Origin of the sequence: Roseburia sp. AF12-17LB, assembly GCF_003479605.1 — a bacterium.
Classification (GTDB): domain Bacteria; phylum Bacillota; class Clostridia; order Lachnospirales; family Lachnospiraceae; genus Roseburia_C; species Roseburia_C amylophila.
The window spans coordinates 12,399-110,097 of the sequence record NZ_QUHR01000010.1 but is presented as its reverse complement, the minus strand read 5'-3'; the positions used below and the strand labels follow the sequence as shown (position 1 = coordinate 110,097).

Genomic DNA, 97,699 nt, shown 5'->3' with positions numbered 1-97,699 from the left:
TTCAAGGCTTGAAAGCGGTTTTCATCAACACATTTTGTCCTATAACTCGCTTTCTATCTTAAAAGCTATTTTTAGTTATCATTCTCGTCTTCTTCACTCATGGAGTAAACCTGACGTTTTCTTGCCATTTCATCACTTTCTAAGTATTCATCGTAAGTGGTAATCTTATCAATGAGTCCGCCATTTGGAAGAAGCTCCATAATGCGGTTGGCAGTGGTCTGTGTGAACTGGTGGTCACGGGAAGCGAAGAGTACAACACCCGGGAATTTAATCAGACCGTTGTTTAATGCGGTAATGGACTCCATGTCTAAGTGGTCGGTAGGCTCATCTAAGATTAAGACATTGGAAGCCTGAATCATCATACGGGAGAGCAGTACACGCACTTTTTCTCCTCCGGAAAGGACTCTCATTTTCTTCATGCCGTCTTCACCGGCGAAAAGCATTCTTCCTAAGAAACCACGTACATAAGTAGCATCTTTGATCTCGGAATACTGGGTCAGCCAGTCTGTGATAACAAGGTCAGTATCAAAGATTTCGGTATTGTCCTTCGGAAAATAGGACTGGGAAGTCGTAACACCCCATTTGTAAGTTCCTTCGTCCGGCTCCATTTCACCGGCAAGAATCTTAAAGAGGGTAGTCTTGGCAAGCTCGTTGCTTCCGACAAAAGCTACTTTATCATCATGTCCTAAGATAAAGGATACATTGTCTAATACTTTTACGCCATCGATAGTTTTGCTTAGCCCCTCTACGGTAAGAACCTCATTACCGATTTCACGCTGTGGGCGGAAATCAATGTAAGGATATTTACGGCTGGAAGGTTTGATTTCATCCAGCTCGATTTTTTCAAGGGCACGTTTTCTGGAAGTTGCCTGTTTGGATTTGGAAGCATTCGCAGAGAAACGGGAAATGAACTCCTGTAACTCTTTAATCTTTTCTTCCTTCTTTTTATTGGCTTCTTTCATCTGCTTAACAAGAAGCTGGCTGGACTCATACCAGAAATCGTAGTTACCGGCATATAACTGAATCTTGCCATAATCGATATCGGCAATATGAGTACATACCTTATTTAAGAAGTAACGGTCATGGGATACGACGATTACAGTGTTGTTAAAGTTAATTAAGAATTCTTCCAGCCATGCAATGGCATCTAAGTCTAAGTGGTTGGTCGGCTCGTCTAAGAGCAGAATGTCTGGATTACCGAATAATGCCTGGGCTAAGAGCACCTTAACCTTGGTAGCACCCGGAAGGTCACGCATAGTGGTGTAGTGGTCTTCTGTCGGGATGCCAAGACCATTTAATAACATGGCAGCATCGGATTCTGCATTCCAGCCGTCCATTTCAGCAAATTCGCCTTCCAGTTCACTGGCACGGATACCATCTTCATCGGAAAAATCCTCTTTTGCATAGATAGCATCCTTCTCCTTCATGATATCATAGAGACGTTTATTTCCCATGATAACGGTATCTAAAACGGAGTACTCATCATATTTGAAGTGATCCTGCTGCAGGAAGGAAAGACGCTGTCCCGGTGTAATAACCACATCGCCGCTGGTGGAGTCTAATTGTCCGGATAAAATCTTTAAGAAAGTAGATTTACCGGCACCATTGGCACCAATCAGACCGTAGCAGTTGCCTTCCGTGAATTTAATATTTACATCTTCAAACAAGGCTTTCTTCCCGATTCGTAAAGTTACATTGTTTGCACTTATCATAATCAAATCTCCTGACTCTTTGAATTTACGGTGCTTTCATGCTTATGCACCAATTCGTATCATACTAGAAAAACAGCGGAAAAGCAACTAAAACTTCTTATAGAAAAAATTCGTGATTGTTCTTCATTTCGTACAGTCCATAATCTTGATAATCGACAAATAAAATGCTAAAATGTGATTTAGGTCGATAAGACATAAGTTTTTTATTTAAATAAGGAGGAATAAATAATGTCCAGAGCAAAACAATCAATGGACGGTAATACAGCAGCAGCTCATGTAGCTTATGCATACACAGACGTTGCAGCTATTTATCCTATTACCCCGTCCAGTCCAATGGCTGACTCCGTAGACCAGTGGTCCGCAGCAGGTCAGGAGAATATCTTTGGAAATCAGGTTAAAGTCGTAGAAATGGAATCAGAGGCAGGAGCAGCAGGTGCCGTACATGGTTCTCTTGCAGCAGGTGCTTTAACCACTACATTTACCGCATCCCAGGGTCTTTTATTAATGATCCCTAATATGTACAAAATCGCTGGAGAGCAGCTTCCATGTGTATTTGATGTATCAGCACGTACCGTTGCAACCCAGTCCTTAAATATTTTCGGTGATCACAGTGACGTATATGCTTGTCGTCAGACAGGTTTTGCTATGTTATGTGAGACAAACCCACAGGAAGTTATGGACTTAAGCCCAGTTGCTCATCTTGCAACAATTGAAGGAAAAGTTCCATTCATCAACTTCTTTGATGGATTCCGTACATCTCATGAGATTCAGAAAATCGAGAAATGGGATTACGCAGATTTGAAAGAAATGTGCAACATGGACGCTGTAAAAGCATTCCGTGAGCATGCATTAAACCCAGAGCATCCAGCAATGCGTGGTTCCCATGAAAACGGAGACGTTTTCTTCCAGCATCGTGAAGCTTGTAATACAGCTTACAATGAGTTACCGGCTATCGTTGAGAAATACATGGGCAAAATCAATGAAAAACTTGGTACAGATTATGACTTATTCAACTACTATGGAGCAGCAGATGCAGACCGTGTTATCGTAGCAATGGGATCTATCTGTGACGTAGCAGAAGAAGTAATCGACTACTTAACAGCAGCAGGAGAGAAAGTCGGATTAATCAAAGTTCGTCTGTATCGTCCTTGGGTATCTGCTTCCTTATTAAAAGTTCTTCCAAAGACTGCAAAGAAAGTTGCTGTTCTTGACAGAACAAAAGAGCCAGGAGCATTAGGAGACCCATTATACTTAGACGTAGCTACAACATTACGTGAAGCAGGATTAAACGACGTTGTATTATGCGGCGGCCGTTACGGATTAGGATCTAAGGATACTCCTCCTTCATCTGTATTCGCTATCTATAAAGAACTGGAAAAAGATGCTCCAAAGAGCAGATTTACAGTAGGTATCGTAGATGACGTTACAAACTTAAGCTTACCAGAGGTTAAGCCAGCACCTATCACATCTGCAGAAGGAACTGTAGAGTGTAAGTTCTGGGGTCTTGGTGGAGACGGTACTGTAGGTGCTAACAAGAACTCTACTAAGATTATCGGTGACCACACAGATAAATACATCCAGGCATACTTCCAGTATGACTCTAAGAAGACCGGTGGTGTAACAATTTCTCACTTAAGATTCGGTGACAAGCCAATCAAGAGCCCATATTACATCAATCAGGCTGACTTCGTAGCATGCCACAACCCATCTTATGTAACCAAAGGATTCAAGATGGCCCAGGATGTTAAACCAGGCGGAGTATTCATGATTAACTGCCAGTGGTCAGACGAAGAGTTAGCTCATCATCTGAATGCTGAAGCAAAGAAATATATTGCTGATAACAACATTCAGTTATATACAATCAATGCAATTGATAAAGCAATTGAAATTGGTATGGGTAAACGTACCAACACAATTTTACAGTCTGCATTCTTCAAACTTGCAAACGTTATGCCTATCGACGATGCAGTAGAATTCATGAAAGCAGCAGCTAAGAAATCCTACGGTAAGAAGGGTGATGCTGTCGTAGAAATGAACTACAAAGCTATCGACGCTGGTGTAGACGCAGTACATAAGGTTGAAGTTCCAGCATCCTGGTCTAACCCAGAAGCAGATCCAACTCCGAAGGAATTAACCGGACGTCCTGAGACTGTTAAGATGGTAAGAGACTTAATGGAGCCAATCTCCAAGATGGACGGAGACAGCCTTCCGGTATCTGCATTTGCAAAGAATCCGGATGGACAGTTCGAACATGGTGCGGCAGCATATGAGAAACGTGGTACAGCCGTAACCGTTCCTACATGGGATGCTGAGAAATGTATTCAGTGTAATCAGTGTGCATTCGTATGTTCACATGCAACCATTCGTCCATTCATGTTAGACGAAGCAGAAGTAAAAGCTGCTCCAGAGCAGACAAAACTTGCTGATACAAAGCCAAAGGCTGGCGAGTACAAATATACAATGAGCGTATCCCCATTAGACTGTATGGGATGTGGCGAGTGTATTACGGTATGTCCAGTAGGCGCAATCGAAATGGTTCCTCAGGAATCACAGGCAGATCAGCAGCCAGTATTCGATTACTTAGTAGCAAACGTTGGAAAGAAACCTGGTATGCCGGCAGACAATACCGTTAAAGGTTCCCAGTTCAATCAGCCATTGCTTGAGTTCTCAGGCTCTTGTGCAGGTTGTGCAGAGACATCTTACGCTCGTTTGATTACTCAGTTATTTGGTGAGCATATGTATATTTCCAATGCAACAGGATGTTCTTCTATCTGGGGCGGTCCTGCAGCAACATCACCATATACAGTAAACAAAGATTCCAAGAAAGGTCCGGCTTGGGCAAACTCCTTATTCGAGGATAACGCTGAGCATGGTTTTGGTATGGAAATCGGACAGAAAGTTCTTCGTGAGCAGGCAATTGCAAGCGCTAAGAAATGTGCTGAGTCTGATAAAGCAAGCGCAGAATTAAAGGCTGCATTTGACAAGTTCGAAGAGACTAAGAATGATACAAAAGCTAATACACCTGCAACAGAAGCATTAGTTGCTGAGTTAGAGAAAGCTGCAGCAGCAGGATGCCCGGATGCTAAGGATGCATTAGATAAGAAGAATTACCTTGCTAAGAAGTCTGTATGGATCTTCGGTGGTGATGGATGGGCTTACGATATCGGCTTCGGCGGATTAGACCATGTACTTGCTTCCGGTGAGAACGTAAACGTAATGGTATTCGATACAGAGATGTACTCTAATACAGGTGGACAGGCTTCTAAAGCTTCTAACATCGGTGAGGTTTGTCAGTTCGCTGCTTCTGGTAAAGAAGTTGGCAAGAAGAGCCTTGCAGAAATCGCTATGAGCTACGGCTATGTATATGTAGCACAGATCGCTCTTGGTGCAAATATGGCAAATGCTGTTAAGGTAATTGCTGAAGCAGAAGCATACAACGGACCTTCACTTATCATCGGATATGCTCCATGTGAGTTACACGGTGTTAAGGGTGGAATGAACCACTGCCAGGATGAGATGAAGAAAGCAGTAGCAGCAGGTTACTGGAACTTATTCTCATACAACCCGGCATTGAAAGCAGAAGGAAAGAACCCATTCACATTGACTTCTAAGCCAGGTGATGGATCTTACCAGGATTTCTTAAATAACGAGACACGTTACAGCAGATTAACACGTTCCTTCCCAGACAGAGCAGAAAAACTGTTCAAAGCATCTGAGGAAGCTGCAAAGGCTCGTTATGAACATCTGTTAAGATTAGTTGAACTTTACAAATAAGATTAGCTGATTGGACAGAAGAATCTGACGATTAAGTAAAATAAAAGAGACGTAATTTACAGAAATGTAAGTTACGTCTCTTTTTTTACTTTATAAGAACGATATCAAATTAAATTAGTCTGATTATTTCGTTAGAAAAAATCAAATCTATATGCCAGAATATGACATAATTCTATACAAAAAATATATATACTTACATTCAACACAAAAGAAAAATCACATGCATAAAAAGACAGGGGAAGGTCATAATAAGGGGAGCAAAAGAATAACAGGGGGTGCAGTTTGTGGCAGATAAGGATTTCCGCAAGCTGAAACGCTGGGAGTTGATTGAAATTATAGAGGGACTCCAGAAGGATTTGCAGGAAACTACAGAAGAAAATGACGGGAATAAGGACAAGAAAATAGAATTAGATGTGGCACTTCAAAGTATACGGGCGGAACAGGCTCACAGAGAGAAGAAGCAGCATCTTTTCAGTGCACTCGGAATACTGCTTGTGGTGGCAGCAATTTCAGTATTGATTGCAACAAGATTAGTACCGGTATTGCAGGTTTCGGGCAAGAGCATGGAACCGGCATTAGAGAATGGTGAACTGGTAGTAATAAAGAAAACCACAAAAATCAAACAGAGAGATATCATCGGCTTTTACTATCAGAGTAAGATTCTTGTAAAAAGGGTCATAGGAACTGCAGGTGATTACATAGATATAGACGAAGACGGCAATGTATATGTAAATGGTGAAAAATTAGATGAACCATATGCAATAAAGAAAGATTTAGGGGAATGTGATATTGATTTTCCTTATCAGGTGCCGGAGGGCAAATATTTTGTGATGGGAGACCATCGTTCAGTATCGGTTGACAGCCGGAGTTCAGCCATTGGGTGTGTGGCAGAAGATCAGATAATTGGAAAGGTGGCTTTTCGATTCTGGCCATTGAGTAAAATGGGATTCCTTAAATAGGGAGAGATAGGGATATGCAGGAAAATGTAAGAAAACATGTAAAGAAAGCAGAAGAAAAGAGAAAAATCCGCAGAAGAACAAAAATTTTACTGGGGATATGCTGCGTTCTTGTGGCGGTGGGTGTAGTCTGGGGACTGATTCTTCCGGGACTTGCAGCAACAGGAAATAAGGAAACAGAGCAGACATCAGCCGGAGGCACGATTAGTGAGCGTATTAACTTGAGCGTTTCACAGAAGAGTCCGGATGATGGGAAAAATGGACAAATTCTGTATGCAACCGTGAGTGCAACCAACTCAAATCCGACAGATACAGAGCTGGTACCGGTTCGTATCCGGATTAGTGATTTGCCGGAAGGAGTTACATTGACCGGTTTTGAAGAAAGTGATGTTATGCAGGTTACTTATAAAGCGGTCAGTGAAACAACAGAAGAAACACTGGAAGTAAAACTGGTAGAAGAGGATGATGAGACTTACATAGAGTTTGAACCACCTGCAGGTTCAACCGTTTCCTTCGATTTGCAGTTTAATTCCTTAAATGGAATTATGGAAAAGGATTCCAAGGTAACATTGACACCGGAGATTCCGGATCAGAAAGACAATGATGTGATTTCTGAACCGGCAGAATTAATCTGGCATGGAACGAATCTCTGGCAGGATTTGAAAAAAACTGTCAGCAAGGAAATTATTCCGGTGAATGGAAAGACCAATACGCTGGAAGGAACATTAGATTATAGAATCACTGCAAACAGTATGAATCCATGCGGAGTTGGTGATACTGGAGCAATCTGGACAGATCATGTAGAGTTGAGTGATGTATTGACATTACCGGATGGAATCAGCTTTCCGGAAGGAACCAAGGTCAGTGAAGATGGTGTTTCCATTGTGGATAGCAATGGAAATGTGATTTTCCAGTTTACTGATCTTCAGGGAGGAACCGTTACAAGCCTGACATTGGATGGAAAAACTGTTACATATAAGATTAGTGTGCCGAACCAGTATATGACAAATGGTGTGCCAACAAGAGAACAGGAGCATCTGAATGTAAGTGCAAGTCTGAATGTATCAAAATTAGTATTAACAGATAATTACATTACAGTAGCCGCAGAAAAAGTAAAAGAGGATGTAATTACAAATCATGTTGATTTTGAATCTGTTCCTTATAAAGAATATGAACACACAAAATTGTCTGCAGATGTAAAGTCAAGACCGGAAATAAAAGAGGACTTTAAAATTGTTAAGACGGCGGATAAGAAAGAAGTAATTGCCGGTGATACCATTAATTATACGATTACGGTAGAAAATACGGGAAACAATCCGATTAAAGGAGAATCTTCAGATGGAAGCGTTTATAAGGTGACAGATAAATTGCCAGAGCATCTGACGTTGACATCGGAGCAGATACAGGCAATCCGTGATAAAGGAGCAGAGTATGACGAAGCAGCCAGAACAATAAGTTTTACACCTGGTACATTAAAAGCCGGTGAAAAGGTCTCATTTACTTTTGCAGCTAATGTAAAAAGCCAGGAAGAAATGGCAAAGTATAAAAATAATACTTCCATTCATAATAAAGCTTCTTATAAAGATAAGAGTTCAACAATAACGGTTATTTATAAAAAGCCGGAACTCATTATTGAAAAGAGCGGTGATAAGAAGAATGTAAAAAATGGTGATTTAGTTACTTATACGATAACGATTGAAAATATGGAAGATTATAAAACCATTGAGCAGACGTTAGAAGATACTCTGCCAAAAGGACTTATTTTCCAGTATGTTATAGATAAGAATGGAGCACAGGTTCCGGAGGGCGAGACGGATTTTGTGGCAGAGTCAACCAATGCGACCGGTGGATGCCGCAATGTTGGCTTAAAGATAAATGATAAAATATTGACATTTTCTCTTGGCAGGCTGAATGCAAAGGAGAAGGTAACCATTAAGTATGTATGTAAGGTTGATGTTAATGAACTGCCGGAGGCTTCTGATTATCATTTTAAGAATTATGTAAAGAGTACTTCAACCGGTGAGAATTCTGAAATTGTAATTGAGACTGAAAATCCGATTACAGTAGATAAGAAGGTTAATGGCGGGGAAGGTGGAGAAACCTTTAAAGCAGAGGAATTATTTAAATACAGCATAACGATTACAAATGCTGATGGAGATGCCGCATATAAGAAAGGCGGACTGTCATTGACAGATGATATGCCATATCATGTCTTTCCTTCGGATGAATACAAGATTTATAAGGCAAAGCAGGCAGGAACGTTAAATTCCAGATATCCTAAAAATGATGAGGAACTGGTAGAGGTTGGTATCAGCTGGAAAGAGTATGTAGAAAATACATCTGACTGGGGAACTTATTATACAAAAATAAATGGTGAATACGTGCAGATAAGGAGATACTGGATTGGCAAGAGCAATGGAATGAATATCAGTGCACATAAAGGAATCCGTTTAATCTGGAAGATTGGCACCATGTTACCGGGTGAGGTAATTGAAAAAGAATTCAATGCTTACATTTATATGGATGATAAAGAGAATGAACAGACGGGAACCTTTACTTATACCAATAGTGCAACCGTAAATGGAATGAAGGATACAGTAACGGTAAAAGGGAAACCGGAAGGAAAAAAGGAGCTGGATCAGGCGGTAGATGTGCAGAAGAGTGTGTGGGCAATTCTGGATCAGTTCCATCAGTGGAAGACCAGCCAGTTAAAAGATAAGTCCATATTCTCTAAGAGTGTAAATGAAGGAAATTATCTCGGAAATTATGTGATTTACAATATTACAGTAACAAATACAGGAGAAGATCCCGTTCATATTGATACATTGGAAGATCATATGGCGGATGGTCTGGAATATATTGGAATACGTCCGGGCCTGGGATATACGCTTCCGGTTCGGATTGAAAAGAGCTATAGTGAACCGATTAAGTCAAACGACTGGAACATGGCACAGGTAACCAATATCGATGGCAGAAGTCTGGTAAGGGATGTTACCATTGCAATGACCAATGATGATAAGGAAAATCATATGGTTACCTTTACGATTGGAGACGATGGCAAAGGTTATGATTTGCCGGCAGGAAAGAATCTTTCATTCTTTGTGATGTGCAAGGTAAGTAAAGACGTGGAATTAGATGTTCCAATTACCAATACCGTGGATTTACTGGTAGATAAGGATGTGGAATATCGTGAGAATCCGAATGACATTACAATGAGAGGAACCAGAGATGATTCCAGACAGAATAACGGCACATCGGAAGATAAAGGAATTGTAGGAGAAAAGCGTGTTATTTCGTCATCTGTAATGATAACACCGAAGGATGTAATTGTTCCGGGAATTACCAAGAAAGCAGTGTCCTATATACCATCTGGTAAAAATGTGGAAGATGCTGTTGAATTGGAAGAGAAGGACAATATACAGCCGAATGTAACGACAAAGTGGCTGTTGGAGTTACGCAACGATGGAACCATTCGGGAGCATTGTGTCAAGACAGAATGCGGAAAAAATCATGCCTAAATTGTAAATATTCTTTGGCACACCCCACACTCTGTATTGACCGTTCCGCACTCTGTTGTTACACTCCCTATTCATTATCCGCAAGCCTGTTTGTGAATGTCGCTTTTAACCAATCGTGCCACCTTATCGTCCATTGTTTCTTTGCTCGTTTCGCTGAAATGAATGCCCACCATGTAGGTGGTCTTTCCGATTTTCTTAACCAGCACAGGTGCGTTCTGCTCAATGGTCTGTGCTATTGTGTTCGTGTTTTCTGTCATTCGATACCTCCTGAAATAAAAAAAGCCCAACAAGGAAAGAGCTGACAACGAAGTCCTGACAACGGACATCAAAAAACTCTTAAACTTATCGGGCTATTTACTATTTATTCTATTTTCCTTTTTCTTTGAAATCTTGGTTGTCATGGTTGTCAGAGAGAAGAAAGTAGCGGAATATAAGGGTTTTACAGCCTTTCGGCTGACAACCAGCCCGACAACGGGATAGGCAACTTGCCGACAACCGGCTCTTATTTTTTCTCCAACCATTCTTTCGGTAACTCCAACTGCTTCATTTCTTCCTCGGAAATCTGCTGAAAATCTTCAAGCTCGTTGTCAGGCTCTCCGATACGTTCCCAGCCTTTCTGACGGGCATAGGGCTTTGGAAAGTGCCTTGGATTGCTGAACGGCTTCCAGCCGGATACGGCATTGTTCATAATGTCGTTGATTTCCCTCAATTCCCATTGCTTCGGCTCGTCATATTCATGTCCCATCGCTTCACGATAAAGCTGTTTGGAACATACCATGTTGCCTTTGAAATTCTCCAAATAATCAAGTATCTGTCCGGCTTTGGTGTCCTCCGGCATAAATTCCCTTTGATGGGCTTTCAGATACTCATTCATTGTCGGGCTGAATCTCAGCTTGAAGCTGCCGCTTCGGTAAATCTCCATCGCCTCCGCCCACATCTGATGGATATAGGCTCTTGATTCTTCCTCATTCTCCAAGATATGAACTTCGGCTCTTTCGGGATATACCATAATCGGCACGAATCGGCGGTTGCCTGTTCGGTCAAGTGGAAGAAAGTCCAGCGTATTGGAAGAACCACCAAACACACACTGTCTTTTCCTGTCGGCTGGGTGCGTTTCATAAGGGATTTTATAGGTTTCCTTTTGTCGGCTCAAAAATGACTTTATTTCTTCAATACTCTTTGCGTTTGCGGTGGCAATCATTTCCGACATTTCAATAATCCAATGCCCTTGCATTTTACGGTAGACATTTTCATCTTCCAGCTTCTTCAAATCATCAGAGAACCAATCATCATTGACTGCCAGCAGACGGAAAAAAGAGGACTTTCCGGCTCCCTGACCGCCCACCAAGCAAAGCATGACTTCAAACTTGCACCCCGGCTTAAAGGCTCTTGAGATTGCTCCCAATAAAAACAGCTTCAATGCTTCGTAGGTGTAATCATCTGTATCTGAACCGAGAAAGCGGTGCAGACAATAACGGATTCTCTCTGTTCCGTCCCATTGTAAGCCATTCAGAAAATCACAGACAGGGTGGTATCTGTTCTCATTTGCTATGACCATAACAGCGTCTTGGATTTTCTTCTCAACGGTAAGACCGTAGTTTACTTCAAAATAGAGAAGCAGATATTTAATGTCAATGTCCGTTAGCGTAGGATTTTCACGATACCAGCCAAGCGGCTTCACAATGTCGATACGCTCCGTCAAAAGATTTTTACGGATTGCACCTTTCAGCAAAGGGTCATACTGCAACACCCGTCTGTAATTGGCTGCGGAATTTGACACCTTACCTTTCTGTGTCTGCTCCAAGCTGTTTCGGACTTCTTCGATTGTGGCTGTCTGCGGACAGCTCTGTAATTCTTCTCTCAATTTTTCTCACCTCCTCTCCAAGCTCTGCCACAAGAGCTTTCATCTCTATCTGCGGTGTGTCTGTCAGCAGATCCAGCAGATAGTCGATATAATCTTTTTTGTGTAGGGCTTCCACAAATAGCGGATTCCATTCTTCATCAAGAGTAACAGGGGAACAGGTGCGTTCCCACTCCAACAGTAGACGGCGGTAATCACTCAGCACCGTCATACAATGCTGTTTCTCCTTACGGACTTTTTCCATATCCGTAGGCTCTCTGATTCTTGCCCTTACGCTTGCCTTATGCTTCAAGTTGTAGCTGATTCCAAAATCATCAGCTATCTTGACAGCAGCTTCTTTCAAAGACAGTCCATATAGCTTTGCTACAAAATCAATAGCGTCTCCGTCAGCACCACAACCGAAACAATGGAAACGATTGTCTAACTTCATGCTGGGATTCCGGTCATCATGGAACGGACAGCAAGCCATACCGTTTCTTCTGACTTTAATTCCGTACATCTCCGCAACCTCTCTTGTGCTAACGGACTGTTTCACAGCTTCAAATACATTCAATTCTTAACCACCTCCCAAATACAAAAAGCACCCGACATTCTCAAAATCGAAAATGGCAAGTGCCTTAAAGTTCCATATCCTTTTTTCTGTTTGTCTGATGTTTCTGCTGTTCCCATCTTGCCTGATTGTCTGTGTCTGCCGAAATCTTTGCCCTTGCAAGTTTGGAATAAATGGATTCCTTTGCTTTCTCTTTGATTTTTTCCTTTCCGGCGTTCTTAACAGATGGCTTCATCAAAACGGTTTGAAGCTTATTCAACGCATTCTGCATGGAGTTCCTGATTTTCTTAACCACACCGTCCAATCGGTCAATGGCATACTCACGCTCTTTCTTTGGTGCTTTACGCTCCGGCGAGCGTAACCAATTCTGAGTTTCCTCAATCAAACGAATATCTTCTTTATGGGTTTCCATGCGGACGGTATCGCTCACAACCTCAACTGCCTTATCGTAGGCAACATCGGCAACTTCATCTACCAGCGTTTCAATATCTTCAATTTTAACAGTCAGCTCCTCCAGCTTTTTCTCCTGTTGCTCCATCTGCTGTTTCTGCTTCATCAGGATATAGTCCTGTTTTTCAAGATAAGCACGACCGCCGTATTCCGGTTCTTCCTCTAAGTCCAGACCATATTTTTTTGTAATATTAAAGAGAATGACACGACAGACGGAATCGAAAGTTTTCTTTCGGTTGTTTATTTTGCTGGGCTTCTGTGTCGGGTCAGGAAGTTCAAATCCCAATTCTTCCAATGCCTTTTCCTGTTGTGGGGCAACCTCTCCGTAACTATTCTCACAATCAAAAACATGTCTTTCGTGAATATGGGGAGTACCCTCATCTAAGTGCAATGCCCAATCGAGGATATGAACATTTTTACCGAACCTTGTATCAAGCTCAACCAAAAAATCCGTAACAACCTGAAGAAGAATTTCCGGCGGAACATGGTTGTCAATCGTTCCAATCTGAAAGATGGTTTCTTCCGGTGCTGTCTTTTTGTTTTTGAGCAAATCCGAAGTAGTACGGTTACGCTCAGGGTGTCTGTTTTTCTCATTCCTTTGATTCTGCGATTCCACATGATTTCGATATTGAGAGGAGTAGAACATCTCCTCAACTTCTTCAAAGGTGTCTGCAAGAAGTTCCTCTTTGGCAAGACTTCGGAAGCCGTTGTAACAATCCCAATACACATTTTTCTTTGCCAGCTCTGCATTGATATGCTCGCTGTTTTCTAAATCAAAGCTGCGGTCATTGTGCTTCGGATTGTAAGTGCCATGTTTTCCGGCTCTGCCATTGTGCCTTGTTAATCTCATTTCATTTTCCCTCCAATCTTTCTTTCCCCGACAGGGGAGTGGACGGCGAAGCCGATTCCTTGAGCAATTTTGCGACAAGTAATACCCAGTACTAAGTGACGAAGCGTCACTTAACTGGGCAAGACTGCCGTCCTTGACCTGCACAGGGATTCTGCGACCCTGTACCCAGCACAAAGGGTTGCACCCTCTGTACTCCTGTCCGAACAAGCTGACCTCGCCACACACCCACTCGGCTCAATCAGGCTCATTCGGTTTTTGCAAAACTCTCCGCCGGAGTTTTTTGACAAAAAGAAAAGCCGATACATTTTTGCATTATGCTCAAATACATCGGCTTCTTCATCTGACCTTAACGGTCATATTCAGTTGTGGCAGATTGCTGACAATCCGCAAATGGATAAAACAAAAGAGGGCGGTAGTTTAAGCTATCGTCCTCTTAGCTGCTTCTTCAGCGAATAGAATTTTATTATTTATATTTTTACAACATACGGCTCATTTTCGATGATGCTCTGATCGTGCGTAACGATAATAACTGTTTTACCTTCTTCGTTGAGTTCGTGCAACAGATTCATCACAATATCTCGGTTTTTCTTATCGAGAGAACCGGTAGGTTCATCTGCTAAAACAACAGAACACTTTTTCATCATAAGACGAGCTAAAGCAACTCTTTGTTGTTCGCCGCCAGATAATTGATAAACCTTTTTATTCACTTCATTCAATAGCCCTACACGAGAAAGAGCTTCTTTAAGAGACACATCGGTACGGCTTGACTTCTTTATCAACTTTAAATTTTCTTTAACTGTTTTATTTTCAAGCAAAGCAAAGTTCTGAAAAAGAAAACCAACCGTATCAGCAAAAAAACAATTTTTATTTTTGTCTTTCGTGACATCGAACCCATCAACAATAATACTTCCACTATTCGGTTTTTCGATTCCACCAATCATATTGAGTAAGGTACTTTTCCCACTGCCACTATCACCGCTTATTGCCACAAAACTCTTATCCGGTATCTCTAAATTAAAATTAGAGAAAATGACTTTATCACCAAATGCTTTGTTTAAGCCACAAATTTTAATCATAAACAGCCTCCTTTCAAGGACTTTGAGATATTTGTATTTTCAACCCATAGAATATTTGTGAAAATAATTGCCATTTCAATTATGGTAAGCAATGCACCAATTATTAAAGCAATTAAGGCACTTGCATTAGACATAAACATCGAAGCGATACAAACTATCAACACTACAATCAAATTTTCTATGAGATTAACGGAAATAAGTCTTTTGTGTCTTTCGTAAAATCTATACCCCAAAACCTTTTTGAGTGAGATTTCCATAGAACGCAATCTAAATTCCATTTTCACCTCAGATACGATTACTGCTATATCCAATAACAATACCAATATACAAAGGGAACTTATAAACCCAATCAGTTTTACAAGGAAGTTATGACTATAAGAGTAATCTTCACCGACGTTTGTCAGCATAAAGTAGTGTGAACCTAACTGTGAAGAATATTTATTTGCAATATCCCGAATTGTGCTTTCATCACTACTATAAATTACCTCTCCGTTATATGTCCCTGTTTCAATATAACCACCATTCAATGTAACAGACTCATTCGCCTGATAAATTATAATCGGGTTTGTCACTCTCGACAAACCATCAACAGCTTCTTCTCTGTTTGAGTTAAGATAATAAAACTTTTCTGTACCTGAATACTCTTTATAAACAACTCTTAGTTCTTCTGCATTTTTTGCAAGCGAAACAATTTCTTCTTTTGCAGTATTTTTGTACGATTCCACATTTCTTCCCTTTGGAATAAAGACTACCATGTCTGCCTTTTCATCATCTTCGGTAAGTTTATCAGAAAAACCTTGCAACATATCTTTTGCGTTATGATTCACAAAAATATAGTTACCCATATCACCTATTTGACTTCCTATGCAAATTACCGGATTTATGTTGTTATACTCGTTTTCATAAAGTTCGTTCCAAAATTTTACCTCTACCGATTCCTCATCATTTTCTTCAAAAGGAGCATCAAGCATCATAATACCAAAATAACTATCTTTGTAGTGATTTTCTAAAATATCTGAGCTTGTAAACAAATTTCCTTGAATACTGCTAAGATTCGTTGTAATCGTAAAAATAGTCATCGCAGTCGCAATCACTTTAAGCCCATTCAGAAGATAAAACATTCCTTTTTTATCCGAAGCATTGGCAAAGGCTTTTCTAACATCAAAACGAACAAATACACAATAAGGAACTACGGAAAGGACTGCACCAATACAATATACCGCCAAAACGAGTTTATTTTCATACGCTCCTGATATAAATTGAGCAACAAGCAGTTTCGCTAAAACAAATAAAACAATATACGAAATAATATCAACCACTGCGGATTTAAGTGCAATTATGGCAGCACTTTCTCCGAGAGAAGCTCGCACAACTACTTCCTTTTGTCTGCGTATTACCTCAACTACGTTCAACACAATCATCAATATCGCTACTAATCCCCAGACAATGAACATCATATCCGTTTCCGTTGATTGCCAAAACTCCGGCTGTGTTATGGAATAGGTTTCCGCCAAATCCTGATATGTAGCAATCACATCGTCATTATCACCGATGTAACTAAGCATAATTGCCTGTCCGTTACCTGTATTTTTCACCTCGTTAAAATTTTCAAATTCTACTATTGTAATTCCGCTTATCAGAGCAGTATATGTTTTTTCTTCAATATCCATCTTATTTTTAAGACTATCACGAATAGTAGCATCATCACCATAAATGGAAAGTCTTGTCTGATAATTTGAAACTCTACGATTAAAGGTTGAAAAAATGTGAACATTATGTTCTTGAGCAACTTTCTCTGCATCGGCTATAAAAGAATCCAAATCATTATCAACGCTTGTATATTGAGAAGATAGGTAATATGCCCCGTTAAAGTTCCACAGCATATTCTGATATACTTCAGCCTGCATAACAAATCCAAAGATGATTGTAATAAGCAGTAAAATGTTTCTTATATGTTTCATATGAATCGCTTAAACTCCTTTCTGCCATTGAAAACTATTTTATTTTTTATCTTCACAGCCTTTAATTTATGGCTCAATATTCAAGATAATTATACCATTTCTATTATGATTTTTCTATCCATATTTCTTATAAGAAAATGCACCGTAACCATACCATTTTGAAAAAACAGCGATAGATGATAGTTACCCCATCTGTCTTATGTAACGGTCAAAACATCGGGTACAGACCCGATGTTTTGACTGCAAACAGCCCCATATTGCCACATCATTTGCCCTGACTGTTGAAACCATTTTGCTTCGCCAGCTCGCTTGCTTTTCTTCTACGTTCCTCACTCATGGGCGGTTGGAATCGAATAGACAGTCTTGACTTATCAATATAATAGCAAACACCGCCTTGTCCCATACTCATATCAAGTCGGCACAAATCAGGGTGCTTCTTGCTGAATGCTTCCAATCGCTTACGCAGTCCGGCATTGTAAGTCTGAATGTGTGCTTCTTTATCTGCTTCATTGAACAAAATAATTGTTTCTTTCTCTACTTTAGTCAGCTTCATTGTAATCCCTCCAATATTTACGGTTCATATTTTCTGCCCTTAAAAAAGGTACTTTCCATTTCAATCCTTACATCGTAGTAGAAGTCAGTGTATCGGCTCTCCATATCGTCATCACTCAACTTTACAATGAGATTGAGAAAGAATTTCTTCGTTCTCGGATCGGGTGTCAGTGCCGTCAACAAACGCAGACGCTGAATTGTTGCTTGATGGTTCGGACAGCCAAAGGCATACAGTGCTTTCTTTTCATTGATGTTCATAGTCATAGTGTTTTCCTCCTTAAAATGTGTGTTTGGGATATAATAAAAGCGACAAGTCTTTTCCTCTATGGATATACCTGTCGCTTAAATTACGATATAAAATTGTCAGTTCTGAATCCGTCTTTTTTCGCTTATTGCTACCTTAAAAGCTCATACATAGATAAGCTCATGCTTGATGATTTCCTCCGCACGATTGCGGATTGAGTTCATAGACTGTACCCACAACATCTGATTTTCTGCTTTCATCTGCTCGCTTACACCCTCAGCTTGTGCCATCTGTCTGGTTATCAAATCACATCGTTCCATTGCCTGTTCATTCAAATCAGCAAGAACGGTGTGTAGTTTGCAAGTCAGAACAAGCTCACTATAAATAGCTGGGCGGTACATCTTCAAATAGGCTTTATGAAGTCTGCCCCAATGCCCAATGGAGCGGTTGTCCTCCGGCAATTTTAAATCCGGCAGATAATAATCTCCCACAAGAATGTAGTCGATTCCGTTTTCATGGATTCTTGGCTTTAATTCTTTCATGCTGTTTTTTCTCCTTTCGCTTCTCGCTGTGCTGCTTCTTTAGCGGCTTTTTGTTCAGCTCGTACACGACGCATACGCAGCTTGTTTTGTTCTCGTTCTCTGTTCCTTGCGGCAAGGGCTTTTTCTTCCTTTGCAATCTGCTCCGGCGTTTTTTCTTCAACCTGTGGCAGCTCAAACTGACCGATGAAATTGAAGTGAATGTCTATTCTCTGAATTCTGTCCCCTGTGGATTTATCTGCTTCATGCACCACGATTTTCTCAATAAATTCATTGAGCATCATGTCAGTCAGCTCCGTATAATCACGATATTTTCTGACAAGAGCGATAAACTTACTCGGCTTTGCGGCGTTGCTGTTGCTTTCCTCCAATGCTTCTTTTAATTCCGTCAGCCTATTTTCAAGCTCTACCTGTTCGCTGTCATACTGTGCCATGAGCTTTTCAAACTGCCTGTCAGGTATCTTGCCGGACATATTGCCCTCATAAAGACCTTTTACCAAATTATCAAGCTCTGCAATTCGTCTTTCTGTACTGATAATCTCTTTTCGTGCCGTTGCTATGCCGTCAGACTGTGCGATGTTCCATTGTTCCTGAATACGCTCTACAAAGGCTTCTTCATTTTCCAACACATAAGCGGCAACTTTCTGAACCGATTCCAATGCCAACGTTTCCAATACGGAAGCTTTCACAAAGTGCATGGTGCAATCCCTGTACATCTGACGATAACTTGAACACGAAAAAGCACTGTCTGCATCGTAGATTTTTCCGTCAGGACGGTGCTGTGAGTGCGGACTGCGATAGGATAACTTTGAACCACAATCAGCACAAAATACCATACCTGAAAGTCTATGGGAATAAGTTCCGTTGGCAAGTTTCTTTTTCTTTCGCTTTCTCACTCGCTGAACCGTATGCCATGTTTCTTCATCAATGATGGCTTCATGGGTATTGGGAAAAATCATCAGCTCATCAGGAGTAGCCTTTCGGCGTTTCTTTGACTTGAAATTTTCACGAACCGTCTTGCCCAACACCGTATGCCCCATATATTCCTGTTTATCAAGAATATATCCAACGGCAGTGTTATTCCAACGGTAAGGGTCATGGTAGCTGTGGTTTCTGCTGACATTTCCATTTTTGCATTGCTCCAAATATGCGGACGGTATCAGCACCTTATCTTCGGACAGCTTATCGGCAATCGCCTTTGCTCCCATACCGTCAAGTACCATCTGATAAATCCTGCGGACTACATCAGCCGCTTCCTCATCAATCAAAAGATGATTTTTATCTTCAGGGTCTCGCTTATAGCCGTATGGAATTGCTCCGCTACAACGCTTGCCGTTCTGCATTCTTGCTTTGAACACAGCTCGGATTTTGTTACTTGTATCCTTGGCATACCATTCATTCATGATGTTCATAAACGGTGTGAAATCATTATCTGTCGGGTTTGCACTGTCAACTCCGTTATTGATGGCAATGAAACGGACACCCTTATCAGGAAAAAGCATTTCCGTATAGAAGCCGACTTTCAGATAGTTACGACCGAACCTTGAGAGGTCTTTCACGCACACCACATCTACTTCTCCGGCTTCGACTGCGGCTATCATGGCTTGAAATCCGGGTCTATCAAAACCGGTACCGGAATAACCGTCATCTGTAAAGTGGCGATAGTTTGTTATTCCTTGGGACTTTATATAATCTTCGAGATATGCTTTTTGGTTGGTTATGCTGTTTGATTCGCCTTTCAGCTCATCATCTCTTGATAATCTCTCATACAGTGCCGCATATCTGACCTTTTTCTGTTCCATACGATACCTCCTTTCCCTGAGCCGTTATAAGTAGGAACATCTCTTTATTTGTGCGGTTTTTCTCTGTCCTTATACATTGTAACCCTTCCGATCTGCGATTATACAATTAAAGATTCTGTTCAGTCTCCGTTCCATATATTGTCGAAAGAAGAGGCAACTAATAAAACCCTTCACCTGGGACTTGACAAAAATGCTTTTGTACTGACCATTTATGATGAGGATGATAATGTACTTCATAAGTATGATTTGTCGGAAGAAGTATGGAAGCTGATACCGGATAATGCGGCCCACGAGTTTTCACTGTATCTGGAGGGAAAAGAATATCAGATTCCTGCAGGTGGAAAAGCGGAGTTTACGGTATATACCAGAAATACAGTATATGAGAACAAGATTTATGAAAATACTGCATATCTCCTGCCGGATGATCCGTTTGATGATAACAGTGTAAAAACGGGAGAACTGGTGACGGATGACAGTGGAAAATATATTGGAGTAAAAGCTTCTGATTGTGTTTATGCATTGGGTGATTACGGTTCATTCTCATGGAAAACGGTAGAGGAAACCGGTAATTCAGATAACCGGGGAAGCGGCTATCTTGGACTGGAAGGAAAGAATTACATTTATCTGGATGAAGATGGAAAAGATGTGATTTACACCAACAATATTGAAAATGTCAGCAATAACTCCTTTACACAGATGGTTATTGTAGACAGTATGCCACATATAAATGATACCGGAGTACTGAACCAGAAAGAAAAACGAGGCAGTGAATTCTCTGTTGCATATGCCGAAGGACTGGAACTCTGGGTAACTGAGGAGAGCGGCACAAAACGGCAGCTGGAAGAAGGCGTGGATTATTTTGTGGAATTTTCAAATCTGGTAAGCTTTACTGAAGCTGATATGTCGGGTACTTCAACAGAACAGTGGCATTCCTTCTGGCAGTCAGATGATGTGTCCTTCCGTATAAAGATGGCAGATACTTTTGCATTAAAGAAGGGCTGTATTCTTACCATGAAATATAATGGAGTAGTAGGAGAGAATGCAAACCCGGGTGAGACTGCATGGAACAGCTTCGCATACCAGTATACGGCAGAAGTAAACGGAAATGAAAAAACACTGCGGGCAGAGCCTCCGAAGGTCGGAGTAAAGATTTATAAGAAACCGGTAATTGAGAAAGACGTTCTGGATGCATATGGAAATGAACTTCCATATGATCAGATGAAAACCTTTACTTTTGTATTATATAAAGGTGACTCAACGGATGAAGCTGATTATATTACAGAATTTGCCGTATGCCAGGGTGGATCGGTTGCATTGAAGACCATTACAGACCAGAATGGCAATAAGGCGTTGGAAGATGGTCAGGTCTACACGGTGAAAGAAAAACTGGTAAATGGTTATGAGTTAGTTGGAATAGGTCAGAAGGGTACAGAATTAAGCAAAGAAAATAAATATACCTTTACCTATTATGATAATCTTGATAGTATTTCGATTCAGGTTAAGAATCAGGAATACGGTTATGAACTTCCGGCAACAGGAGGAACAGGTACTACTGTTTATACTATAGGTGGTGCAGCAATTATGCTTATGTCATCCCTGTTGTATGGATACCGGATGAGACGGAAAAGAGAAAGGGGGGCAGGCATATAAAGCCCCCTTTTGAGGAAATCCGTTTCAGGTATCAAATATATTAAAAGGTCAAAGAAGGAGAAAGAAGATGAAAAAATTGAAAAAACTTTTTGCAGCAATGGTTGCAATGGTTATGGCATTTGCAATGGGTGTTACTGTTTATGCAGCAGACATTACAATTACAAATGGCGCAGCAGGTTCTGAATATGCGGCATACAGATTGCTGAATGCTACAGATGGTGGTGAAGGAAAATTTGCATACACATTAAATGATAAGTATGCAGCAGCATTGAAAGAAGTAACAGGAAAAACAGAAGATAAGGATGTAATTAATTACATTTCAGGATTAGATGCAGATGGTATTCGTGCATTTGCAGATGCAGTATTTGCAAAAATCAAGACATTAGAGCCGGAAGCAAAAACATCCGATGATAAATTTAGCGGTGTTGATCAGGGTTATTACCTGATTGCAGAAACAAAAACAGGTGATGAAGGTGATACCTATTCCCTTGTTATGTTAGACACAGCTGGAAATGACAGCGTAACTGTAACAACAAAGGAAGACAGACCGGAACTTGAAAAGAAAGTAAAAGAGAAAAATGACTCTACCGGTGCAGAAAGTGACTGGCAGGATGCAGCAGATTACGATATCGGAGATGATGTACCGTTCCAGTTAACCGGTACAGTAGATGCAAAATACGATAACTATGGAAGCTATTATTATGCATTCCATGATACCATGTCCGATGGACTTACTTTCAATGCAGATTCTGTAACTGTAACAGTAGACGGAACGGCAGTAACTAGCGGCTATGAAGTAGTTACAGAAGATTTAGATGATAGCTGCACTTTTGAAGTTCGTTTTGCAGATTTAAAGAATATCGAAGCAGTAAAAGCTGGAAGCAAAGTAGTTGTAAATTACACCGCAAAACTGAATGAAAATGCAGTAATCGGTGAAGGTGGAAACACCAACGTATCCAAACTGGAATACAGCAACAACCCTTATGGAGATGGCACAGGTGTAACTCCGGAAGATAAAGTTATTGTATTTACATATAATTTAATCGCAAATAAGGTAGACGGTAATAATGCTCCTCTTGAGGGTGCAGGATTTACCCTTTACAAATTAGACAGCACTACAGGTGATTATGTTGCAGTTGGAAATGAGATTACAGGAGTAACAACCTTCTATTTCAAAGGTGTAGATGCAGGCCAGTATAAATTGGTTGAGACAACTGTTCCGGCAGGATACAATAAAGCAGATGATCTTGTATTTTCAGTAGAAGCAACCTATGATACAACATCAGATAATCCGGAATTAAAGACATTAGTAGTAAAGGATGCTTCTGGAAAGGTTGTTTCAGAAGGAACAGAAGCAATCTTTACAGCAACTTTAAGAACAGGTGCTGTATCCACGGATGTACAGAACTTAAGTGGAACTGAACTTCCTGCAACCGGTGGTATCGGTACTAAGATTTTCTATACCGTAGGTGCAATTATCATGATTGTAGCAGCTGTATTGTTAATCGCAAGAAAACGTACTGCAAAAAACTAGAATTTTAAGATGAACAGCGGTAATTCACCGGGAATTTCCGGTGAACCGCCGGTTTATACACGAACGAGACTGGAAGAAAATTCCCGCTCGCTGGGACTTTGACAGCATTAGGGAGAAATCTATGAAGAGGACATTAAAGAAATTATTTAAGAAAGATAAACTGAATGTAATGTTAGTGTTTGCTTTTATCATAGGTCTCTCCGTGATGCTGTATCCGCCAATTAGTTCTTACTGGAATTCAAAAGTCCAGTCAAGAGCCGTTGCGTCTTATAGTAATGCCGTAAAATCACTGACAGAAGAAGAAAAAGACACAATGTTAAAAAAAGCTGATACCTACAATGAAAAATTAAAGGATGTGAACCGGCCATTTCTGAATTATGCAGAGGCTGGCGATTATAACAGCATTCTTGATATTTCCGGCACCGGCATCATGGGTTATGTTACAATTGAAAAGTTAGGTGTGGAACTCCCGATTTATCATGGAACTTCGGAAGGAGTATTACAGGTTGCAGCAGGCCATTTAGAGGGCAGTAGTTTGCCGGTTGGAGGAGAAGGCACACATAGTGTTCTTTCTGCACACAGAGGACTTCCGTCTGCAAGACTTTTTACAAATCTGGATAAAATGGAGGCAGGAGATACCTTTACCGTTACCGTATTGGATCGTAAACTGACTTATCAGGTGAATCAGATTAAAATTGTAGAACCACAGGAAATTAATAATCTTACAATTGAAGATGGAAAAGATTATTGTACATTAATGACCTGCACTCCATATGGAATCAATTCTCATCGGCTGCTGGTAAGGGGTGAGCGGATTTCACAGGAGGAAAGCGGTAACTTTGTGACGGCAGATGGATATCTTGTTAATACTTCTGCAGTTGCAATTGTAGTTGCGATTATATTACTGTTCTGGATTTTACTGGGACTTTTGATTTGGCAGCGGTTTAGTTGGAAGAGGAAAAAGGAGTAGGGAATGAAACAGAAATGGAAGCAGAAATTACCTGGAATTCTGCTTGGACTGGTTTTCCTGGTCGGACTGGGAATCTTTGCATATCCGACTGTGGCAGATCAATGGAATAAATACCATCAGAGCAGGGCGATTGCCAGTTATGAAGAAACTGTTGCAGATATGGATGAAGTAGACTATCAGAAGCTTTGGGAGATGGCAGAGGAATATAATTCCCAGATAGGTAATAATACCTTCGATGGGGATGCGTTTTCGCAGGAAGAACAGAATATGAGAGGAAGTAAATACTGGTCCGTATTAAATCCGGGAGATAATGGGATAATGGGATATATTTCCATCCCGAAAATAGAACAGAGACTTCCGATTTATCATGGAACTTCGGAGGCAGTATTACAGATTGGCGCAGGTCATATGTCCGGAACCAGTCTTCCGGTTGGTGGTGAGGGAAAACATAGTGTACTGGCAGCACACCGCGGACTGCCAAGTGCGAAACTTTTTACCGATATTGACCAGCTTGTAAAAGGTGATAAATTCTATGTGCATGTACTGGATAAGGTGCTTGCATATGAAGTGGATCAGATTCTGCCGATGGTAGAAAAGGACGATACGGATACTTTGACAGAGGCAATGAAGAATGTCGAAGGGGAAGATTATGTAACACTTTTCACCTGCACCCCATATGGTGTAAACAGCCATAGACTGCTGGTGCGTGGTCACAGTGTCCCGTATAATGGAGAGGATGATGAGAAGGCAATAGCCAATGAATCTATGCTTCAGACGGTGAAAGATTATTATATGTTATATGCAATACTGGCAGTTGCAGCAGCAATTCTGATTACAGTTTTGATAAAGATTATTCGAGATAGAAAAGTTTCAAGAGGTTCTAAGGAGGGTGGAAAATGAAAAAGTTAAAAATAAAGAAAGGGTATATTGCGGGATTACTGACGTTGTTTTTGGCAGCAGCAGGATTACATGTGGCATCTGCATATGCCACCAATGTAATAGATCCGGCAGAACCTTGTACTTTGACTTTATCTGTGCCGAAGGGCGAAGAATATACGGAAGAACTGAATGGGATGGAACTGCATGCTAAAATATATCAGGTAGCGACTGTGGATGCAGCAGGAGAGTACAGCGAAACATCAGAATTTAAATCCCTCTCTTTAAAAGATGCGATAAATGGAGATGTTACATGGGAAGAGATGACAGCGAAGGCAGCGGAGCTCGCTTCGGATAAAACCCCGGATACAGAATGCACGATTACGGATGGAACAGGAGAGAAAGAACTGAATTCTGGGATATATCTTGTTGTGGTTGAAACTGCATCAACCGGTTTTTATGAGTATAATTTTAATCCAGGTCTGATTGCGTTGCCGGATAATCAGGCATTTCATTCTGCAGGCGCAGAAAACAAATGGATTTATGAGGTTACAGCAAATCTAAAACCGGAACGTTCCCCACGGTATGGAAGTCTTCTTATACAGAAAAATCTTGATAACTATAATGAGACAATGAAAGAGGTAACCTTTGTATTTTCGATAGAAGCAGTAGATGAAAATGGTAATACGGTATACAGTAATGTAGTATCGACCACACATTCATCGGCAGGAACGAAAGCGGCAATTGCAGATCATATTCCGGCAGGTGCAAAAGTTACTGTGACAGAGGTATATAGTGGGGCTGGTTATAGACTGGTAAGTGAGCCACAGCAGACAGCAGAAATCAGTGCGGATGAAATCGTAACAGTGGAGTTTGATAATACATATGACCACGGATTGAATCCGGGCTACGGAGTGACCAATCATTTCGATTATGATGAAGATGAGGGATGGCAGTGGACACAATTACCGGATAATAGTGTAAAGAAAGACTAAAGGAGGCTGGAATATAAGATGATGAAGAAAAAAACAAAAGTGTTCTGGCTGACTGCAGCAGCATTGGTATTCCTTGCAGGGGCAGCAGTGCCACCGGCAATGGCGTATTTTACAACTTATGTGGAAGCGGAAGGAGGATATCCGATTACACTTGGTAATGAAACTACAATAGAAGAAAAAGTTGAAAATATGGAGAAGCATATCGTACTTACAAATACAGGAGAAAGTGATTGCTTTGTCAGAGTAAAGGTATTCGCAGGAAGTCAGATTACATTAACTATGTCCGGCTCGTCATGGAATCAGGGCGAAGATGGCTATTGGTATTATAGTGATATTGTTCCGGTAAGTGGCAATACAGAAGAACTTTTAGCCCAAATAGCAATACCGGAGGAATATAAAGAGAGTTTTAATGTAGTGGTCGTTCAGGAGTGTACACCGGTTCTCTATGAAGAGGATGGAACACCATATGCAGACTGGAACCGGATTGCAGATACCAGAACAGATATAGGAACTGCAGATGCAAGGGAGGCTGGTGAAGAATGAGCCGATTGAAAAAAGTAATGAAGGGAAGAAAAGGAACCTTTTTATTATTGGGTGCAGCAGTACTTCTTCTGGCAGGAAGTGCGGTTGGAAGTGCGAGAGCAGCACTTACTTACTATAGTGAGAATTATACCGCACAGATGGAAATGTATGATATCGGAGTGACTCTGGTGGAAGAATCTGCCAAGGGTTCTAAGGATATCAGCAGCCGTGATTATGCAGGAAGTGATGATGCCTGGAAGCAAAATCAGGGAGCACTTCTTACAGATATGCTGGATGAGACCGATGGAAAGCTGGTAGCCGGAAGAAATTATAAGGAAGCACTTTCCATAAAAAACAGTGGCAATATTGATGAATATGTCCGTGTGAGAATTTATAAGAGCTGGAGGAATGAGGATGGAAGCAAGGAAACAACACTTGCTCCGAGTTTGATTGAATTAAACCTGACCCAGAATGGCTGGATTGTGGATGAAAATGCATCTACGGAGGAGAGAACTGTTCTTTACTGGCCATCGGTATTGAAGGTGGGTGAGAGTACACCGGCATTTTCTGATACTTTAAAGATTGATAATTCCATAACGTCAAAGGTAACGGAGCATACAACGGAGGAAAATGGACTTAAGACCACTACTACAACATTTAATTATAATGGGGTTTCCTTTCATGTAGAGGCAGAAGTGGATGCCGTACAGACACACAATGCGCAGGATGCGATTAAGAGTGCCTGGGGAGTTGATGTTTCTGTTGATTCCAATGGAAATCTGACATTACTGCAGTAAGGAGGAGACTGAGATGAAGAGAAAATGGATTGGTATCATGGCAGCTCTGGCTCTGGTTGCAGCAGCCCCTGTTCAGGTACAGGCAGAAGAGTTTTCCGGCGGTGATGACTGGAACGTAACGTTTGATGGAGAAAAATTAAACAGCACATTTAAAAATGCAGATATTGATGATGCGATATATCAGCTTCAGCCGGGAGATACGGTAAATATCAGACTGGAGTTAAAGAATACCTATGATGGGGATACGCAGTGGTATATGACAAATCAGGTATTACAGAGCCTTGAGGATTCACAGAGTGTGGCTTCCGGAGGAGCGTATTCGTACATACTTTCTTTTACGGCTCCGGATGGAAGTAACCGTATTTTATACAGCAGTGAAAATGTAGGTGGAGATACGGTAGGAGAAAGTGGTGAAGGTCTTCACCAGGCAACCAATGCAATGAAAGATTATTTCTATCTGGATGAGCTTGCGAAAGGTGAAAAAGCAGAGATTGCACTAACCGTAAAGCTGGAAGGTGAGACACAGGGAAATACCTATCAGGATACCCTGGCAAAATTGCAGATGAATTTTGCGGTAGAATTATTATCCAGTGGTTCAACACCATTGTCGAATCATGTGGTTATTAAAACGGGTGACAATAATCAGGTGCTTCTTTTTTCGGCACTTGCTCTGGCGGCAGGACTTGTTTTAGTCGTCCTTTTTGTTGTGAGAGTGAAGAGGACACGAAAAGAAGATGAGGCAGCTGAAAATCGGTTGGAAAAGGAGGAGTAAGGGATGAAGAATAAAATAAAAGAAAGAATAGAACGTATTCTTCGCGGAAGTATTTTATTTACAACATTACTTACACTGGCATTTCCGGTACAGGCATGGGCAAAAGTTGGTGGAAATGAAACAGAATATACCTATACAGTAACGTTATGCTCTGGAAATCAGGGATATTTTTCAGATACGAATGGAATTACAGTAGACAATCATATAACAGGTTCTTCTTATCAGATTGAAAAGGAAAGCCAGGGAGAAAAAATAAAAATCAGTGGACTGAAATATGGTGACCGGGTTATGGTTCGGGCACAGTCCTGTATTCAGCTAAAGGAAGATGGAAAATATTATATTGGTGGAATCCGGGAGAGCGGAAGGGATAATAATACTGTTGGAAAATCTGCCTTTGTGGTAGAATCTGATCAGGAGTATGTAGCAGCATATGCAATTGCGGGAAATATGGTAGCATATACTGTGAATTATCAGGATGCCAATGGAAATGCACTTTCAGACAGTGAAACCTTCTATGGTGCAGTGGGTGACCAGCCGGTGGTGGCGTTTAAATATTTTGAAAATTATCGTCCGCAGGCATATAATCTGACGAAAACCTTAAACAGCAATGAAGCGGAAAACATTTTTACGTTTGTATACACGGCGGATACACAGAGTGCGGCAAACAGTGCAAATGCCGGAAATGATGCAAATGCAGCAAACAATGCAAATGCGGCAAACAATGCAAATGCCGGAAACAATGCGAATGCGGCAAACAATGTGAATGCAGCAGATGATGCCAATGCGGATAATAATCAAGGGGCAGATGGAAATGTAAATATTCCGGATGAAGAGACTCCGCAGGAACTGGTAAATCTTGATGATGAGGAAACTCCGTTAGCAGATATGCAGCAAAAGGATGAGAAGACCAAAAGACCGGCAGGAAATATGCCATTGCTGATTGGTGTAGCATCAGCGGCAGTTGCAGGACTTGTGGCTCTTACTGCTTTTGCATTACGAAGAAAGAAAATGAATGTCAGAGCAGAGGCATTAACGAATGGGAAAAACAAAAAGAAAAAAGAGGACAATAGCCAGAATCTGTAGTATGATAGGAGTATCTCTTCTGATATTGGTGATTCTGATTTGCATACCATTGACATTACCAAGGCTTACAGGGTTTGATATTTATACAGTTGTAACCGGAAGCATGGAACCGGCGATTCCGGTAGGAAGTCTTATTTATGTCAGGGAAGAAGCACCGGCAGAACTTATGGAAGGTGAAGTTGTGGCATATCGGAGCGATACAGATGCGGGAATTATCATTACCCATCGTGTGGTGAAGAACCAGGTGGTGTCCGGTCAGCTGATTACCAAAGGAGATGCAAATGAAGCGGAGGATATTTCCCCGGTTTCCTATGCACAGGTAATTGGAAAAGTAACCCTGACCATTCCGGTATTAGGAGGGATATTTGCAGCTATGGTAACCTTTTACGGTAAAATTGTAATCGTCTCAGTTGTATTACTGGCGGCAATTTTATTATATATAGGTACAGATAGCAGGAATATACAGGAAAAGGAATAGGTGTGTTGTCATGCAGAGGCAGAAGAGCCGGCACAGTAAGAAATATTACCTGATAGTATGGATGGCCGCAGGGATATTGCTGATGAGCTGTGCATTGGGAGGCTGCGGCGGAGAGAAGAATTCTCCGGAACAAAGCAGCAATGATACCGCAAAGGGAAATCGTGATGCGACAGCAGAAGTATTACATCCGGAGGCTTCCGGGGAAGTGGCTTATGGGACAGATCAGATTGCCATTGATGCATCGCATGCATCCGATGGTTATGTGATGCTTAATTATACCGGAACCAATGAAAAAGTGAAATTCCAGATAGAGACACCGGAAGGAGAAGTATATACCTATCTGGTGACAAAGAATGGAACGTATATTGTATATCCGCTGACACAGGGAAGCGGTACTTACCAGTTGACCTTATATGAAGCTGCATCAGTAGAAGAAAATTTGTATGCAACAGCATTTACCCAGAGTATTGATGTTACCATTACGGATGAATTTGTCCCATTTCTGGCACCTAACTGCTATGTGGATTTTGATGAGAATTCCAAGGCGGTAAAGAAAGGGGAAGAACTGGCAGCAGGCTGCGGCAGTGACCTTGATGTAGTAACCAACATTTATCATTATGTAATTGAAAATATTACATATGATGAAGAAAAAGCAGAGAATGTTGCATATGGATATGTGCCGGATGTAGATGAAACACTTTTGTCCGGAAAAGGAATCTGTTTTGATTATGCAGCATTGATGGCAGCGATGCTTCGTTCGCAGAGAATTCCAACCAAACTTCAGGTAGGATATGCGGGTGAGGCTTATCATGCGTGGATCAGCTGTTATGTGGATGAGATAGGTTGGGTAGATAATATAATATCTTTTGATGGAAAGGACTGGTCTCTTATGGATCCGACCCTGGCAGCCAATAATGATGATGATACCGTAAAAGATTATATTGGCGACGGAAGCCGTTATATTATAAAGTACACATATTAAGAGAGGAAGAAAAGTATGGGAAAAAGTAAAAAACAGCAAAAGCTGTCAAATCTTGAATGTGCATCTTTTTGCAGCCAGATGACAATGGTTCTGCATGCAGGCTTTCCGGCAGTTGAGGGGGTGTCATTATTACTGGAAGATGCAAAGGATGTGCAGGAAAAGGCAATACTTCAGGTAATGTATGATGAAATGATAAATACAGGACTGCTATATCCGGCACTGGAAAAGACCGGTGTATTTCCGGATTATCTTCTTCAGATGGTTAAGATAGGAGAAGAAACAGGTACACTGGATGATGTTATGAATGGGCTGACTCACCATTACGAGCGTGAGGATGAGATCGAGAAGAGTATTAAAAGTGCACTTACATATCCTTTGATTATGGTTGCTATGATGATAGCTGTAATTGTGATACTTTTGACAAAAGTAATGCCGGTATTTGAACAGGTATTTCACCAGTTAGGCAGACAGATGACCGGATTTTCCGGTGGTATGCTGGCATTGGGAAAAACAATTTCGAATTATGCAATTGTATTCATTGCAATAGCGGCGGTAATCGTTGGAGTATTTGTTTATTTTGTAAAGAGCAGCAGAGGACGAAGAGCGTTTGCCGGTTTTAGCAGAAAAATGCACTTGTTTCATGGTTTATACGATAAAATCGCAGCATGCCGTTTCGCAGACAGCCTGTATCTGACTTTAAAGAGTGGACAAAATCCGCAAAAGGGACTGGAATTTGCAGACGAATTGATTGCAGATAAGAATTTTTCAAAGAAGATTAAGAAATGCAGCCAGAAAATGGAAGAGGGCGAGGATTTTGCAGCAGCAGTAGGCGGTGCCGGAATATTTGAGGGCTTGTATGAGAGGATGCTGGTGATTTCCGGGAAAACCGGAGAGACCGATGAAACATTAGAGACGATAGCAAGACAGTATGAAAGAGAAATTGATCAGAGAATGTCTTCTTATATTGCAATATTAGAACCGACACTTGTAATTATTTTGTCTGTTATTGTCGGAATGATACTGTTATCCGTGATTCTTCCGTTGATGGGAATTATGGCAGGACTGTAAGAAGGAGATGCATATGGAAGGATTTCGTCGAAAGAGGCTTTTTTTTCATGAAAAAAGGCATTCTGTCTGGGCAAAGATATTATTTACGGTGGCCATTTCCTGTTGTATTATTTTATTGACCTGCCATGGATTGAACCGATTGATGGCGGATAGTAAAGAGGAGGAAAAACGTTCTTTAGAAGAGGCTCTGCAGAGGGAAATCGTGCAGTGTTATGTGCTGGAAGGACATTACCCGGACAGTCTTTCGTATCTGGAAGAACAGTATGGTTTTTCCTATGATAAGGAGCAGTTTTTTGTGGACTACCAGCTGCTTGGAGCAAACATTATGCCGGATGTGACAGTAATTGAGCGCAAGAATTAGAGTGAAGAGGGATGAATATGGCAGAGAGTACCGCCAGAAAACATACAATTGATATATTATTTCCATGGGCATTGTTTGGGCTGCTGGCAATCTGCGGACTTCTGGTGCTTATCCTGGCAGCAGATATTTATCAGGATACGACGACTATGGCAGATGAAAATTATGAAAGCAGAACAGTATTGTCTTATCTTACGGAGAAGATTCATCAGAATGATAATGGGACAGTTACTATTGGTTCGGTAGATGGAACAGACAGTCTTATTATCCGTCAGGATTATGATGGAGAAGAATATTGCACCTATATTTTTGAAGAGGATGGCATGTTGAAAGAGCTTTTTGTCCGGTCCGGAACTGCTGTAAGTACAGCGGATGGAAAGGCAGTCATTCCGGTTGAAGATTTTAAGATGGAAGCTTTGGAAAATGGATTATTGCATTTTTCCTGTACGTCGGAAGATGGGAGAAAAATGGATACTGTGGTGGCTGTTGTCGGCAGAAGGCAGGAATAGAGGAAGGCATATGATAGAAGGGCAGGCAAGACGTTCCGGGGTATTTTTACTGGAACTTATGATATCGATTTTATTTTTCTGTATTGCTGCAGCGGTGGGATTGCAGCTATTTGTAAAATCCCATTGCATCAGTGAAGATGCAGGAAATATGAATATGGCAGTACATAAGGCTGCAGCGGCAGCAGAAGTATTCCGCTCCGGAACAGATATGGAAGATTATCTGAAGGAAGAGTATTCTTATTATGAGAAAGAGGATAATACATTTTTGGTATCCTTTGCTGCTGACTGGGAGAACTGTAAGACGAAAGATGCGGAATATACCCTGTGGATTACACTGGGTGAAGCGAAGCAGCGGATGATCGGTCATTTTGCAGTAAAGCAGAAGGACGGGGAGAAAGATAAGATTATTTATGAAGTGGAACTAAAGAGGGCAATCAGTCAGAGGGAGGCGGCAGAAGATGAGTAAGAGTGCATTATACGAAGAAAAACGCAGACCGCGTATAGCCAGTCCTTTTGGATACTCTTTTTTGTTAGTGGTAGTATTGATTCTGACTTTTTTATTATTCGCAGTGTTGTCATTATCTTCGTCCCTGCGGGATTATAAATACAGTAAACGGGCGGCAGATAAGATGAGTGCCTATTATGAAGCATGTAACAAGGCAAATGATGTCTTAGCAGAGATAGATGCTATTCTGGAAGAATCCGAAAATAAAGAAATGGCGTTGCAGGAAATTTCCGGATTGCCGGAGGTGAAGGATGCAGCTGATACCATAAGCTTTTGTGTGCCGGAGACGGACACCCAGGAGTTACGTGTAAAGCTATCTATTACGGAAGAGACGGATAGAGAGACAGGAAAAATGCTGGAATGGAGCATATTAGAATGGAAAGAAACTGCTACTGATGTAAGACAGGAGGAAACCAGGCTTCCGTTGATGGAGCAGCAGAAATAAAGAGATTGGTGGGAAAATTATGGATGTAAAAGAAGTATTACGAAAAGCAGTAGAGGAACACGCATCGGATATATTTATTGTAGCCGGACTTCCGATATCATATCGTTCGAATAATGTAATTATAAAAGAAGAGGGAGAGCGGTTGATGCCTCCTGAGACAGAAAATTATTTAGAGCAGATATATGAACTGGCGGACCATCGTGATATTGACCGGTTGTTAAAGCATGGGGATGATGATTTCTCTTTTGCGGTGCAGGGACTGTCAAGATTCCGTGTCAGTGCTTATAAGCAAAGAGGTGCTTTATCAGCAGTGGTTCGTGTGATTACCTTTGATTTGCCGAAGCCGGAGGACATTGGAATTCCACAGAATATCATTGACCTTGGTCTGCAGCCAAAGGGAATGGTATTAGTAACAGGACCGGCAGGAAGTGGTAAGTCTACCACGTTAGCCTGCATGGTAGATGCACTGAACCGCCGGTGTGCCAAGCATATTATTACGTTAGAGGATCCGATTGAATATCTGCACAGCCATCAGCATGGAATTATCAGCCAGCGTGAGATAAATGTAGATACTGAAAATTATGTAACGGCATTGCGTGCATCCCTGCGGCAGAGTCCGGATGTGATTCTTCTTGGAGAAATGCGTGATTACGAGACGATTGGTGTTGCCATGACAGCGGCAGAGACAGGACATCTTATTATATCCACCTTACATACCATAGGAGCGGCTAATACCATTGACCGTATCATTGATGTGTTCCCGGCAAATCAGCAGCGGCAGATTGCAGTACAGCTTTCCATGGTGCTGCAGGCGATTGTTTCCCAGCAGCTTGTGCCGGATGTGAATGGAAATGTAATCCCGGCATTTGAAATTATGACTGTGACACCGGCAATCCGCAATATGATTCGTGAGAATAAAGTGCCACAGATTGACGGCGTTGTATATTCCTCGAACCGGGAAGATATGATATCCATGGACAGCAGTCTTTTGAAATTGTATCAGGAAGGAAAGATTACAAAAGAAACAGCACTGGTTTATGCATCCAATCCGGAAATGTTACAGAAACGCTTATAAAAATAGCTTGACGAGGCATAGAGAACATGATACAATACAACAGTTGTGAATAGGCGATGGTCCTCTGTTGCAAATGAATGCATTAAGAACATCAAAATATACAGGAGGTCACAAAATGAACGCAAGTGAAATTATTAAGAACATTGAAGCAGAGCAGTTAAAGGCAGATGCACCAGAGTTTCGTGTAGGAGATACCGTTAAGGTTTATGCGAAAATTAAAGAGGGAAACCGTGAAAGAATTCAGGTTTTCGAAGGTGTTGTATTAAAGAAACAGGGCGGAAGCAACCGTGAGACATTTACCGTTCGTAAATTCTCTAATGGTGTTGGCGTAGAGAAGACCTGGCCATTACATTCTCCTAACGTAGAGAAGGTTGAAGTAGTAAGAGCTGGTAAAGTAAGAAGAGCTAAGCTGAATTACTTAAGAGGTCGTATCGGTAAGAAAGCAAAAGTAAAAGAGTTAGTAAAATAAGAATCTGTCAGAGGGACGTGCCAATGTGTATCGTCCCTCTTGTTGTATTTACGCGAGTAGCGAGAGAAATCGCATGCTTGCATGCAGATTTGGCGAGCACCGCGATAACTCGAGAAACTCGCAAAGCGTGTTTCTCGTAGTTACCACGTATTCGTAAGAAGCTGCCGGTGGCAGATTCTGCAGATATATCGAATGATATTCAGGTAAGAAGGAGAACATAAGATTATGCGTAGAGGAAGCGTTCGTGGTCTGAATTTTGGCAGACGTAGAAAGAAAATAAATGTACCACTGCTGAAGGAAATCGGCACCTGGGTCATTGAGATTGCAATTGTCCTGGTGATTTCATTTGTATTTGTATATTTTATCGGACTTCGGACCACTGTGGTAGGACAGTCCATGAACCCTACGATAGAGAACGGAGAAGAGATTCTGGTTAATCGTTTTGTTTATAAACTGAAGAAACCAAAAGCAAATGATGTTATTGTATTTCTTCCAAATGGAAATGAAAAGTCGCATTATTATGTAAAGCGTGTCATTGGGGTGCCGGGAGATAAGATACAGATAAAGAATGGAGCAGTCTATGTAAATGGAGAGCTGTTTGATGAAAAAGTAGATACAGCTGCCATTGAAGATGCAGGACTGGCATCCGAAGAGATTACGGTAGGGGAAGATGAGTATTTTGTATTGGGAGATAACCGCAACAGTAGTGAGGACAGCCGTTATGCCAATATTGGAAATGTAAAACGGGAATATATTATAGGAAAAGCATGGTTCCGGATTTCTCCGCTCCGGAAAATCGGTTTTATCAAATAGAAGAACAGTAAGGGAAGAGAGGAAAATAAGATGCAGTTTCAATGGTATCCGGGACATATGACGAAAGCAAAACGTCAGATGCAGGAAGATATAAAACTGGTAGATTTAGTAATAGAGCTGGTGGATGCAAGAATTCCGGTGAGCAGCAGAAATCCGGATATAGATAGCCTGGGAAAAGGAAAAGCCCGTCTGATTTTGTTGAACAAATCTGACCTTGCAGATGAAAGAAAAAATGAAGGCTGGACAGAGTTTTTTAAGAAAAAGGGCTATTATGTAGTACGCATGGATGCCAGAAATAAAGGAAGCATGAAGCAGGTGTCTGCAATTATAGCAGAAGCCTGCAAGGAAAAGACGGAGCGTGATTTACGAAGAGGAATCAAGAACCGTCCGGTGCGGGCCATGGTAGTGGGAATCCCGAATGTGGGAAAATCCACCTTTATCAATACTTTTGCAGGAAAAGCCTGCGCCAAGACCGGAAATAAGCCGGGTGTAACCAAGGGCAAGCAGTGGATTCGCCTGAATAAGAATGTAGAACTTTTGGATACACCGGGTATTTTATGGCCAAAGTTTGAAGACCAGAGCGTTGGGTTAAGACTGGCACTGATAGGTTCTATCAAAGATGATATTTTAAATATTGATGAACTTTCACTGGAACTGATTCAGATTCTGCGGGAAGAGTATCCGGGTGTATTAAAGGAAAGATATGGAATGGAAGAAGAGGGAACACCGGCAGAGATGTTGGAGAAAATTGCCTTAAACCGTGGCTGTATCAAAAAAGGAAATGAAGTAGATTATGCCAAAGCCGCTGCACTGGTGCTGGATGAATTCCGTACTGGAAAGCTCGGTAAAATTTCACTTGAAAAACCGGAAGTGGAAGCATAAGATAAAAATAAGAGCAGGGTTCAAAAAGAGTTGGAGCAAGACGGAGATATGAAGGAAGAAGAACGCGGCAAAAGAGGAAAGGCGGTAAGGGAAAGTGTCAGTTTCATACTATATCTCATTGTGATTGTGGTACTGACATTTTTGATGATACGTTATGTGGGACAGCGGACCAGAGTGGATGGCTCGTCCATGGAAAATACCCTTACCAATGGAGATAATCTGATTGTAGATAAGATATCCTATCGGTTTCATGAACCGGAACGTTTTGATATTATTGTATTTCCGTATCAGTATAAGGAAGACACTTATTTTATCAAGCGGATTATCGGAATGCCGGGAGAAACGGTGCAGATTACCGATAAGGGAGAGATATTGATTAACGGAGAAGAACTGGTGGAATCTTATGGAAGAGAGGTTATTAAAGACCCGGGACTTGCATCAGACCCGATTACATTAGGTGAGGATGAATATTTTGTGATGGGAGATAACCGCAATTACAGCAAGGACAGCAGGTTCCCGGATGTTGGAAATATCAAGCGGGCGGATATCATAGGAAAAGCATGGCTTAGAATCTATCCATTTGATAAAATTGGATTTATTCGGCATCAGTAATAAAAACGAAAGAGCAGTCAGAGGATAAAGTGATTATGGCAGAAGAGAAGAAAATCGGAGCAATCAAAGAAGAGTTACAGGCAGCAGAAGACAGTATGCTGCCTGATTTTATAGCAAGATATGAAAAAGATGAACGAAGCGGCGTAAAGACCCTTGTGGAAAAAGCACGAAAGCGGATACAGAAGCTTGAGACAGAGTATGCCCGGATTGAAAATCTGAAAAAGTATGAAAAAGAATATGCGGATGCCGGTTATATCTGCGGTATAGATGAAGTGGGAAGAGGTCCGCTGGCGGGGCCGGTTGTGGCAGGAGCTGTGATTCTGCCAAAGGATTGTGACATTTTATATATCAATGATTCCAAGAAACTCAGTGCATCCATGCGTGAAAAACTCTATGATGAAATTATGGAGAAGGCAGTGGCAACAGGAATTGGAATGGCAGGTCCGGGGCGGATTGATGAAATTAATATTTTGCAGGCTACTTATGAAGCTATGCGGCAGGCTATAACGAATTTGAAAGTAAAACCCGATATATTATTAAATGATGCGGTGACAATACCGGGAGTAGATATCCGTCAGGTTCCGATTATCAAAGGAGATGCAAAGAGCATTTCCATTGGAGCAGCCAGTATCATTGCAAAGGTAACAAGGGATCGCATGATGGAAGAATATGCGAAAATTATGCCGGAATATGGATTTGCGGATAACAAGGGTTATGGCTCCGCAGCCCATATTGCAGCAATCAAAGAATATGGACCAACACCAATTCACCGGAGAACCTTTATTAAGAATTTTTACAGTGAATAATTCCAAAGAAATTGGCAATGCAGAGTGGAGTGATTGATATGCAGATTTCAGACATGTTAGCACAATACAACAGAAGTTCGGCTACCGGAGCTACAGCAACAGCCCCGCAGCAAGGGGTTCAGCAGCTGGTATCAGCCGTACGGGAAATGACGGTAGGAAATGTATTTGAAGGAACCGTAAATGATATCAAAAACGGAACGGTTACGCTTGGACTGGCAAATGGTCAGACTGTTCAGGCGAGAATAGCAGCAGGCGTACAGTTAGCCGTTGGTCAGGCGATGTTTTTCCAGGTGAAATCCAATGATGGAACTACCGTTGAAATTCGACCTTATACCAATGGAAATCTCAATAATCCGACGTTGTTAAAGGCACTGGATGCAGCAGGCATTCCGGCAGAACCAAGAATGATAGATATGGTCAATTCCATGATGGAAGAGCAGATGTCCATTGGCAGGGAAAGCCTGATGGATATGGCACGCAGTATTTCTGCATATCCGGATGCGGATATTAAGTCACTGGTATTGATGCATAAGCTTGACATTCCGATGTCAGAAGAATTTATCCGGCAGTTTGAAAATTATAAATCTGATCAGGCGGCAATCACTTCACAGTTTGATGATGTCTTGGAAAGCATCGGAAAATTATATCAGAACGAAAACCTTTCCGAGACAGAGGCATTGGAACTGGGAAGCCGAATCTATCAGGTGTTGAAGCAGGATGGTTCTTTGGATATGTCTGTAATTGTAAAAGAGGGAGTACAGAAAGGAAGCTGGAGTCCGGTGGAACTTCAGGAAGGAGCCATACTGGAAGGAGCGTCAGAATTTGCTGCCACAGAAATCACAGGAACGGAATTAGCAGAAACTGAAACGATAGCAGGATCCATAGAAGAAACATTAGATGGCGTGCAGTATTATGCCAGGGGCAGTGTCGGCGCATTGTTTACAGAGGGGCAGATGAAGGATTTTTCAAATCTTCTGAAAGAATTTCCACAGCTTGCAGGCAGTAAATTATTTACCGCAGAGGGGACTTTAAACGGAAATCTTTCTACAGGTGCATTTCTAAAAGAACTGCATCAGGCACTGGATGAGATAATGGGTTTAACCGGAGGTTCTGCAAAGAAACTGTTTTCCAGTAAAGAGTATCAGAAAGTGCTGGAATATGAGGTAAAACAGCAGTGGACACTAAAACCGGAAGAAATCAAAGGGGATGCTGTTAAGCATCTTTATGAGAAGATGGAAAATCAGATGCAGAAGATGCAGGAGCTGGTGCAGGAATCTGGTCAGAGCAATACTTCCCTTGCGAAAGCAGTAAGTAATCTGCAGGGGAATATTGAATTTATGAATCAGATTAATAATGCCTATCATTATGTGCAGATTCCCCTTCGGATGTCAAATCAGAATACCCACGGAGATTTATTTGTCTATACTAATAAGAGTGGTGTGGACAGACCGGATGGCGAACTGAGTGCTTTTTTACATCTTGATATGGATAACCTTGGTGCAACGGATGTGTCTGTGCGGATGAAGGATAGAAAGGTGCATACGAATTTTTATCTGGAGGATGAGAAATCCTATGATTTAATCGAAGAACATATGGCTGAGCTGATGCAGCGGCTGCAGGAGAAAGGATATTCCTGTACGGTACAGGTGGAGAACCAGTCCGGAAAGAAAAATCTGGTTGAAGATTTTATGCAGCAGGAGCATCCGTCAGCCGGAATCCTGCATCGGTATTCCTTTGATATGAGGGCGTAATTTATGAAAAATGGAATCTGGCATCCGGCAGACTTTGATGGGAAAAATGCCGGAGAAGAGAAAACAAAAGAAAAAACAGCAGTTGCCATCGCATATGAGCCGGGAGAGAGGGCACCAAAGATACTGGCAACCGGCAAGGGGTATCTTGCGGATAAAATTATTGAGAAAGCCAAAGAGGAAGACGTTCCGCTGTATCAGGATAATCAGCTGGCAAATACCTTATCCAGGCTTGAAATTGGAGATATGATTCCGCCGGAATTATATGAAGTAGTGGCAGAGATACTTGTCTTTGTCGATGATATGGATAAGCTGCGCAGTAAATTGGAATAAAAATAGCTGTAACGGCAAAAAGGATAGTGGAAATCCAAATAGCAGAAATCCGAATAACAGGAATAACAGAAAGGGGAGCAGGGATGGAAAATAAACGCAGCATGGGCAGTGAGTATGAAAAAAAGGCGGCAGAGTATTTAAAGGCATCCGGCTGCAGCATCTGTGAGATGAATTACCGCTGCAGGTTCGGAGAAATTGATATGATTGCAAGAGATGGAAAATATCTTGTTTTTGCAGAAGTAAAATACCGCAGTGATACCGGAAAGGGACTTCCACAGGAAGCGGTAGATTACCGCAAACAAAGGAAAATATCAAGAGTGGCAGATTATTACCTGATGTGTAAACATATGATGGGACTGCCCTGCCGATTTGATGTGATTGCAATATTAGGAGAGGACATACAGTGGCTGAAGGATGCTTTCCCCTATATAGAGCCTTATTAGTGACAGATGAGACCTGATACAGGAAAAAGAATGCTGGAGAATTGAACCAGTTACAGCATGGAATCCGTTACAGCATGGAGTTGGAACTGGAAAAATAAGAACAGGAAAAGAAAAATGACAGAATTTCAGATAAAAGAGGATGGACGAACCATGATACCGTCCGTATTTTCCCATGCGGGGAAAAAAGAATTAGTGTTGCTGCAGTATCCACAGTTGCAGGCACTTGATATGGTAAAACACTGCTTTACCACAAGAATGGGTGGAGTAAGTAAGAATGAATTTTCTTCGCTGGATTTAAGCTTTAACCGTGGAGATGACATAGAGGCAGTAAAGGAAAATTTCCGCAGGGTAGCTGAGGCAATGGAAGTTCCGGCAGGGCAGATTGTCTGCTCTGACCAGACCCATACCACCAATGTAAGAAAAGTAACAGCAGAGGATGCAGGAAGCGGACTGACAAAGGAACGGCCGTATCATGATGTGGATGGATTGATTACCGATGTGCCGGGGCTGATGCTTGCAACCTTTTATGCAGACTGTGTGCCGCTTTACTTTGTGGATACAAAGCATAAGGCAATCGGACTGAGCCATTCCGGCTGGAGGGGCACGGTTAACAGAATGGGAAGAGCCACGCTGAAAGCAATGGCAGAAGCATATGGAACAGTACCGGAGGATGTATGGTGTGCGATAGGCCCATCTATCTGCCAGGACTGTTATGAAGTAAGTGAAGATGTGGCACTGGAATTTGAGCAGGAGTTTTCTGGTCATGGCAGTGAAATTATGTACCGGAAAGAAAATGGAAAGTATCAGTTAAATCTCTGGAAAGCCAATGAAAGAGTGCTTTTAGATGCGGGAATCCTGCCGGAAAAACTAATCTTGCCGAATGTGTGTACCTGTTGTAACAGTGAACTGTTGTTTTCGCACAGAGCAAGCCATGGAAGAAGAGGAAATCTTGGGGCATTTTTGTGCATTAAATAGAAAAATGTCAAAAAATGAAAAATTTTTTTGTTCACAAAGCAAACATGTGATATAATTAGGATAAATAATTTAGGAGGGCAGAAATATGCAGTTGAATGAGATATTTAATGCAGAAGATATAGAGGTACTTTTTGCACAATGGGAAAACGTAACAGGAGTAAAACCATTACTTCTGGATTCTGATGGAAGTGTAGCAATCGGGGAAGGTGAAGCATCTGAATACAGAGATGTGATCAAAGCCGGAATTGAAATTGCTGGATATCTTTCTTATGCGAAGAAGGAAGACGCAGAGGACGAAAACGAAGCTAAATCTAAGATAGCAGCTCTGACTATCGTTCTGACACAGCTTGCAGCATCTGAAGAGAAGAGAATGGATGAAGAGAAGAAGAATTCTGATATTCATGAGAATGTACAGAAGACCTCAGAATACATCCAGAAGATTAATGATATTACCAAACAGCTGGACAAGATTGAAAAGAACCAGAAGATTCTTGCGTTAAACGCTTCTATTGAGGCTGCTCGTGCAGGAGAGGCTGGAAAAGGATTCGCAATTGTTGCAACCAATGTATCTGCACTGGCAACAGACTTTGGTAATAACAACCGCGAAATCAAAGATGAATTACAGAAGTTAAATGAAGTAATTGCAGCAATTGAAAAATGTGAATAATATTTCCTGATGAAAGGAAGATAGAATCGTGTAAAAAGACGGAATCAGTGCAAACTGGTTTCGTTTTTTTGCTTTACAGGAAATTGCTTTTCTGTAAAGTAAAAAACGCTCCGCGAGCAGCATTAAGGAATTATTAATAAAATCATACAGATATTTTTCTTGTGTCTCATCTGCTGGGATGTTATAGTGTGCGTATCAATTGAAGTAATACGGATAATACACCTACGATATTCCAAAAGGAGGAAGCGAAGTGATACAGCTTAATTACAGGGATGCAAAGCCTATTTACGAACAGATTAAAGATGGAATGCGTCATCTTGTGATTTCCAATGCATTGACAGCGGATGAAAAACTGCCATCTGTGCGTGAACTGGCAGCAACACTGGCAATTAATCCGAATACCATCCAGCGGGCATACCGGGATCTGGAGAAAGAAGGATATGTCTATACCATTTCCGGGAAAGGCACATTTGTGGCTTCCCAGAAGCATGTAAAGGATGCAAGAACTGTGGAATTAAAAGGACATTTTGATGAAATCGTATCAGAATTACTGTATCTGGCAGTAGAGCCGGAGCAGTTAAAACATCGGATAACGGAACTGGAAGGAGGAGAATATATTCATGATACGGGTAAATAATGTAGTGAAAACATTTGGAGATTTCCGGGCGTTAGACGGTGTAAACCTACATGTAAAGGATGGGGCAATTTATGGACTGGTAGGACCAAACGGAGCCGGGAAATCTACGATAATAAGACATATTACCGGAATCTATAAGCCGGATGCCGGCAACATAGAAATAGCCGGGATGCCGGTGTATGAGAATCCTCAGGCAAAGGCCAGATTTGCATATATTCCGGATGATCTTTTCTATTTCCAGCAGGCAGATGTCATGGAAATGAAACGCTTTTATAAGGGAATCTATAAGACTTTTGATGAAGATTTGTTTTTCCGGATCCGGGATGCATTTTCCAACATTGATCCGAAGATGACCATTCGGAGAATGTCAAAGGGAATGCAGAAGCAGGCGGCTTTCTGGCTGGCAATCAGCTGCAGACCGGAGCTTATGATTTTAGATGAGCCGGTAGATGGACTAGACCCGGTAATGAGAAGGCAGATCTGGAGCATTATCATGTCTGATGTGGCAGAACATGGAACTACGGTGTTAGTATCTTCCCATAACTTAAGAGAGCTGGAGGATGTCTGTGACCATGTGGGCATTATGCATCATGGAAAAGTAATGTTAGAACGTTCCTTAAGCGAACTACAGGGAAGTGTCTGTAAGATTCAGGTGGCATATCAGGAAAGAATGCCGAAGCTTCCGGCTGATTTTGAAGTGTTACATATGTCCAGTACAGGAAGGGTATATACCATGATTGTAAAAGGCAATCCCAAAGAGGCAAAGCTGCGGTTAGAACAGACTTCGCCGATGCTGATTGATGTGCTGCCTCTGACATTGGAAGAAATTTTTATTTACGAATTAGGAGGTGCGGATTATGCGGTCAAAGACATCTTACTTTAATAAGACGGTATTTTGGAAAAATATTACGCATTTCTGGCCTGTCTGGCTGATTTATACAATATTGCTGCTATGTATGGTTCCTCTGCGGCTGTTAGTGAATTCCGGGATTTCTTATGAAGGTTATTCAGCACAGGAAATTAAAGAAATAAAAATGAATAATTTTATGCAGATTCTGTTTTCAGATGGAAGCGGTGCGCTTATTGCACTCCTTAGTCTGGCAATTGGAATTATTGTAGCAATGGCAGTATTTTATTATCTTTATAATAGCAGAAGCTCACATCTGTTTCATTCACTGCCATTGAAAAGAACAGAACTTTTTATCAGTAATTTCCTGTCAGGATTCTGCATGATTGTGGTTCCTGTACTATTGGCGTTTATTATTGGAACAGTATGCTGCATTATGCAGGGAATTACAAGTCTGCAGTATCTGCTGGCGTGGGCACTGATGTTGACGGGAGAGGGCTTTTTCTTCTACAGTATGGCAATTTTCGTTGGCATGTTTAGCGGTCAGTTATTGGCAATGCCGGTATTCACGATTATTCTGAACGTATTATATATAGGATGCCGCTATGTGATTACATGTATGATTAGTACAATTGGCTATGGTATGGCGAATTCTTATGCTGACCGTATGAATAGTATTTTATCACCGGTGATATATCTTTCAAATAAGGTGGGAGTAGAGTATGACTATTTAGAGGACAGGATAGAATACCATATGTTTGGCCTTTCGGTTGTAGGGATCTATGTGCTGGTGGGTGTGGTGCTGATAGTGATATCCTGTCTGCTTTATCAGAAACGTAAACTGGAAACCACGGGAGATGTGCTTACAATTCCGGCAACCCGCCCGGTGTTCCGCTGGGGAATGGCTTTTTGTGTGGCTTTTCTTACTGCAATTCTGCTGAGCGGACTGTTTGGCGTGCTGGTACATACATCACTGGGCAATTTCCTGATGGTTTTATTTACAACATTGATTGCAGGTTTTCTGGCATTTTTCATTGCGGAAATGATTTTGACGAAGAAGCTGCGTGTAGTGACCAAAAAGAGATTATTAGAATGCGGCGTCATGTTAGGAATTTCAGTCGTATTTCTTCTTTGTATCAAATGGAATGCGTTCGGACTGGAAAATAAAATCCCGGATAAGAAGGAAATTGTCGCAGCAAATATTAACTGCTATTTTGAAATAGAAGAAAATTCAGAAAGCGGAATTGATGAAATTATGAGTATTCATCAGCAAATTATTGATTCGAAGAAGGAATTTCAGGCATATCAGGGCTCGTCTGATTTAGATAAGGCATTGCAGTGGGTAGAGATTGATTATCAGCTTGCAGACGGAAGCATTATGGTGAGAAGCTATGATGTACCGGCTGCTAAAAATTATTATGAAAATGCAGATTCGGTTGTTTCAAGAATTTATGCTATGTCTATGGATCCGGAGAATTATCTCAAGGGGAATCTGATGGTGAATTATGATGATCCGAATAATCATATTATTTCAATGGAGTTTGATGCCTATGACCAGAATTTGGAATATGACAGCATTAATATAAATGATGAGCGGGCACAGGAAATATATGATGCTTATCTTAAGGACATCCGGGCAGGACATATTTATCTGAATACAGTAAATGATAACTACTATAAACATACGTATATCAATGGACTGTATCTGCATGTCTATAACAGTCAGGGAATCCAGCTTACCCGGAGAGAACAACGGATGTGGGGAATGGAAAACAGTAAAGATTATTATTTCAATTTGAATTTGAATGATCGTTGTGTATACACGATTAACAAACTGCTGGAGTTACATATCATTGAGTCAGAGGATGAACTGATGACATTACAGGAAATGGAAGACAGAAGCATGAGCATGGAGCAGGAATAAGTGGAAGGGTGGAATAACTGTTGTTATTCTGCCCTTTTTATTGTAAACTAGAGAGGTATTATAATATAGAAAGATTGAGAAAATAATTTATGCATACAAAGAAACATGTCATCAGTGGAGTAAAACCGGACAGTATTGCCATGGAGCTTGAGCTTGAGCCGGGAGACGAACTGATTTCCATTAATGGCAAAGAAATAGAAGATGTATTTGACTATCAGTTCCTGACAGAGGACGAGTATCTTCTGGTGGTAGTAAGAAAGAATAATGGCGAAGAGTGGGAACTGGAAATTGAAAAAGATTATGATGAAGACCTTGGAATCGAATTTGAAAACGGACTGATGGACGATTACAAATCCTGTTCCAATAAGTGTATGTTCTGTTTTATTGACCAGATGCCGCCGGGCATGCGTGAGACACTTTATTTTAAAGATGATGACTCCAGACTTTCCTTCTTACAGGGGAATTATGTAACGCTGACCAATATGAAGGATAAGGATATTGAACGTATCATATACTACAATCTTGGACCGATTAATGTGTCGGTGCATACCACGAATCCGAAGCTTCGCTGTACCATGTTGCACAACCGTTTCGCTGGAGAAGCCTTAAAGAAAATCAAACGCTTATCAGATGCCGGAATTGAAATGAATGGACAGGTTGTACTCTGCAAGGGCGTCAATGATGGCGAAGAGTTAGAGCGGACCATCCGTGATCTGACAGAATACATTCCAAATATGCAGAGCCTTTCTATTGTACCGGTCGGCCTGACAAAATACCGGGAGGGCTTATATCCTTTGGAAGCTTTTGAAAAAGAGGATGCAGGAAAAGTCTTAGAGCAGATTCACCGCTGGCAGGATTATTGCATGGAGCATTTCGGTACACACTTTGTGCATGGAGGAGACGAGTGGTATCTTCTGGCAGAGCAGCCTCTTCCGTCTGCAGAAAACTATGATGGGTATATCCAGCTGGAAAATGGCGTGGGAATGATTACACTGCTGCGGGATGAATTCCGGGAGGCACTTGCAGCAGAAAAAGGTGATGCCAATCTGAAAAGGACAGTTACGCTGGTAACCGGAAAGCTGGCAGGACCGATTTTGGAGGAACTGACAGGAGAAATGAAGGAGAAGTTTCCGAATGTAAAGATACGGGTCCGTGTGATCCGAAACGATTTCTTCGGAGAACGGATTACCGTTGCAGGACTTCTGACCGGACAGGATATTATCGCACAGCTTAAGGACGAAGATTTGGGAGATGAGATACTGCTGCCATGCAATGTATTGCGTATGGGAGAGGATGTTTTCTTAGATGACATCACATTGACGGAGCTGAAAAGAACTTTACAAGTACAGGCAGATATTGTAAAATCAAGCGGGCAGGATTTGCTGAATGCAGTCCTTGGAAGGAGACAGAATGAGTAAACCAGTAGTAGCTATTGTAGGCAGACCAAACGTAGGAAAATCAACACTTTTTAACGTGTTGGCAGGTGAAAGAATTTCTATCGTACAGGATACACCGGGGGTAACCCGTGACCGTATATATGCCGAAGTATCCTGGCTTGACTATAACTTTACCTTAATTGATACCGGCGGTATTGAGCCGGACAGCGGAGATATTATTTTATCCCAGATGCGGGAGCAGGCACAGATAGCCATTGATACCGCAGATGTCATTATTTTTATTACGGATGTAAGACAGGGGCTTGTAGATGCAGACCAGAAAGTAGCGGATATGCTGCGCCGTTCCAGGAAACCGGTTATTCTTGCAGTAAATAAAGTAGATGATTTTAAGAAATATATGCCGGATGTTTATGAATTTTATAATCTTGGAATTGGTGACCCGGTTCCGGTATCAGCAGCATCCAGACTTGGAATCGGTGATTTACTGGATGAAGTGGCAAAGCACTTTACCCAGGAAATGTTAGAAGAAGCAGAAGATGACAGACCGCGTATTGCCATCGTAGGTAAGCCGAACGTAGGTAAGTCATCACTGATTAACAAGCTGACCGGTGAAAACCGTGTGATTGTTTCTGATATTGCCGGAACTACAAGAGATGCCATTGATACCGATATAAAATATAATGGCAGAGAATATGTATTTATTGATACGGCAGGACTCCGGAGAAAGAATAAGATTAAAGAAGAATTAGAACGTTACAGTATCATCCGGGCAGTAACAGCAGTGGAACGTGCAGATGTGGTCATTATTGTAATTGATGCTACAGAAGGCGTAACGGAGCAGGATGCCAAGATTGCTGGAATTGCCCATGAAAGAGGCAAAGGAATTATCATTGCAGTGAATAAATGGGATGCCATTGAAAAGGATGATAAGACCATTTACAAGCATACAGAGAAAATTCGTCAGATTTTAAGCTTCATGCCATATGCAGAGATTTTATTTATTTCAGCCAAGACCGGACAGCGTACCGGCAGGATTTTTGAGACCATTGATGTAGTGCTTGAAAATAACAGCATGCGTGTGGCAACCGGTGTATTAAATGAGATTATGGCAGAGGCAGTTGCCATGCAGCAGCCGCCGACCGATAAGGGAAAACGCTTAAAATTATATTATATTACACAGGCAGCGGTAAAACCGCCAACTTTTGTTATCTTTGTAAATGACAAGAACCTGATGCATTTTTCCTATACAAGATATCTGGAAAATAAGATTCGGGAAGCGTTTGGCTTTAAGGGTACTTCCCTGAAATTCATTATAAGGGAAAGAAAGGAAGACTAATAAAATGTTATTTGGACGTGTAATATCAGTGGGAATCGGATATTTATGCGGTATGTTTTTATCCGGCTTCTTATATGGAAAAAAAGAAAATGTGGATTTACGTAAGGTGGGCAGTGGAAATGTAGGAACTACCAACACCATGCGTAACCTCGGCGTGAAGGCAGGCATTCTTACCCTGATTGGTGATGTGTGCAAGGTATTTATGGCAATGGTCATTGTATGGCTCATTTTCCGGAACCGTTATCCGGACAGTGTGAAAGTCTTAGAGCTTTATGCTGGTGTGGGCTGCATCTTAGGTCACGATTTTCCGGCTTATATGAAATTTAAAGGCGGAAAGGGAATTGCCTGTACCGGTGGTCTTCTGATTGGCTTCTGTCCGCTGGCAGTGCCAATAAGCCTTGGAATTTTTATTCTCGTGGTAGCAATCACACGGTATGTTTCCTTGGGTTCCATACTTGGTGTAATCAGTCTTGAAATACAGATTATCGTATTTGGCCAGATGGGACTGCTTTCCGTACCGGAGCAGTATCTGATGGAGGTGTATATTGTATTCGGTTTTGTGGCGGGACTGGCAATCATTTTACATCATGCCAACATCGGAAGACTTCTTAAGGGAACCGAGAACAAATTCAGTTTTCATTCAAAGAAGCAGGAAGCATAGGAAAGGAAAAAACAAATGTCTGATATCAGTATCATTGGAGCCGGAAGCTGGGGAACTGCTTTATCGGTGGTATTACATAAAAACGGTCATAAGATTACAATCTGGTCTGCACTTGCACCGGAAATTGAAATGTTAAAGGAAAAGCATGAGCAGGCAGAAAAACTTCCGGGCGTTATTTTACCGGATGATATTATGTTCACAACAGATTTAAAAGAAGCAATCGGGGGAAAAGACATGCTCGTCTTAGCAGTGCCTTCTCCATTTACCAGAAGCACAGCAAAAGCAATGAGCCCGTTCGTAGCAGAGGGACAGCTTATTGTCAGCGTGGCAAAGGGAATTGAAGAGAATACGTTAATGACTTTATCTGAAATCATTATGGAAGAGATTCCACAATGTGAGGTGGCGGTTTTATGTGGACCAAGCCATGCGGAAGAAGTAGGAAAAGAAATTCCGACCAGCCTGGTAGCAGGAGCAAAGAAGCGTGCCACAGCAGAACTGGTTCAGAACACCTTTATGAGTGAAGTATTACGAGTTTATACCAGCCCGGATGTACTTGGCATGGAACTGGGCGCATCTTTAAAAAATGTCATTGCATTGGCAGCCGGAATGGCGGATGGGCTTGGCTATGGAGATAATACCAAAGCAGCACTCATTACCCGGGGAATATCCGAGATGGGAAGACTTGCTATTGCCATGGGAGCAAAATATGAGACCTTAAGCGGACTGACCGGAATGGGTGATTTAATCGTAACCTGTGCCAGCAAGCACAGTAGAAACCGTCGTGCCGGATATCTGATGGGACAGGGATATACCATGCAGCAGGCAATGGATGAAGTAAAGATGGTAGTTGAGGGTGTCTATTCTGCCAAAGCAGCAATTGCTTTAGCGAAGAAATATCATGTAGATATGCCGATTATTGAACAGGTCAATGAAGTATTGTTTGAAAATAAACCTGCGAAAGATGCAGTAAAAGAACTGATGCTCAGAGATAAAAAGGTAGAGCATGACGACCTGGAATGGCAGTAGGAGAAAAGGAGTTTTTAGCAGAATGGAAAAGATTCGTATCAAATATTTTACAGATAAAATCGAAAAGCTTACATATATCGATGGCAAATCCGACTGGATTGATCTTCGTGCATCCGAAGAAGTCGAAATGAAAGCAGGAGAATTTAAACTGATTCCTCTTGGTGTGGCAATGGAGCTGCCAAAGGGATATGAAGCACACATTATGCCAAGAAGTTCTACTTATAAGAATTTCGGAATTATCCAGGCAAACAGCTGCGGAATCGTAGACGGTTCCTACTGTGGAGACAATGATATGTGGAGACTGCCTGCAATTGCAATGCGTGATACCGTGATTCATGTTAATGACCGTATCGCACAGTTCCGTATTGTAGAGAATCAGCCGCAGATTCATTTTGAAGAAGTAGAAAGTCTGGGCAACCAGGACAGAGGTGGTTTCGGAAGTACCGGAATCCAGTAAATTATCAAACAGGGGGTAAATCAAATGGAAGAACGTATGGTCAAATTTTATTCAAAGGAAAACAACAATCTTGCATTACATGCAATACCGGGGCATTTTGCCACCAGTCATTCGCACATCAATTACTATATTGATGTAACCAGTATGAAAGCCCGCGTGAAAGAGGCAAAAGAAGCTGCAAAAGTGCTTTACCAGAAGACCGGTAATCCATCCTATGTAGATACCGTTGTATGTATGGACAGAACAGAAATGATTGGCGGATTTTTAGCAGAGCGTTTTGAACAGGGAGATTTTATGTCAACCAATCTGCATGAGACTATTTATGTTATTTCTCCGGAGATGAACAGCAGCGGTCAGATGATTTTCCGTGATAATACCAAAAATATGATTACCGGAAAACATATCGTGCTTTTGCTGGATACAACAACAACCGGTGAGACAATCAGAAGATGCTTAGAGTGCATCCGGTATTACGGTGGAATTATTGAAGATGTAGTAGCAATCTTCTCCACTGTTAAGGAAGTAGACGGTCACAGAGTAGAAAGTCTCTTTACCGAGAAAGATGTACCGGGCTATCAGGCATATGAGCAGCATGACTGTCCGTATTGTGCAAAAGGCATGAAGTTAGAGGCCATGGTAAATGGTTACGGATACTCTAAATTATAAAGAAAAGATAAACATTTTCTAAAGTGAAAACCCATTTCTTTCGTCGGATTGTACAAGAAAGAGATGGGTTTTCGTCACTCTGACGAAGAGATAAAAAAATGCACAGAATATCAGTCAGAACATACAAAAAAAAGAAAAATCTTTGTGGAATCCTCGCATAGCCAAAGTGCGCAATATCCTGTATGATAAGGACAGTTAAAAACGAACAAAACATTAGGAGGTTAAACCAATGGCAAGTTTATCATTAAAAAACATTTGTAAAGTTTATCCAAACGGCTTTGAAGCTGTTAAGGATTTCAACCTTGAAGTAGAAGATAAGGAATTCATCATCTTCGTAGGACCATCTGGATGTGGTAAATCTACTACACTTCGTATGATTGCAGGTCTTGAGGAGATTTCTTCCGGAGAATTATACATCGACGGAAAACTCGTTAACGACGTAGAACCAAAAGACAGAGATATCGCAATGGTATTCCAGAACTACGCTCTGTATCCACATATGACTGTATTTGACAATATGGCATTCGGATTAAAATTAAGAAAAGTTCCGAAGGATGAAATTAAGAGAAAAGTTGAAGAAGCAGCTAAGATTCTTGACCTTGAAAAATTATTAGACCGTAAACCAAAGGCTCTTTCCGGTGGACAGAGACAGCGTGTTGCTATGGGTCGTGCAATTGTTCGTAATCCTAAGGTATTCCTTATGGACGAGCCGTTATCCAACCTGGATGCAAAATTAAGAGTACAGATGCGTTCTGAGATTTCTGCTCTGCATCATAGATTAGGTGCTACAATCATCTATGTAACACATGACCAGACAGAGGCTATGACATTAGGAACCAGAATCGTTGTATTAAAAGATGGTGTTATCATGCAGGTTGATTCTCCACAGAAATTATACAATGAGCCAGATAACTTATTTGTAGCTGGATTCATCGGATCCCCACAGATGAACTTCGTAGATGCTAAATGTAATATTGAAGGAGAGAAAGTTTCCCTTACATTTGACAATACAACTGTTGTATTACCACCAGCAAAAGCTAAGAAATTAATCGAAGGCAACTACAACGGAAAAACAGTTGTTATGGGTGTCAGACCAGAAGATATCGATGATTCCCAGATTACAATTGAAACCTTCAAAGACAGCATCATTGAGACAGATGTAACCGGATATGAGTTACTTGGTTCTGAAGTATTATTATACTTCGAAGCAGCAGGAGCTCAGATGACAGCTAAAGTTGATTCCAGAACACCGGCTCGTTTAGGTGACCACATCAAACTTGCTATTGATCCTGAGAAGGTTCATGTATTCGACAAAGAGACTGAATTGACAATTACGAACTAATTCGGTACAATCGAACTGAATATAGTGCAATAACCCGGGTGCTATATGCATCCGGGTTTTTTACTTTACAGGAAATTGCTTTCCTGTAAAGTAAAACATGCTCCGCGAGGATGCACACTGCGGCGTATAAGGTAGATGTCGCAAGCGACCGCCGCAGGCGCGAGAATGTGCCAAGGCACATTCTTTGTTCATCAGTAAAAGTCTTTTCTCACATTATATATAAGTAAGGAGTGCGCAGAATGCTTTCAAATCATAAGCTACAGACAACATTAGAAGAAATCAGTGATATATCCAAAATCGGACTTGCCCTTTATGACGAAAACGGGAAGCAGGTTGCAGCAACATTTCAGATTGAGACAGATATGCGTGCAGAGGTTGTGAATTTTGCAGCATCCATGGCAGAAAGCCAGATGCTGTCGGGCTTTCATTTCTTTAAAGTAATTGCTGAACAGGAAGTGGAATATATTCTTCTGGCACGCTCCACTAATGATGAAGCATATATGGTGGGAAGACTTGCAGTATGCCAGATTCGAAATCTGATTGCCTCTAACCGGGAACAGTCGGATAAGAACAATTTTATGCAGAATATCCTTCTTGGAAATATGCTGGTTGTAGATATGTATAATAAAGCAAAGAAGCTGCATATTGAGCAGGCAAAGCGTCTGGTTTATGTCATAGAAGTGGATGGCAGAAAAGATTCTGTTATTGTAGAAATGGTGAAGAATCTTTTTGCAGACCGCAACCGGGATTTTGTGACAGAGTTAGACGAGCAGAACATTATCCTGATTAAGGATGCAACAGATTTGAAAACAGAAGAGGAAGCACTGAATCTGGCGAAAACAATTGTAGACAATCTGCATGCAGAAGCGATGGTGCGTGTCCGTGTGGGTTATGGCAATACGGTAAATACCCTGCAGGATATTGCGAAATCTTATCAGGAAGCCAAGATGGCACTGGAAGTAGGAAGAATCTTTAATGTAGAAGAGGAAACCATTTCCTACGGAAAGCTTGGCATCGGCAGACTGATTTACCAGCTTCCGATGAGCCTTTGCGAAATGTTTATCAAAGAGATTTTTGGTGAGCGGAATATTGATTTAGATGATGAAACGATGGTGACAATCCAGAAATTTTTTGAGAACAGCCTGAATATTTCAGAAACAGCAAGGCAGCTGTACATCCACCGGAATACGCTGGTATACCGTTTAGAACGTCTGGAAAAGATGATTGGACTTGATATCCGCAAATTCGAGGATGCCATGACTTTTAAGATTGCTATGATGGTCATTGCGCATATGGATTACCAGAATTAGCTGCCTTATTTTGCAGAATCATGAAAATTCAATTATGTAAATTGTAGGGGACAGTACCAATCGGTGCTGTCCTTTTTTCGAAAAAAACATCATGCGAAAATTGTATAAAATGAATTGTAAAAATGCACTTCAAGACAGAAATTAGTTAAAATGCACAAAAAAGAATTTCTTTTTTAGTTTATTTGCGGATAGCGAAAGTAAAAAAATTAGAATATAATTAATTATCGAAAAACTGCGAAAACGTATTCAGAGGGAAAACGTAATCGCAGGAAAGTATAAAATGAAACGACGAAAAGGAGAGGGAAAGATGAGAAAGTTAAAAGAACGCTTTCACAAGAAACATGGTATTGTAAGCAGAATCTTCAGTATGGTTCTTGCATTTGCCATGATTGTGACCATGGTTCCGGCAATCGGTGGTGCAACCACTGCATATGCTGCGAGCCCGACAATCCGGTTGTACCTGGACAAACCAAGTACATGGAATACACCGGTTGTCAATGTCTGGGCTGCCGGTGCTACGGTAGATAACGCTGGCGCAGGAAATGCCGCCATTTCACAATGGGGGGATCAGGAAAAACCAAAGCTTGCATATGAGGAAAGTTCTGGACTCTATTATGTAGATGTACAGAGCAGTGAGTGGACAGGTTTTCAGTTTGTTGATGCAGGTTCTACTGAGAAGGCTGCACCGGAGATAAAGACAGAAGGAGCTGCAATTGAGCAGATTAAGACTTTTACTTCTGATACAAGCATTTATTGTTTATTGGATGATAAGGGAAAATATCAGTGGTATAAGGATTCTTCAAAGAATGAAACATTGATTCCAGAGTCTGTACCAACAGAATGTGATCTGACAATTAATTATAAGAGCACATTAGGCAATGATGTTGCTGCATATATATATCATGAGACCAATAAGCCGGCAGGTGAATGGCCGGGAAAAACCATGACTGCAGCAGAAGGTCATGAAGGCTGGTATACAATGCATCTGACATTAGATAACAGCACAGATTATGATCTCATTTTAAATGATGATGGACATGGAAACCAGTTAGACGGAGTAACACTTTCTACAAAAGGAAAGGCAGAAGCAGAGTACTGGTTTGATGGTTCTTTGTCAGAGACAAAACCTGCTGATTGGAAATATGTAACAACCATTCATTATCTTGCATCAGGAATGGGAAGTACTATTTACAATCATATGTGGGGAGCAGATGCCTCTGCAACAGGAGCAGGTGTTGGAAAAGAATGGCCGGGCGGACAGATTTCAGAAAATGCTGACCATTCCGGATGGTATGATGTAGTATATACACAGGATGTAAAACAGAATTTCAGCTGCATTTTTAATAATAACAGTGGGGCACAGACGGATAATATTGATGTCTCTGTAACATCAACAAGTACTGAGCTCTGGGTTACCGGAACAAAAGGTGATACAACCGTATATAAAACAGCACCGGACAGCTGGGAGGCACCGGTTCCAGACCATACATTTACAATGTATTATTACAATGAAGATTTATCAACAGACACAGACCTGGGAAAAGTTGATATGTGGATGTGGAATGCCGGATTAAATGGATCATATGTTTTTGATGAAACAGAATATGATGCTGCAAATAATGTGACATGGTTTAAAAAGACCATTACAGTTGCCGGCAGTAATGTGGGAAAAACAGTAGGATTAAAGGCACGTTATGACATAACACAGGGATGGGATGGCGGCTCTGATACCGCAGACCGTTCTTTTACAATAAGCGGTGATGAGAATGAAGTATTATATTATGTGGATGGTTCAGATCCGGTTCATGAGAAGCCTGTAATCGTACCAATGGAAAAGAGATACCTTGTATTGGATTATGAGAATCCAGGATTAAAAGAAAAAGGAATTACACCACAGTTCTATACATGGTCATCAGGATATGCTTCAGCATTAACCGATTTTACATACGTAGGTGGAGATAAATGGACAATAACAATTCCAGCAAAACCATCCTGTACAAAGGTTGATTTTTGTATCGCATTAGATTCAACAGTTGATCCGTGGATTAAAGATGGTGGAGACCATTCAGTTACATTCCCTTCTGACCAGAAGGTTATCTATGCCAGCATGAAAGCCGGCAGTGAGCCGGAAATTGCTATGCCATATAATGTTGGCTATGAAGTAGATGCAGAAAAACAACAGGTATCATACTACTATCGTGATGATGCAGCATTTGTAGATGGCACCTTAAAGGATATGACTGTAGCTGTTGACGTAAACGGAACAGAGTATCCAATGACATACAATGATACAACAAAGCGTTTTGAGTATGTAAAGAGCGGCTTGACAGATGGTAAAACACATTATCGTTACAAAGCAAATGGAACTTATGTTGTAGATGCATTCAATTCAAACAGTGAAGAGTACAAGAAAGCAGATTACTCATATTTTGAATACTATAAATTAAATGCAACAGTTACAGCAGAAGTTATGAATAAATCCTTTAACTACAACGAAAATGATGTTGTTAAGTTTAAGGTTGAACAGGATAGTTCAGATACGAAAACATTAGAAGTAGCTAGTGCTAGTATCGATGTTTCTTCCCTTGGCGGAAGCAATGCAATGCCGATTGAACCGGAATTGCAGGCAGTTACCATTTCTGCTACAACAGATACAACATTAGGAATTAAGACATTACCAATTACTGTAACAGACCAGTACGGTAATAAATTCAGTACTACAGTGGATGTTGAAATTACAGACCGTGTGAAGGAAAACAAAAATGATTTCGACTGGGATGAATCTGTTGTCTACTTTATGGTGACAGACCGTTTCTTTGATGGTAATGAATCTAATAATACAGCAAGTGGTGCAGATACATATGGAGACAATCCGGGACTGTATCATGGTGGAGATTTTGCAGGTGTAACAGCTAAGTTAGATTACTTACAGGATTTAGGTGTAAATACAATTTGGATTACACCAATAGTAGAGAATGTGAAAGGTGTAGCTGTAACAGATGAAGGTTCAGAAGATGTTCCTTATAATGCAGCATACCATGGATACTGGGCAAGTGATTTTACAAAATTGAATCCTACACTTGGTACAACAGAAGAATTTGAAACTATGATTAGCGAAGCACATAATCGTGGCATGCGTATTATGGTTGATATTGTTGTAAACCATGCCGGATATGGTACAGAATCAACATTTGCTGATATGCTAAGGGATAAGAGTGTCAGTGAAGGCGATATTAAATCATGGCAGTCTGGCTTGCCGGATTTTGCAACAGAGAAGGCAGATGTCAGAGCAAAATTAGTAGAATGGCAGACATCATGGATGAAGGATTATGGTGTTGACTACTTCCGTGTAGATACAGTAAAGCATGTTGACAGCACAACATGGGCAGCACTTAAAAATTCTACAACAGAAGTAAATCCGTCTTTCAAGATGATTGGAGAATATTATGGCGCAGGATATGCGTCAAATGGTAGTACCTTAGGTACCGGTCAGATGGATGCAGACCTTGATTTTGATTTTAATGACCAGGCAACAAGCTTTGTCAGTGGTAATATTTCTTCTGTAGAAAGCTTCCTTTCTTCCAGAAATACAGCACTTAATAACGCATACATGACAGGTCAGTTCTTAAGCAGTCATGATGAAGATGGATTTAAGGCGTCCTTAATGAACGGAAAAGGATATACCGAGGATGAGGCAACATCAGCAGCGTTAGTTGCAGCTACCTTACAGCTTACTGCAAAGGGTATTCCGGTGATCTATTATGGTGAAGAAGTTGGTTTAAGCGGATTAAATAATTATCCATACCAGACTAATAGATATGACATGGATTTCTCTCTGGCAACAGAGGACAATGTAACTTATCAGCATTATAAGAATCTGCTGAGCATCCGTAATGCATACACAGATGTATTTGCAAGAGGAAGCAGAAAGGTTGTGGCAAGTTCTGATGAGGAAGGCTATGATGTAGTTTCAAGATCCTATGGAGGAACAACCTTATATGTTGGTATGAATATCAAGGATACCGCAAAAGAAGTAAAAGTTCCGGTTAATGCATATGCAGGAAATACAGTTGTAAATCTTTATGATGGTAAAACATATACTGTTTCTTCTGATAAGACAGTAACAGTTACCATTCCGGCAGCAAAGGATGGCGGTACTGTAGTGCTGAGAGCAGATAAAAAGATTAATCTTGACATTACTGTTCCGGGTAAAGATTTCCAGGAAGTAATTGATACCATTGATGCTGTGGGAGATACAGCAAAGATTAATGTTACAATGCCAGATACAACAAAAGTTCCGGCAGAAGTATTCAATGGCATGATTGGAAAAGATATTACCATTACCTTCAAGCTGAGTGACAACGTAAGCTGGATTGTAAACGGAAAGAACATTGTAAGTAAATTAAAAGATGCAATAGACCTCGGTGTAACCGTAGGTAAGAGCAGCATCCCGGCTGATAAGATTAAAGCATTAGCTGGGGACAACAAGACCATTGAACTTTCACTGGCACATGACGGAGCATTTGGATTTGATGCTACACTTCGTGTCAACGTTGGTGCAGAGAACAGTGGAAAATATGCAAACCTTTACTATTACAATGAAAAGACCGGAGCATTAGAATATGTTCAGGCTGTAAAGGTAAATGCAGACGGAACCGTTGATTTCAAATTCTCACATGCATCTGAGTATGTTATTGTACTTAGCAATACAGATATGAAACCAGCAGCATCTACAACTCCGAATGCAACACCTGTTGTAACAGCAGAGAAGCAGGTTAAGACAGGAGATAATACTCCGATTGCATGCATGGTAGTATTGTTATTCGTTGCAGGAGCAGCGGTAGTTGTACTTTACAGAAGACGTAAAAGAGTCTAAGCAGAGCAAAACTGCAAACAGGAGAGTTTAGTTTTTATAATGTATATCGTCTGAAATAAGAGGATAGATGGAAAGGGCAGCGAAAGCTGCCCTTTCCCCTTTTAACCCTCTTGGATAAATAAAAGTACAAAAGGAATAAATCCAGGCAGAAGATTGACATACTATTCCTAAGGTGTTATTCTTAGTTCCGACTGAATTACTTGGAAATAGGACGAAAATAGCTGATAAAGCAAATTGATAAAGGAGGAAAACCGATGGAATTAATCTATCTGGACAATGCGGCAACAACAAGAACGGACGAGCGGGTAGTGGAGGCAATGCTCCCTTATTTTACCCGGTATTATGGAAATGCATCTACCATTTATGCATTAGGTGAGGAAAGCCGCAAGGCAGTAACAAGGGCCAGAGATATTATTGCAGCAGGAATCGGTGCGAAACCGGAAGAAATATATTTTACGGCAGGTGGAAGTGAATCTGATAACTGGGCACTGAAAGCAACAGCAGAAGCTTATAAAGAAAAAGGAAAACATATCATCACCAGTAAGATTGAGCATCATGCAATTCTTCATACCTGTGAATGGTTGGAAAGACAGGGCTTTGAGGTAACTTATCTTGATGTGGATGAGAATGGACGTATCAATCCGGCAGATGTAGAAGCTGCAATCCGTCCGGATACCATTCTGATTTCTATTATGTTTGCCAACAATGAAATCGGTACCATCGAGCCGATTGCAGAGATTGGTGCAATTGCCAAGGCACATGGAGTTTTATTCCATACTGATGCAGTACAGGCATTTGGTCAGGAGCCGATCCAGGTAGATGAAATGAATATTGATATGTTAAGCAGCAGTGGCCATAAATTAAACGGACCAAAGGGAATCGGTTTCCTCTATATCAGAAAAGGTGTAAAAATCCGCTCCTTTGTACATGGTGGTGCGCAGGAGAGAAAGAGAAGAGCCGGAACGGAAAATGTACCGGGAATCGTAGGTTTCGGTAAAGCTGCAGAGTTGGCATTTGCTTCCATGGAAGAGCGTACTGCAAGAGAAAGAGAATTGAGAGATTACATGATTTCCCGTTTTGAAAAGGAAATCCCATATGTGAAAATCAATGGAGACAGAGAGCATCGTCTTGCCAATAATGTCAATGCATGCTTCCGTTTTGTGGAGGGAGAATCCATGCTGATTATGTTAGATATGAAGGGGATTTGTGCATCCTCCGGTTCAGCATGTACTTCCGGTTCCTTAGACCCGTCTCATGTATTGCTGGCAATTGGTCTGCCACATGAGATTGCACATGGCTCACTCCGCCTGACTTTAGGCGCAGATACCACCAAAGAGCAGATTGACACCACGGTAGACGCAATCAAAGAGATTGTTGCACATTTACGTAGCATGTCACCGTTATACGAAGATTTTGTAAAGAACCAGCAGTAATAGAGAAGAAAAGGAGTAACGATTATGTATAGTGAAAAAGTTATGGATCATTTTCAGAATCCGAGAAATGTAGGGGAGATTGAAAATGCCAGCGGAGTAGGAACAGTAGGAAATGCAAAATGCGGTGATATCATGCGAATCTATCTTGATATTGATGATAATGGTGTGATTCAGGACTGTAAGTTTAAGACCTTTGGCTGTGGTGCTGCAGTTGCAACCAGCAGTATGGCAACAGAACTGGTAAAGGGAAAGACCGTACAGGAAGCATTACTTGTAACCAATAAAGCAGTAATGGAAGCATTAGACGGACTTCCACCGGTTAAAGTGCATTGTTCCCTTCTGGCAGAAGAAGGTATTCATGCTGCACTTTGGGATTATGCTGAGAAGAATGGCATTGTCATTGAAGGCTTAAAGAAGCCGAAGAACGACATCTCTGAGGGTGAAGAAGAGGAAGAATATTAAAAACAACATATCCCTATTGACATAGTAGGAAAAAAGGAATATACTGTACCCATAGACAAATAGAAATGGAGGTACAGTATGAAGATTTCAACAAAGGGACGTTATGCTGTCCGACTTCTTCTTGATATAGCAATGAATGATGAAGTTGAACCGGTACGTCTTAAAGATGTTGCGGAACGTCAGGATATTTCCATGAAATACTTGGAACAGATTATTTCTACACTGGTACGGGCAGGGTTTGTTAAGAGCATCAGAGGCCCCCAGGGAGGATATCGTTTATCAAAGACACCGAAGGAATATACGATAGGGATGATATTACGTCAGGTAGAAGGAAGTCTTGCACCGGTATCGTGTCTTGAGGATGATGTGAACACCTGTGAGCGTCAGTCAGAATGTGTAACACTTCGTATCTGGAAAGAATTAAACGATGCGATTAAGAGTGTAGTAGACAAGTATACGTTAGAGGATTTGATGGAATGGCAGCAGGATATCAGCAGCGATTATGTCATTTAAATGGACGAGGTCGATGTGTACCAATGAAACAAAATATTTTAAATAATTTATTTGAAAAAAGTCTTGACAATTGGTACACATCGTTTTATATTATACTTAATCCATATCAAACAGATAGGAAATATATGAATTTAGGGAAAAGGAGATTATTATCATGGCAAACATTTATAAAGGAACATTAGGACTGATTGGAAATACACCATTAATCGAGGCAGTTAATTTAGAAAAGGCATATAACTTAGAAGCAAAATTACTTTTCAAACTCGAATATTTCAATCCGGCAGGAAGCGTAAAGGACCGTATTGCAAAAGCAATGATTGAAGATGCAGAAGCAAAAGGACAGTTAAAAGAAGGTTCTGTTATCATCGAGCCGACATCCGGAAATACAGGAATTGGTCTTGCAGCACTTGCAGCAGCCAAGGGATACCGTATCATTCTTACTATGCCGGAATCCATGAGTGTTGAACGTAGAAACATCTTAAAGGCTTACGGTGCAGAAATTGTTCTGACAGAAGCAAGCAAAGGAATGAAAGGTGCAATTGCAAAAGCGGATGAACTTGCAAAAGAGATTCCAAACAGCTTTATTCCGGGACAGTTTGTAAACCCTGCAAATCCAAAAGTACACAAAGAGACAACAGGACCGGAAATCTGGAAAGATACGGACGGAGCAGTAGACATCTTCGTAGCAGGAGTTGGTACAGGTGGAACCGTAACAGGAACTGGTGAATACTTAAAAGAGCAGAAAGCAGATGTTAAAGTTGTAGCAGTAGAGCCGGCATCTTCACCGGTATTATCCGAAGGTAAGAGTGGAGCACATAAGATTCAGGGTATCGGTGCAGGATTCGTACCGGATGTATTAAACACCAAAGTATATGATGAGGTATTTCCGGTAGAGAACGAAGATGCTTTCCGTGTGGCAAAAGAAATTGCACACAAAGAGGGCGTATTAGTAGGAATTTCTTCCGGAGCAGCAGCTTATGCAGCAATTGAACTGGCAAAGAGACCTGAAAATAAAGGAAAAACAATTGTAGCTTTATTACCGGACAATGGAGACAGATATTATTCAACAGCTTTATTTACAGAGTAATTTGCAGTAGAATAGAAAAAATCTGATGTAACATCAGAGTGACAGAAATAAATAACAGAACGGAGAAAAAGAAGATGAGCACAAAGAAAAGCAGAGCAGAACGTAATTTAAAATTTGAAACTTTACAGTTACATGTAGGACAGGAAAATCCGGATCCGGTGACAGATGCAAGAGCAGTCCCTATTTATCAGACATCATCCTATGTATTCCGCAACAGCGACCATGCGGAAGCAAGATTTGGTCTTGCAGATGCAGGAAATATTTATGGAAGACTTACGAATCCGACAGAAGATGTATTTGAGAAGAGAATTGCAGCATTAGAGGGTGGAGTTGCAGCGTTGGCAGTAGCATCTGGAGCAGCAGCAATTACTTATACGATTGAAAATCTTGCACAGAATGGTGACCATATTGTAGCTGCAAAGAATATCTATGGTGGTTCTTATAACCTGTTGGAGCATACACTTCCACAGTACGGCATTACAACAACCTTCGTTGAGCCGGAGCCGGAAGCATTTGAAGCAGCAATCAAAGACAATACAAAAGCTTTATATATTGAGACATTAGGAAATCCTAACTCAGACGTAGCTGATATTGAAGCCATCGCAAAAGTAGCACATGCACACAAGATTCCATTAGTCGTAGATAACACTTTTGCAACACCTTATCTGGTTCGTCCGATTGAGTATGGCGCAGACATCGTGGTACATTCTGCAACAAAATTCATTGGTGGACACGGAACAACAATTGGTGGAGTTATCGTAGACAGCGGAAAATTTGATTGGGAGGCAAGTGGAAAATTTGCATCTTTAACTGAGCCAAATCCAAGTTATCATGGCATCAGCTTTACCAAGGCAGTAGGACCGGCAGCATTTGTAACCAAGATTCGTGCAATCTTACTTCGTGATACCGGAGCAACTTTATCTCCGTTCCATGCATTTATCTTCTTACAGGGATTAGAGACATTATCCTTAAGAGTAGAACGTCATGTACAGAATGCATTGAAGGTAGTAGAGTTCTTAAATAACCATCCACAGGTGGAGCGTGTAAATCATCCTGCAGTAAGTACAGATCCAAAGCAGCAGGAATTATATAAGAAATACTTCCCGAACGGTGGCGGTTCTATTTTTACCTTTGAAATCAAAGGTGATGACAGAAAGGCAAAAGATTTCATCGACAATCTGGAAATCTTCTCCTTACTGGCAAATGTTGCAGATGTAAAATCCCTGGTGATTCATCCTGCATCAACCACACATTCCCAGCTTAGCGCAGAAGAATTAGAAGAGCAGGGAATCAAACCGAATACCATCCGCCTTTCTATCGGAACAGAAAATATCGACGATATTATTGAAGACTTAGAGGAAGCATTCAAGGCAGTAGAGTAAATGACTGAAAGAACTAAAATGAAAAGCATGAGATAAAAGAAGTCTCATATACTTTAGAAAGAGTATATGAGGCTTTTTTTATGAAAAAATGGAAAAGGATACTGGCAGTGGCGGTAATGCTGGCATTGGTATTTTGTGCAGGCCGTGGGAGTGCAGTGCTGGTAAAAAACTGGCAGAATGGCGACTTACTGGGAGTAAATGCAGTGGCATTTACAACAGAGAACTGGGGACTTGGATTTGGTGAATCGGGGACACAGCCAACCGGAAATGCCACACCGGAAGAATTGCGGAAATATAATACATATTTTATTGGTAATGGCGATGATAAGGTGATTTACCTGACCTTTGACTGCGGCTATGAGAATGGAAATACGGAGAAGATACTGGAAGCATTGAAAAAGCATGATGTAAAGGCAACCTTCTTTGTGGTAGGGCATTTTTTAGAGACCAGCCCGGATCTCGTAAATAAAATGGTGGAAGAAGGTCATACTGTAGGAAACCATACTTATCATCACCCGGATATGTCAGAAATTGCAGATGTATCGTCATTTCAAAAGGAAGTTGAGGATGTCAAGTCACTTTATGAAGAGATTACAGACAAGGAGATGGTAAAATTTTACCGGCCGCCTCAGGGAAAATACAGTGAGTCAAATCTGAAAATGGCAAAAGAATTAGGCTATTATACTTTTTTCTGGAGTCTTGCCTATGTGGACTGGGATCCGGATAATCAGCCAACAAAAGAAGAGGCCTTTGAAAAACTCACCGGACGTATTCATCCGGGAGCTGTTGTGCTGCTGCACAATACTTCGAAGACCAATGGTGAAATATTAGATGAACTACTTACAAAGTGGGAAGAGATGGGCTACCATTTTGGTACTCTGGATGAGTTAATCGCTGCTTCTAATTCTTAGAAAAAATTCTTAAATAAAACTTGTCTTTTTACTTCTTTTGTATTATACTCTTTGATTGGTAATACCAATCGGAGGATTTAGAAATGAAGTATTTTAGACAGTTTTTTTTAATTTTGGCAATTTCTTTTGCTGGAGAAATTCTGCATATGGTGCTGCCATTACCGGTTCCTGCAAGCATTTACGGACTGGTGTTAATGCTGCTTGCTCTGGTAACGGGTATCGTTAAGATAGAACAGGTGAAGGACACTGCGATATTCTTAATTGAAATTATGCCGGTGATGTTTATTCCGGCAGCAGTAGGACTTCTGGACTCCTGGAGCGTTCTGCGTCCGACTATTGTGCCGGTGATTGTCATTACAGTACTTACGACGATTATTGTTATGGTCGTGACCGGAAGAGTGACACAGAATGTGATACGAAAGGGAAGGGAGAAAGAAGAAAATGAATAATTTTGCAGGAGATACCCTTTTCTTTGGTGTAGTAATCAGTCTCATTGGATATGAAATCGGAGCACTGTTAAAGCGTAAATTAAAGCTGGCGCTGTTTAATCCACTTTTGATTTCTATTATTTTTGTTATGGTTGTATTAAGTGTAGGCAGGATTGACTATGACAGTTATTATGAAGGAGCAAAGTATTTAAGCTATCTTTTAACCCCGGCAACGGTATGTCTTGCTGTTCCGTTGTATGAGCAGCTGGAATTGTTAAAAAAACATAAAAGTGCCATTGTAGCAGGAATTATATCCGGTGTCATTGCAAGTGTGGGAAGTGTGCTTCTTTTTGCGGTGATATTTCATCTGAATCATGAGGAATATGTAACCCTTCTGCCAAAATCCATTACCACAGCAATTGGAATGGGAGTATCTGAAGAACTTGGAGGAATCGTAACGATTACGGTGGCAGTAATTATCATTACCGGAGTCTTGGGAAATATGATTGCAGAAGTGGTATGCCGTGTATTTCATATAGAAGAGCCGGTGGCAAAAGGACTGGCACTCGGTACTTCCGCCCATGCAATCGGAACCGCCCGGGCCATGGAAATGGGAGAAGTAGAAGGAGCAATGAGCAGCCTTGCCATTGCAGTAGCAGGACTTCTGACAGTAGCAGCAGCAACTGTATTTGCTAATTTTTATTGATGTATTTATGATACAATAATTTTGCAAGGGATGAAAGGAGATTCAGATGAAGGACAGAGAGTATAAGAGGGTAATGGCATTCGTAAAAGATGGAATACGGAGTGGGGAGTTTCAGGTAGGCAGCAAGCTGCCAACAGAACGTGAAATGGCAGAAACACTTGGTATGTCACGTCCATCTATCCGGGAAGCATTAAAGAGTATGGAGAATATCGGATTGATTGAAAGCCAGCAGGGCTCCGGCAATTATATCTGCTGCAACATGGAAAAAAGCCTTTCAGAAGTAATTAATATGATGCTGCTATTGCAGCAGATAGATAAGGATGAGCTTGCAGAGGCACGCTGCCTTTTAGAACATGCGATAGGTCTTCTGGCAGCTAAAAACATGAGTAAACAGGATATTGCGGAGTTAAAAGCACTGGCAGAATCTATGCAGAATGCTGACCAGCAGAGAAGTTATGAGATTGACCGGGAGTTCCATCAGAAATTAATATTAGGTTCCGGCAACCGCTTCATGATTACGATTATGCAGGTATTTTCAGAAATTTATAAGGAAAGTATCCGAAAAGGCTGGGAAAATGCAGATGCCGAGAAATTTGAAAAAATGTGGAAGCTTCATGTAGAAATTGCAGAAGCAATTGAAACGGGAGATCAGAGAAAAATCGATGCTGCCGTACAGGCACATTATGATATTATTCATAAGTAAAATGATGGTAAAAAAATGCCCGGCAGTGGTTCCTTTTTAGATGAGTCTGAAAAGAACCATTGCCGGGCTTTTTACGCGAGTAGCGAGAAAAATCGCATGCTTGCATGCAGATTTGGCGAGCATCGCGATAACTGTAGAAACTTGCAAATCATGTTTCCTATGGTTACGCGAGTAGCTTAGCGGGCAAGTACTTCTAAGATTTCACCTACATACATGGTGTGAAGGTTGCCATCGGCATACCAGCTGCTTTCGATAGAAGAATCAATAAACTGGTCCGGAGTCATCTTTGTGGCAGATAATTTGCGGCAGATGAAGACCAGATTTCCTTCGTCAATATAGGGTGTGTCCTTGCAGTAATCAAGATGCATTCTTGCATTCTCAATTTTATTTTCATCACGTCCGGAAACAGCTCCAAGATATTTTAAAGCTCCTTTATTGGACTCATCTAAAAAGGTCAGTGAAAATGTCTCTCCATTATCAATAAATTCTTTGGTATAGCGTGTATCTCTTACAAAGATGTAGACAACATTTTTGCCCCAGAGGACACCAACACCGCCCCAGCTTGCAGTCATTGTATTTGCTTTCTTCTCATCACCTGCTGTGATTAACATCCATTCTTTGCCGATTTTAGTAAACGGATTCATTTCCACGAGGTCAATTGGATATGGTTGAAATGTATGCATTATTTTTCCCTCCAGTAAATTCGTAATATGCATTTAGTATAGCATTGTATTTTCATAATTACTATGGGTTTGTGGTAAAAAGAATTCCCGAAAAGGTTTAAGTTATGAAATTTATTGATACAATTCTGCAATTCTGGAAACTGCCACATAAATTTCGGAAATACGGTACCAGGTACGGAAATCCACAATTCCGGTAACCGGAAGCCCAAAGATGGACTGGAATTTTTCTACGGCAGCTTTGGTGGCAGGACCATAAATGCCATCCACGGTAATAGTCGGAAGCGCAGGATAGTTACGTGCAATCCGGTTCAGCTGCTCTTGCAGCATCCGCACCTTATCCCCGGTAGAACCAATCTCAAGGTTGCTGCCCGGCCAGGAAGCAGGTACACCACTGATTTCATCCGCCGTGTTGATATACATACTGCTGCCGTAATAGTAGCGCAGAATCTCAATGGTGGAATATCCCTGGTCGGCTAAGTATTTCGACCCCCACTGAGTCATCCAGTTCGGGCAGCTTACCCGCTGCCCGTCACAGTACTGTGTCAGAATCGGCTGGCGGACGTTCGGACGGGAAAGGTAGCTGTTAAACATCTCATCGACGATATTGGAAATGTTGGAAAAGATGTTTCTGCCGTAGACAAATTTGTGGTCAAAGGCGGTGGAAGAAGTAATGGTAAAATCATAGCCTTTGTTCCGGTACCACTCCGTATACACCCGGTTCAGGGTAAAGGACATAATCGCTAAAATATTTGCACGGAGAGCTGCATCCGGCCAGGTAGCATAGATTTCGCTGGAGGCAACATTTTTGATGTAATCCCGGTAGCGGACATAGTAGTCGTTGGCGGAAGAATCGCTTGGCGGTCCGTCATGGACAATAACATATTCCGGGATGACAACACGGCTTAAGACAATTTCGCCGCTTTCATTCATCGGCTTGATTTCATCCTCTGGGATTTTCGGCGGAAAATTCCCATAGAGAGTGTTGGCAGTAATAACAATATTTCGTTCCGGGGGATTTTCCACGGTGGCAGTTTCCATCCGGACATTTTGGATGGAAGTTTTATCCGGCAGAACGGAGATTCCGGAAATGTTGATGGGACGGTAGCCGGACGCATTTACCTGAATGGTATATTCCGAGTAAGGCTGGAATTCAGAAGGTTCCATGCTATATTCTAAGGGGGGAGCCGGCAGTTCAACTGCTGCAGTCTGACCGGAAATGTCAGTTGATAGTTCTTCAATGATTTCAGTAGGATTTCCCGTATAGGAAAGACGGATGGAGGCATCTTTAATAGGGAAAAAGCCACGCTCTGTGGTGACATGAATCCGCAGTTGCCCCATGTCCGTGGTTTTTTGCATATAAGAAAGGTTTGACATATGGAAACCTCATGATATTTATTCCATAAAGTATATGCCGGAATGGAGAAAAACGTGTTATACTGTTGCATAATGAATGGAGAAATAACATGACAAATTATAAAATGATATTGCAATACGATGGCAGCAGATACAGCGGATGGCAGGTGCAGGGAAATACGGAGCAGACCATTCAGGGAAAGCTGCAGTCGGTATTGGAGAAAATGACAGGAGAAGAAATAGAGATACATGGCTCCGGAAGAACGGATGCGGGCGTGCATGCCATGGGACAGGTGGCAAATTTTAAACTTCAGAGTGCATATGAACCGGAAGAGATAAAGAGGTACTGCAACCAGTATCTGCCGGAGGATATTGTGGTATTGGAGGTATCCGAAGTACCACTCCGGTTTCACAGCAGATTAAACGCAGTAAAAAAGACTTATTGCTATCGCATTTTTTTAGGAGAGAAGCCGGATGTATTCCGGAGAAAATATGTAACACCGGTGGCAGAAAACCTGAATATTAACAAAATGAAGGCAGCGGCGGAAGTGCTGATTGGAACCCACGATTTTACTTCTTTTTGCGGCAACCGTCATTTCAAAAAATCGGCAGTACGGACGATTTATGAGATTCGCTTGGAAGAGAAAAAGGATGAACTTGACATTTCTTTTACCGGAAATGGATTTTTACAGAACATGGTGCGAATCCTTACCGGAACACTGTTAGAAGTTGGAACGGGAAAGCGGGAAGTTCGTGAGATGAAAGAAATATTAGAGGGCAGAAACCGCAGTCTGGCAGGACCAATGGCAGCAGCAAAGGGACTGGTGCTCATAAATGTGGAATATGAATAGATAAGGCAGAGAAAGCTTCATGGAGAAATGGATTGAAATCAGAAAAGGCGGCAATTTCATGGAAATGGCAAAGAAATATGGAATTGACCCACTGATTGCCCGGATTATAAGAAACCGGGATATAATAGATGAAAAAGAAATTACAGAATATTTGTATGGTGGAAAAGAGGCATTACATAATCCTCATTTATTAAAGGATGTGGATAAAGCTGCAGAAATTATTGCAGAGGGCATTGCAGGGAAAAAGGCCATGCGTATCATTGGTGATTATGATATTGATGGTGTCAATGCAACCTATATTTTGTTAGAGGGAATCCGCCGGTGCGGCGGCAATGTGGATGCTGCAATCCCGAACCGGATGAAAGATGGTTATGGAATCAATGAGCATTTAATCGAGCAGGCATTGTCCGATGGAAAAGAATTTTTGATTACCTGTGACAATGGAATTGCTGCAATCAACGAGATTAATTTTGCAAAGGAAAAAGGAATGACCGTTGTGGTAACAGACCACCATGAGATTCCTTATCGTAATACAGAACAGGGAAAGGGATTTCTACGGAGCAATGCGGATGCCATTGTAAATCCCAAGCAGGCGGATTGTCCGTATCCCTGCAAAGGAATCTGCGGAGCAGTAGTGGCGTGGAAGCTGGTGCAGGTGCTTTATGAGAGAATGGATATTCCGGTGGAAGAAGCGGATATTTTTATTGAAAATGCAGGCTTTGCAACGGTGGGGGATGTCATGGACTTAACCGGAGAGAACCGTATTTTGGTAAAGCTTGGGTTAAAAGCGTTAGAGCATACGAAGAATCCCGGAATGAAAGCGTTGATTGCAAAAAACAAGCTTTCTGACAAGCCGTTGAGTGCATATCATATCGGCTTTGTATTGGGGCCATGTATCAATGCCAGCGGCAGACTGGATACGGCAAAACGTTCCCTGGAGCTGCTGCTTGAGCGGGATGAAGTAAAGGCTTCTGCACTGGCAGGCGAATTGGTGGAGCTTAACGAAAGCCGGAAATATATGACACAGCAGGAGACACAGAAGGCATTGGAACAGATTGAAAAGGAAGACCGGGAAAAAGATAAAGTATTAGTGGTTTACCTTCCGGAATGCCATGAGAGCCTTGCTGGAATCATTGCCGGAAGAATCCGGGAAGCCTATCAGAGACCGGTATTTGTACTGACCAGAGGAGAAGAAGGAGTCAAAGGCTCCGGTCGTTCCATCGAAGCCTATTCCATGTTTGATAAAATGACGGAAGTGGCGGAGCTGTTTACAAAATACGGCGGACATCCTATGGCAGCAGGACTTTCCATGCGGGAAGAAGATATTGATAAATTGCGGGAACAGCTTAATCAGAAGGCAGAACTTTCTGAAGAAGATATGGCAGAGGTGGTAAGGCTGGATGCGGTGCTTCCGATGTCCTATTTTACGGTAGATACCATCCGGCAGTTAAGTGTGCTGGAGCCTTGCGGAAAGTCCAATACCAGACCGGTATTTGCAGACCGTAATATTAAGATTACGAGAGCCGGTATAGTGGGCGTAAACCGGAATGTGTTAAAGCTTCATTTGTTGGATTCAAAGGGGAATCCGGTGGCAGGAGTCTATTTTGGAGAAGTGGAAAAATTTCTTACATTTCTCAGTGAAAAGTTTGGCAGTGAAGAAGTGGATGCAGCTATGCATGGAAAAGAAAACAGCATACAGTTTGCAGCCGTTTATGAGCCGGCAGTGGACACTTACAGTGGAAGAGAAAGTGTGCAGGCAATAATACGGCGTTTTAGGTAAAACTTTAGGGATTTAAGAAAAATTTAATAGAGTATTATGTTTTTTGTAGGGCACTTCGGTTGTAAAAAACGCAGAATCATTGTAAAATATAAGGGATTTATAACATACAGGGGGTATATTATATGACGAAAGAGGAAGTGTTTTCTTTCCCTTCCGCAGATGGGCGAACCACAGTTCATGCAGTACGATGGACTCCGGAGGATGGAAAGTATCGTGCGGTTTTACAGATAATACATGGTATGGTGGAATATATTGAACGCTACCGGGTTTTTGCAGAATTTTTAAATGACAATGGTTTTCTGGTGGTAGGTCATGATCATATCGGACACGGCGAATCCGTTGTATCTAAGGATGAATGGGGTTTTTTTGCAGAGCATCCCAGCGATACGGTGGTTGCCGATATGCATACACTCCGGGAGATAACACGGAAAGAGCATCCGGGTGTGCCTTATTTTATGTTAGGACACAGCATGGGTTCTTATATGCTTCGGAAATATCTGGCGATACATGGAGAGGGGCTTACCGGTGCTATAATTATGGGAACTGGCTGTATTCCGGACAATACCACAAAGCTTGCCATGTTTATTGCAAAGCTGCAGGCAGCATTTTTCGGCTGGCATCACAGAAGTAAATTATTACAGAAATTATCTTATGATAAATACTATCATCAGTTTGACCTGACAGGAAAAGATGCTTCCAATAGCTGGCTGACCAAGAATGAAGAAATAGTAAAAACCTATTATGCAGACCCGAAATGCACGTTTGTATTTACAGTAAATGCTTATATGGGACTGTTTGAGGCAGTTCTATTTGACAACCAGCAGGAAAATATTGAAGCAGTTCCAAAGAGTCTTCCGTTATTCTTTATATCGGGAACAATGGATCCGGTGGGCGGCTGCGGCAGCGGCGTAAAGAAGGTATATAATAAATTTGACGCAGCCGGCAAAGAGGATATTACCTGGAAATTATATGACAACGACCGTCACGAAATCTTAAATGAGACAGACCGTGATGTTGTATATCATGATATTCTGGCATGGATGAATGTTCACCTTGCCTGAAAAGGAGGAAAAAATGAAAAAACATATCAAAAAAATAATGGGAATGGGATTGGCATGTATGCTGTTTCTTGGAGTGCCATTTCAGGCATCCGCAGCAGAAGTGACCGGAACACTGTCTACAGAGACATCATCGGAAAATGGTACTGCAGCAGGCGGAGAGAACAACGGTTCCGATGCAGCAGCCAATACAGATAATGGAGCAGCAGCCGGCACTCCGGAAAGTGGAGCAGCAGCCGGCACTCCGGAAAGTGGAGCAGCTGCAGATAATCCGGCAGCGGCAGAAGATAAGGCAGATGACAATGTCGTGATCAAAGAAAGCGATAAACCATATCTGGCACTGGGTGCTGATCTGTCTGAGGAGCAGAAGAATACAGTATTAAGTCTGATGGGCATTGATCCTGCACAGCTTGATAATTATGATGTAGTTACAGTAAACAATTCCGAAGAACACCAGTATCTGGATGCATATATTCCATCTTCACAGATTGGAAGTAAATCCTGGTCTTCTGTAGTAATCGTAAAGAAAGATAAAGGAAATGGAATCAATATTTCCACCAAGAATATTTCATACTGTACAGTTGGTATGTATAAGAATGCACTGGTAACAGCCGGAATTGAAGATGCGGACATAATTGTTGCAGGACCACAGAATATTTCCGGAACAGCAGCTCTGGTAGGTGTGTTTAAGGCATACCAGGAGATTACCGGAAAAGAACTTCCACAGGAAAATGTAGATACTGCATTAAATGAGCTGGTTTTAACCGGACAGTTAGAGAGCAGCACTGGTGCAGATGCAGAATCCGTAGAAGGACTGGTTGCATACTTAAAACAGCAGATGGCAGAAAACAATCTTACGGATGATGCAAGTATCCGTGATGCCATTGATGAAGCAGCAGATAAATTTGATGTTGCACTGACAGAAGAGCAGAAAGAGCAGTTATTAGACCTGTTAAAGAAGATTGGCAATCTGGATCTTGATGTAGACAGCCTTGTAAATCAGGCGAAATCCATTTATGACAAGATTGAAAACCTTGGTGCAGACGGCATCTTTGATAAGATAGGAAGCTTTTTCTCCAACCTGTTTTCCTCTATTGCAGATTTCTTTAAGAATCTGTTCAATTAAATAAGACAGGACAATTTTATAAAAGAGATTTCAGACAACTACCGGTTCGCCCGGTAGTTGTTTTTTTTGAAAGATCAGGTGCCAAATGGAGAAATCAAATTTTGGATATGGCAAAATTGTACAAAAACATATCTATTTGCATACAGTGGAACAAATAGATATGCTTTTGACCAATTTGCCAAATAAAATATATGAGAAGCCCATTTCCTTCCTGATCAAACAAAATAGAAAACACATGTTTGCCAAAAAAATCTCCATGTGTTATACTAGCCGCAGGGCTTCTTTTGAAGCAGTTTTTAGAAAGAAAGGAATGGAACAATGGCGAAACAGGAAACATATGATGCAAGCAGTATTTCCGTACTGGAAGGACTGGAAGCTGTCCGGAAGAGACCGGGAATGTATATTGGAAGCGTCTCAAGAAAAGGATTGAACCATTTAATATATGAAATCGTGGATAACTCGGTAGATGAGCATCTTGCTGGTGTATGTGATACCATCCGTGTTACATTAGAGGCAGATGGCTCCTGTACCGTAGAAGATAACGGACGGGGAATTCCGGTGGGAATGCATAAGAAGGGCGTATCGGCAGCCCGTGTGGTATTTTCAACCCTCCATGCCGGCGGAAAATTTGATAATGCAGCATATAAGACCAGCGGTGGTCTTCATGGAGTAGGTTCCTCTGTTGTAAATGCACTTTCTACTTATATGGATGTAGAAATAAGCAGAGATGGTTATGTGCATCATGACCGCTATGAGCGTGGCGTGCCAACGGTAGAGCTGGTAAACGGACTGCTGCCGACAATTGGAAAGACGAAAAAGACCGGAACAAAGATTAATTTCCTGCCGGACCCGGAAATCTTTGAAAAGACAAGATTTAAAGAGGATGAAGTAAAGAGCCGTCTCCATGAGACTGCATATTTAAATCCTGCTTTAACTATTATTTATGAAGATAAGCGCGGAGAAGAAACAGAACATATTGAATATCATGAACCGGATGGAATCATTGGCTTTGTAAAGGAGATGAACCAGAACAGTGAGTGCCTTCATGATGTGATTTACTACAAAGGAGAATCTGAGGGCATTTCTGTTGAAGTGGCATTCCAGTATACAACAGAATTCCATGAGAATGTGCTGGGCTTCTGCAATAATATTTACAATGCAGAGGGCGGAACCCATCTGACCGGTTTTAAGACAACCTTTACCCAGGTGATTAATTCCTATGCAAGAGAGCTTGGCATTTTAAAGGAAAAGGATGCAAACTTTACCGGAACAGACGTAAGAAATGGAATGACTGCCGTTATTTCTGTGAAACATCCGGACCCAAGATTTGAGGGGCAGACGAAAACCAAGCTTGATAACCAGGATGCGGCAAGAGCCACCGGAAAAGTAACCAATGATGAAATTCAGATGTACTTTGACCGTAACCTGGATACTTTAAAGGCAATTATCGGATGTGCAGAAAAAGCAGCAAAAATCCGTAAGACAGAAGAGAAAGCGAAAACCAATCTTTTAACCAAGCAGAAATTCTCCTTTGATTCCAATGGAAAATTAGCCAACTGCGAAAGCCGTGATGCCTCCAAATGTGAAATCTTTATCGTGGAGGGAGATTCTGCGGGTGGTTCTGCTAAGACTGCAAGAAACCGAATGTTCCAGGCAATTCTTCCGATTCGTGGAAAGATATTAAATGTAGAGAAAGCAAGTATAGATAAAGTATTGGCAAATGCAGAGATTAAGACCATGATTTATGCATTTGGCTGCGGATTTTCTGAAGGATATGGAAATGACTTTGATATCAGCAAGCTTCGTTATGATAAGATAATTATCATGGCAGATGCGGATGTGGATGGAGCACATATTTCAACATTGCTTCTGACTTTATTTTACCGTTTTATGCCGGAACTGATTTACGAAGGACATGTTTATATTGCAATGCCGCCATTATATAAGGCGATGCCAAGCAAAGGGGAAGAAGAATATCTTTATGATGATGCAGCACTGGCACGTTATCGTAAAACACATAAAGGTTCTTTTACCCTGCAGCGTTACAAAGGTCTTGGAGAGATGGATGCAAACCAGCTATGGGAGACAACCTTAAATCCTGAGACAAGGATGTTAAAACAGGTGGAAATCGAAGATGCCAGAATGGCATCGGATGTAACAGAGATGCTGATGGGAACGGATGTACCGCCGCGTCGTAAATTTATTTATGATAATGCAAAGGACGCAGAACTTGACATATAAATTTCCATGAATCCGTAAGGAATTGCTGACGGCATATTTTTATGGATGTATGGGAAATGATAGAAGCAGAAAATCAGGAAGGAATTGGATAGATTATGGAAACGAAAGAACAGATTATCCGCACCGAGTATTCGGAAGTAATGCAGAAATCTTATATCGATTATGCCATGAGCGTTATTATCGCAAGAGCATTGCCGGATGTCAGAGATGGTCTGAAGCCGGTACAGCGAAGAACACTTTATGATATGCACGAACTTGGCATCCGTTATGATAAACCTTATCGTAAATGTGCCCGTATCGTGGGAGATACCATGGGTAAATATCATCCGCATGGTGACAGCTCCATTTATGATGCACTGGTGGTAATGGCACAGGAATTTAAGAAGGGACTGCCACTGGTAGATGGCCATGGTAACTTTGGTTCCATCGAGGGAGATGGAGCGGCGGCGATGCGATATACCGAGGCGCGTCTGCAGAAGATTACCCAGGAAGCATACCTTGCGGATCTGGATAAAGATGTAGTAGATTTTGTGCCAAACTTTGACGAGACAGAAAAAGAGCCGGAAGTACTTCCGGTAAAGGTGCCGAACCTTTTGGTAAACGGAGCAGAGGGTATTGCCGTTGGTATGGCAACCAGCATTCCACCACATAATTTTGGCGAAGTCATTGATGGTGTCAAAGCATATATGAAGAATCCGGATATTACAACAGAAGAAATGATGAAATACATCAAGGGACCGGATTTCCCGACCGGTGGAATTGTGACCAACCAGGATGAACTGCTTTCCATTTATGAGACTGGAATCGGTAAGATTAAGGTTCGGGGAAAAGTAGAGATTGAAGCAGTAAAAGGCGGAAAAGAGCGCCTGATTATTACGGAAATTCCATACACCATGATTGGAGCCAATATTGGAAAATTCTTAAATGATGTCTACAGTCTGGTTGAGACCAAGAAGACAAATGATATTGTGGATATTTCCAATCAGTCATCCAAGGAGGGAATCCGCATTGTTATCGAACTTCGAAAAGGAGCAGATGCACAGAACCTTTGCAATCTTCTTTATAAGAAGACAAAATTAGAAGATACTTTTGGTGTCAATATGCTGGCAGTAGCAGACGGAAGACCGGAGACTCTGGGACTGGTTCCGATTATCCGCCACCATGTAAAGTTCCAGTATGAGCTTGCAACCAGAAAATATAAGACTTTACTGGCAAAGGAACTGGACAAGAAAGAGATTCAGGAAGGATTAATCCGTGCCTGTGATGTTATTGATTTAATTATTGAAATCTTAAGAGGAAGCCGTAATATCAAGGATGCGAAAAACTGCCTGATGAACGGTGTAACAGAAAATATTAAATTCAAGACAAAAGAATCCGAAAAGAAAGCTTCGAAGTTAAACTTTACAGAACGTCAGGCAACAGCAATTTTAGAGATGCGCCTCTATAAGCTGATTGGCCTGGAAGTGGAAGCATTGATGGATGAGCATAATACCACATTAAAGAATATCGCAGAATACGAAGATATTCTTACCAACCGCAGTACAATGGCGAAGGTAATTATGAAGGAATTAGATGGTCTTAAGAAAAACTATTCCAGAGAACGCCGTACCCATATAGACAATGTGGAAGCTGCTGTTTATGAAGAAAAGAAGATGGAAGAGATGGAAGTGGTCTTCTTGATGGATCGTTTTGGCTATGCGAAGACCATTGATGTGGCGGCTTATGAGCGTAACAAAGAAGCTGCAGATACAGAGAACCGTTATGTACTTCATTGTATGAATACCGGAAAAATCTGCATCTTTACCAATACCGGACAGATGCATCTGCTGAAGGTAGTCGATTTGCCGTTTGGAAAATTCCGTGACAAGGGACAGCCGATTGATAATGTAAGTAATTATGACAGTTCCAAAGAACAGCTGGTTTATATTACGGATCTGGCAACACTTTGCACACAGAAACTGTTGTTTGGAACTAAGACAGCCATGCTAAAGCAGGTAGACGGAAAAGAATTTGACGTAGCAAAACGTACCACAGCTGCCACGAAGCTTGCAGATGATGATGCAGTTATATTCGTAGCACCGGTAGAAGAAAATATGACTATTGTTATGCAGTCGGCAAAGGACATGTTCCTTAGGATTGCAGCAGATACGATTCCTGAGAAGAAGAAGGGGGCAATCGGGGTCTGCGGAATGAAGCTTGCAGCAGGGGATGAACTGACCAACATCTATGCACTGGGTGAGGAAGAACCGCCAGTGGTCATGGTAAAAGATAAAGAAATTGCATTGAACCGGCTTCATATTGGAAACCGTGCAACCAAAGGAGTAAAGAAATAAATTGACATATCAGCAGGCACTTGCATTTGTAGAAGAAACAAAAAAATATGGCAGTATATTAGGACTGGACAGTATCCGGGCACTGATGAAAGAATTGGGCGATGTGCAGGAAGACTTATCTATTATTCACATTGCAGGAACTAACGGAAAAGGTTCTGTTGGTGCAATGCTTCAGGCGGTGCTTTCAGAAGCAGGATTAAAAGTGGGAAGATACAGCTCGCCGGCAGTCTTTTCCTATCGGGAAATCTGGCAGATAAACGGAAAAGCAGTTTCCGAAGAAGCATACGCTGCCTTGATGGAAAAAGTAAAGACAGCCTGTCTTACACTGACAGAAAAAGGACTTCCGCATCCGACGTCCTTTGAGGTAGAGACTGCAGCAGCGTTTTTATATTTTAAAGAAGAAGCCTGTGATGTGGTGTTATTGGAAACCGGCATGGGGGGAAGAGAGGATGCAACCAATCTGATTACCCATCCCATTTGCAGTGTCATTACTTCTATCAGCATGGATCATATGCAGTTCCTGGGAAATACGTTATCAGAGATTGCATCTGCAAAGGCTGGAATCATAAAAGAGAACTGCCCGGTGGTATCTGCCTGGCAGGAAGATGCTGTGACAGAGGTTCTTGTCAAGGAGGCAGAGCGGCTTAAAGCACAGCTGTACCAGCCGAGGAAGGATGCCATAAGAAATCTTTTGTATGATATGAATGGAATGCAGTTTGATTATGTAAGAGAAGATAATTCACAGTGGAAGATAAAGCTTCCGCTGACCGGAGCCTATCAGGCAGCCAATGCAGCCTGTGCGCTTAAAGTAATAGAAGTATTGAAAGAGAAAACATTTCCGCAGCTTACCTTATTGGTGATACAAAATGGCTTTCAGAAGGTCTGCTGGAATGGGCGTTTTGAACGTGTTTTAGAGGAACCATTATGCATTCTGGATGGTGCCCATAATGAGGGCGCAGCACTGCAACTTGCAAAAACGCTGGAAAACTGTTTTACAAATCGTAAGATAACCTATATAATAGGGGTGCTTGCTGATAAGGCACATGAGAAGATTTTAAAGATAATGCGTCCTTATTCGGAAACTGTATATGCGGTAACGCCGCATAATGGCAGGGCACTTCCGGCAGAGAAGCTGGCGGAGGAAGCGAAGGCAGCAGGCTATCAAACAGTAATAACAGAACCTTTGATTGAAGATGCGGTAAGACATGCAATTGCTGAGAGCTCGAGAGAAGATGTGGTGCTGATATTTGGCTCCTTGTCATATCTTGCAGAGGCAAAGCAGGCTGTCATACAGTATCGGGAAGGACAGAAGAATGATAGATAAAGAGAAAGTGGAAGCAGGAGTACGGCTGATATTAGAAGGCATTGGCGAAGATGTGAACCGGGAGGGCTTACTTGAGACTCCGGATCGTATTGCACGGATGTATGAAGAAATCTTTGGCGGAATGGACATGGATGCCGCAGAGCCTTTAAAGAAAAGATTTCATGCCAGCAACAATGAGATGGTAGTAGAAAAGGATATTACTTTTTATTCTACCTGTGAGCATCATATGCTTCCATTTTATGGAAAAGCCCACGTTGCTTATATTCCAAATGGAGAAGTAGTCGGCATCAGCAAGCTGGCAAGAACCGTGGAAATCTATGCAAGACGGCTTCAGATTCAGGAGCAGCTTACGGCACAGGTGGCAGATGCACTGATGGAGCAGTTAAAGCCGAAGGGTGTCATGGTTATGATGGAAGCAGAGCATATGTGTATGACGATGCGTGGTATTAAGAAGCCGGGCAGCAGGACGGTTACTTATGTGACCCGTGGAATCTTTAATGAGGATGAGCGTCTGGTAAATAAATTTTTCCAGATGGTGCGTTAGATATGGTGATGAAATGGAATATGTAGTAAGACTTTTGCATCAGGAGCAATACCGGGAAAACGTAAAGAAAATTGCCCGTCTGGAAGCGGACAGAATCTATTGCAGACATAATATGGAACATTTTATGGATGTGGCACGGCTGGCACAGATTCGCAATTTAAAGGAGCAGCTTGGTTTGGATGAAGAGATGATATATCTTTATGCCCTGCTTCATGATATCGGTCGTATGAAAGAATATGAACAGGGAATCTCTCATGCAGCGGCATCTGCCGAATTTGCAGGAGAGATTTTTGCGACTATAGGCTATCCGAAGGAAAAAGGAGCTATCATCTGCCAGGCAATTCTGGCTCACCGCAGGGAGGCCTGCAGTGAGCTGCACGGGGAGAAATTATGGCAGACAGCATTTACACAGCTTATGAAATGGGCGGATAAGGCATCCCGTATGTGCTTTGCCTGTGAAGCAGCAGACAGTTGCAAGTGGAGTGAAAAAGAGAAAAATAAACCGGAGACCTGGTTTTAAGCTGCCAGGCATCCGCAAGAAGCTGTTGGTAGCAGGTTCTACAGACAGCATAAAAGGAGAAGAAAAATGAGAATAGGAAATCGGACATTTGACACAGCAAATCATACTTATGTAATGGGAATCTTAAATGTAACACCGGATTCTTTTTCGGATGGGGGAAGTTATAACCAGTTAGACCTTGCATTAAAGCATGTAGAAGAAATGATGGCACAGGGGGCAGATATCATCGATGTGGGTGGAGAATCCACAAGACCGGGTTATACAAAGATTTCTGATGAAGAAGAAATTGAACGTACTGTTCCGGTGGTAGAAGCAATTGTAAGCCGTTTTGATGTGCCGGTTTCCGTAGATACCTATAAAAGTAAGGTGGCAGAGGCTAACCTTGCGGCAGGAGCACATCTTTTAAATGACATCTGGGGACTGAAAGCAGATGATAAAATGGCTGGCGTGATTGCAAAATATGATGCCGCATGCTGTCTGATGCACAACCGCAACGAAGCAGATTATAAGAACTTTATGGAAGATATGAAAAATGATCTACGGGAAACATTACGTCTTGCAAAGGAAGCGGGGATTCGTGAAGATGGTATTATGACAGACCCGGGTGTAGGATTTGGCAAGACTTATGAGAATAATTTAGAAGCTATCCGATGCGTGGGAGAACTGAATGAACTGGGCTATCCGGTGCTGCTTGGCACATCCCGGAAGTCGGTAATCGGTCTGACGCTGGATGTTCCGGCAAAGGAACGTGATACAGCCACAGCAGTAACCAGTGCTTATGCCGTATGGGCACATTGCGGATTTGTCCGCGTACACAATGTGCGTGCCAATGCAGAGGCAATTAAGATGGCAGAAGCAATCAGGGATGGAGGATTACATGGATAAGATTATCATAGAAAATCTTGAACTATTTGCAAATCATGGAGTGTTTCCGGAGGAGACAAAGCTTGGACAGAAGTTTCTAATCAATATGGAACTTTATTTACCAACCAGAAAAGCCGGATATTCGGATGATTTGACAGAATCGGTAAATTATGGAGAAGTCAGCCATTTTGTAACAGAATTTCTGACGACACATACCTATAAGCTGATTGAAGCTGCAGCAGAGCAGACAGCACGGGCAGTGTTATTGCATTTTCCATTGATTCAGAAATTAAAATTTTCCATACATAAACCATGGGCACCGGTGGGACTGCCTTTATCAGATGTGGCAGTGGAAATAGAACGGGGCTGGCATAAGGTATATCTTGCCTTTGGTTCCAATATGGGCGACCGGAGAAAATATATTGAAGATGCCGTTGAAGAACTGCGGAACTTAGAAGACTGCAAGGTAGGAAAGGTATCTGATATCCTCGAGACAGAACCTTATGGCGGCGTGGCAGAAGGCGCATTTTTTAATGGATGTCTGGAACTTCGAACCCTGTATACACCGGAAGAATTATTGGAGAAGCTTCATGCTATAGAAGCTCATGGCAACCGGGAGCGTAAGATGCGCTGGGGCTCAAGAACGATAGACCTTGATATTTTATTTTATGATGATGAAGTGATATCTACCCCGGAACTTACGATTCCGCATATTGATATGGCAAACCGCCTGTTTGTGTTAGAACCGTTGTGTGAAATCGCACCATATCTCTGGCATCCGGTGTTAAAAAAGACGGTGCTTCAGATGAAACAGGAACTGAAGGGCAGAAAAGACATTGTTTTATTTGATTTGGATGGAACCATTACCAATTCTAAGGAAGGAATAACAAAGTGTGCCCAGTATGCCCTAAAGGCATATGGTATTGACGAACCGGATGCAGATAAGCTTGAATTCTTTATCGGACCGCCACTTAAAAATACTTTTATGGAACATTATGGCATGGATGAAGAGACCGCAGTAGCGGCAGTAGCCAAGTACCGGGAACGCTATCATCCAACCGGTATCTTTGAATGCAGCCTTTTTGATGGTGTTGAGGATGCTTTGAAATCTCTCAAGCGAAAAGGCTATCGTATCGGACTGGCATCCAGCAAGCCGGAAGAATCCTGCCGGCGTATTTTGGAGCATTTCCACATCCTCTCCTATTTTGATGAAGTGGTGGGAGCCACAATGGATGGCAGAATAGACAGCAAATATGAGGTGTTGCAGGAAACGATAAAGCGGATGCATATTTATGATACTACCGAGGCAGTATTGATTGGAGATACCAGATTTGATGTATCAGGAGCCAAAGAAGCACATATGGACTGCATCGGCATCACTTATGGATTCGGAACGAAAGAAGAGTTGCAGGAGGCTGGTGCAAAAGCAATCTGTGACAGTATTGAGGAGGCGGCAGAATATATTGAAAGATTATAAGCTACTTCGCATCTGGGAAGTGATTTATCCCATTGGTATTTATTTTGTAGTAACCAACGTTGTGATGTTTGTGTTAAATATCATCCATGCAATGACCAATGAAAATTATATGATTTATCAGATTATTGCAACGGTGATAGCATTTCCCTTTATCTATGCTTTCTATCGGAAAGAGGATGGCGGGAAAATGGCAAATCTGCTACGAACCTTTTTATTTGCAGCAGCTGCAGGCTTATTTGGTGTAGTGTTAAATAATCTTATCGGATATACCGGCTTAAAAGAAACATCGCAGAGCTATCAGGAAGTAAGTGCTGCATTTTACGGCAGCAGCCTGGCATTGGAAATACTTGGAACCTGTATCATAATTCCGTTCTTAGAGGAACTTCTTTACCGCGGCATCGTTTACCAGCGTTTGAAAGCGTTTTTGGGAGTGAAGACGGCAATTGTATTATCGGCAGTATTATTTGGAGCCATGCATTTTAATCTGGTGCAGTTCCTATATGCCACAGCGGTAGGACTCTTGCTGGCAGTCATCATGGAACAGGAAGGGCTTGGCGCAGCCATGGCAGCCCATATGGTAACGAATCTGGTATCGGTACTTCGAAGTGAGACAAAGCTGTTTCATTTCATGGATGCATCCATGACGGGAAGTGTCATATGCACCGTGGTGGAGAGCGTGCTGATTGTGGTGTTATTGCTGCTGGCATTCCAGGGCGAAAAAGAGAAGTAAAGGTAAAAATTATGCATGTGTTTAATAATATGGCAGGATCCACAGGGACTGGATATTCGTTAAAAGGAAAACGATTAGAGTTAGGCATGGGTGGTAAATGGTATAAAGCAGATTACTTAGGGTATGAGGGTGCAGTGGAATATGCAGTATCAAAAATATTGAAATATTCAAATATTAAGGATTATGTGTCATATCAGTTAGAAATTATTAATTATAATGGAGATACTTTTAATGGTTGTGTATCCATTGATTTTTTGCAATCAGGACAGCAATTGGTTACTGCAGAAAATTTATATGAGATGAAGTATAAAAAGTCTGTAGAAGAAAGATTGGAAGCATTGCCTTTGCAAAATAGAATAGAAAAATTTGTGGATGATGTAAAAAGTATTACAAGATTGAATGATTTTGGAAAGTATTTAACTTTTTTATTGGAATTAAATACTTATACATTAAATGTGGACCGAAATTTTTTCGATATTTCGTTAATTCGGAAAGAGGATGGATGTTATTTATATTGCCCGATATTTAATAACGAAACAGCATATCTTTCGGATACGCAAAACAAATATCCATTAGAAAAGAATATTAATACACTTATAGCCGAGGTACGTGAAACTTCGCGTTTTCAAAATTTGAATATAGCGGTAGCCTGTTGTCAGAAATTGTATGGTACACAATTTAAGGTAGGTCAATATGAAATGTCGGAAGAGATATTAGAGATAAAAGAAATGTATGGGAATAAAATCTATTCAAGAATATGTGAAATAGATGAACATCAGAAAATAATACATCCAGAGTTTTGCTGGGATGATGTCAGAACAGAATGTTTTTAATGGTAAGGTATAAAAGGTAGATATGTGAGTGCAACTAATTTTAGTCGCATCTGCTGTGAGCAGGGAGTATAATATAAAAAGAGAAGTAATTTATGAGCAGAAAGGACAAATTATTAGAGAAACTTTTGCAGAAACTAAAAGACTTTACATTTGATGAAATGGTATCAAAGGATGGCATATTATGAGTGACTTACTATCATACAAAAATTATAATGGTACAGTAGAGTTTTCGAAAGAAGATAATTGTTTATTTGGTAAAGTAATCGGTATTAAATCGCTGATTTCCTATGAAGGGGCATCCGTAAAGGAATTAGAGCAGGATTTCCATAATGCAGTGGATGAATATCTTGAGGATTGTAAGGAGAGAAATATTGAGCCAGAGCAACCTTATAAGGGGACTTTTAATGTAAGAATTAGTCCGGAATTGCATAGAACTATTGCAATCTATGCTATGGAGCATGGAAAAAGTTTAAATGCTGCGGTGGAAGAGGCAATCGACAATATGGTTAAGCTGTAGTGTTTGTTATATTATAATTGACAAAAAAAGAAAAGCTGATGGGAGGAATCATTATGAAGAAAAGATTAGCGATGATTGTAACAATGTTGATGGTAACAGTAAGTATGGCAGCCTGCGGCGGGAAAAAAGATACTACCGCTGATAAGGAATCTGTTATAAATACAGAAGCTACCGAAGGGGTGGCAGAGACAGAAGAGCCGGAAACGGAAGAATTGGAAGCAGCTACAGAGACAGAAGAGCCGGAAACAGAGGCAGTTGCAGAGCAGGAGACCACTGGAAAACTGGAGAGCAATACTTCCAGTGCAGAGAATACTGCAGCACAGCCATCTGACAATAATACAAGCAAATCAAATAAGAGCAACAGCAATTCCGGCAATAAGGCAAGTGCAGGTAGCACTGCATCAGCCGGAACAACTACCAGTAATTCCAGTGGAACAACTGGAAGCAGCAATAGCAACACCAATGCTTCTAACAATAATGCAGCTCCGGCGCATGAACATAAGTGGGTGCTGCATGAGGGCAGCGGTCATTATGAGACACAGGTTGTTAAAGAAGCCTGGGACGAGCCAGTATATGAAATGCGTGAGATTACACGCTGCAGCACTTGTAATGCTGATATAAGCAGTTGGTCAGAGGAACAAATTGGAGACCACATTGAAGCACATATACTTGCTGGAGAAGATAAAGGCGGATATTATAGCACCGGAGAAAGAGTGCAGACCGGAACAAAGCACCATGACGCAGAAACCAAGCAGGTATGGGTGCAGGATGTGGCACCTTATGCACAGTGCAGTGGATGTGGAGAAATCGGACCGGTAGGTTCCGGCATATCCATTAATTAATGGAATAGATTCTATATAAAGATGGTAAGAGAAGGATTCAAGGTGATTTTACTTTGAGTCCTTTTTTTATAGATATTTGTACCGGAATCCGGTACGTATAGCTTAGCGGAAGGGAGGATAGAAAACAAAATATAAAGGTAACTGGGAACTGATAATGATATCGGTTCTTTTTTTGTGCGTGTAATGAGGAAAAGTCTGTACTTGTACAGGACTTTGACGAATACCGTAACATCTTGTGAAAAGTATTTTCACAAGGATATGCTTTCTTTTAGCAAATGGAAGGAGGAAAACGGAAAGTATGAAGAAATTTAGCGTAAAACAGAAGTTAAAAGCGTCCATAGCTGTAGCATTATGTGTCTGTATGGCAGCCAGTCCGCTGACTGCTTTTGCGGAAAGTTTACCGGAGCAGGAAGAATCGATTCTTTCAGATAACTTTGATGAACTGGTACGCAAGGCGGAAGAAGAAAACAAAGAGCATGAAGCGGAGCAGATTGCTCTTAACAGTGCCGATGAGGGATTGGTAGTTAAAACTTATGCCTCTGGAAACTATGATTTTAATGTAGATTTAACCGTAGGAAAGACGATTAATTACAATGGCTATCAGACACACCAGTATAGTCTTTCGGATGGAACTGTAGTTTATTGTCTGGAACCAAGTAAAGCAAATCCGAGCAATGGACAATATACCGCTTCGGTATCCAATGATGCATTGCTTTCAGCAGTAGCCTACTATGGATATGGTGGACCGGGATATGAAAGTGATAAGGGTATGTATAACATGATGCAGGAGAATGTTCGTCCTTATGCTTATGTAATTACTCATATGGCTTTATCCTGGGTGTATGATGGCTGTAGTGATGATTCTGATGCCTTTAAGGGGAATGCAGCTACTGCAGATGGTATTAAAAACATGGTAAATCTTATGGATATTGATGCTTATTTGCCTTTTCATCGAAATACAGATATATAATAAGGGCTGTTAGGGGCACTTGGAATTTCGTTTGATATACTGGCAACGCTGGCACAGGGATGTGCCGGCGAGGTGCATATGAACATGGATGTGAATTTGCACCGGTTGCCGGATAGGTAAAAAAGTATATCGAAATTCCCAGTGCCCCTTACAGTCCTTATGTAATATCCGTATTCGATGAAAAGGCAGATACACTCAAAACCTTCCTAAGAAATTCCAGAATAACATAGAAACAATTCAGACACAATTTAAAATAACAGGCAAATTTAAAAGGCTTATGAAAAAATATTTTCAACAAAAAACACGTTGAATTGTTTTGATAAGCCTTTTTTATATGCAAAAAAATGATAAATGTAAATACAATAAAAGAATATAAAATGAATTGTCTAATAATCAGACAATAGCAAGAAAAAAACTATTGCAAAGTATATTATGCCGGGTGTAAACTTAGTTCAGAAAATAAAAGCACTTTAAAGCAGCAGAGTGCAGGTAACAAAGTAAGACAGAAAATAAAGAGAAAGCAGAAAGGGAACGATTATGACAGAACAGTGGAATGAAAGTACAGCAGTAGCACAGGGTATGTATAATCCGAATTTTGAACATGATAACTGCGGTATCGGAGCTGTGGTAAACATCAAAGGTATCAAATCCCATGCGACGGTAGAAAATGCTTTAAAAATCGTAGAGAACTTAAAGCACAGAGCTGGTAAGGATGCAGAAGGAAAAACCGGTGACGGTGTTGGTATTCTGCTTCAGGTATCACACAAATTTTTCTCCAAAGTAGCAAAGGAATCAGGAATTGAACTTGGTGGAGAAAGAGATTACGGTGTCGGAATGTTTTTCTTCCCACAGGATGAGCTGAAACGGAATCAGGCAAAGAAAATGTTTGAGGTTATCGTGGAAAAGGAAGGAATGAAATTCTTAGGATGGAGAAAAGTTCCGACTGACCCGGATAAACTGGGACAGAAAGCAGTAGACTGTATGCCATATATCATGCAGGGATTTGTAAGACGTCCAGCTGAAGTAGCCAGGGGACTTGATTTTGACCGCCGGCTGTATGTGGCAAGACGGGTATTCGAGCAGTCCAATGATGACACTTATGTAGTATCCCTTTCCAGCCGAACCATCGTATATAAGGGAATGTTTTTAGTAGACCAGCTGCGTCAGTTCTTTGCAGACCTTCAGGATAAAGATTATGAATCTGCAATCGCAACCGTACACTCCAGATTCTCAACCAACACCAATCCAAGCTGGGAGAGAGCACATCCGAACCGTTTCATCGTACATAACGGAGAGATTAATACCATCAAAGGTAATGCAGATAAGATGCTTGCCCGTGAAGAGACCATGGAGTCCGAAGAACTGAAAGGGGAACTGCAGAAAGTCCTTCCGGTTATTAATTCCGAAGGTTCTGACTCAGCAATGTTAGATAATACCTTAGAGTTCTTAGTAATGAGTGGAATGGATTTACCACTGGCAGTTATGATTATGATTCCGGAGCCATGGGCAAATAACAATACCATGTCCCAGAAGAAGAAAGACTTCTATCAGTACTATGCAACCATGATGGAGCCGTGGGATGGACCAGCCTCCATTCTTTTCTCAGATGGAGATGTCATGGGAGCCGTTCTTGACCGTAATGGATTAAGACCTTCCAGATATTATATTACCGATGATGACCAGCTGATTCTTTCTTCCGAGGTTGGAGTGCTTGATATTGATCCGACCAAGATTGTTGTAAAAGAAAGACTTCGTCCGGGTAAAATGCTCTTAGTAGATACCATCCAGGGAAGAGTCATCAATGATGATGAATTAAAAGAGTATTACGCAAGCAAACAGCCTTATGGTGAATGGCTTGACCGTAACCTGATTAAACTGGAGGATTTAAAGATTCCAAATCAGCGTGTTCCGGAATATACCAAAGAAGAGCGTCAGAGAATGCAGAAAGCATTCGGTTATACTTACGAATCACTACGTGAAGCAATCCTTCCGATGGCATTAAACGGAGGAGAAGGAACTTCTGCAATGGGTATTGATACTCCGCTGGCAGCACTGGCAGGAGACCATCAGCCACTGTTTAATTATTTCAAACAGTTATTTGCACAGGTAACAAACCCGCCAATTGATTCCATTCGTGAGAAAGTGGTTACATCCACTACCGTATATATCGGAGAAGATGGTAACCTGCTGGAAGAAAAGGCGATTAACTGTCAGGTATTAAAGGTAGATAACCCGATTCTTACCAACACAGATTTGATGAAAATTAAAAATATGAAAGTAGAAGGATTCAAGGTTGTGGTTCTTCCTACTACATATTATAAGAATACAAGCCTGGAAAAAGCATTGGATCATCTGTTTGTAGAAGCAGACCGTGCATACCGTGACGGTGCAAATATCCTGATTCTTTCCGACCGTGGCATTGATGAGAACCATGTGGCAATCCCATCCCTTCTGGCAGTATCCGGTTTGCAGCAGCATCTGGTAAAGACCAAGAAGAGAACTGCAGTTGCCATGATTCTGGAATCCGGTGAACCAAGAGAAGTACATCATTTTGCAACATTGCTTGGTTATGGTGCCTGTGCAATCAACCCATATCTGGCACAGGATACCGTAAAGCAGTTAGTAGACGAGCATATGTTAGACAAGGATTACTATGCAGCAATCCATGATTACAATCAGGCAATTATCAGTGGTATCGTAAAAATTGCTTCCAAAATGGGTATTTCAACCATTCAGTCTTATCAGGGTTCTAAGATTTTTGAGGCAATTGGTATTGACTCCGCAGTAATTGATAAATATTTCACAAATACCGTAAGCCGTATCGGTGGAATTACACTGGAAGACATTGCAAAAGATGTAGATACTCTGCATTCTGCAGCCTATGATCCATTGGGATTAGAGACAGACCTTACTTTAGACAGCAAGGGACGTCACAAGATGAGAAGTGGCGCAGACAGCCATCTTTACAATCCGGCAACCATCCATCTTCTGCAGGAATCAACCAAACGTGGAGATTACAACCTTTTCAAACAGTACACAGATCTTGTGAACAGCGAAGAGCGTGATGCAAATATTCGTGGACTGATGGATTTCAATTTCCCGAAAAAAGGTGTTCCGATTGAAGAAGTAGAAAGCGTAGATTCTATTGTAACAAGATTTAAAACAGGTGCGATGTCCTATGGTTCTATTTCCAAGGAAGCCCATGAAACACTGGCAATTGCCATGAACCATTTACATGGTAAATCCAATACCGGTGAGGGTGGAGAAGATCCGGACCGTATCGCAAGTAAACATACAAGCTTAGACAGATGTTCTGCAATCAAGCAGGTAGCGTCCGGCCGGTTTGGTGTAACCAGCCGTTACTTAGTCAGTGCAGAAGAGATTCAGATTAAGATGGCACAGGGTGCAAAACCTGGTGAAGGTGGACACCTTCCGGGCAAGAAAGTATATCCATGGATTGCAAAGACAAGACTTTCCACACCGGGTGTATCCTTGATTTCGCCGCCACCTCATCATGATATCTACTCCATCGAGGATTTGGAGCAGTTGATTTATGATTTGAAGAATGCCAACCGTGATGCAAGAATTTCCGTAAAACTGGTATCAGAAGCAGGTGTGGGTACAGTCGCAGCCGGTGTTGCCAAAGCAGGAGCGCAGGTAGTATTGATTTCCGGATATGACGGTGGTACCGGTGCAGCACCAAGCAGTTCTATCCATAACGCAGGACTTCCTTGGGAGCTTGGTCTTGCCGAGACACACCAGACTCTGATTATGAATGGACTTCGTAATAAGGTAAGAATCGAGACAGATGGTAAGCTGATGAGCGGTCGTGATGTAGCAATTGCTGCATTGCTTGGAGCAGAAGAGTACGGATTTGCAACTGCACCGCTGGTAACCATGGGATGCGTGATGATGCGTGTATGTAATCTGGATACCTGCCCTGCCGGAATCGCAACACAGAATCCGGAGCTTCGGAAACGTTTCGCGGGAAAACCGGAATATGTAGAAAACTTCATGCGGTTTATTGCAGAAGAATTAAGAGAAATCATGGCGAAGTTAGGCTGCCGTACCATTGATGAAATGGTAGGAAGAAGTGACCTTCTCCGGGTAAGAGAGGATTTGACAGACCGGGAAAAAGAAATCGACCTTTCCAAGATTTTGAATAACCCGTTTGCAGGACCAAAGGAGAAAGTTACATTTGATCCAAAACATGTATACGATTTCGAACTGGAGAAGACCAAGGACGAAACTGTACTGTTAAAACAGCTTTCTTCTGCACTGGATAAGAAACAGAAGAGAAGCATTGATGTAGAAGTAAGCAATACAGACCGTTCCTTTGGTACCATCTTTGGTTCCGAGATTACAAAGAAATATGATGATACTTTAGAGGAAGATACCTTTATCGTAAAATGTACCGGTGCCGGCGGACAGAGCTTTGGCGCATTCATTCCAAAGGGACTTACCTTAGAGCTGGTAGGAGATTCCAACGATTACTTCGGAAAAGGACTTTCCGGTGGGAAACTGGTTGTCTACGCTCCGGCAGGTGTGAAATATAAGAAGGATGAGAATATCATCATCGGTAACGTAGCACTTTACGGTGCAACCAGTGGTAAGGCATTTATCAGTGGTGTAGCAGGAGAACGTTTCTGTGTACGAAATTCCGGAGCTTCTGCAGTAGTAGAAGGTGTCGGTGACCATGGATGTGAATACATGACCGGTGGCCGTGTGGTTATCCTTGGTAAGACTGGTAAAAACTTTGCAGCCGGAATGAGTGGTGGTATCGCTTATGTATTAGATGAGGACAACGACCTTTATACCAGAATCAATAAGGAAATGGTATTCTCAGAAGAAGTCGGAAACAAATATGATGTTATGGAATTAAAAGATATGATTAAAGAACACGTAGCTTTGACCAATTCTGAAAAGGGAAAAGAAATCTTAGATAACTTCAGTGAGTATCTGCCGAAGTTCAAGAAAGTAATTCCATACGATTATAACCGTATGTTAATGGCAATTGTTCAGATGGAAGAAAAAGGATTGTCTTCCGAACAGGCACAGATTGAAGCATTTTATGCGAATACAAGAAATTAAGGAGGGGACGCAAAATGGGAAAACCAACAGGATTTATGGAATATGACAGAGAGAATGCAGCAGCGGTTGCACCAAAGGAGCGTATCAAGAACTTTAACGAGTTCCATACCCCTCTCTCAAAAGAGAAACAAAGAGTACAGGCAGCACGTTGTATGAACTGCGGCGTGCCGTTCTGCCAGGCTGGTATGAATATTATGGGAATGACCAGCGGATGTCCGCTGCATAATCTGGTACCGGAGTGGAATGACCTTTTGTATACCAACAACTGGGAGCAGGCATATAACCGTCTGACCAAGACCAACAACTTCCCGGAATTTACTTCAAGAGTATGTCCGGCACTTTGTGAAGCTGCCTGCACCTGTGGACACTGGGAAGACCCGGTAACCTGTAAGGCAAATGAGCATGGAATCATTGAAAATGCCTATGAAAAAGGATATGCTGTAGCAAAACCTCCTAGAGTACGTACCGGCAAGAAGGTTGCAATCATCGGTTCCGGTCCTGCCGGACTTGCAGCAGCAGACCAGTTGAATAAAAGAGGACATTCCGTTACCGTATTTGAAAGAGATGACCGTGTCGGTGGACTTTTGATGTATGGAATCCCGAATATGAAGCTGGAAAAATGGGTTATTGACCGTAAGATTAATATAATGAAAGAAGAGGGTGTCGAGTTTATTACCAATGCCAATGTTGGAAAAGACATCAAGCCGGCAAAATTCTTAAAAGAATATGACCGTGTCATCTTAGCCTGTGGAGCAAAGAATCCAAGAGACATCAAAGCTCCGGGCAGAGATGCAGAAGGCATTTACTTTGCAGTAGATTTCTTAAAGGCAACTACCAAGAGCCTTTTAGATTCCGAGCTTAAAGATAACAAATATATTTCTGCCAAGGGAAAGAAAGTAGTTATCATCGGTGGTGGAGATACCGGAAATGACTGTGTCGGAACTTCTATCCGTCACGGCGCAGCCAGTGTCATCCAGCTTGAAATGATGCCAAAGGCACCGGATGAACGTGCTGAGAACAATCCATGGCCGGAGTGGCCGAGAGTCTGCAAGACAGACTACGGTCAGGAAGAAGCAATTGCCATGTTCGGCTCCGACCCTCGTATTTACCAGACAACCGTAAAAGAGTTCTTAAAAGACAAGAACGGTAAGCTCTGCGGATTAAAAACCGTAAAATTAGAGGGCAAAAAGGATGAAAAGACCGGACGGATGCAGATGGTGGAAGTACCAGGCTCTGAAAGCAAGTTAGATTGTGATCTGGTTCTGATTGCAGCAGGCTTCCTTGGAACAGAAGATTACATTGCCAAAGCATTCGGCGTAGACTTAAATGCCAGAACCAATGTGGCAACAGAAGCCGGTCATTACAAGACCAACGTGGAAAATGTCTTTACAGCAGGAGATATGCATCGTGGACAGTCCCTGGTTGTATGGGCAATCCGTGAAGGAAGAGAAGCAGCCCGTGAAGTAGACGAAAGTCTGATGGGATATTCTTATCTTTCCGTACAGTAATGAAAATTACAATATAATGATAGAAGAAAGTCGTCTGACTATGGTGACGCCGGAAGGTGAGCTGTGGCAGGCGGCTTTTTTGAATTTACGTTAGCAGCGAGAGAAAATCACAAAGAGTGTTTCCCGTAGTTGACATATCTTGTATCCGGGGCATAAAATAATCCTTGTGACAAAAAGAACGAGAAGAAGAAACAGCGAAAGGACATAAAGAGAATGAGCAGGAAAGCAGTATTTTTTGATATTGACGGAACATTGTGGGACGAACATTTTTTGATACCGGAGAGCACAAAGGAAGCAATCCGGAAGCTGCGGGAAAATGGACATCTGGCATTTCTCTGCAGCGGAAGAACCAGAGCATTTATTCAGGATGAAAGACTGCTGGCACTGGGATTCGACGGAATTGTGGCAGGCTGCGGTACCTGGATAGAGATGGATGGAAAAACACTTTTTTATAAAAAATTAGAACAGGAATTGATAGAGGATACCATACATATATTAAAAGAGTATGGAATTCCTACGGTATATGAGGGAAGCCAGAATTTGTATATGGATCTGGAAGAATTTGAAGAAGACCCTTATGGCTTGAGACTAAAAGAGACATTGGGAGAGGATTTGCTGCCGGTAACGGGAAATGAAGCAATTATGGAAATCAGTAAGTTTTCCTGCTCCACACCGGATGATGCTTATCTTAAGGTACTTTCCCATCTGGAAGAGAATTTCACACCGCTGGTGCATGATGCGGCATGCGCAGAGTTTGTTCCAAAAGGATTTTCCAAAGCGTCCGGCATCGAAAAAACCTGTGAGCTTCTTGGTATTGAGAAAGAAGATACCTATGCATTTGGAGACAGTATCAATGATGTGGAAATGTTAAAGCATGTGCAGCATGGAATTGCCATGGGAAATGGTACCAAAGCAGCAAAAGAAGCAGCGGATTATATCACAGCACCATTGCACGAAGACGGCATTTATAAGGGATTGGAGCATTTTGGACTGATTTCATAAACAAATCTAAAAAAAGTATTAAATCGTTACAAATTGCAGAAAGTGAGAAAACGAGAGAAAAAACGAGATATTAAGAGTAAATATAAGGAAACAAGAGAAAAATAAAAAATGGTCAGGCTTGCGAAAAAGAGACGCAGAAACTATTATATGACTATCGGTTAGCACTCGGCTTGAATGAGTGCTAATAAAAAAGAAAGAAAACAAAGAGACCGAATCAAGGAGGCAATGAATCATGAAATTAGTACCATTATCAGACAGAGTTGTATTAAAACAGTTAAAAGCAGAGGAAAAAACCAAATCCGGAATTATCTTAGCAAGTGCTGCACAGGAGAAACCACAGGAAGCAGAAGTAATCGCAGTTGGTCCTGGCGGAGTGGTAGATGGCAAAGAAGTTACCATGCAGGTAAAAGAAGGACAGAAGGTTATTTATTCTAAATATGCCGGAACAGAAGTAAAACTGGATGGCGAAGAATATATCATCGTAAAGCAGAATGATATTCTTGCAGTAGTAGAATAATCGAATTGATAATTGGTAAATAAAACAAATAATAAAATAGGAAAATAGAAGAAAGAGGTAAGAAATTATGGCAAAGGAAATCAAATATGGAACAGAAGCCAGAACAGCATTAGAGGCTGGAGTTGATAAACTGGCAAATACAGTCAGAGTAACAATCGGACCAAAAGGAAGAAACGTTGTACTGGATAAATCATATGGAGCTCCATTAATCACAAACGATGGTGTTACCATTGCAAAAGAAATCGAATTGGAAGATGCATTCGAAAATATGGGCGCACAGCTTGTAAAAGAAGTAGCAACCAAGACCAATGACGTCGCCGGTGATGGTACTACAACAGCAACTGTTCTTGCACAAGCAATGATTCAGGAAGGAATGAAGAACTTAGAGGCTGGTGCAAACCCAATCGTTTTAAGACGTGGTATGAAGAAAGCAACTGAAAAAGCAGTTGAAACAATCGCAGCAATGTCTTCTAAAGTAACCGGAAAAGACCAGATTGCAAAAGTTGCATCTATTTCCGCAGGTGATGAAAGCGTTGGCAACATGGTAGCAGACGCAATGGAAAAAGTTTCCAATGATGGTGTTATTACCATTGAAGAGAGCAAGACCATGCAGACAGAGCTTGACCTGGTAGAAGGTATGCAGTTTGACCGTGGATACATTTCCGCATATATGTGCACAGATATGGATAAGATGGAAGCAGTTTTAGATGAACCGTACATCTTAATTACCGATAAGAAAATCAGCAACATTCAGGAAATCCTTTCACTGTTAGAGCAGATTGTTCAGTCCGGTTCCAAACTTCTTATCATTGCCGAAGATATCGAGGGTGAAGCTTTAACTACATTGATTGTAAATAAACTGCGTGGAACATTTAACGTAGTAGCGGTAAAAGCTCCAGGATATGGCGACAGAAGAAAAGAAATGTTAAAAGATATCGCTATCCTTACCGGTGGTCAGGTGATTTCAGAAGAAGTTGGCCTGGAATTAAAAGATGTTACTATGGCACAGCTTGGCCGTGCAAAATCTGTTAAGGTTAAGAAAGAGAACACCGTTATCGTTGATGGTGAAGGAAATAAAGAAGAAATTCAGGCAAGAATCGGCCAGATTCGTGCACAGCTTGAAGAGACAACATCTGAATTTGATAAAGAAAAATTACAGGAAAGACTTGCAAAACTGGCAGGTGGCGTAGCAGTTATCCGTGTTGGTGCTGCAACAGAGACAGAAATGAAAGAAGCAAAACTTCGTATGGAAGATGCTTTGAATGCAACAAGAGCAGCAGTCGAAGAAGGAATCATCGCAGGTGGCGGTTCTGCATACATCCATGCATCCAAAGAGGTTGCAAAGCTTGCTGAGACATTGGAAGGTGATGAGAAGACCGGTGCAAAGGTTATCTTAAAGGCATTGGAGGCTCCATTGTATTACATTTCCGCAAATGCAGGTCTCGAAGGTGCAGTTATTATTAATAAAGTAAAAGAGTCCGCTCCTGGTATCGGATTTAATGCAGCAACAGAAGAATATGTAGATATGGTAGAAGCTGGTATCCTTGACCCGGTTAAGGTTACAAGAAGTGCTTTGCAGAATGCAACATCTGTAGCATCTACATTACTTACAACGGAATCTGTTGTAGCAAATATCAAAGAAGATGCTCCTGCAATGCCGGCAGGAAACCCAGGTATGGGAATGATGTAATAAGAAAATAAAATATATTACTGAAAAGTAAGTGTAGAGAGCTCCTGACTGCAGATAATGCAGTCAGGAGTTTTGCTATGCAGTTTTTTTCCTGATGTTAGTTTTTTGGGGGCAGTTGTTTTGATTTGCAAAATATGTTACAATTATTTCATTGTGTAACATGAAGTCTGAACAGCAAGGAGGAAGAAAAATGGGAAAGGTAGTTATTCTTACAGACAGTTCCAGTGGAATTCGTCAGGTAGAAGCGCAGCAGTTAGGGATTAGCGTATTACCAATGCCTTTTTTTATAAATGGTGAAACACTGTTTGAGGATATCAATCTGACACAGGATACATTTTATGAGCATCTGACAGATGGAGCAGAGATTTCAACATCCATGCCGGCAGTAGGAGACCTTACAGACCGTTGGGATGAGCTTTTAAAAGAATATGATGAAATAGTATACATTCCTTTATCCAGTGGATTGAGCAGTTCCTGTGAGACAGCAACAGCATTATCTTCAGATGAAGAGTATGAGGGCAGGGTTTTTGTAGTAAACAATCAGAGAATTTCCGTAACACAGAAGCAGTCCGTATTTGATGCAATCAGGCTGGCAGAGAGTGGCAAGAGCGGAAAAGAGATTAAAGATATTTTAGAGGATGCAAAATTCCAGTCCAGCATTTATATCATGGTAGATACCCTTTACTATCTGAAAAAAGGTGGAAGAATTACACCGGCAGCAGCAGCACTGGGAACATTGTTGAAATTAAAACCGGTATTACAGATTCAGGGTGAAAAGCTGGATGCTTTTGCAAAAGCAAGAACGGTAAAGCAGGCAAAAAGCATTATGATAAAAGCAGTAAAAGATGATTATGCATCCCGCTTTAAGGAGTGTCAGGACGAGATGCAGCTTTGTATTGCATATACGGGAGATATAAGTGCAGCAATGGAATTCCGCAAAGAAGTGGAAGCGGAATTTGGGATTACAGACATTATGATGGATCCGCTTTCTTTGAATGTATCCTGCCATATCGGACCGGGAGCATTAGCACTTGCCTGTGCAAGAAAATTATAAGATTTAAAGTGTAAATTCTCGGTAAAATTGATTGACCAACCACAAAATATTGTGTAGAATTGAAATAGTTTAACTTGTTAATGTATAAAAGCAAGTAACATATCATGGTAAAACGAAGGAGGAAAATGAAAATGGCATTTTGTGGTAATTGTGGCACACAAGTGGGTGATGATGCAGATTTTTGCCCGAATTGTGGCCAGAAATTAAAAGGGGAGATGGAACAGCCGGCAGAGCAGGCAGCACCGGTACAGGAACAGCCGGCAGAGCAGGCAGCACCGGTACAGGAACAGCCGGCAGAGCAGGAAACACCGGTACAGGAACAGCCGGCAGAGCAGGAAACACCGGTACAGGAACAGCCGGCAGAACAGGAAGCACCGGTACAGGAACAGCCGCAGCAGGAAACACCAGTACAGGGACAGCCGCAGCAGGGACAGTTCCAGAGTCAGCCGCAGCAGGGACAGTTCCAGAGTCAGCC

Annotated in this window: 87 protein-coding genes; 74 read left to right on the top strand and 13 right to left on the bottom strand. The window is 41.5% G+C overall.

The genetic code is table 11. The features are described from left to right. Window positions 1-71 precede the first annotated feature (71 nt). A complete protein-coding gene (locus DWV68_RS11840; RefSeq protein ID WP_022242433.1) occupies window positions 72-1,712 on the bottom strand; it encodes an ABC-F family ATP-binding cassette domain-containing protein in 1,641 nt (546 codons plus the stop codon). Between the two features lie 228 nt (window positions 1,713-1,940). Here DWV68_RS11840 and nifJ point away from each other — a divergent pair, with 228 nt between their 5' ends. From nifJ to DWV68_RS11825, 3 genes are all read left to right on the top strand, one after another. Next, on the top strand, window positions 1,941-5,486 hold the full coding sequence (nifJ, locus tag DWV68_RS11835) for a pyruvate:ferredoxin (flavodoxin) oxidoreductase (protein WP_118056889.1): 3,546 nt from the start codon (window positions 1,941-1,943) through the stop codon (window positions 5,484-5,486). A gap of 284 nt (window positions 5,487-5,770) precedes the next feature. Further along, window positions 5,771-6,445, top strand: a complete 675-nt coding sequence (gene lepB / locus DWV68_RS11830; protein WP_242997790.1) for a signal peptidase I — start codon at window positions 5,771-5,773, stop codon at window positions 6,443-6,445. Window positions 6,446-6,459: 14 nt separating this feature from the next. Continuing rightward, window positions 6,460-9,960 (top strand): DUF11 domain-containing protein, encoded by a 3,501-nt coding sequence (locus DWV68_RS11825; RefSeq protein ID WP_118665884.1) that lies wholly within the window; start codon window positions 6,460-6,462, stop codon window positions 9,958-9,960. A 74-nt stretch (window positions 9,961-10,034) separates the two neighbouring features. Here the strand turns inward: DWV68_RS11825 and DWV68_RS11820 are convergent, their stop codons facing one another. The 10 genes from DWV68_RS11820 to DWV68_RS11770 all read right to left on the bottom strand — a co-directional run bounded on the left by DWV68_RS11820 (window position 10,035) and on the right by DWV68_RS11770 (window position 19,845). Further along, window positions 10,035-10,217 (bottom strand): transposon-encoded TnpW family protein, encoded by a 183-nt coding sequence (locus DWV68_RS11820; protein WP_182364705.1) that lies wholly within the window; start codon window positions 10,215-10,217, stop codon window positions 10,035-10,037. 245 nt (window positions 10,218-10,462) lie between these two features. Further along, on the bottom strand, window positions 10,463-11,824 hold the full coding sequence (locus DWV68_RS11810) for a virulence-associated E family protein (RefSeq protein WP_118198683.1): 1,362 nt from the start codon (window positions 11,822-11,824) through the stop codon (window positions 10,463-10,465). After that, window positions 11,742-12,374, bottom strand: a complete 633-nt coding sequence (locus tag DWV68_RS11805) for a CHC2 zinc finger domain-containing protein (protein ID WP_118665882.1) — start codon at window positions 12,372-12,374, stop codon at window positions 11,742-11,744. Before DWV68_RS11805 ends, DWV68_RS11810 begins: the two co-directional genes overlap by 83 nt. A gap of 64 nt (window positions 12,375-12,438) precedes the next feature. After that, the gene (locus DWV68_RS11800) at window positions 12,439-13,671 is read right to left on the bottom strand and encodes a serine/arginine repetitive matrix protein 2 (protein WP_118198681.1); all 1,233 of its coding nucleotides are present in this window, start codon (window positions 13,669-13,671) and stop codon (window positions 12,439-12,441) included. Window positions 13,672-14,138: 467 nt separating this feature from the next. Continuing rightward, window positions 14,139-14,747: an ATP-binding cassette domain-containing protein gene (locus DWV68_RS11795; RefSeq protein ID WP_118198680.1), complete on the bottom strand. Its 609-nt coding sequence runs from the start codon at window positions 14,745-14,747 to the stop codon at window positions 14,139-14,141. Beyond that, window positions 14,744-16,708: a hypothetical protein gene (locus DWV68_RS11790; protein ID WP_118198679.1), complete on the bottom strand. Its 1,965-nt coding sequence runs from the start codon at window positions 16,706-16,708 to the stop codon at window positions 14,744-14,746. The genes DWV68_RS11795 and DWV68_RS11790 overlap by 4 nt, the downstream gene beginning before the upstream one ends. A gap of 265 nt (window positions 16,709-16,973) precedes the next feature. Further along, window positions 16,974-17,261 carry a molecular chaperone gene (locus DWV68_RS11785; RefSeq protein WP_118198678.1) on the bottom strand — a complete coding sequence of 96 codons (288 nt, stop codon included), beginning with the start codon at window positions 17,259-17,261 and terminating at the stop codon, window positions 16,974-16,976. Window positions 17,262-17,278: 17 nt separating this feature from the next. After that, a complete protein-coding gene (locus DWV68_RS11780; protein WP_118198677.1) occupies window positions 17,279-17,524 on the bottom strand; it encodes a ferredoxin in 246 nt (81 codons plus the stop codon). Between the two features lie 144 nt (window positions 17,525-17,668). After that, window positions 17,669-18,046 carry a TnpV protein gene (locus DWV68_RS11775; RefSeq protein WP_118198676.1) on the bottom strand — a complete coding sequence of 126 codons (378 nt, stop codon included), beginning with the start codon at window positions 18,044-18,046 and terminating at the stop codon, window positions 17,669-17,671. Further along, the gene (locus DWV68_RS11770) at window positions 18,043-19,845 is read right to left on the bottom strand and encodes a recombinase family protein (protein WP_118198675.1); all 1,803 of its coding nucleotides are present in this window, start codon (window positions 19,843-19,845) and stop codon (window positions 18,043-18,045) included. Before DWV68_RS11770 ends, DWV68_RS11775 begins: the two co-directional genes overlap by 4 nt. A gap of 48 nt (window positions 19,846-19,893) precedes the next feature. On the opposite strand from DWV68_RS11770, the gene DWV68_RS11765 reads away from it, so the two are divergent. From DWV68_RS11765 to DWV68_RS11530, 48 genes are all read left to right on the top strand, one after another. Next, window positions 19,894-21,495, top strand: coding sequence for an LPXTG cell wall anchor domain-containing protein (locus DWV68_RS11765; protein WP_118665880.1), 1,602 nt, complete (start codon window positions 19,894-19,896; stop codon window positions 21,493-21,495). Window positions 21,496-21,562: 67 nt separating this feature from the next. After that, a complete protein-coding gene (locus DWV68_RS11760) occupies window positions 21,563-23,029 on the top strand; it encodes an isopeptide-forming domain-containing fimbrial protein (RefSeq protein ID WP_118665888.1) in 1,467 nt (488 codons plus the stop codon). Window positions 23,030-23,150: 121 nt separating this feature from the next. After that, window positions 23,151-23,999: a class C sortase gene (locus DWV68_RS11755; protein WP_118665878.1), complete on the top strand. Its 849-nt coding sequence runs from the start codon at window positions 23,151-23,153 to the stop codon at window positions 23,997-23,999. 3 nt (window positions 24,000-24,002) lie between these two features. Beyond that, window positions 24,003-24,899, top strand: coding sequence for a class C sortase (locus DWV68_RS11750; RefSeq protein WP_118665876.1), 897 nt, complete (start codon window positions 24,003-24,005; stop codon window positions 24,897-24,899). Beyond that, entirely contained in the window at window positions 24,896-25,870 is a 975-nt protein-coding gene (locus DWV68_RS11745) for a DUF5979 domain-containing protein (RefSeq protein WP_118665874.1), read from the top strand. Before DWV68_RS11750 ends, DWV68_RS11745 begins: the two co-directional genes overlap by 4 nt. Window positions 25,871-25,888: 18 nt before the next feature. After that, window positions 25,889-26,413, top strand: coding sequence for a hypothetical protein (locus DWV68_RS11740; protein WP_022242441.1), 525 nt, complete (start codon window positions 25,889-25,891; stop codon window positions 26,411-26,413). Beyond that, entirely contained in the window at window positions 26,410-27,189 is a 780-nt protein-coding gene (locus DWV68_RS11735; protein ID WP_118665872.1) for a hypothetical protein, read from the top strand. Before DWV68_RS11740 ends, DWV68_RS11735 begins: the two co-directional genes overlap by 4 nt. A 13-nt stretch (window positions 27,190-27,202) precedes the next feature. Beyond that, complete coding sequence (locus DWV68_RS11730) at window positions 27,203-27,961, top strand: hypothetical protein (protein ID WP_022242443.1); 759 nt, start codon at window positions 27,203-27,205, stop codon at window positions 27,959-27,961. Between the two features lie 3 nt (window positions 27,962-27,964). Next, window positions 27,965-29,044, top strand: coding sequence for a MucBP domain-containing protein (locus DWV68_RS11725; RefSeq protein WP_197420860.1), 1,080 nt, complete (start codon window positions 27,965-27,967; stop codon window positions 29,042-29,044). A gap of 1 nt (window position 29,045) precedes the next feature. Continuing rightward, window positions 29,046-29,522 (top strand): signal peptidase I, encoded by a 477-nt coding sequence (locus DWV68_RS11720; protein ID WP_242986144.1) that lies wholly within the window; start codon window positions 29,046-29,048, stop codon window positions 29,520-29,522. Between the two features lie 10 nt (window positions 29,523-29,532). After that, complete coding sequence (locus DWV68_RS11715) at window positions 29,533-30,504, top strand: transglutaminase-like domain-containing protein (protein WP_243089554.1); 972 nt, start codon at window positions 29,533-29,535, stop codon at window positions 30,502-30,504. A gap of 15 nt (window positions 30,505-30,519) precedes the next feature. Further along, complete coding sequence (locus DWV68_RS11710; RefSeq protein WP_117840812.1) at window positions 30,520-31,572, top strand: type II secretion system F family protein; 1,053 nt, start codon at window positions 30,520-30,522, stop codon at window positions 31,570-31,572. Between the two features lie 13 nt (window positions 31,573-31,585). Then, window positions 31,586-31,933, top strand: a complete 348-nt coding sequence (locus tag DWV68_RS11705) for a hypothetical protein (RefSeq protein ID WP_117840813.1) — start codon at window positions 31,586-31,588, stop codon at window positions 31,931-31,933. 17 nt (window positions 31,934-31,950) lie between these two features. Then, on the top strand, window positions 31,951-32,439 hold the full coding sequence (locus DWV68_RS11700; RefSeq protein WP_158552059.1) for a DUF4860 domain-containing protein: 489 nt from the start codon (window positions 31,951-31,953) through the stop codon (window positions 32,437-32,439). Between the two features lie 10 nt (window positions 32,440-32,449). After that, window positions 32,450-32,905 carry a hypothetical protein gene (locus DWV68_RS11695; protein WP_118665870.1) on the top strand — a complete coding sequence of 152 codons (456 nt, stop codon included), beginning with the start codon at window positions 32,450-32,452 and terminating at the stop codon, window positions 32,903-32,905. After that, entirely contained in the window at window positions 32,898-33,389 is a 492-nt protein-coding gene (locus tag DWV68_RS11690; protein ID WP_117946684.1) for a hypothetical protein, read from the top strand. The genes DWV68_RS11695 and DWV68_RS11690 overlap by 8 nt, the downstream gene beginning before the upstream one ends. Before the next feature lie 19 nt (window positions 33,390-33,408). Continuing rightward, window positions 33,409-34,464 (top strand): type IV pilus twitching motility protein PilT, encoded by a 1,056-nt coding sequence (locus tag DWV68_RS11685; protein WP_118056880.1) that lies wholly within the window; start codon window positions 33,409-33,411, stop codon window positions 34,462-34,464. A 115-nt stretch (window positions 34,465-34,579) separates the two neighbouring features. Further along, the gene (gene rplS, locus DWV68_RS11680) at window positions 34,580-34,933 is read left to right on the top strand and encodes a 50S ribosomal protein L19 (protein ID WP_022242453.1); all 354 of its coding nucleotides are present in this window, start codon (window positions 34,580-34,582) and stop codon (window positions 34,931-34,933) included. A gap of 225 nt (window positions 34,934-35,158) precedes the next feature. After that, a complete protein-coding gene (lepB, locus tag DWV68_RS11675) occupies window positions 35,159-35,746 on the top strand; it encodes a signal peptidase I (RefSeq protein WP_197420859.1) in 588 nt (195 codons plus the stop codon). A 30-nt stretch (window positions 35,747-35,776) separates the two neighbouring features. Next, window positions 35,777-36,628: a ribosome biogenesis GTPase YlqF gene (gene ylqF, locus DWV68_RS11670; protein WP_118665868.1), complete on the top strand. Its 852-nt coding sequence runs from the start codon at window positions 35,777-35,779 to the stop codon at window positions 36,626-36,628. Between the two features lie 48 nt (window positions 36,629-36,676). Further along, window positions 36,677-37,240, top strand: coding sequence for a signal peptidase I (gene lepB, locus DWV68_RS11665; protein ID WP_022242456.1), 564 nt, complete (start codon window positions 36,677-36,679; stop codon window positions 37,238-37,240). Window positions 37,241-37,275: 35 nt separating this feature from the next. After that, window positions 37,276-38,046 carry a ribonuclease HII gene (locus tag DWV68_RS11660; protein ID WP_118056879.1) on the top strand — a complete coding sequence of 257 codons (771 nt, stop codon included), beginning with the start codon at window positions 37,276-37,278 and terminating at the stop codon, window positions 38,044-38,046. A 38-nt stretch (window positions 38,047-38,084) separates the two neighbouring features. Then, window positions 38,085-39,797, top strand: a complete 1,713-nt coding sequence (gene fliK, locus DWV68_RS11655) for a flagellar hook-length control protein FliK (protein ID WP_197420858.1) — start codon at window positions 38,085-38,087, stop codon at window positions 39,795-39,797. Window positions 39,798-39,800: 3 nt separating this feature from the next. After that, a complete protein-coding gene (locus DWV68_RS11650) occupies window positions 39,801-40,127 on the top strand; it encodes an EscU/YscU/HrcU family type III secretion system export apparatus switch protein (RefSeq protein ID WP_117946678.1) in 327 nt (108 codons plus the stop codon). 83 nt (window positions 40,128-40,210) lie between these two features. Beyond that, window positions 40,211-40,570: a YraN family protein gene (locus tag DWV68_RS11645; protein WP_022242460.1), complete on the top strand. Its 360-nt coding sequence runs from the start codon at window positions 40,211-40,213 to the stop codon at window positions 40,568-40,570. 114 nt (window positions 40,571-40,684) lie between these two features. Further along, window positions 40,685-41,545, top strand: coding sequence for a peptidoglycan editing factor PgeF (gene pgeF, locus DWV68_RS11640; protein ID WP_117698191.1), 861 nt, complete (start codon window positions 40,685-40,687; stop codon window positions 41,543-41,545). Window positions 41,546-41,630: 85 nt separating this feature from the next. Beyond that, window positions 41,631-42,212, top strand: a complete 582-nt coding sequence (locus DWV68_RS14915) for a methyl-accepting chemotaxis protein (RefSeq protein ID WP_117840826.1) — start codon at window positions 41,631-41,633, stop codon at window positions 42,210-42,212. Between the two features lie 250 nt (window positions 42,213-42,462). After that, window positions 42,463-42,849, top strand: a complete 387-nt coding sequence (locus tag DWV68_RS11630) for a GntR family transcriptional regulator (RefSeq protein WP_117698189.1) — start codon at window positions 42,463-42,465, stop codon at window positions 42,847-42,849. After that, window positions 42,833-43,732 (top strand): ABC transporter ATP-binding protein, encoded by a 900-nt coding sequence (locus DWV68_RS11625; protein WP_117946676.1) that lies wholly within the window; start codon window positions 42,833-42,835, stop codon window positions 43,730-43,732. The genes DWV68_RS11630 and DWV68_RS11625 overlap by 17 nt, the downstream gene beginning before the upstream one ends. After that, window positions 43,707-45,620, top strand: a complete 1,914-nt coding sequence (locus DWV68_RS11620; protein WP_118665864.1) for an ABC transporter permease — start codon at window positions 43,707-43,709, stop codon at window positions 45,618-45,620. Before DWV68_RS11625 ends, DWV68_RS11620 begins: the two co-directional genes overlap by 26 nt. An 89-nt stretch (window positions 45,621-45,709) precedes the next feature. Beyond that, on the top strand, window positions 45,710-47,038 hold the full coding sequence (locus tag DWV68_RS11615) for a DUF512 domain-containing protein (RefSeq protein WP_022242466.1): 1,329 nt from the start codon (window positions 45,710-45,712) through the stop codon (window positions 47,036-47,038). Continuing rightward, window positions 47,031-48,353, top strand: coding sequence for a ribosome biogenesis GTPase Der (der, locus tag DWV68_RS11610; protein ID WP_118172754.1), 1,323 nt, complete (start codon window positions 47,031-47,033; stop codon window positions 48,351-48,353). Before DWV68_RS11615 ends, der begins: the two co-directional genes overlap by 8 nt. Window positions 48,354-48,357: 4 nt before the next feature. Next, on the top strand, window positions 48,358-49,014 hold the full coding sequence (plsY, locus tag DWV68_RS11605; RefSeq protein WP_118665862.1) for a glycerol-3-phosphate 1-O-acyltransferase PlsY: 657 nt from the start codon (window positions 48,358-48,360) through the stop codon (window positions 49,012-49,014). Window positions 49,015-49,029: 15 nt separating this feature from the next. After that, a complete protein-coding gene (locus DWV68_RS11600; protein WP_117840831.1) occupies window positions 49,030-50,040 on the top strand; it encodes an NAD(P)H-dependent glycerol-3-phosphate dehydrogenase in 1,011 nt (336 codons plus the stop codon). 22 nt (window positions 50,041-50,062) lie between these two features. Beyond that, complete coding sequence (locus DWV68_RS11595; protein ID WP_117698185.1) at window positions 50,063-50,497, top strand: dUTP diphosphatase; 435 nt, start codon at window positions 50,063-50,065, stop codon at window positions 50,495-50,497. A 24-nt stretch (window positions 50,498-50,521) separates the two neighbouring features. Next, window positions 50,522-51,163, top strand: coding sequence for a phosphoribosyltransferase (locus tag DWV68_RS11590; RefSeq protein WP_022242471.1), 642 nt, complete (start codon window positions 50,522-50,524; stop codon window positions 51,161-51,163). 229 nt (window positions 51,164-51,392) lie between these two features. Next, a complete protein-coding gene (locus DWV68_RS11585) occupies window positions 51,393-52,505 on the top strand; it encodes an ABC transporter ATP-binding protein (RefSeq protein ID WP_118665860.1) in 1,113 nt (370 codons plus the stop codon). A 239-nt stretch (window positions 52,506-52,744) separates the two neighbouring features. Next, window positions 52,745-53,815 carry a PucR family transcriptional regulator gene (locus DWV68_RS11580; protein WP_118087300.1) on the top strand — a complete coding sequence of 357 codons (1,071 nt, stop codon included), beginning with the start codon at window positions 52,745-52,747 and terminating at the stop codon, window positions 53,813-53,815. A 307-nt stretch (window positions 53,816-54,122) separates the two neighbouring features. Beyond that, window positions 54,123-58,691 (top strand): alpha-amylase family glycosyl hydrolase, encoded by a 4,569-nt coding sequence (locus tag DWV68_RS11575; protein ID WP_243089552.1) that lies wholly within the window; start codon window positions 54,123-54,125, stop codon window positions 58,689-58,691. A 254-nt stretch (window positions 58,692-58,945) separates the two neighbouring features. Continuing rightward, a complete protein-coding gene (gene nifS / locus DWV68_RS11570) occupies window positions 58,946-60,124 on the top strand; it encodes a cysteine desulfurase NifS (RefSeq protein ID WP_118638929.1) in 1,179 nt (392 codons plus the stop codon). Between the two features lie 24 nt (window positions 60,125-60,148). Further along, a complete protein-coding gene (nifU, locus tag DWV68_RS11565; RefSeq protein WP_022242477.1) occupies window positions 60,149-60,586 on the top strand; it encodes a Fe-S cluster assembly scaffold protein NifU in 438 nt (145 codons plus the stop codon). A gap of 78 nt (window positions 60,587-60,664) precedes the next feature. Continuing rightward, window positions 60,665-61,099: an RrF2 family transcriptional regulator gene (locus DWV68_RS11560; protein WP_117698181.1), complete on the top strand. Its 435-nt coding sequence runs from the start codon at window positions 60,665-60,667 to the stop codon at window positions 61,097-61,099. A 154-nt stretch (window positions 61,100-61,253) separates the two neighbouring features. Next, on the top strand, window positions 61,254-62,186 hold the full coding sequence (cysK, locus tag DWV68_RS11555; RefSeq protein ID WP_118665858.1) for a cysteine synthase A: 933 nt from the start codon (window positions 61,254-61,256) through the stop codon (window positions 62,184-62,186). A gap of 74 nt (window positions 62,187-62,260) precedes the next feature. Further along, window positions 62,261-63,568 (top strand): O-acetylhomoserine aminocarboxypropyltransferase/cysteine synthase family protein, encoded by a 1,308-nt coding sequence (locus DWV68_RS11550; protein WP_022242480.1) that lies wholly within the window; start codon window positions 62,261-62,263, stop codon window positions 63,566-63,568. Between the two features lie 80 nt (window positions 63,569-63,648). Then, window positions 63,649-64,479, top strand: coding sequence for a polysaccharide deacetylase family protein (locus tag DWV68_RS11545; RefSeq protein WP_118665856.1), 831 nt, complete (start codon window positions 63,649-63,651; stop codon window positions 64,477-64,479). 83 nt (window positions 64,480-64,562) lie between these two features. After that, window positions 64,563-64,928 (top strand): CidA/LrgA family protein, encoded by a 366-nt coding sequence (locus DWV68_RS11540; RefSeq protein WP_117698178.1) that lies wholly within the window; start codon window positions 64,563-64,565, stop codon window positions 64,926-64,928. After that, entirely contained in the window at window positions 64,921-65,613 is a 693-nt protein-coding gene (locus tag DWV68_RS11535) for an LrgB family protein (RefSeq protein ID WP_117840840.1), read from the top strand. The genes DWV68_RS11540 and DWV68_RS11535 overlap by 8 nt, the downstream gene beginning before the upstream one ends. 46 nt (window positions 65,614-65,659) lie before the next feature. After that, window positions 65,660-66,316, top strand: coding sequence for a FadR/GntR family transcriptional regulator (locus DWV68_RS11530; protein WP_118665854.1), 657 nt, complete (start codon window positions 65,660-65,662; stop codon window positions 66,314-66,316). A 176-nt stretch (window positions 66,317-66,492) separates the two neighbouring features. Here DWV68_RS11530 and DWV68_RS11525 read toward each other — a convergent pair whose 3' ends face one another. Both DWV68_RS11525 and DWV68_RS11520 read right to left on the bottom strand, forming a co-directional pair. Then, entirely contained in the window at window positions 66,493-66,999 is a 507-nt protein-coding gene (locus tag DWV68_RS11525; RefSeq protein ID WP_117840842.1) for a flavin reductase, read from the bottom strand. A gap of 111 nt (window positions 67,000-67,110) precedes the next feature. Beyond that, window positions 67,111-68,373, bottom strand: a complete 1,263-nt coding sequence (locus tag DWV68_RS11520; protein ID WP_117698174.1) for a peptidoglycan-binding protein — start codon at window positions 68,371-68,373, stop codon at window positions 67,111-67,113. Between the two features lie 89 nt (window positions 68,374-68,462). Between DWV68_RS11520 and truA the strand changes: the two genes are divergently transcribed. The 23 genes from truA to DWV68_RS11405 form a co-directional block, all read left to right on the top strand. Beyond that, window positions 68,463-69,203, top strand: a complete 741-nt coding sequence (gene truA / locus DWV68_RS11515) for a tRNA pseudouridine(38-40) synthase TruA (protein ID WP_117840843.1) — start codon at window positions 68,463-68,465, stop codon at window positions 69,201-69,203. A gap of 19 nt (window positions 69,204-69,222) precedes the next feature. Continuing rightward, window positions 69,223-70,983, top strand: coding sequence for a single-stranded-DNA-specific exonuclease RecJ (recJ, locus tag DWV68_RS11510; RefSeq protein ID WP_118665852.1), 1,761 nt, complete (start codon window positions 69,223-69,225; stop codon window positions 70,981-70,983). Between the two features lie 122 nt (window positions 70,984-71,105). Beyond that, window positions 71,106-72,044, top strand: a complete 939-nt coding sequence (locus tag DWV68_RS11505; RefSeq protein WP_118665850.1) for an alpha/beta fold hydrolase — start codon at window positions 71,106-71,108, stop codon at window positions 72,042-72,044. Window positions 72,045-72,057: 13 nt separating this feature from the next. After that, window positions 72,058-73,167 carry a DUF1002 domain-containing protein gene (locus DWV68_RS11500; protein ID WP_243088534.1) on the top strand — a complete coding sequence of 370 codons (1,110 nt, stop codon included), beginning with the start codon at window positions 72,058-72,060 and terminating at the stop codon, window positions 73,165-73,167. 318 nt (window positions 73,168-73,485) lie between these two features. Next, the gene (locus DWV68_RS11495) at window positions 73,486-75,408 is read left to right on the top strand and encodes a DNA gyrase/topoisomerase IV subunit B (RefSeq protein ID WP_118665846.1); all 1,923 of its coding nucleotides are present in this window, start codon (window positions 73,486-73,488) and stop codon (window positions 75,406-75,408) included. A 95-nt stretch (window positions 75,409-75,503) separates the two neighbouring features. Continuing rightward, on the top strand, window positions 75,504-77,741 hold the full coding sequence (locus DWV68_RS11490) for a DNA gyrase/topoisomerase IV subunit A (RefSeq protein WP_118665844.1): 2,238 nt from the start codon (window positions 75,504-75,506) through the stop codon (window positions 77,739-77,741). A 1-nt stretch (window position 77,742) separates the two neighbouring features. Then, complete coding sequence (locus DWV68_RS11485; protein WP_118665842.1) at window positions 77,743-79,065, top strand: bifunctional folylpolyglutamate synthase/dihydrofolate synthase; 1,323 nt, start codon at window positions 77,743-77,745, stop codon at window positions 79,063-79,065. Further along, window positions 79,055-79,609 (top strand): GTP cyclohydrolase I FolE, encoded by a 555-nt coding sequence (gene folE, locus DWV68_RS11480; protein WP_022242494.1) that lies wholly within the window; start codon window positions 79,055-79,057, stop codon window positions 79,607-79,609. Before DWV68_RS11485 ends, folE begins: the two co-directional genes overlap by 11 nt. A gap of 13 nt (window positions 79,610-79,622) precedes the next feature. After that, a complete protein-coding gene (locus DWV68_RS11475; RefSeq protein WP_118665840.1) occupies window positions 79,623-80,129 on the top strand; it encodes an HD domain-containing protein in 507 nt (168 codons plus the stop codon). A 66-nt stretch (window positions 80,130-80,195) separates the two neighbouring features. Then, window positions 80,196-81,014 carry a dihydropteroate synthase gene (gene folP / locus DWV68_RS11470; protein ID WP_022242496.1) on the top strand — a complete coding sequence of 273 codons (819 nt, stop codon included), beginning with the start codon at window positions 80,196-80,198 and terminating at the stop codon, window positions 81,012-81,014. Next, a complete protein-coding gene (folK, locus tag DWV68_RS15005) occupies window positions 81,007-82,470 on the top strand; it encodes a 2-amino-4-hydroxy-6-hydroxymethyldihydropteridine diphosphokinase (protein WP_330416145.1) in 1,464 nt (487 codons plus the stop codon). The genes folP and folK overlap by 8 nt, the downstream gene beginning before the upstream one ends. Next, a complete protein-coding gene (locus DWV68_RS11460) occupies window positions 82,457-83,200 on the top strand; it encodes a CPBP family intramembrane glutamic endopeptidase (protein ID WP_197420857.1) in 744 nt (247 codons plus the stop codon). Before folK ends, DWV68_RS11460 begins: the two co-directional genes overlap by 14 nt. Beyond that, window positions 83,128-84,033, top strand: coding sequence for a hypothetical protein (locus tag DWV68_RS11455; RefSeq protein ID WP_147404537.1), 906 nt, complete (start codon window positions 83,128-83,130; stop codon window positions 84,031-84,033). The genes DWV68_RS11460 and DWV68_RS11455 overlap by 73 nt, the downstream gene beginning before the upstream one ends. 181 nt (window positions 84,034-84,214) lie before the next feature. Further along, window positions 84,215-84,550, top strand: coding sequence for a type II toxin-antitoxin system HicB family antitoxin (locus DWV68_RS11450; RefSeq protein WP_022242502.1), 336 nt, complete (start codon window positions 84,215-84,217; stop codon window positions 84,548-84,550). Between the two features lie 53 nt (window positions 84,551-84,603). Continuing rightward, window positions 84,604-85,392 (top strand): hypothetical protein, encoded by a 789-nt coding sequence (locus DWV68_RS11445; protein WP_118665834.1) that lies wholly within the window; start codon window positions 84,604-84,606, stop codon window positions 85,390-85,392. A 298-nt stretch (window positions 85,393-85,690) separates the two neighbouring features. Beyond that, window positions 85,691-86,362, top strand: a complete 672-nt coding sequence (locus tag DWV68_RS11440) for a thioester domain-containing protein (protein WP_117699341.1) — start codon at window positions 85,691-85,693, stop codon at window positions 86,360-86,362. A gap of 537 nt (window positions 86,363-86,899) precedes the next feature. Further along, on the top strand, window positions 86,900-91,453 hold the full coding sequence (gene gltB, locus DWV68_RS11435) for a glutamate synthase large subunit (protein ID WP_118542360.1): 4,554 nt from the start codon (window positions 86,900-86,902) through the stop codon (window positions 91,451-91,453). Between the two features lie 14 nt (window positions 91,454-91,467). Continuing rightward, window positions 91,468-92,961 (top strand): glutamate synthase subunit beta, encoded by a 1,494-nt coding sequence (locus tag DWV68_RS11430; RefSeq protein ID WP_118665832.1) that lies wholly within the window; start codon window positions 91,468-91,470, stop codon window positions 92,959-92,961. Window positions 92,962-93,174: 213 nt separating this feature from the next. After that, the gene (locus DWV68_RS11425; RefSeq protein ID WP_118056848.1) at window positions 93,175-93,963 is read left to right on the top strand and encodes a Cof-type HAD-IIB family hydrolase; all 789 of its coding nucleotides are present in this window, start codon (window positions 93,175-93,177) and stop codon (window positions 93,961-93,963) included. 232 nt (window positions 93,964-94,195) lie between these two features. Continuing rightward, on the top strand, window positions 94,196-94,480 hold the full coding sequence (gene groES, locus DWV68_RS11420) for a co-chaperone GroES (RefSeq protein WP_022242508.1): 285 nt from the start codon (window positions 94,196-94,198) through the stop codon (window positions 94,478-94,480). Between the two features lie 67 nt (window positions 94,481-94,547). Continuing rightward, window positions 94,548-96,170, top strand: a complete 1,623-nt coding sequence (gene groL, locus DWV68_RS11415; protein WP_117840855.1) for a chaperonin GroEL — start codon at window positions 94,548-94,550, stop codon at window positions 96,168-96,170. Between the two features lie 190 nt (window positions 96,171-96,360). Then, window positions 96,361-97,224, top strand: coding sequence for a DegV family protein (locus DWV68_RS11410; RefSeq protein WP_118056847.1), 864 nt, complete (start codon window positions 96,361-96,363; stop codon window positions 97,222-97,224). A gap of 131 nt (window positions 97,225-97,355) precedes the next feature. Then, on the top strand, window positions 97,356-97,699 hold a 344-nt coding region (locus DWV68_RS11405; protein WP_197420856.1), incomplete at its 3' end, for a zinc-ribbon domain-containing protein.

What these genes read in the sequence shown, in the direction of transcription:
- DWV68_RS14915 (WP_117840826.1), top strand. Translation starts at nt 41,631, where the DNA reads ATGCAGTTGAATGAGATATTTAATGCAGAAGATATAGAGGTACTTTTT.
- lepB (WP_022242456.1), top strand. Translation starts at nt 36,677, where the DNA reads ATGAAGGAAGAAGAACGCGGCAAAAGAGGAAAGGCGGTAAGGGAAAGT.
- DWV68_RS11755 (WP_118665878.1), top strand. Translation starts at nt 23,151, where the DNA reads ATGAAGAGGACATTAAAGAAATTATTTAAGAAAGATAAACTGAATGTA.
- DWV68_RS11790 (WP_118198679.1), bottom strand. Translation starts at nt 16,708, where the DNA reads ATGAAACATATAAGAAACATTTTACTGCTTATTACAATCATCTTTGGA.
- DWV68_RS11525 (WP_117840842.1), bottom strand. Translation starts at nt 66,999, where the DNA reads ATGCATACATTTCAACCATATCCAATTGACCTCGTGGAAATGAATCCG.
- DWV68_RS11735 (WP_118665872.1), top strand. Translation starts at nt 26,410, where the DNA reads ATGAGCCGATTGAAAAAAGTAATGAAGGGAAGAAAAGGAACCTTTTTA.
- DWV68_RS11575 (WP_243089552.1), top strand. Translation starts at nt 54,123, where the DNA reads ATGAGAAAGTTAAAAGAACGCTTTCACAAGAAACATGGTATTGTAAGC.
- folK (WP_330416145.1), top strand. Translation starts at nt 81,007, where the DNA reads ATGGATAAGATTATCATAGAAAATCTTGAACTATTTGCAAATCATGGA.
- DWV68_RS11430 (WP_118665832.1), top strand. Translation starts at nt 91,468, where the DNA reads ATGGGAAAACCAACAGGATTTATGGAATATGACAGAGAGAATGCAGCA.
- folE (WP_022242494.1), top strand. Translation starts at nt 79,055, where the DNA reads ATGATAGATAAAGAGAAAGTGGAAGCAGGAGTACGGCTGATATTAGAA.
- DWV68_RS11520 (WP_117698174.1), bottom strand. Translation starts at nt 68,373, where the DNA reads ATGTCAAACCTTTCTTATATGCAAAAAACCACGGACATGGGGCAACTG.
- DWV68_RS11800 (WP_118198681.1), bottom strand. Translation starts at nt 13,671, where the DNA reads ATGAGATTAACAAGGCACAATGGCAGAGCCGGAAAACATGGCACTTAC.
- DWV68_RS11590 (WP_022242471.1), top strand. Translation starts at nt 50,522, where the DNA reads ATGGAAGAACGTATGGTCAAATTTTATTCAAAGGAAAACAACAATCTT.
- DWV68_RS11540 (WP_117698178.1), top strand. Translation starts at nt 64,563, where the DNA reads ATGAAGTATTTTAGACAGTTTTTTTTAATTTTGGCAATTTCTTTTGCT.
- DWV68_RS11690 (WP_117946684.1), top strand. Translation starts at nt 32,898, where the DNA reads ATGAGTAAGAGTGCATTATACGAAGAAAAACGCAGACCGCGTATAGCC.
- DWV68_RS11705 (WP_117840813.1), top strand. Translation starts at nt 31,586, where the DNA reads ATGGAAGGATTTCGTCGAAAGAGGCTTTTTTTTCATGAAAAAAGGCAT.
- DWV68_RS11550 (WP_022242480.1), top strand. Translation starts at nt 62,261, where the DNA reads ATGAGCACAAAGAAAAGCAGAGCAGAACGTAATTTAAAATTTGAAACT.
- DWV68_RS11475 (WP_118665840.1), top strand. Translation starts at nt 79,623, where the DNA reads ATGGAATATGTAGTAAGACTTTTGCATCAGGAGCAATACCGGGAAAAC.
- rplS (WP_022242453.1), top strand. Translation starts at nt 34,580, where the DNA reads ATGAACGCAAGTGAAATTATTAAGAACATTGAAGCAGAGCAGTTAAAG.
- nifS (WP_118638929.1), top strand. Translation starts at nt 58,946, where the DNA reads ATGGAATTAATCTATCTGGACAATGCGGCAACAACAAGAACGGACGAG.
- der (WP_118172754.1), top strand. Translation starts at nt 47,031, where the DNA reads ATGAGTAAACCAGTAGTAGCTATTGTAGGCAGACCAAACGTAGGAAAA.
- DWV68_RS11600 (WP_117840831.1), top strand. Translation starts at nt 49,030, where the DNA reads ATGTCTGATATCAGTATCATTGGAGCCGGAAGCTGGGGAACTGCTTTA.
- nifJ (WP_118056889.1), top strand. Translation starts at nt 1,941, where the DNA reads ATGTCCAGAGCAAAACAATCAATGGACGGTAATACAGCAGCAGCTCAT.
- DWV68_RS11545 (WP_118665856.1), top strand. Translation starts at nt 63,649, where the DNA reads ATGAAAAAATGGAAAAGGATACTGGCAGTGGCGGTAATGCTGGCATTG.
- DWV68_RS11455 (WP_147404537.1), top strand. Translation starts at nt 83,128, where the DNA reads ATGCACCGTGGTGGAGAGCGTGCTGATTGTGGTGTTATTGCTGCTGGC.
- DWV68_RS11500 (WP_243088534.1), top strand. Translation starts at nt 72,058, where the DNA reads ATGAAAAAACATATCAAAAAAATAATGGGAATGGGATTGGCATGTATG.
- DWV68_RS11785 (WP_118198678.1), bottom strand. Translation starts at nt 17,261, where the DNA reads ATGAAGCTGACTAAAGTAGAGAAAGAAACAATTATTTTGTTCAATGAA.
- DWV68_RS11560 (WP_117698181.1), top strand. Translation starts at nt 60,665, where the DNA reads ATGAAGATTTCAACAAAGGGACGTTATGCTGTCCGACTTCTTCTTGAT.
- DWV68_RS11780 (WP_118198677.1), bottom strand. Translation starts at nt 17,524, where the DNA reads ATGACTATGAACATCAATGAAAAGAAAGCACTGTATGCCTTTGGCTGT.
- DWV68_RS11535 (WP_117840840.1), top strand. Translation starts at nt 64,921, where the DNA reads ATGAATAATTTTGCAGGAGATACCCTTTTCTTTGGTGTAGTAATCAGT.
- DWV68_RS11445 (WP_118665834.1), top strand. Translation starts at nt 84,604, where the DNA reads ATGAAGAAAAGATTAGCGATGATTGTAACAATGTTGATGGTAACAGTA.
- groES (WP_022242508.1), top strand. Translation starts at nt 94,196, where the DNA reads ATGAAATTAGTACCATTATCAGACAGAGTTGTATTAAAACAGTTAAAA.
- DWV68_RS11645 (WP_022242460.1), top strand. Translation starts at nt 40,211, where the DNA reads ATGGAAAATAAACGCAGCATGGGCAGTGAGTATGAAAAAAAGGCGGCA.
- DWV68_RS11580 (WP_118087300.1), top strand. Translation starts at nt 52,745, where the DNA reads ATGCTTTCAAATCATAAGCTACAGACAACATTAGAAGAAATCAGTGAT.
- recJ (WP_118665852.1), top strand. Translation starts at nt 69,223, where the DNA reads ATGGAGAAATGGATTGAAATCAGAAAAGGCGGCAATTTCATGGAAATG.
- DWV68_RS11825 (WP_118665884.1), top strand. Translation starts at nt 6,460, where the DNA reads ATGCAGGAAAATGTAAGAAAACATGTAAAGAAAGCAGAAGAAAAGAGA.
- nifU (WP_022242477.1), top strand. Translation starts at nt 60,149, where the DNA reads ATGTATAGTGAAAAAGTTATGGATCATTTTCAGAATCCGAGAAATGTA.
- folP (WP_022242496.1), top strand. Translation starts at nt 80,196, where the DNA reads ATGAGAATAGGAAATCGGACATTTGACACAGCAAATCATACTTATGTA.
- DWV68_RS11750 (WP_118665876.1), top strand. Translation starts at nt 24,003, where the DNA reads ATGAAACAGAAATGGAAGCAGAAATTACCTGGAATTCTGCTTGGACTG.
- DWV68_RS11725 (WP_197420860.1), top strand. Translation starts at nt 27,965, where the DNA reads ATGAAGAATAAAATAAAAGAAAGAATAGAACGTATTCTTCGCGGAAGT.
- DWV68_RS11740 (WP_022242441.1), top strand. Translation starts at nt 25,889, where the DNA reads ATGATGAAGAAAAAAACAAAAGTGTTCTGGCTGACTGCAGCAGCATTG.
- DWV68_RS11695 (WP_118665870.1), top strand. Translation starts at nt 32,450, where the DNA reads ATGATAGAAGGGCAGGCAAGACGTTCCGGGGTATTTTTACTGGAACTT.
- DWV68_RS11715 (WP_243089554.1), top strand. Translation starts at nt 29,533, where the DNA reads ATGCAGAGGCAGAAGAGCCGGCACAGTAAGAAATATTACCTGATAGTA.
- DWV68_RS11440 (WP_117699341.1), top strand. Translation starts at nt 85,691, where the DNA reads ATGAAGAAATTTAGCGTAAAACAGAAGTTAAAAGCGTCCATAGCTGTA.
- DWV68_RS11745 (WP_118665874.1), top strand. Translation starts at nt 24,896, where the DNA reads ATGAAAAAGTTAAAAATAAAGAAAGGGTATATTGCGGGATTACTGACG.
- DWV68_RS11840 (WP_022242433.1), bottom strand. Translation starts at nt 1,712, where the DNA reads ATGATAAGTGCAAACAATGTAACTTTACGAATCGGGAAGAAAGCCTTG.
- lepB (WP_197420859.1), top strand. Translation starts at nt 35,159, where the DNA reads ATGCGTAGAGGAAGCGTTCGTGGTCTGAATTTTGGCAGACGTAGAAAG.
- truA (WP_117840843.1), top strand. Translation starts at nt 68,463, where the DNA reads ATGACAAATTATAAAATGATATTGCAATACGATGGCAGCAGATACAGC.
- DWV68_RS11620 (WP_118665864.1), top strand. Translation starts at nt 43,707, where the DNA reads ATGCGGTCAAAGACATCTTACTTTAATAAGACGGTATTTTGGAAAAAT.
- DWV68_RS11770 (WP_118198675.1), bottom strand. Translation starts at nt 19,845, where the DNA reads ATGGAACAGAAAAAGGTCAGATATGCGGCACTGTATGAGAGATTATCA.
- DWV68_RS11490 (WP_118665844.1), top strand. Translation starts at nt 75,504, where the DNA reads ATGGAAACGAAAGAACAGATTATCCGCACCGAGTATTCGGAAGTAATG.
- DWV68_RS11730 (WP_022242443.1), top strand. Translation starts at nt 27,203, where the DNA reads ATGAAGAGAAAATGGATTGGTATCATGGCAGCTCTGGCTCTGGTTGCA.
- DWV68_RS11720 (WP_242986144.1), top strand. Translation starts at nt 29,046, where the DNA reads ATGATAGGAGTATCTCTTCTGATATTGGTGATTCTGATTTGCATACCA.
- DWV68_RS11625 (WP_117946676.1), top strand. Translation starts at nt 42,833, where the DNA reads ATGATACGGGTAAATAATGTAGTGAAAACATTTGGAGATTTCCGGGCG.
- DWV68_RS11710 (WP_117840812.1), top strand. Translation starts at nt 30,520, where the DNA reads ATGGGAAAAAGTAAAAAACAGCAAAAGCTGTCAAATCTTGAATGTGCA.
- DWV68_RS11795 (WP_118198680.1), bottom strand. Translation starts at nt 14,747, where the DNA reads ATGATTAAAATTTGTGGCTTAAACAAAGCATTTGGTGATAAAGTCATT.
- DWV68_RS11595 (WP_117698185.1), top strand. Translation starts at nt 50,063, where the DNA reads ATGGAAAAGATTCGTATCAAATATTTTACAGATAAAATCGAAAAGCTT.
- DWV68_RS11685 (WP_118056880.1), top strand. Translation starts at nt 33,409, where the DNA reads ATGGATGTAAAAGAAGTATTACGAAAAGCAGTAGAGGAACACGCATCG.
- groL (WP_117840855.1), top strand. Translation starts at nt 94,548, where the DNA reads ATGGCAAAGGAAATCAAATATGGAACAGAAGCCAGAACAGCATTAGAG.
- ylqF (WP_118665868.1), top strand. Translation starts at nt 35,777, where the DNA reads ATGCAGTTTCAATGGTATCCGGGACATATGACGAAAGCAAAACGTCAG.
- DWV68_RS11495 (WP_118665846.1), top strand. Translation starts at nt 73,486, where the DNA reads ATGGCGAAACAGGAAACATATGATGCAAGCAGTATTTCCGTACTGGAA.
- DWV68_RS11700 (WP_158552059.1), top strand. Translation starts at nt 31,951, where the DNA reads ATGGCAGAGAGTACCGCCAGAAAACATACAATTGATATATTATTTCCA.
- fliK (WP_197420858.1), top strand. Translation starts at nt 38,085, where the DNA reads ATGCAGATTTCAGACATGTTAGCACAATACAACAGAAGTTCGGCTACC.
- DWV68_RS11650 (WP_117946678.1), top strand. Translation starts at nt 39,801, where the DNA reads ATGAAAAATGGAATCTGGCATCCGGCAGACTTTGATGGGAAAAATGCC.
- DWV68_RS11775 (WP_118198676.1), bottom strand. Translation starts at nt 18,046, where the DNA reads ATGAAAGAATTAAAGCCAAGAATCCATGAAAACGGAATCGACTACATT.
- gltB (WP_118542360.1), top strand. Translation starts at nt 86,900, where the DNA reads ATGACAGAACAGTGGAATGAAAGTACAGCAGTAGCACAGGGTATGTAT.
- DWV68_RS11410 (WP_118056847.1), top strand. Translation starts at nt 96,361, where the DNA reads ATGGGAAAGGTAGTTATTCTTACAGACAGTTCCAGTGGAATTCGTCAG.
- DWV68_RS11660 (WP_118056879.1), top strand. Translation starts at nt 37,276, where the DNA reads ATGGCAGAAGAGAAGAAAATCGGAGCAATCAAAGAAGAGTTACAGGCA.
- pgeF (WP_117698191.1), top strand. Translation starts at nt 40,685, where the DNA reads ATGACAGAATTTCAGATAAAAGAGGATGGACGAACCATGATACCGTCC.
- DWV68_RS11615 (WP_022242466.1), top strand. Translation starts at nt 45,710, where the DNA reads ATGCATACAAAGAAACATGTCATCAGTGGAGTAAAACCGGACAGTATT.
- plsY (WP_118665862.1), top strand. Translation starts at nt 48,358, where the DNA reads ATGTTATTTGGACGTGTAATATCAGTGGGAATCGGATATTTATGCGGT.
- DWV68_RS11530 (WP_118665854.1), top strand. Translation starts at nt 65,660, where the DNA reads ATGAAGGACAGAGAGTATAAGAGGGTAATGGCATTCGTAAAAGATGGA.
- DWV68_RS11505 (WP_118665850.1), top strand. Translation starts at nt 71,106, where the DNA reads ATGACGAAAGAGGAAGTGTTTTCTTTCCCTTCCGCAGATGGGCGAACC.
- DWV68_RS11585 (WP_118665860.1), top strand. Translation starts at nt 51,393, where the DNA reads ATGGCAAGTTTATCATTAAAAAACATTTGTAAAGTTTATCCAAACGGC.
- DWV68_RS11450 (WP_022242502.1), top strand. Translation starts at nt 84,215, where the DNA reads ATGAGTGACTTACTATCATACAAAAATTATAATGGTACAGTAGAGTTT.
- DWV68_RS11760 (WP_118665888.1), top strand. Translation starts at nt 21,563, where the DNA reads ATGAAAAAATTGAAAAAACTTTTTGCAGCAATGGTTGCAATGGTTATG.
- cysK (WP_118665858.1), top strand. Translation starts at nt 61,254, where the DNA reads ATGGCAAACATTTATAAAGGAACATTAGGACTGATTGGAAATACACCA.
- DWV68_RS11820 (WP_182364705.1), bottom strand. Translation starts at nt 10,217, where the DNA reads ATGACAGAAAACACGAACACAATAGCACAGACCATTGAGCAGAACGCA.
- DWV68_RS11425 (WP_118056848.1), top strand. Translation starts at nt 93,175, where the DNA reads ATGAGCAGGAAAGCAGTATTTTTTGATATTGACGGAACATTGTGGGAC.